Source organism: Zavarzinella formosa DSM 19928, from assembly GCF_000255705.1.
In the GTDB taxonomy this organism is placed as follows: domain Bacteria; phylum Planctomycetota; class Planctomycetia; order Gemmatales; family Gemmataceae; genus Zavarzinella; species Zavarzinella formosa.
Window position 1 is genome coordinate 637670 of sequence record NZ_JH636439.1, and the last position, 115343, is coordinate 753012.

General features: G+C 57.3%; 93 protein-coding genes (1 of these 93 cut by a window edge). 34 read left to right on the forward strand and 59 right to left on the reverse strand.

Annotation, left to right across the window (positions count from 1 at the left end; genetic code table 11):
- Positions 1-361 precede the first annotated feature (361 nt).
- Both cimA and BGIM_RS0103570 read left to right on the forward strand, forming a co-directional pair.
- Entirely contained in the window at positions 362-1930 is a 1569-nt protein-coding gene (gene cimA, locus BGIM_RS0103565) for a citramalate synthase (protein ID WP_029629710.1), read from the forward strand.
- A gap of 230 nt (positions 1931-2160) precedes the next feature.
- Positions 2161-5283, forward strand: a complete 3123-nt coding sequence (locus tag BGIM_RS0103570; protein WP_020468425.1) for a valine--tRNA ligase — start codon at positions 2161-2163, stop codon at positions 5281-5283.
- Positions 5284-5294: 11 nt separating this feature from the next.
- Here the strand turns inward: BGIM_RS0103570 and BGIM_RS0103575 are convergent, their stop codons facing one another.
- The 3 genes from BGIM_RS0103575 to BGIM_RS0103590 form a co-directional block, all read right to left on the reverse strand.
- Entirely contained in the window at positions 5295-7064 is a 1770-nt protein-coding gene (locus tag BGIM_RS0103575; RefSeq protein WP_020468426.1) for a zinc ribbon domain-containing protein, read from the reverse strand.
- A gap of 188 nt (positions 7065-7252) precedes the next feature.
- Positions 7253-7648 (reverse strand): response regulator, encoded by a 396-nt coding sequence (locus tag BGIM_RS0103580; RefSeq protein WP_029629711.1) that lies wholly within the window; start codon positions 7646-7648, stop codon positions 7253-7255.
- Between the two features lie 441 nt (positions 7649-8089).
- The gene (locus tag BGIM_RS0103590) at positions 8090-9118 is read right to left on the reverse strand and encodes a uroporphyrinogen decarboxylase family protein (protein WP_020468429.1); all 1029 of its coding nucleotides are present in this window, start codon (positions 9116-9118) and stop codon (positions 8090-8092) included.
- 192 nt (positions 9119-9310) lie between these two features.
- On the opposite strand from BGIM_RS0103590, the gene BGIM_RS0103600 reads away from it, so the two are divergent.
- On the forward strand, positions 9311-10501 hold the full coding sequence (locus BGIM_RS0103600) for a hypothetical protein (RefSeq protein WP_157368590.1): 1191 nt from the start codon (positions 9311-9313) through the stop codon (positions 10499-10501).
- Between the two features lie 5 nt (positions 10502-10506).
- On the opposite strand, the gene BGIM_RS0103605 is transcribed toward BGIM_RS0103600, so the two are convergent.
- Positions 10507-11394, reverse strand: a complete 888-nt coding sequence (locus tag BGIM_RS0103605; protein WP_020468431.1) for a metallophosphoesterase family protein — start codon at positions 11392-11394, stop codon at positions 10507-10509.
- 65 nt (positions 11395-11459) lie between these two features.
- Between BGIM_RS0103605 and BGIM_RS48525 the strand changes: the two genes are divergently transcribed.
- Genes BGIM_RS48525 through BGIM_RS0103620 form a run of 3 tightly spaced genes read left to right on the forward strand, consistent with a single transcriptional unit; the run spans position 11460 to position 15702 of the window.
- Positions 11460-13661, forward strand: coding sequence for a DEAD/DEAH box helicase (locus BGIM_RS48525; protein WP_020468432.1), 2202 nt, complete (start codon positions 11460-11462; stop codon positions 13659-13661).
- A complete protein-coding gene (locus BGIM_RS0103615) occupies positions 13654-14313 on the forward strand; it encodes a TIGR02996 domain-containing protein (RefSeq protein ID WP_020468433.1) in 660 nt (219 codons plus the stop codon). The genes BGIM_RS48525 and BGIM_RS0103615 overlap by 8 nt, the downstream gene beginning before the upstream one ends.
- A gap of 36 nt (positions 14314-14349) precedes the next feature.
- Complete coding sequence (locus tag BGIM_RS0103620; protein WP_020468434.1) at positions 14350-15702, forward strand: NAD(+)/NADH kinase; 1353 nt, start codon at positions 14350-14352, stop codon at positions 15700-15702.
- 42 nt (positions 15703-15744) lie between these two features.
- Here BGIM_RS0103620 and BGIM_RS0103625 read toward each other — a convergent pair whose 3' ends face one another.
- The 24 genes from BGIM_RS0103625 to BGIM_RS0103740 form a co-directional block, all read right to left on the reverse strand.
- The gene (locus tag BGIM_RS0103625; protein ID WP_020468435.1) at positions 15745-16896 is read right to left on the reverse strand and encodes a hypothetical protein; all 1152 of its coding nucleotides are present in this window, start codon (positions 16894-16896) and stop codon (positions 15745-15747) included.
- An 88-nt stretch (positions 16897-16984) separates the two neighbouring features.
- Positions 16985-17374, reverse strand: a complete 390-nt coding sequence (locus tag BGIM_RS0103630) for a flagellar biosynthetic protein FliO (RefSeq protein ID WP_020468436.1) — start codon at positions 17372-17374, stop codon at positions 16985-16987.
- Positions 17371-17772: a flagellar motor switch protein FliN gene (fliN, locus tag BGIM_RS0103635; RefSeq protein WP_020468437.1), complete on the reverse strand. Its 402-nt coding sequence runs from the start codon at positions 17770-17772 to the stop codon at positions 17371-17373. Before fliN ends, BGIM_RS0103630 begins: the two co-directional genes overlap by 4 nt.
- Before the next feature lie 9 nt (positions 17773-17781).
- Positions 17782-18552, reverse strand: a complete 771-nt coding sequence (locus tag BGIM_RS0103640; RefSeq protein WP_020468438.1) for a FliM/FliN family flagellar motor switch protein — start codon at positions 18550-18552, stop codon at positions 17782-17784.
- A gap of 83 nt (positions 18553-18635) precedes the next feature.
- The gene (locus tag BGIM_RS0103645; RefSeq protein WP_020468439.1) at positions 18636-19160 is read right to left on the reverse strand and encodes a flagellar basal body-associated FliL family protein; all 525 of its coding nucleotides are present in this window, start codon (positions 19158-19160) and stop codon (positions 18636-18638) included.
- Positions 19161-19208: 48 nt separating this feature from the next.
- Positions 19209-20078, reverse strand: coding sequence for a hypothetical protein (locus BGIM_RS0103650; protein ID WP_157368591.1), 870 nt, complete (start codon positions 20076-20078; stop codon positions 19209-19211).
- 24 nt (positions 20079-20102) lie between these two features.
- Complete coding sequence (locus BGIM_RS0103655; protein ID WP_020468441.1) at positions 20103-20999, reverse strand: hypothetical protein; 897 nt, start codon at positions 20997-20999, stop codon at positions 20103-20105.
- Positions 21000-21028: 29 nt separating this feature from the next.
- Positions 21029-21250: a hypothetical protein gene (locus BGIM_RS0103660; RefSeq protein WP_020468442.1), complete on the reverse strand. Its 222-nt coding sequence runs from the start codon at positions 21248-21250 to the stop codon at positions 21029-21031.
- A gap of 40 nt (positions 21251-21290) precedes the next feature.
- Positions 21291-22043, reverse strand: coding sequence for a sigma-70 family RNA polymerase sigma factor (locus tag BGIM_RS0103665; protein ID WP_238537511.1), 753 nt, complete (start codon positions 22041-22043; stop codon positions 21291-21293).
- 90 nt (positions 22044-22133) lie between these two features.
- The gene (flhA, locus tag BGIM_RS0103670) at positions 22134-24221 is read right to left on the reverse strand and encodes a flagellar biosynthesis protein FlhA (RefSeq protein ID WP_020468444.1); all 2088 of its coding nucleotides are present in this window, start codon (positions 24219-24221) and stop codon (positions 22134-22136) included.
- A 312-nt stretch (positions 24222-24533) separates the two neighbouring features.
- Positions 24534-25610 carry an EscU/YscU/HrcU family type III secretion system export apparatus switch protein gene (locus BGIM_RS0103675; RefSeq protein ID WP_020468446.1) on the reverse strand — a complete coding sequence of 359 codons (1077 nt, stop codon included), beginning with the start codon at positions 25608-25610 and terminating at the stop codon, positions 24534-24536.
- Positions 25611-25617: 7 nt separating this feature from the next.
- Positions 25618-26385 (reverse strand): flagellar biosynthetic protein FliR, encoded by a 768-nt coding sequence (locus BGIM_RS0103680; protein WP_020468447.1) that lies wholly within the window; start codon positions 26383-26385, stop codon positions 25618-25620.
- Complete coding sequence (locus BGIM_RS0103685; RefSeq protein WP_020468448.1) at positions 26382-26651, reverse strand: flagellar biosynthetic protein FliQ; 270 nt, start codon at positions 26649-26651, stop codon at positions 26382-26384. Before BGIM_RS0103685 ends, BGIM_RS0103680 begins: the two co-directional genes overlap by 4 nt.
- A 15-nt stretch (positions 26652-26666) precedes the next feature.
- Positions 26667-27344 (reverse strand): flagellar type III secretion system pore protein FliP, encoded by a 678-nt coding sequence (fliP, locus tag BGIM_RS0103690; protein ID WP_020468449.1) that lies wholly within the window; start codon positions 27342-27344, stop codon positions 26667-26669.
- Positions 27345-27383: 39 nt separating this feature from the next.
- Positions 27384-27905, reverse strand: coding sequence for a hypothetical protein (locus BGIM_RS0103695; RefSeq protein ID WP_020468450.1), 522 nt, complete (start codon positions 27903-27905; stop codon positions 27384-27386).
- Positions 27906-28044: 139 nt separating this feature from the next.
- Entirely contained in the window at positions 28045-28773 is a 729-nt protein-coding gene (locus tag BGIM_RS0103700) for a MotE family protein (protein WP_020468451.1), read from the reverse strand.
- 6 nt (positions 28774-28779) lie between these two features.
- Entirely contained in the window at positions 28780-29235 is a 456-nt protein-coding gene (gene fliJ / locus BGIM_RS0103705) for a flagellar export protein FliJ (protein WP_020468452.1), read from the reverse strand.
- Between the two features lie 100 nt (positions 29236-29335).
- Positions 29336-30655 (reverse strand): FliI/YscN family ATPase, encoded by a 1320-nt coding sequence (locus BGIM_RS0103710; RefSeq protein ID WP_020468453.1) that lies wholly within the window; start codon positions 30653-30655, stop codon positions 29336-29338.
- A complete protein-coding gene (locus BGIM_RS0103715; RefSeq protein WP_020468454.1) occupies positions 30642-31223 on the reverse strand; it encodes a FliH/SctL family protein in 582 nt (193 codons plus the stop codon). The genes BGIM_RS0103710 and BGIM_RS0103715 overlap by 14 nt, the downstream gene beginning before the upstream one ends.
- A gap of 293 nt (positions 31224-31516) precedes the next feature.
- On the reverse strand, positions 31517-32542 hold the full coding sequence (locus tag BGIM_RS0103720; RefSeq protein WP_020468455.1) for a FliG C-terminal domain-containing protein: 1026 nt from the start codon (positions 32540-32542) through the stop codon (positions 31517-31519).
- Between the two features lie 39 nt (positions 32543-32581).
- Positions 32582-34138 (reverse strand): flagellar basal-body MS-ring/collar protein FliF, encoded by a 1557-nt coding sequence (fliF, locus tag BGIM_RS0103725; RefSeq protein WP_020468456.1) that lies wholly within the window; start codon positions 34136-34138, stop codon positions 32582-32584.
- A 42-nt stretch (positions 34139-34180) separates the two neighbouring features.
- Positions 34181-34513, reverse strand: a complete 333-nt coding sequence (gene fliE, locus BGIM_RS0103730; protein ID WP_020468457.1) for a flagellar hook-basal body complex protein FliE — start codon at positions 34511-34513, stop codon at positions 34181-34183.
- 3 nt (positions 34514-34516) lie between these two features.
- Positions 34517-34957, reverse strand: coding sequence for a flagellar basal body rod protein FlgC (flgC, locus tag BGIM_RS0103735; protein ID WP_020468458.1), 441 nt, complete (start codon positions 34955-34957; stop codon positions 34517-34519).
- A gap of 18 nt (positions 34958-34975) precedes the next feature.
- Complete coding sequence (locus BGIM_RS0103740; protein WP_020468459.1) at positions 34976-35329, reverse strand: flagellar basal body rod protein FlgB; 354 nt, start codon at positions 35327-35329, stop codon at positions 34976-34978.
- A gap of 191 nt (positions 35330-35520) precedes the next feature.
- Here BGIM_RS0103740 and BGIM_RS0103745 point away from each other — a divergent pair, with 191 nt between their 5' ends.
- Both BGIM_RS0103745 and BGIM_RS0103750 read left to right on the forward strand, forming a co-directional pair.
- Positions 35521-37191, forward strand: a complete 1671-nt coding sequence (locus BGIM_RS0103745) for a hypothetical protein (RefSeq protein ID WP_020468460.1) — start codon at positions 35521-35523, stop codon at positions 37189-37191.
- Between the two features lie 2 nt (positions 37192-37193).
- Positions 37194-37460: an EscU/YscU/HrcU family type III secretion system export apparatus switch protein gene (locus BGIM_RS0103750; RefSeq protein WP_020468461.1), complete on the forward strand. Its 267-nt coding sequence runs from the start codon at positions 37194-37196 to the stop codon at positions 37458-37460.
- A 1-nt stretch (position 37461) separates the two neighbouring features.
- Here BGIM_RS0103750 and BGIM_RS48530 read toward each other — a convergent pair whose 3' ends face one another.
- Entirely contained in the window at positions 37462-38118 is a 657-nt protein-coding gene (locus BGIM_RS48530; protein WP_020468462.1) for a GDSL-type esterase/lipase family protein, read from the reverse strand.
- Positions 38119-38301: 183 nt separating this feature from the next.
- On the opposite strand from BGIM_RS48530, the gene BGIM_RS0103760 reads away from it, so the two are divergent.
- The 4 genes from BGIM_RS0103760 to BGIM_RS0103775 all read left to right on the forward strand — a co-directional run bounded on the left by BGIM_RS0103760 (position 38302) and on the right by BGIM_RS0103775 (position 42287).
- Positions 38302-39864: an ABC transporter permease subunit gene (locus tag BGIM_RS0103760; RefSeq protein ID WP_020468463.1), complete on the forward strand. Its 1563-nt coding sequence runs from the start codon at positions 38302-38304 to the stop codon at positions 39862-39864.
- Positions 39861-40598 carry an amino acid ABC transporter ATP-binding protein gene (locus BGIM_RS0103765; protein ID WP_020468464.1) on the forward strand — a complete coding sequence of 246 codons (738 nt, stop codon included), beginning with the start codon at positions 39861-39863 and terminating at the stop codon, positions 40596-40598. Before BGIM_RS0103760 ends, BGIM_RS0103765 begins: the two co-directional genes overlap by 4 nt.
- 1 nt (position 40599) lies before the next feature.
- Positions 40600-41451 (forward strand): menaquinone biosynthesis family protein, encoded by an 852-nt coding sequence (locus BGIM_RS0103770; protein WP_020468465.1) that lies wholly within the window; start codon positions 40600-40602, stop codon positions 41449-41451.
- Between the two features lie 128 nt (positions 41452-41579).
- Positions 41580-42287 (forward strand): arginyltransferase, encoded by a 708-nt coding sequence (locus BGIM_RS0103775; RefSeq protein WP_020468466.1) that lies wholly within the window; start codon positions 41580-41582, stop codon positions 42285-42287.
- Positions 42288-42298: 11 nt separating this feature from the next.
- On the opposite strand, the gene BGIM_RS0103780 is transcribed toward BGIM_RS0103775, so the two are convergent.
- From BGIM_RS0103780 to BGIM_RS48535, 4 genes are all read right to left on the reverse strand, one after another.
- Positions 42299-42757, reverse strand: a complete 459-nt coding sequence (locus BGIM_RS0103780; RefSeq protein ID WP_020468467.1) for a hypothetical protein — start codon at positions 42755-42757, stop codon at positions 42299-42301.
- A gap of 94 nt (positions 42758-42851) precedes the next feature.
- The gene (locus BGIM_RS0103785; RefSeq protein ID WP_020468468.1) at positions 42852-44279 is read right to left on the reverse strand and encodes a DUF1501 domain-containing protein; all 1428 of its coding nucleotides are present in this window, start codon (positions 44277-44279) and stop codon (positions 42852-42854) included.
- Positions 44280-44417: 138 nt separating this feature from the next.
- A complete protein-coding gene (locus tag BGIM_RS0103790; RefSeq protein ID WP_020468469.1) occupies positions 44418-47078 on the reverse strand; it encodes a PSD1 and planctomycete cytochrome C domain-containing protein in 2661 nt (886 codons plus the stop codon).
- Between the two features lie 99 nt (positions 47079-47177).
- Positions 47178-48188 carry an HD-GYP domain-containing protein gene (locus tag BGIM_RS48535; RefSeq protein ID WP_020468470.1) on the reverse strand — a complete coding sequence of 337 codons (1011 nt, stop codon included), beginning with the start codon at positions 48186-48188 and terminating at the stop codon, positions 47178-47180.
- Between the two features lie 352 nt (positions 48189-48540).
- Between BGIM_RS48535 and BGIM_RS0103805 the strand changes: the two genes are divergently transcribed.
- From BGIM_RS0103805 to BGIM_RS56885, 4 genes are all read left to right on the forward strand, one after another.
- Positions 48541-50823 (forward strand): DUF1592 domain-containing protein, encoded by a 2283-nt coding sequence (locus tag BGIM_RS0103805; RefSeq protein ID WP_020468471.1) that lies wholly within the window; start codon positions 48541-48543, stop codon positions 50821-50823.
- A 106-nt stretch (positions 50824-50929) separates the two neighbouring features.
- Positions 50930-52246 carry a DUF1552 domain-containing protein gene (locus tag BGIM_RS0103810; RefSeq protein WP_020468472.1) on the forward strand — a complete coding sequence of 439 codons (1317 nt, stop codon included), beginning with the start codon at positions 50930-50932 and terminating at the stop codon, positions 52244-52246.
- Between the two features lie 31 nt (positions 52247-52277).
- Entirely contained in the window at positions 52278-53483 is a 1206-nt protein-coding gene (locus BGIM_RS0103815) for a GDSL-type esterase/lipase family protein (RefSeq protein ID WP_020468473.1), read from the forward strand.
- A 156-nt stretch (positions 53484-53639) separates the two neighbouring features.
- Positions 53640-55724 (forward strand): sigma-70 family RNA polymerase sigma factor, encoded by a 2085-nt coding sequence (locus tag BGIM_RS56885; protein WP_020468474.1) that lies wholly within the window; start codon positions 53640-53642, stop codon positions 55722-55724.
- A 34-nt stretch (positions 55725-55758) separates the two neighbouring features.
- Here BGIM_RS56885 and BGIM_RS0103825 read toward each other — a convergent pair whose 3' ends face one another.
- The 13 genes from BGIM_RS0103825 to BGIM_RS48555 all read right to left on the reverse strand — a co-directional run bounded on the left by BGIM_RS0103825 (position 55759) and on the right by BGIM_RS48555 (position 72694).
- Positions 55759-57288, reverse strand: a complete 1530-nt coding sequence (locus tag BGIM_RS0103825; RefSeq protein ID WP_157368593.1) for a methyltransferase regulatory domain-containing protein — start codon at positions 57286-57288, stop codon at positions 55759-55761.
- 75 nt (positions 57289-57363) lie between these two features.
- Complete coding sequence (locus tag BGIM_RS48545; protein ID WP_020468476.1) at positions 57364-57897, reverse strand: GNAT family N-acetyltransferase; 534 nt, start codon at positions 57895-57897, stop codon at positions 57364-57366.
- Positions 57890-59383 carry a CehA/McbA family metallohydrolase domain-containing protein gene (locus BGIM_RS0103835; protein WP_157368594.1) on the reverse strand — a complete coding sequence of 498 codons (1494 nt, stop codon included), beginning with the start codon at positions 59381-59383 and terminating at the stop codon, positions 57890-57892. The genes BGIM_RS48545 and BGIM_RS0103835 overlap by 8 nt, the downstream gene beginning before the upstream one ends.
- Positions 59384-59404: 21 nt before the next feature.
- Complete coding sequence (locus tag BGIM_RS0103840; RefSeq protein WP_020468478.1) at positions 59405-60235, reverse strand: sugar phosphate isomerase/epimerase family protein; 831 nt, start codon at positions 60233-60235, stop codon at positions 59405-59407.
- 236 nt (positions 60236-60471) lie between these two features.
- Positions 60472-61827, reverse strand: a complete 1356-nt coding sequence (locus tag BGIM_RS0103850) for a DUF1501 domain-containing protein (RefSeq protein WP_020468480.1) — start codon at positions 61825-61827, stop codon at positions 60472-60474.
- Between the two features lie 246 nt (positions 61828-62073).
- Positions 62074-64386 (reverse strand): tetratricopeptide repeat-containing S1 family peptidase, encoded by a 2313-nt coding sequence (locus tag BGIM_RS0103855; RefSeq protein ID WP_020468481.1) that lies wholly within the window; start codon positions 64384-64386, stop codon positions 62074-62076.
- A 47-nt stretch (positions 64387-64433) separates the two neighbouring features.
- The gene (locus BGIM_RS0103860) at positions 64434-65183 is read right to left on the reverse strand and encodes a MerR family transcriptional regulator (RefSeq protein WP_020468482.1); all 750 of its coding nucleotides are present in this window, start codon (positions 65181-65183) and stop codon (positions 64434-64436) included.
- Between the two features lie 105 nt (positions 65184-65288).
- Positions 65289-66221 (reverse strand): ThuA domain-containing protein, encoded by a 933-nt coding sequence (locus BGIM_RS0103865; protein WP_020468483.1) that lies wholly within the window; start codon positions 66219-66221, stop codon positions 65289-65291.
- A gap of 45 nt (positions 66222-66266) precedes the next feature.
- Positions 66267-67742: a DUF1501 domain-containing protein gene (locus tag BGIM_RS0103870; RefSeq protein ID WP_020468484.1), complete on the reverse strand. Its 1476-nt coding sequence runs from the start codon at positions 67740-67742 to the stop codon at positions 66267-66269.
- 131 nt (positions 67743-67873) lie between these two features.
- Positions 67874-68857, reverse strand: coding sequence for a DUF1559 domain-containing protein (locus BGIM_RS0103875; RefSeq protein ID WP_029629718.1), 984 nt, complete (start codon positions 68855-68857; stop codon positions 67874-67876).
- A gap of 180 nt (positions 68858-69037) precedes the next feature.
- A complete protein-coding gene (locus tag BGIM_RS0103880; protein WP_020468486.1) occupies positions 69038-69700 on the reverse strand; it encodes a hypothetical protein in 663 nt (220 codons plus the stop codon).
- Entirely contained in the window at positions 69693-71777 is a 2085-nt protein-coding gene (locus BGIM_RS56890; RefSeq protein WP_020468487.1) for a serine/threonine protein kinase, read from the reverse strand. Before BGIM_RS56890 ends, BGIM_RS0103880 begins: the two co-directional genes overlap by 8 nt.
- Positions 71778-72052: 275 nt before the next feature.
- Positions 72053-72694 (reverse strand): sigma-70 family RNA polymerase sigma factor, encoded by a 642-nt coding sequence (locus tag BGIM_RS48555; RefSeq protein WP_020468488.1) that lies wholly within the window; start codon positions 72692-72694, stop codon positions 72053-72055.
- Between the two features lie 419 nt (positions 72695-73113).
- Here BGIM_RS48555 and BGIM_RS48560 point away from each other — a divergent pair, with 419 nt between their 5' ends.
- From BGIM_RS48560 to BGIM_RS0103920, 4 genes are all read left to right on the forward strand, one after another.
- Entirely contained in the window at positions 73114-75711 is a 2598-nt protein-coding gene (locus BGIM_RS48560; RefSeq protein WP_020468489.1) for an alkaline phosphatase family protein, read from the forward strand.
- Positions 75712-76028: 317 nt separating this feature from the next.
- Complete coding sequence (locus tag BGIM_RS0103905) at positions 76029-76382, forward strand: hypothetical protein (RefSeq protein WP_157368595.1); 354 nt, start codon at positions 76029-76031, stop codon at positions 76380-76382.
- A gap of 61 nt (positions 76383-76443) precedes the next feature.
- The gene (locus BGIM_RS65730) at positions 76444-77508 is read left to right on the forward strand and encodes a DUF1559 domain-containing protein (RefSeq protein WP_020468491.1); all 1065 of its coding nucleotides are present in this window, start codon (positions 76444-76446) and stop codon (positions 77506-77508) included.
- A gap of 216 nt (positions 77509-77724) precedes the next feature.
- Entirely contained in the window at positions 77725-79515 is a 1791-nt protein-coding gene (locus BGIM_RS0103920) for a TolB family protein (protein WP_157368596.1), read from the forward strand.
- 27 nt (positions 79516-79542) lie between these two features.
- Here the strand turns inward: BGIM_RS0103920 and BGIM_RS0103925 are convergent, their stop codons facing one another.
- On the reverse strand, positions 79543-80802 hold the full coding sequence (locus BGIM_RS0103925; RefSeq protein ID WP_020468494.1) for a Gfo/Idh/MocA family protein: 1260 nt from the start codon (positions 80800-80802) through the stop codon (positions 79543-79545).
- A 279-nt stretch (positions 80803-81081) separates the two neighbouring features.
- On the opposite strand from BGIM_RS0103925, the gene BGIM_RS0103935 reads away from it, so the two are divergent.
- Positions 81082-82500 (forward strand): peptidyl-prolyl cis-trans isomerase, encoded by a 1419-nt coding sequence (locus BGIM_RS0103935; protein ID WP_020468496.1) that lies wholly within the window; start codon positions 81082-81084, stop codon positions 82498-82500.
- Between the two features lie 86 nt (positions 82501-82586).
- Here the strand turns inward: BGIM_RS0103935 and BGIM_RS48565 are convergent, their stop codons facing one another.
- The 4 genes from BGIM_RS48565 to BGIM_RS0103955 all read right to left on the reverse strand — a co-directional run bounded on the left by BGIM_RS48565 (position 82587) and on the right by BGIM_RS0103955 (position 87403).
- A complete protein-coding gene (locus tag BGIM_RS48565; RefSeq protein ID WP_020468497.1) occupies positions 82587-83612 on the reverse strand; it encodes a DUF1559 domain-containing protein in 1026 nt (341 codons plus the stop codon).
- A gap of 216 nt (positions 83613-83828) precedes the next feature.
- Positions 83829-84935, reverse strand: coding sequence for a DUF1559 family PulG-like putative transporter (locus BGIM_RS0103945; RefSeq protein ID WP_020468498.1), 1107 nt, complete (start codon positions 84933-84935; stop codon positions 83829-83831).
- 216 nt (positions 84936-85151) lie between these two features.
- Positions 85152-85664, reverse strand: coding sequence for a methyltransferase domain-containing protein (locus BGIM_RS0103950; RefSeq protein ID WP_020468499.1), 513 nt, complete (start codon positions 85662-85664; stop codon positions 85152-85154).
- Between the two features lie 95 nt (positions 85665-85759).
- Complete coding sequence (locus tag BGIM_RS0103955) at positions 85760-87403, reverse strand: formylmethanofuran dehydrogenase subunit A (protein WP_020468500.1); 1644 nt, start codon at positions 87401-87403, stop codon at positions 85760-85762.
- A 137-nt stretch (positions 87404-87540) separates the two neighbouring features.
- Here BGIM_RS0103955 and BGIM_RS0103960 point away from each other — a divergent pair, with 137 nt between their 5' ends.
- The 6 genes from BGIM_RS0103960 to BGIM_RS56895 all read left to right on the forward strand — a co-directional run bounded on the left by BGIM_RS0103960 (position 87541) and on the right by BGIM_RS56895 (position 95329).
- Positions 87541-88704 (forward strand): YcjF family protein, encoded by a 1164-nt coding sequence (locus BGIM_RS0103960; RefSeq protein WP_020468501.1) that lies wholly within the window; start codon positions 87541-87543, stop codon positions 88702-88704.
- Positions 88705-88756: 52 nt separating this feature from the next.
- Entirely contained in the window at positions 88757-90283 is a 1527-nt protein-coding gene (locus tag BGIM_RS0103965) for a GTPase family protein (RefSeq protein ID WP_020468502.1), read from the forward strand.
- Positions 90284-90319: 36 nt separating this feature from the next.
- The gene (gene queG / locus BGIM_RS0103970) at positions 90320-91306 is read left to right on the forward strand and encodes a tRNA epoxyqueuosine(34) reductase QueG (RefSeq protein WP_084759675.1); all 987 of its coding nucleotides are present in this window, start codon (positions 90320-90322) and stop codon (positions 91304-91306) included.
- 297 nt (positions 91307-91603) lie between these two features.
- A complete protein-coding gene (locus BGIM_RS0103975) occupies positions 91604-91939 on the forward strand; it encodes a hypothetical protein (protein WP_020468504.1) in 336 nt (111 codons plus the stop codon).
- 40 nt (positions 91940-91979) lie between these two features.
- Complete coding sequence (locus tag BGIM_RS0103980; protein WP_029629722.1) at positions 91980-93953, forward strand: sensor domain-containing diguanylate cyclase; 1974 nt, start codon at positions 91980-91982, stop codon at positions 93951-93953.
- A 311-nt stretch (positions 93954-94264) separates the two neighbouring features.
- A complete protein-coding gene (locus BGIM_RS56895; protein WP_020468506.1) occupies positions 94265-95329 on the forward strand; it encodes a DUF1559 family PulG-like putative transporter in 1065 nt (354 codons plus the stop codon).
- Here the strand turns inward: BGIM_RS56895 and BGIM_RS0103990 are convergent.
- The gene (locus BGIM_RS0103990) at positions 95322-95591 is read right to left on the reverse strand and encodes a hypothetical protein (protein ID WP_020468507.1); all 270 of its coding nucleotides are present in this window, start codon (positions 95589-95591) and stop codon (positions 95322-95324) included. The genes BGIM_RS56895 and BGIM_RS0103990 overlap by 8 nt on opposite strands.
- A gap of 674 nt (positions 95592-96265) precedes the next feature.
- Between BGIM_RS0103990 and BGIM_RS0104000 the strand changes: the two genes are divergently transcribed.
- Both BGIM_RS0104000 and BGIM_RS0104005 read left to right on the forward strand, forming a co-directional pair.
- Positions 96266-97243, forward strand: a complete 978-nt coding sequence (locus BGIM_RS0104000; protein ID WP_020468509.1) for a DUF1559 domain-containing protein — start codon at positions 96266-96268, stop codon at positions 97241-97243.
- 87 nt (positions 97244-97330) lie between these two features.
- Positions 97331-97531, forward strand: coding sequence for a hypothetical protein (locus BGIM_RS0104005; RefSeq protein WP_157368598.1), 201 nt, complete (start codon positions 97331-97333; stop codon positions 97529-97531).
- Here BGIM_RS0104005 and carB read toward each other — a convergent pair whose 3' ends face one another.
- Entirely contained in the window at positions 97532-100813 is a 3282-nt protein-coding gene (carB, locus tag BGIM_RS0104010; protein ID WP_020468511.1) for a carbamoyl-phosphate synthase large subunit, read from the reverse strand. It abuts the gene before it with no gap.
- Positions 100814-101092: 279 nt separating this feature from the next.
- Between carB and BGIM_RS0104015 the strand changes: the two genes are divergently transcribed.
- Both BGIM_RS0104015 and BGIM_RS0104020 read left to right on the forward strand, forming a co-directional pair.
- Positions 101093-103639, forward strand: a complete 2547-nt coding sequence (locus BGIM_RS0104015) for a DUF1549 and DUF1553 domain-containing protein (RefSeq protein ID WP_020468512.1) — start codon at positions 101093-101095, stop codon at positions 103637-103639.
- 84 nt (positions 103640-103723) lie between these two features.
- Complete coding sequence (locus tag BGIM_RS0104020; protein ID WP_029629724.1) at positions 103724-106978, forward strand: PD-(D/E)XK nuclease family protein; 3255 nt, start codon at positions 103724-103726, stop codon at positions 106976-106978.
- A gap of 28 nt (positions 106979-107006) precedes the next feature.
- On the opposite strand, the gene BGIM_RS48580 is transcribed toward BGIM_RS0104020, so the two are convergent.
- The 5 genes from BGIM_RS48580 to BGIM_RS48590 form a co-directional block, all read right to left on the reverse strand.
- On the reverse strand, positions 107007-107303 hold the full coding sequence (locus BGIM_RS48580) for a type II toxin-antitoxin system VapC family toxin (RefSeq protein ID WP_020468514.1): 297 nt from the start codon (positions 107301-107303) through the stop codon (positions 107007-107009).
- Between the two features lie 127 nt (positions 107304-107430).
- Positions 107431-107643, reverse strand: coding sequence for a hypothetical protein (locus BGIM_RS0104030; protein WP_020468515.1), 213 nt, complete (start codon positions 107641-107643; stop codon positions 107431-107433).
- Positions 107644-107762: 119 nt separating this feature from the next.
- Positions 107763-108464 carry an energy-coupling factor ABC transporter ATP-binding protein gene (locus BGIM_RS0104035; RefSeq protein ID WP_020468516.1) on the reverse strand — a complete coding sequence of 234 codons (702 nt, stop codon included), beginning with the start codon at positions 108462-108464 and terminating at the stop codon, positions 107763-107765.
- Complete coding sequence (locus BGIM_RS48585) at positions 108461-109198, reverse strand: energy-coupling factor transporter transmembrane component T family protein (RefSeq protein WP_020468517.1); 738 nt, start codon at positions 109196-109198, stop codon at positions 108461-108463. Before BGIM_RS48585 ends, BGIM_RS0104035 begins: the two co-directional genes overlap by 4 nt.
- A 3-nt stretch (positions 109199-109201) precedes the next feature.
- Positions 109202-109633, reverse strand: coding sequence for a DUF5684 domain-containing protein (locus tag BGIM_RS48590; RefSeq protein WP_020468518.1), 432 nt, complete (start codon positions 109631-109633; stop codon positions 109202-109204).
- An 83-nt stretch (positions 109634-109716) separates the two neighbouring features.
- Between BGIM_RS48590 and proB the strand changes: the two genes are divergently transcribed.
- On the forward strand, positions 109717-110853 hold the full coding sequence (proB, locus tag BGIM_RS0104050; RefSeq protein ID WP_020468519.1) for a glutamate 5-kinase: 1137 nt from the start codon (positions 109717-109719) through the stop codon (positions 110851-110853).
- On the opposite strand, the gene BGIM_RS0104055 is transcribed toward proB, so the two are convergent.
- Complete coding sequence (locus BGIM_RS0104055; protein WP_020468520.1) at positions 110854-112482, reverse strand: OprO/OprP family phosphate-selective porin; 1629 nt, start codon at positions 112480-112482, stop codon at positions 110854-110856.
- Positions 112483-112731: 249 nt separating this feature from the next.
- Between BGIM_RS0104055 and argH the strand changes: the two genes are divergently transcribed.
- Together argH and lysA are read left to right on the forward strand one after the other, a co-directional pair.
- Positions 112732-114123, forward strand: coding sequence for an argininosuccinate lyase (gene argH / locus BGIM_RS0104065; RefSeq protein WP_020468522.1), 1392 nt, complete (start codon positions 112732-112734; stop codon positions 114121-114123).
- Between the two features lie 39 nt (positions 114124-114162).
- Positions 114163-115343, forward strand: the 5' portion of a protein-coding gene (gene lysA / locus BGIM_RS0104070; protein ID WP_020468523.1) for a diaminopimelate decarboxylase. It continues 109 nt past the right edge of the window; the window shows 1181 of its 1290 coding nt (coding positions 1-1181); it begins with the start codon at positions 114163-114165; its stop codon lies off the right edge, out of view.

Here is a 115343-nt window from a genome sequence, read left to right on the forward strand (position 1 = left end):
ACCCCCCGTTGCACGCTTGGTGATAAAATGCAATCGTCATGGGGCAGGGGGGTGGCGTCGGCCGCCTCGGGTGGGCCGATCAGAACCAGACGCAAGGGTCTTCTGCCGTCAACCACGCAAGTCTTGGAGGATTTTCTCCCCGGCGAGTTGACGCTTTCCGTTCCGACGTTTAGTATTGTTCAAATGACATCCGTGCGAGCAATTTCCGTTGTGATTCCAACCACGATTGTGGTTCGGGTCATTATTTCGGAAATCTAAAGCTCCGGGTGGATCAAGCAAGATCAATCGTCACCCCGGAGCAACCGCTTCGGGGTTTTTTCGTTTGCCGGCTTCTCCCGCCGGCGAGAAAGGTTGGGGCGTCATGCGAATCGCGATCTACGACACGACACTTCGTGACGGCAGCCAGGGCGAGGGGATTAACTTTTCCCTGCATGACAAGATTCAACTGACGATCAAACTCGACGAACTTGGGGTGGATTACATTGAGGGGGGCTATCCGCTCTCGAATCCGAAAGATTTCGAGTACTTTCAGGCGATGAAGTCCCACCCGTTGAAGCATGCCAAAGTGGTGGCCTTCGGGATGACCCGCCGCAAAAACTCACCCGCCGAGACGGACACCTGTATCACCGCCTTGCTGGATTCGCAAACGCCCGTGGTGTGCATTGTCGGCAAGACGTGGGACATGCAAGTCCACGAGATCATGAACACGGATTTGGAAGAGAATCTGCGGATGATCGCCGATTCCGTGGCGTATTGCAAAGCCGCCGGCCGGGAAGTCTTTTACGACGCGGAACACTTCTTCGATGGCTATAAGGCCAACCCGGAATACGCCATCCGCACGCTTCAAGCCGCCGAAAAGGCCGGGGCGAGTTGCGTGATCCTGTGCGACACCAACGGCGGGAACATGCCCGAGGTGATTGCCGAGCGCGTCCGGGCCGTGCGGCAAGTCGTGACGTGCGACGTGGGCATTCACACGCACAACGATTGTGAAGTGGCTGTGGCAAACTCTCTGGCCGCCGTGCGGGAAGGGGCCACCCAAGTGCAGGGAACCATGAACGGCATCGGCGAACGCTGCGGCAACGCCGATCTCGTGAGTGTGATTGCCAACCTGGCCATCAAGTACGGCCATGATGTGCTTCGGCCCGGCTCCCTGCAACGGCTCACGGAAGCCTCCCGATATGTGTACGAAGTGGCGAACATGAACTTCCGCAACGGTCAGGCGTTCGTGGGGGGAAGCGCTTTTGCCCACAAGGGGGGAATGCACACCCACGCCGTGGCCAAGAACCCGATCAGCTACGAACACATCAACCCGGAAGTGGTGGGCAACGAACGCCGAATTCTGGTGAGCGAGCTTTCCGGGCAATCGACGATCCTCACGAAGACGATCAAGTACGACATCCAGCACGACAAAGCGGTCATGCAAAAGATCCTCAACGAAGTGCAAGATTTGGAGAACGCCGGTTACGAATTCGAGGCGGCCGAAGCCTCTTTTGACCTGTTGGTGAAAAAGGCAATCGGCCAGTATCGCCCGTGGTTTGAACGACTGCATTATCGAGTGAATATTGAGCAGTATCAGGGGGGACTAACGGCGACAGAGGCAACGGTGAAGGTCCGCGTCGGCCCCGAAGTGTACCACACGGCCAGCGACGGCGACGGTCCCGTGAACGCGCTCGACGGAGCGTTGCGAAAAGCCCTTGTACCGGTGTTCCCGCAACTCGCCGACATGCAATTAATGGACTACAAGGTCCGTGTGGTCAACGCAAGGGAAGGCACGGCCGCCCGCGTCCGCGTGGTGATCGAAAGCCGCGACGGCGCCGATATTTGGGGCACCGTCGGCGTGAGTGAAAATATCATTGAGGCCAGCTTTTTGGCCCTCGCGGACAGCATCGAGTACAAACTGTTCAAAGATTTCGATGTGAACGGGAAATAGACATCATTCTTCCGGTTTGAACTGAGCCTGACCACGAAAGCAACCTCACCCCCCGCCTCCCCTCTCCGAAGCGGAGAAGGGAGCAAGTTTACGGGAAGTCTTCAGTCGGGTTCACCCTCTCCGTTTCGGAGAGGGTGCTAGGGGGTGAGGTTGTCTTTGCGGCTAGCCCGCCCCTTGCTTTGCGATCTTTGCGTGAAACTCTTTTTTCTTCTTTGAACGAGTCAGTATCCATGCCGACAGAAATGGCGAAAGCCTACGACCCCAAGGAAGCCCAGACCAAGTGGCTCGCGTATTGGGATGAACTGGCCGTCGGCCATGCGGAGGCCGATCCGTCGAAGAAGCCGTTCTCGATTGTCATCCCGCCGCCAAACGTGACGGGGGCGTTGCACCTTGGTCATGCGCTCAACAACACGCTTCAAGATGTCCTGATTCGCTGGCGACGGATGCAGGGTTACAACGCCGAGTGGATTCCGGGGACGGACCATGCTGGCATTGCCACGCAATCCGTGGTGGAAAAACGCATTTTTCAGGAAGAGAAGAAAACCCGGCACGACCTTGGCCGAGAAGAATTGGTTGGCAGGATTTGGAAGTGGAAGGAACAGTACGAGAAACGAATCCTCGGGCAGCTTCGTGAACTTGGAGCCTCGGCCGACTGGCAGCGGACCCGCTTCACGCTCGACCCGATGTGCGCCAAGGCGGTGCGGGAAACCTTCTTCCGCATGTTCCGCGATGGCTACATCTATCGCGGCAAACGACTGGTGAATTGGGATACACAACTTCAAACTTCCGTATCCGATGACGAGACCACAACTGAGGACACCAACGGAGGATTCTGGACTTTTAAGTATCCGGTGAAGGGAATGCCGGACACATTCATCCGGTTCTCGACCACCCGCCCGGAAACCATGCTCGGCGACACGGCCGTGTGTGTGCATCCCTCCGATGAGCGGTACAAGGCTCTTGTCGGCAAGATGGTGACCATTCCGCTCGTGGGCCGTGAAATTCCCATCATCGCCGATGCGTTGCTGGCTGATCCGACGCTCGGAACCGGTTGTGTGAAGGTGACTCCGGCCCATGATCCAAATGACTACGCCTGTTGGACACGAAATCCGCAGATCGGGATGATTAACATCTTGAACCCGGATGGCACGATCAACAGCGAAGGGGGCAAATACGCCGGGCTGGATCGGTTCAAGGCCCGCGAAGCCGTAGTGGCCGCGATGGAGGAACTCGGCTTCTTCGAGGGCAAGGAAGATCGCAAAATCCCGCTGAAGTATAGTGATCGCAGCAAGACCATCATCGAGCCGTTGCTCTCCGATCAGTGGTTCGTGAAGATGACTGATCGCGACGACGGCAAACCCGGCCTCGCTCAAATGGCGATGGATGCCGTGACCGATGGCCGTGTGAAATTCTTCCCCGAACGATATGCGAGTAGTTATCTCGACTGGCTCGGCGAAAAGCGTGACTGGTGTGTGAGCCGTCAGTTGTGGTGGGGCCACCGGATTCCGGTGTGGACTGCAATGATTCAGGTCGGAGGGATCGTAGATGACGACTATGAAGCAAAGCTCAAAAAAATTCAACAGTCAGCGATTGCTGAACTGAGCGATTTCCTCACGGCCACCGGGATTTCCAGTTCAGATTATGTGATTGAATTGGATGGAGAAGCGACACTCCGATGCTGCACTGCAACGGAGAAAGCCGAAAAGGCTTTGCAAGCTCTCCAGAGCTATAAGGAAAGTTGTCTTTTTGAAAAGGTAGTCCCGGGCAAACCAATCGGACAAGCTTTGCGCGAAGTGCCTGGCTTTGAGATGGCAACGTCTGCAGCTGCCAAAATATGGTCGTTTAGCGATTTGAAGCAAGACTCCGACGTACTTGATACTTGGTTCTCCTCGGCTCTCTGGCCGCACTCAACGTTCGGCTGGCCGGAACCCACGCCGGAACTGAAACACTTCTACCCGACGAGCGTGCTGGTGACGAGCCGGGACATCATCACGTTGTGGGTGGCCCGGATGGTGATGACGGGTCTTTACAACATGGGCGACGTTCCCTTCCGGAATGTGTACGTCCACACAAAAATTCTGGACGGGTTCGGCGAAGGGATGAGCAAGTCCAAGGGCAACGGGGTGGACCCGTTGGACATCATTGAACTTTATGGGACTGATGCACTGCGGTTTGGCATGGTGGCCTTGGCGACCGAAACCCAAGACAGTCGGATGCCGGTGGTGAACATTTGCCCGCATTGCTCGGCAGGGGTGCCGGTGAAGCAAGAGCATATGTACATGCGGACCAAGAAACTCACTTGCCCGAGTTGCAAAAAGCCATTCCGGCCCGGCGGACCGTGGCTGGCCGAAGATCCCGAGTTGCCGACGGCCAAGCAAGGGTCTGATCGCTTCGAGATGGGCCGGAATTTTGCCAACAAACTCTGGAACGCCACCCGGTTCATCCTGATGAATCTTGAAGGCTACACCCCGGCGGCGATCTCGCCGGAATCGTTGCCGATCGAAGATCGCTGGATTCTTTCGCGGTTGGTGACGACGGCGAATGCCATCACGGAAAGCTTGGACGGTTTCCGCTTCAGCGAAGTGACAAAGCATCTCTATGACTTCTCGTGGTCCGAGTTTTGCGATTGGTACATCGAGATGGCGAAGGGCCGCATGAAAGATCCGGCCGGGCGGGCCGGGGTGCAGCAAGTGCTGGCCGGGGTGCTTGATGCCATTGTGCGGCTGGCCCAACCGGTGATGCCCTTCCTCGCGGAATCACTCTGGCAATCGCTCAACGAAGCGGCCCCCGTGCGAGGATTTCCGGAACCAACCAAGGCCGGAAACACCGTCACGCAAACGGCGTGGCCGACATTCCCGGCGATGTGGCAGGACACGGGAATGGAAACCCGCATCGCCCGGATGCAGGAACTCGTGCGAATCGTTCGGGATGTGCGAAACCGTTACATGGTGGACGGCAAAACCGCCCTGAACGTGTCTGTGAAGTGCGGCGCCGAGGTGGCCAAAGATTTCGAGGCGCTGAAGCCATTCATCACGCTCCTCGCCGGGGTGGGTGAATTCAAAACCAGCCCGGATCAGGTGAAGCCGAAACAAGCTGCTTCGCAGGTGACGGCCGATTTTGAATGTTACGTGTCGCTGGAGGGGCTGATCGATCCCGCCGCCGAAGTGAAGCGTCTCGAAAAGCAATTGGCCGACAAGGTGAAGTCGCTGGAAGGGACAGAAAAGAAACTCAACAACGCCGATTTCGTCAAACGCGCCCCGGAAAGCGTGATTACGGAACAACGCGAGTTACTGGCCGACCTGACAAAACAAATCGCGTCATTGAAGGAGACGATTGCCGAGTTGAAGAGTTAATTGTGCGGGCTTTATTTTGCCTTGCACAAGATGATCGAATTCTGATTCTTCAGCGGATGGACAGCCAGCGTCTTCGCTGAAGGAATCAGGAAGAAGTGTTGTTCCATCGGAAACCCCATCCGTTGCGATGATTCAGCCAAGTCCTCAATACCATCCACTTGTGGGATTGAGGAAGTGTTTTTGTCGGCGGTCGAGCGAATCTCGAATTCCAGAGTTCTTTTGTCGAAGCCCTGACGCTTTTCTTCGATCATCAGATATTCCGGCCCGGTGACTGCCGGGAGATACCAAATTTTGTGATTGAAGCCGCCGACTTGTTCCGTGACCGGCTTGACGTCCGGTCCGTAAATTCTTCCTTCGGAAAACAAAAATTTGCCATTGCCGGAAGGGAACACGGTTCGGGGGCCAATGTGCTCGAAGTAGCGGTTCGCTTGGCCGTTTTCGCCGAACACATAGCTATAGACACCGGCCGGGAATTCTTTCGTCCATGCGGTGAACACGCCGCCGTTTCCGCTGACATTCAAGGCGATGGGTTTTTCAGCCAACCCGAGCGGAAAGGTGATTCGCTGGCCTCCGATGCCATAGTTCCCCGGTTGCATCGTGTTCGGGTCAAGGAATTGGATCGCTCTTTTTTCATCACGCCCGGCTGATTTTTCCTTCAGGCAAATCACCACGGGGCCGTTTGATGCGGCTCCCATTCCGATGGCCCCGATCTCGCCGCCGACCCGGTTTGCCATCTTTTGGTTCGGTTCCATTGTCTGGAGGCTGAACCGTTGAAACTCCTTTGTGTCCGGCAGGTAGGCCACGAAGAAATCATGCCCTCCGGCGATTATTGTTTTCGGTTGCCCAAGAGGGATCGTTTTGGCGATCTTGGCGGCGGGGACATCCAGCACGGAAACCTTTTGATGCAATTCGTGATGCAGGAGCAAATATCGGCCGCTTCCGGCGGGGATCACCTTGGTGATCGGGTGCGGCGAGGGAATCTCCGTGGTGTTCCCCAAGAAGTCTGCGGGGGTGAGTTTTGCATCAACCGGGGCGGGAAACAGCGGCTTGATGACGAGGTTTTCTCCTTTGGGCAGCGCCACTGGCGGCTTGACGGTCTTCGGAAGACCGAACGGATCTCGCGGGAATGGTTGGTTCGGAGGCAGTTGAATATTTGGAGGTTGAAACGGATCGGCCGGGAAGTTCTGTTTGCCTTGATTAAGAATGTCATCAAGGTTCCGGGGTTCGTCATTTCGAGGCGGCCTCACCGGCGTGAAGGCTTCGTTCTTCCCGGTGTTGGACGCCATCTGAGATGAGGTGGAACTCATCTTGGTTTTGTCCGGCCAGGCCAGCCAGGCGACTCCCCCCGCGAGAACAGCCACGAACAACACGCCCACACAAGCGATCACTCCGATCATCAAGCCGCCAGATTTTCGCTTTGGGCTACTCCCACCCCGGCCGCCGCCGGCCAAGTCATCCTGTTCCCGATATTGGGCGGCCTTGTTGCGAGGTTCGTCCTCGTCGTCATTGCGGTCTCGTCGGTTTCCCGTGCGGTCATAGGAGTTCCTTTTGGCGCGGGGGCGGTCGTCGTCTTCGGCGTCCCGTCGGGATTTCTTGGGTGGCAACGGCGGCGGGGCGGTGGCGGCCGATTTGGGTTTGTTTGATTGAGAAGATGCGTCCTCGTCCGGTCCCTTCACCATGAACACATGCGAACACGTTTGGCAACGAATCGTCTGGCCGACCAAACCGGGCCGAAAATCGAATGCCGCCTCGCACTCGGGACAGGTGTTGTGTCTCTTCATGGAATTGCCGACGTTGGAGGGTTGTCAGGTATTTGCGGGGAGCCAAGGCGATTGTATCGCAAGAAGACCGACAAGGGTGAGGGGATTTTGGCCTTGTTGTCTGTGGAATAATCGCGTCAGTGATTGGCAGTTTGAGGAGAACAGATGACGGGAATCTTGGGCAATTCCCGGCGCATTGCAGTCACAAATCATCCGACCTGTTTGCCCATGCACCATTCCAATTGTTCCATCACTTCTTGCGGATCGGCAGGTTTGGTGAAGTGCAGATCAAAGCCTGCTTCGACCGCTTGCCCGAGATGGCCATAGTCCCCTTTGGCGGTGACGGTGGCGAAGACGGGAGGATGATCGGGATTCTGGTCGCGCAACTGGCGAGCAAGCTGATACCCGTCCATTTCCGGCATGTTGATGTCCAGCACACAAGCTTCCGGCCGGAATGACTCGGCAACCAACAAGGCTTCCCGCCCGTTGAACGCCGTTTTCACCTGATAGCCCGCCATGTTTAGTAGTTCGCCGAAGGAAGTGGCCGCGTCCTCATTGTCATCCACCACAAGCACACGAGTCAGTTTCATCATTTCACCAGTCATTGGGAACTTCGAAGAGAGCTTGAGGATTTTCATGCAAGTCATGTGCCGTCAGCAAAAGCGCCGCCCCGATTGCTTTCCGCTGGCATTGTCCGGCAAAATCTCCGAAAATTGGCATCAGATTCCGATTCTCACCTCGTTCTGCCCTTCAAGCATCGAAGGAATCCTCGCGGTTTCACATGATTCGTCTATTGTTCGCTTTGATTGGAGTGGCGGTTTCTGGCTTGTTTGCCTGTGCCACGAGTATTCCCAATCTGCGGACGCCACAGACAAAGGCGCCAGGTGATTTCTCCATACGAGCAAGTGGAGCGCAAGATTGTTCTGTTATGAGCGACCGTGAGCGAGCGATACGGCAAGTGAAATGAGAATAAAATGCGGTAAGCATGAGAGAGGTTTCGATCTCCTCGGAAACATCGGGTGCCTCTCTCAAAACTTTGAAACCCCTCATTCCCCCTTTGCCGCCCGAATGTATGCTTCAAAATTGGCCACCGGCGTGGCCTTGTCCACCCCGTGGTTCAGATTGACGATGTGGCGTTGTCCGCCGCCTTGGGCAAGGCAACGTCGCACATCGGCCGCCACTTGTTCGGGGGTGCCGTCCCGCAAGATGTCGTGATCCACGTTTCCTTGAAACACCAGATGAGGATAATCCCGCCGAGCGGCGGCCAAGTCGTGTTGGATGCCTAGGCTAATCACTTCGGCCCCAGTCCGGCACATTCGCTCAAGGTAGGGGCCTTCTTTCACGAACAACACGCGAGGGACGCCGGCCGCTCCGGCTAAAATTTCCTGATGGTACGGCTGCGCCCATTCATCGTATTCGGTGGGCGTGAGGTCACCGGCCCATGAATCGAAGAGTTGGTAGACGGCCGCCCCTTCATCGATCAGCGTGTTGAGGAAGCCGATGGTGGCCGTCGAGATTCGCTGGAGGAGCAGTTTCCACGTCTCCGGTTGCTGGGCGGCAAACTTTCGCGTCTCGTTCATGTGTTTGCCGGTGCCGATGCAGTAGGCCGCCACAGTGAACGGGGCGCCGGCGAACGCCAAGACGGGAAGTTCCCCGTTCAATTCTTTCTTCACCGTGCGAAGCAGTTCGATGATGTGCGAATATGTCGAAGGGTCCGGCTTTTCGGTCAGTTTCAACACATCCGCACGGGAGCGGATCGGATGGTCCGGCATCGGGCCGATGTTTGGCTTCAACTGGAACGGCAAACCCATCGAAAACGGCAGCGTGGTAATGTCGTAGAAGAGAATGATCCCGTCCACGCCGAACCGCCGGGGACAGAGGGAGGCGAGAGCGGCTTTCTCCACGTTTTCTGAGAACTCGTAAAAGCCCAGCCCGGATCGAACTTTGTGAAACTCCGGGTCCCAGCGACCCGCCTGCCGCATGGCCCAAACGGGAGGCCGTTCGACTTGTTCGCCACGGGCCGCCCGGACAAGCAGGGGAACTTTGGGGCCGGAATGGTCGTCGTCACCGGTCATGCCGAGATCCTGGGTGGGGTGAGTTCGTCGCTTGCATTCAGATTAGCAAGGGAGCCAAGAGTTTCACGTCAAGAACCCCGGAGAAAAGCGATTGTCCCCGTTTCGATGATCCGCGTTTTTTGCTGGATTTTTCCGCGCGAGACAGCCGATTGAGTTCTCCCTGACCGGGTTTCATTGCGGGAGGTTGAGGCCGTGAAAGCAGTGAGAATGGCCGCGTTTTGGGGGGTTGGCTTGACGGGGGGCCTGATGGCCCAAGTTCCCGAAACGCCGCAAGTGCTGCCCCCGACGATCATCGGCACTCCCCGCCAGGAAAGCCCCGGTTCGCTTCCTCTCCCGGTCATCCGCAACGGGACGCCGCCCAAGTCGCTTGATGAAACACAACATTTCGAGCCTTCCTCGCTGATCGTCAACAAAGTCGAGGGCCGATTCCGGCTGATGGATGGCAAAACCACATTGCGCGATTTCGGGTACGACAAATCCTCCGCAGACGAGACGCTTCGCCTGATGCAAGAACTCGGCGTCAACCAAATGGTGACGATCCCCGGCGCCCGGCCGCCGTTCCAAGTGTGGTTTAAGGATGGCAAGCCCGTCCCCGCCAATGCCGCCCGGCAGGTGTTTTTGCCGATGCTGGCGCGAAACTTGCGGGCCGAATCAGTCGGCGGCGTGTGGGTGGTCACGGACGGCGCCAGGGGATTTTTCGATTTCGGAACGGAGGCCGAGGCGGCGAAGCAAGCCGCTAGTTTGCTGGTGAAACATGGATTCAATCAGATCGGGGTGATCGGCAGTCCCCGGCCGACGGTCTTTTACCCGATGTTCGACAAATGGACGGCTGAACGGGAAAGGCTTCGACCCACTGCCAGCACCTCATCGCTTGGCGTGCTGGACGATGTGGCCCAAAAGAATTTGATCCTTCCGGGCAATGTGCTGGCCGGGCCGAAGACAACCATCGACGCCGCCCAACTCCAAGTGGTCCGTGGCAAAACCGGCGAATGGACGTTGATGCACAACGAAGAAACGCTTGGCCGGTTTGGCAGCGCTGAGTATGCGGCTCGCGGAGCTTTGAAAGCCATTCAAGATGCCAAAGTGACGCATATTGTGCGAATCGGGACCAACAATTTCCCGATTTTCCTGGCCGACAGCCAACCAATGCGTGGGCGTCCCCTCGGCGGCACCAGCGTGAGCTTCCGGCCGGATCGCCTGAAACTTCAGCAAGTGCGGGACCATTGGTGGATCGCGGAAGACAGTCGCCCGTTGTTCGATGCGGGGTCAAAGCCAGATGCCGAACTGTTGCTGAAAACAGTCAGGCATTTGCAACTGTCGATGAGTTGCCAGTACGGTTTCGCGGAGGCGGGGGGATTGAGGATTCTGACCACTGGCTATTAACGCGGTCATTCGCCGACGAAATCCAACTCCGTCACCTCGCCCGATGGCCAGTCGAACAGGTGGAGGCGTTTGAAGTGGTAATCACCGCCGATGTTGAAGCCCCGCATCGTGCCTGACTGAGATTGTCTGGCCCAATGCGTGTGACCGCACCAGACGGCCGGAATATGATCCGCGTGCCGAAGGAGCAGTTCTTCCACGCGGGTGTTGCCTGAAAAAGCCCGCCAGAGCAGGGCGTCGAGCGGCGGCGGTTCCGGGGCCGGGTAAAGCAGTCCCTTCAATGGTGGATGATGGGTGACCACCAATGTCTTGGAATATTTGGCGAGAGCCGATTCAAGGTGGCGGGTCAGCGTCTCGAACACATGAGTGGTAAAGGTTAGATCGTCCCAATCCCACTTCACGAAATTCAAATCATTGTGAACGCCCCGCGAGAAGTGTTTGTTCTTCAAACGGTCTTCCCAATCCGGGGCGGTCTGTTTCAACAATTCATGGTCCCATGTGTAGTCGTACCAGTTGATGGAACCGACCACCGCGACATCCGAGTCCGGCAATTCCAGAGGGCCGTGGTCGAGAAAGTGGAAACCGTGTTCCCGGCTCACGCGGGGGAGATATTCCTCGTATACCCGACGAGAATCGCCGCGAGGATCAGAGGATCGCACCCAAATGTCGTGGTTGCCCGGCACGACGGCTTTCAGGCAGTCAATCCCGTCGAATAGGGCCAGACAGCGTTCAAAATCTTCTCCCGCCCCCACGTCCCCGGCCAATAAAATGACATCCGGCGGGTTCGCCCGAAGGTATTCGGCGATGTGTTCGGTCGCCCGGTTGCCGGTGGTGTGCCGTGTGCCGTAATGCAGGTCGGCGGCGACGGCGAAGCGGAGCGGACGGACGGACCTCATGCGCAGCCATTCTCCACGGAAGGCCCCGGCCGGGTTGGTCGCCGGGGGAAGGATTATCTTACGGCATGCTTCGCGAAGAACAGATCGACATCCGCCGGCAACGGGCCAGGACCGCCAAATTGGTGATCGAGAACATCGGTTCCAAGCAGGTGTTCTCCGATTACAAGGTGACCAACCCGCAGACGAACGGCCAATACACGGTCACGATTCGCGGCTTTGATACCGGGGACAACACTTGCACTTGCCCCGATTTTAAATCCAACACGCTCGGCACCTGCAAGCATATCGAGGGCGTGCTGGAACAACTTTCCCAAGATTCTCCCCAGACGGTGAAGAAGCGGAAAGCGGCGATCACGCGGCCGGAAATCACTCTTGATTACACCGCCCATCAACTTCGGCTGCGGTTGCAATTGCCGCCGCGACACTCGGACAAACTGGCCCAACTGGCCGCCCGGTTCTTTGACAAAGCGGGTTTCGCCCAGCCATCGCTGAACTATGTCGCCCTAGTGGATGCCGTGGAGTCTGTGCCGGAACAGGTCACGGTGATGTCGGATGCACTGGACTTCATCGGCCGGGAGAACGAGCGAATGTTGTTGGCCACGCGGGAAAAAGCCCTGCTGGCCGAACTTGAGTCGGGGGATGAACAATCCCCATTGCGAAGCCTGTTGAAGATCCCGCTGTACGACTATCAATTACGCGGGGCGATTTTCATGGCCTGCCGGGGCCGTAGCATCCTTGGGGACGACATGGGGTTGGGCAAGACCATCCAAACGATGGCGGCCATCGAAATTCTCGCCCGTGAACGGGGCGTGAGCCGGGTGCTGGTGATCGCGCCGGCGAGCGTGAAATATCAGTGGGAAACCGAGATTCGCAAGTTCACCGGCCGGGCCGTCCAAGTTGTCGAGGGTTTGAAGGATGTCCGCGAAGAACAGTATTCCGAGGAGTGCTTCTACAAACTGGTGAATTACGAACAGGTTGTCCGCGATCTTGATTTATTGAACAAGTGGGAGCCTCATGTCGTGGTTCTCGACGAGGCTCAGCGGATCAAAAATTGGGAGGCAAAAACCTCCCGGGCGGTGAAGAAACTTGTCTCCCCGTATGCAATGGTGCTGACCGGAACACCGCTCGAAAACAAGTTGGAAGAGCTTTATAGCATCGTGCAGTTCGTGGACGACCGCCGGCTTGGCCCCGCCTTTGAATTTTTGCACGAACATCGTGTGTTGGATGAAAAAGGGAACTTGGTCGGTTATCAGAATCTTGATCGCATCCGGGAACGACTCGCCCCGATATTGCTTCGCCGCACGCGCGGAGAGGTGTTGACACAACTTCCCGCTCGCACGGACAGCACGCTCTTTGTGGAATTGAAACCCGAACAAAAGGCACCCTACGACGAACAAGTGGTGGCCCTCGCCCGGTTGTTACAAAAAGGCCTTTTGACCGATGTGGATCGCAAGCGGATTCTTGCGTGTATCTCAAACATGCGGCTCATTTGCGACAGCACATTCTTGTTTGACAAAGAAACAAATGTTTCCCCGAAGCTGGAGGAATTCCGGGCCGTTGTCGAGGAATTGATGTCCTCCGGAGAACACAAAGCGGTGATTTTCAGCCAGTGGGAAACCATGCTAAACAAGGCGGCCGAGGTTCTCAACGATCTCGGCGTCGGTTTCACGTTGCTGCACGGCGGGATGTCCGGCAAAGAACGCCGGGCGGTGATGGCTCGCTTCAAGGAGAAGGATTGCCGGATGTTCCTCAGCACAGATGCCGGGGGCGTGGGGCTAAATCTTCAGGAAGCCGACACGGTGATGAGTCTGGAATTGCCGTGGAACCCGGCGGTATTGGAACAACGCATCGCCCGTGTTCACCGAATGGGCCAGCAACGCCCGGTGCGGGTGATTAATTTCGTGACCCGGAACAGCATCGAAGAACGGGTGATGGCCTCCTTGGAGGCAAAACGTTCTCTGTTTGGCAGTGTTTTCGATGGCGACAGTGATGCTGTGGATTTTGCCGCCATCGGCAGCACAACATTCCTCGACGGAGTCCGGGAGGTAGTCGGCCTGGAGAAACCGGCTCCCGCCGAGCCGAAGACTGCCGCCAAACCGCCGGTGGCCAAAATCACCGAACGAGAAACAACACCCGATCTCGTTGAAGCGGGGCTTTGCTTCCTAGAGGCGTTGGTGGCCGAATCGCCGCGTTGGAATCTGACGTCCGAGCAAAAAGCACGATTCCGATCAGCCTTGGGTTTGCTGACGGGAGGCGACGATGAATGAACGCGACGCCCTTCTGGAGACCATCTTTGACAATCCCCAAGACGACGCCCCTCGATTGATCTACTCCGATTGGGTCGAGGAACACGACGAACCGGGCTATGCAAATTTCATCCGGTTGCAAATCAAGGAATCACGCGGCGAACCAGTCGATGAGGAAGAACTTCAGCAAGCATGGCTGGATTATGAACGGGAGATTTCGCCGGATAAAGCATGGGATCACCTTGTTTCAAAGCAAAGTTTTGACCGTGGTTTTCCCGTGCCATCTATGAATGTGTCGGTTGGCAGTCTGCGCGATTATTCCCGGTATTGGTGGCCGCGTCTGCCGGTGATCGGTCTGATCAGCCCACTATCATCGCTGAACATTGCCGAATTTGTGCGTGTCCCGTACTTGGCAAGAATCCGTTCATTGGTCGTGGATGGGCATGATCCTCATGGCTTGGTGATTCCTCGACTTGTCCAGTGCCATTACCTCAAGAACCTGCGGGTGTTGGATCTTTCCATGTACAACATGGGGATCGAGGCGGCCGAGGCGTTGGCGAGAGCCGAGATATTCGAGCGTCTGGAGGAACTTCGCCTCCCTTATACGATGCGGCCAAACCGCGAGGCGGGGCGGCTACTGCGGAAACGATTTGGAGATATCTGTCTCCTTTAAGCATAATCAATCGGTCATTCACCAACGGAGTCCCACATGCCGAAGGTCGCCGTCTTGGGCGGGAGTTTTGATCCGCCGAGCTTGCATCACCGGACGCTGGCCGCGCTTCTGCGTCAGACCTTCGATGAGGTGATTGTCATCCCTTATGGGGCAAGATCCGACCACCGGACGGTTTCGGACACGCCGCCGGAATATCGGGCGGCGATGGCAGACTTGGCCTTTCGCGGCATCAGTGGCGTGGATGTGGAACTCTTCAGTCTCGAAGAGCAATCTGAACCGCTCACCAGCGAGATTGAGCGCCGGTTTGCCAGCCGTGGCGAGTTAAGTTACGTGGTTCCGATGGAGTTTGTGCGAGGCGGTCATGCCTGCTCGATCCGGTCTTCGTGGGAACGGGGGGAATGGTTGTGGGCGAACGGCTCGTTCGTGATCCTGCGGCAAGGGCACGAACCGCTTGCCGAGGAATTGCCCGCCCATCACACCATCCTTCAAGTGGGGCCATATCTTCCGGCCTCGGCGATCCGGGGTCGGATTTACAACCAAGAAACGGTTGAGGAATGGCTTACTCCAGAAGTATGCCGCTATGTGATCCGGCACGGTCTCTACCGCAGCCTGCCCCCGCGGACAGAGACGATGTTTCGCGTCGACCATCCTCGCGTGAAACTCTATTACGACGAAGCCAACGCCGATTCCCGGCAACTGGCCAAAGATTTCAACATCAACGAATGCGATCCGGATCTGATCGTCGTCTTGGGCGGTGATGGCACAATGCTCCGGGCGATCCGCAAGCATTGGCGGGACCGTTGCCCGTTTTACGGGTTGAACACCGGGCACTTGGGGTTTCTTCTCAATGACCGGGAGACGCGGTTCTGGGAACAAGAATTGAAGCTCTATCAATTGCCATTACTGTGGGCCGAGGCTGTCACCGTGGATGGCAAAACCGTGACCGGGCATGCCTTTAACGAAGTGTGGGTAGAGCGGGCCACCGGTCAAACAGCATGGGTGAAATTGTCCATCAATGGAGTGTGCCGCATCGAACGATTGGTGTGTGATGGGGCGCTCGTTTCGACCTCGGCCGGGTCCACGTCTTATGCGAAAGCGATGGGGGCGACACCGTTGCCGTTCAACACTCCGGTGCTGACCATCGTAGGCTCGAACGTGCTGACGCCGATGGGCTGGCGGCCGGCCGTGCTGCCGATCCATACGGAAGTGGAAATGACCACGCTGGACACGGATAAACGCCCGTTGATGGGTTATATGGACGGCGTTCCGCTGGGGCGAGTGTCCTCGGTGAAGGTGCGGGTAAGCCGGACGGCCGCGGTGGAACTGGCCTTCCAAACCGAACATGACCCGGTGGCCAAGTTGGCCCGCTTGCAATTCCCGCTGGGTTGAAAAAAATCAACCGGAAGCCAGCGGGTTGGGAGTGGTCAAAAATTACTTCTTGTTCTCGTCTGTCCACTTTTTGAAGGCCGCCTTGCGGTCGTCTTCCGAAGAGAAACCGAGTTGGTGGTATTGAATCAGTTGGTTCGGGTAGACGTTCCACATTTTGAACCCGTAATCCTTCGGGTTCTTGCCGCTCAGGTGGATGATGTTAGCCAGTGCCACATCCTGAAGTTTCACTTCCCCGCGATTGCCGCCGATCACGAAGCCTTGAATCTGGTTGGTTTCCTTCAAGAACGGTTCCAGATTCGGGATGTTGGTTTTGTTCCCGAGAGTGCCGACGCAACAAATGGCGCTGGCCTTGGTGTAAATCTGCGTGGCCTTGCCATCCTTGAGAGCCTTGGCGACCACATCGGCGGCCGACTTGATGTTGTGTTGGGCGAGCATCCAGACGCATTGGTTAATCGTGTTGTCGTCCATCCGGCCGTCCAGATAGTTGAAGAACACCTTGCGATAGCCAACACCCGTCTTTTCATCCTTGAGGAGGTTCGTGAACTGTGGCTGGTTGTAGAGGTTGGAGAGCATCCAGTCCGGTTGTGTCGGCTTGTAGGCCGGAGTGGAGCAGGCGAACAGCACGCAGGCGAGTTCGGCCGGGTTCAGGGCGTTTGGCCGATAGCCGCCCCGGAACCCCCCGAAGGGGTTGCCGAACATTTCCTGATACATTTCGTTGGATCGATGCTGAATCCGTTCGGTTGCCTTGTTCGGTTGTTCCTCGATGACTTCCAACAACGCGGCGTTGGTTTTGAGCATCTCCGCGAAGAGTTTGCGAGAGTCGTTGTCTCCGCCGATCTTCTCTTGGAAAAGTTTCCACAGGGGGAGATCGTGTTTTTCCTTGCCTTCGGTGTCCTTGAGGAACAAATCGATTCGGTACAGCAAATCGAGGGTGAGGGCTTGGGGCAGCAGTTGCTGGCAACGGGAACTCACCTCGGGATCGTTGCTTTTGACCCCTTCCAGCAAGGCGATCTTGGCTCCGCGACCCATCCGCACCAACTCGGCGGCGGCTTTCTCACGCTCTTTGTATCTCGGGCTGCCCAATTGCTCGATCAGGACGGGGAGACGGACGGGGTCCGCCTTCGTGACTGCCGGGGCTTCGGCCCAAAGAAAACCGGCGAGGAGACCGCCGGCCAGGGTGAGTGCGTATTTCATGGATGCAACGCCAAGGTGGTGTTTTGCGGGGAGGCCAACGTTCGCAATTTAGTTCAAATTATACTCAAACGCGAGCGTGAAGTGACAATCAATTTTCTTCGGCATGTTGCAAAACCGTTGCAAACGAATCGGTCAGTGGGAGCATCTCTCGGATGCCACCCAAGTCCGTCGCCACCACGATTTTTTGTCCGTTGGCTTCGATCACATGAAGAGCGCATTTGCGATTGAGCGGAACGGAGGCGATGTATTCCATCCCGCCGGACTTCATTCCCGGTTTCGCCGATCGTTGAAGGCGACGGGAGAACCAAAACAGCCCCAAGCACAAAACCAGCAAAACCCCGGTCCAGACGAACAACCGAAAAAGCATGGCGTCCACGCTCGGCGGTTCGGGCATCGGCGGCGGGGTATAAGCCAGTTCCCCTGCGGCCCGCACAGGAGACGAGATGGCGAACAGCCCGAGAATGAGCCACCTTCTCATCGCGATCCCCGGCCCCGAGGGCTGACCAGTTCCTTGATGCGGATGGCGAAATGATCGTCCACCACCACCACTTCCCCGCGGGCGAAGACCATCCCCCTCACGGTGAGTTCCACGGGCTGGCTCACGTCGCGGTCCAGCTCCAAGATCGCACCCGGCCCGAGTTTTAGTACTTCGCCGATGGGGATCGTCACCTGTCCGAGACGAGCGGTGATCGTGACCGGCACATCAGTCAGAAATTGCAATGATGGTTTTGTTGTTCCCCCTTCGGGCGTGAGTTGTGAAAACTCAGCCATTCGGGCGACAATCTCGTCCGGCGCGGGCTCGCCAAAATCCTCGCGAGGATCGGGGGGCGATTCGACATCGGGGATGGGTCCGGGGTCGGCTGACGGTGTGCTCATGCGTTCCCCTTATTGTTCAAGCATCGTGTCAACCTGGACGGCCTGCCGACGCCCGACTGCTCCGGGCCATACAGCAAATTTATCCTTCCCGGCGACCTTGGCACGCAGGGGTTCGTTGACTTTTTGGCCGAGGACCACGACATCCCCCGCGCGGAGTGTCGCCACCTGTAACATCGTCAAATCCGTGCTGCCGAGCAAAACCGCCAGATCCACCGGCATTTCACAGACAAGAGCCTCCAAGAGCTCTTTGGCGACGGGGCGCACCGGCACCGGATCAACGGATGGCCTCACCAGTTCCGTGAGCGGCGCGGATCTCGGCATCACCAGTGTGATCGGTTGGGAGCCAAAAGGTCCGTTTAATTGCAACACGCTAACCACGACCAGATCATTCGGCGGGAGCCTGCTGACACCCTTGGGTTCCCCCCGGACGCTGATCGTGAACTTCGGGTGGATGGATGCAGGCCAAGAGTCCCCAAGAATTTTGAGGATCAACTGGTTGATGAGAAAATCGCAGATGGAGTTTTCGACGGTCGAGAGTTCGCGGTCTTCCGGCAAAGTTTCTGAGACAACCCCCAGCGAACCATTGATGAGGGCCAGCAACAGCGGCCGGGGCAGCATGAGAAGTGGCTCGATTTCCGGGAATTGATCGAGCTTTAACCGGAATGCCACCAAACCTTCGGAGAGGTTGTCGAGGGCTTTCACCGCCGACATGGCGTTGACCCGTTCGACATACAGATCGATCTTGAAAGGCAGGATCTTGGACCAGATTCGGGGGGCCATCCCACAGGCCTCCCGGAGCCAGCCCATTGTCTTGGTCTCTAGGTTGCTCGCGGGGGGCTGTCGGAAATCAAACGGCTGGCTTGTCATTGCACGACGTATTCCTCGAACAGGATCTCTTTCAAGTGCATGTGCACCTTGGAGTGGCCATGAGCCTCCTGTTCGGCGGTCATGATCTCCTCGAACTTTTCCAGAATTTCCCGCTGAATCTTCTTCACGCCCATCGTGCCGGAGATTTCCTTGAGGGATTTTCCGGCCAGATGGCTGATCAGCCAGTTCTTCATCACGGGCTTGAAGGTGGCGAGATGTTCCACGCCAATCTTCTCGTCCGTCACTCCCTCGACTTTGAGGATGATCTTGAGCCGAAGATATCGGCTCATGCGCTCGTCGGCGAGGTTCACACAAACATCGCCGAACGGCACATTGATCGCCGCGTGTTCGGAACCCGACTTCTTTTTCTTCTCATCACCATGACCGGCTTCGGTTGTCGAGCCTTTGGCCATCACCATCGGAATGGACGCCCCGCCGCCAATGCTGGCAAGGGCGACGACGATGAGCATCAGTTTGCTTTTGCCACCGGCTTTCTTCGGGGCGGGAGCTTTGTCGGACATGTGGAATCTCCTGGGTGCAACTTCTAGTGGTTTGGCCTGGGAGGATCCCTACGGCCGGGGGTTATAACGAGTTTCGGTTTTCGGGGCAATATCAGGTTCACGGCCGGCGACGGGCTTCACTCCCGCCGGCATTGGCTGCTGACCGACGGGCATCGGCGGGCCAATGGGAGTCATGTTCAGCGGTTCCGGCGGTCTCGCGGGAGTTTGGGCCTTTGTTCCCCGTGGGGCAAACACTTGGCCGACGGTGCCAGGGTCTTGAACCAAGATGGCGGCCAGTTCGCTGCTCACCCATCTCTGGTAGAGTTGCGGTGAGAGCAGAGCCAGTTCGTCCGCATGGCCATCGTCTTGGTAAATCCAGTTGGCCTCGTGGTAGGGCGTGCGTTCGTCACGCCGTTGCAAGTAATAGTTCTGCGCCCGTTTGGCGATGGGCAGGTGGTTCGAGTCCCACAAACCGTCCACAGATGCCACCACTTTTCCTTCCCACGGGGACACTGCTTGGATGGTGATCCCGACTCGCGGCCGGGGATAGGGGGAATATTGCGTCACCGTGCCATGAACCACGACATCAGCTTTAAAACACTTCCCCAATTGAATCATCGCATCTTCGCTGAAGTGGCCGTTGCGGTGAATCTGCTCCGATAGTCGGGCGATGTCATCCGGCGGGGCGGCCACCACCTCAAACCGCCCCATCTGTTGCAGTTCGGCCCGGAAAGCACGGGCAATTTCCTCATCGGCCCGCGTGTACGAACTTTCATTTGCAAACGGTAGCACCAAAACACGGGAAACGCCGGCCCATTGGAACTGTTCGAGATGATATTGCGAGTACACGGGGTCGCATCCCGGCGGCGAAACAACCCGTTGCGGGCCATGACAGCCCGCCAGAATCGTCAGCAGGAGGAAACCGATGGTCATTCGCACGCCGGTTTTCTCCTTGGTGTTGGGTCACCCCGGCGGAGGGGCGTCCAACAGTTTCTCCAGGGCCTGAATAATAAGCCGAAGCGTGTCGAGATCTTCTTTCTCGACCATCTTGAGCTTGGCCCGGACCTTGACAAATTCATCCCGTAGACGTTGCAGTTCAGCGCGGGATTGCACCAAGTCCTGCGAAGCTTTCGTGATTTCCCCTTCATCCTCACGGAGCATTTTTTCGCGATTTTCCAGCGCGAGTTCGAGGGTTTTCACCCGGTTGTTCAAGCTCCGATTCTCGGCATCGGCTCCGTCAAGCAATTTCGCCAGTTCGACCGCCCGTTCCACGGCCGAGTCGTTCGGCCCGAGGTTGAGCATGGCTCCGCTGGCTGTCGGCGTTGAACGCAAGTTCAAATCAGCCGGTCGTCCGGCCGTATAGGGGCCGTTGACAATCTTCGGGCCTTCGACCGGCTTTTTCGCATCAACCACCGGTATCGGTGTCGGGATCAACGGTCGCGGCGTGTTGCCGTCCGGATCTTGGGTCTTCGGCGGCAGAATTTTCTGGCCGGGGCTTTCATCATTCGCCCGGCGCACTTGTTGCGGCAGCGGGAACATTTTGGTTCGTTCGCCCGCCAGTGAGATCCCGCCGCTTTTCCCGGCGGCGTTAGAATCCCTAACTTCATCATCGGTTACAGAACCCGGAGACTTGCCCAATTCCGGGTCGGGGGCGGGAGACTTGTCCAATTCCGGCCCGGAGGCAGGCGTCTCTTCCTGATCGGCCAGTCCCGAACCATCTTTCGACTGGCCGGGTGACACGCGGTTGGGGGTATCGGAATAATTCGGGACGACGAGCGGCCTGAAGGGGGAGCAGCCCGTCAAACCGCCGCTGAGAGCGCCGAACACAAGTCCCGCGATGGTGGTTTTTCGCCAACGCATCCCTGGCTCCTTCCGTGGACCGGGTGGATTCACTCGAAATCGAATCGCAGGCGAATCCGTTCGCCGCATCCGCAAATTACTTCAACGCCCCGAATCTGCCCGCCTTCGCGGATTAATTCGACCTTGGACTCTGGTTTGATGGCTCCCTGCGGTCGGGGACGGCCAACAACGGCGGATTCATCGGCCACACGGATGTTCCCGCCCTGCACGACGGCCCTGGCCTGCGCAGCTTTCAAATCGGGATCGGTCATCGGCGTTCATCCCCCATGCAGTCACCGCCGTGGGGATACCTCAAGCGGGATTGGTTGTCGAGGTCAATGCCGAGCCGTCAGATTTGGCTTCACGCCCCCGGACACGCTCGCCCAGTTCAAACATCGCCGCCGTGAGAATGCGGGAGATGCGAGATTCGGACAATTTCATGATGACCGAAATTTCCTTCAGCCGCAGGTCTTCCTTGTGGTAAAGCGTGATGACCATGCGGGACCGCTCGTCAAGTGATTCGATTGCGTCCGTCAACATCTGAATCCGTTCCCATCGCTCCAATTCGGCTTCCGGCGGTTCGGCATTTTCCATCAGGCCAAGGCCGTTGGGCTGGGCGGTCTGTTCCCACGACACCATTTTGGTCATTCGCATCGCGGCGAGAGTGTCCGTCACCTCATCCACGGTCAGTTCGGTTGCCCGAGAAAGTTCTTCAACACTCACCGGGGCGGGCAGATCACGATAGGCCCGGCGAATCTTGGTCACCCGTTCGAGAACATGTTGCGGCAGCGGGCAGTTGCGGCGAAGTTCGTCGAGAATGGCGCCGCGAACCCGAAGGAATGCAAAGGTTTTGAATTGGGCATTGCGATCAGGATCGAATTTGTTGGCTGCTTCCACCAGACCGAGGACACCGGCCGATTCAAGATTCTCGATATCCACTCCGCTCGGGAGTTCACCGACCAGCCGACCCAGCACATGTTTGACCAGCGGCAGGTGGGACACGATCAATTCATCCCGAGTCTTTGCCTGCGGGGCTCGCCGGTAATCCTTAAGTTGGTCGGTCACGGTCGGGTTCCTCATGTTGCGCGTCGGCCAAAGGTCCGGGGAGCGGTTTCCAAGGGAGGGGGCCGCTCAATGGTTTTGGTCGTTTATCCGTCAGCGAGCCGCCAAATCTTGCAATCCGACGATTGAGTCCACCTTGAGGGGGACATCGTTGGGTATTTCCTGGTGGGACAACACACTCAGGTCGGTGATTGGTTTGGTCAGCAAGGTGCGGAAGATCCGCCGCATCCCCAAGTCAACCACCAGACAGATTTCGCGGCCTTGGGCGTTGGCTTTTACTTTCTCCAACTCGACTTTGTTAATCAGTCCATTCAGGCGGTTTGGGTCCGGCGGTTGCGTCCGCTCGCGGTAAGCCGCCCGGAATTCCATCTCCACCATTGGGTCGAGACAGATCGCCCGCAGAACGCCGTTTTCATCGCGGAATCGGTCACAGATGGCCCGGCCGATGTCCAGCCTCACTCGTTCGGCCAGTTCCGCAGCATCTTTAACCAATGCACCATTGCTCGCCAGACTTTCCAAGATTCGTGTCATGTTGGTGACGGGCACCCGTTCTTCCAACAATATTGTGATCACACGATGCACGGTGGCCATTGGCAGCAGGCCAGGAATCAACTCTTCCACCACGGCCGGGGATGATTCCTTTACCTTGTCGATCAGCGTCTTCATGTCCTCCCGGCTCAGGAGTTCGCTGGCGTGTCTTCGGATCACTTCGGCCAGATGGTTAATCAACACATCTCGTGGATCAACAACATTATAGCCGCCTAACTCGGCCCGTTGTCGATCCGTCGGGGCGATCCATACGGCGGGAAGGTTATAAGCCGGTTCTCGCGTCGGTTCGCCCTCGATTGTAAAGGTCGCCATTCCGGGATCGACCGCCAGCAACAATCCTACCCGGAGTTCGCCTCGGGCCACTTCCCGGCCGCCGATCAAAATGCGATACGATTCCGGGTCGATGCCGATGTTGTCCTTCATGCGAACCATCGGAACCCACAGGCCGCTTTGCCGGGCGATTTCCCGCCGCATGAAGCCGATCTTGTCAATCAGCCCGGATCCGCCTCGCGAATCAACCAGTGAGATCAATCTCGCCCCGAGGTCCACCGCAATGCGGTCCACTTGCAGAAAGTCATCCAAATACGCTTCCGTCGGGGATTTGACCGGCGGCAGGACTTCCTTGTCGGACTGCTCCTGTAATTTCGTTTCTTTTTCCTTGTCCTGCTTCGTCCGGAAAATTCGCCGGGCCAAGAAGAACATCCCGGCCCCGAGCAAGAGGAAGGGGATTGTCGGCATGCCGGGGACCACCCCGAGGCCCATGATGATGAACGAGGCGTTCCTCATCGATGTGCTGCTCATCCCCAACTGCTGGCTGATTTCCTGTCCGAGATTCGAGTCCGAACTGGATTTGGTCACCAAGATGCCGGAAGCCGTCGCAATGACCAGCGCCGGGATCTGGGTGATGAGACCGTCGCCGATGGTCAGAATCGAATATGTCCGGATGGCCACCGCGATTGACTGGCCGTTGATGACCCCGATGATGATGCCGCCGACGAGATTGATCGCCGTGATAATCAAACTGGCGACCGCATCCCCCCGGACGAACTTGCTGGCCCCGTCCATCGTCCCATAAAACTCGCTCTCCCGCATCAGATCGCTTCGGCGAGTCCGGGCTTGTTTTTCGTCGATGACCCCCGCGTTCAAATCCGCGTCGATGGCCATTTGCTTGCCGGGCATGGCGTCCAATGTGAAACGCGCGGCGACTTCCGACACGCGGCTGGCCCCGCGCGTAATCACAATGAACTGAATCACAACCAAGATGAGAAAGATCACCAAGCCGACCACGAGGTTGCCGCCGACAACAAACTGTCCGAAGGCGGCCACCACATCACCGGCATTGCCTTGCAACAAAATCAACCGCGTCGTCGCCACGTTCAATCCCAACCGCATCAAGGTCAGGAGCAACAGCAATGATGGAAAGACGGAAAACTCAAGAGCCTGTCTCACTCCCAGCGTCACCAGCAGCAGCAGAATGGTTGCCGAGAGATTAAACGCCAGGAGAACGTCCAGGACCCGCGGCGGCAGCGGGATCAGAAACAGAACCAATAATCCAAGCAGCGCGCCCGACAGCACCAACTCGCTTCGGGCGAGATTGACCGGGTTCGGGATTCCCGTCATTTCGTTGGCCATGATCTGGCTTCCCGACAAACCGATTATTCACGGCCTGCGGGAAATTCCTATTGGTCAAACCGTACTTCATTGGCGACTTGGATAAGGCCGCCAATTCCTGTCTGGGTGCAAAAAGCCACCCAAGATTTCACGTCCAATACCAATATTCATCGCGGAAGAAAATGTCTTTCCGGTCTGGGTAAAGTATTCTTGCCCAGATTAACAATCAAACAAAACCCAACCAAAATCGTGCGATTTTCCGGGCAAGTCGAAAAGCATTGGCTCGAAAAGGGTTAGATTGCCTTCGAGAGACATCATTGCTTTGATGACGCCTCACCCTCTCCGCACATTTCCGCGAAGCTTGTAAACGAATGCGATCACTTCGGCCACCGCCAGAAACAGTCCGCTCGGAATCGGTTGTTCTTCCTTGACCGCCCGGAACAGTGTTCGGGCCAATTCCGGCCGTTCCAGCACGGGGATATTGTTCTCGGCGGCCAGTCTCATGATGCGGCGGGCGAACACGCCGCTCCCTTTGGCCACCACGGTCGGCGCGGCATCAACCCCTTGGATGTATTTCAGGGCAACGGCGTAGTGAGTCGGGTTGGTGATGATGACGGTCGATTTCGGCACATTGGAAAGCATCCGCTGTCGCAAGCGGTCGCGGGCAATTTGCCGACGGCGGGCCTTGATGCGTGGGTCGCCGTCGTCCTCTTTGTTCTCCCGCTCGAATTCCTCGCGGGTCATTCGCAACGAACCCTCGAACTTGCGAAACTGATACACGTAATCCGCGATGCCCAAGGCTGCGATTACCACGGACATGATGAGGGCGATTCGCATGATGAGCCGCCATGCCGTGTCGGTCGCCGCAGCCACGGTGCCATGCCCGAGGGACAACACCAACCCCGCCCGGCCCCGCAGAACGGAATAGGCTACCCAAAAGAGCAACACCACCTTGAGTGTGGCCAAGATTCCCTTGACCACCGCCCCGATGGAGAACAGCCGTTGGAAACCACTGGTGGGATTGAGTTTGTCGAAGTTTGGTTCCAGTCGCTCGGGGCTGATGTGGAATCCCGCCTGAAGGAAGCCAACGGCGCAGGCCGCCAAGAACAAAAGGCCCAATAACCCCCCGACGATGGTTACCCCGCGGGTATAGGTGACGGCGAGAATGTCGCGGGCGTGTTCGGGAGTGAGTTCTTCCCGGAAAAGGCTGGAAAGATCGCTACGGAAGGCGCTCAGCATGTGGCTGCCCATCCACGGGCCGAGCATCATCAACCCGGTGATTCCCGCGATCAGCATCACCGAACTGGCGAGATCCTGTGAGAAGACATACCGGCCTTGTGAACGGGCTTCCTCCCGGCGGCGCGGGGAGGCGTCGAATGTCTTGTCCTCATTGTCCGCTTCCTCGGCCATTCCCCGGTCACTCCATGAATGCGTTGAGGGAGGCCCCGATCCGGCCGAGATGACCGGCCATCATTCCGAGCATGTCCGACATTAGCAAGAACGATCCGGCCAGCGCAACGAAGACTTGAAGGGTAAACCCGACCGAGTAAATGTTGAGTTGCGGCGCGGCGCGGGCCATGATGGCCAGCACAACCGCCAGCAAAAACAGGCACATCCCCAACGGGGCGGCCAGCATCATTCCCTGCTCATAAGAGGCAGACAATCCTTGCAGGGCCGGCCCCGCGATTTGCGGAAGCATGTCTCCACCGAGCGGGAGTTTCGCAAACGAGGCGTGCAAGGCCATCAGCACAAAGTGATGCCCGTCCAGTTCAAAGAACATGAGCGAACCGGCGGCCTCGAAGGCGAGAGTCAACGGTCCCGCCGGTTGATCCCCGGAGATTCCCGATTGAGGGGACAACGCCAGCCCGATTTGAGTGGTCAGGAATTCCCCGGCAATGCGGGGCGGCAGCAGAAACAATCCGAATGCAAATCCCATCCCCGCGCCCAGAATCGTCTCGCGGATCATGGCGATTGAATACATGAGCCAGGGAATATCCGGGTTCTGCCCGGCGATTCGGCCGTCCCAGGCCGGTGTCACTTGAGCGAGAAAGAAAGCCGTGAGGGCAATCGCCAATGCCGCCCGAACGGTTTGAGGCGTTCGCCCGGAAAAGAGGGGCATCACCGCCACAAAGGCCCCGACACGGGCGAGAACGAGACCGATGTAAGCGGCCAGGGCGGGCGTCATCGCGTCACCCCGGCGGCATGGGTGTACATTCGATAGGTAAAGTCCACCGCTTGTTGAAGCGAGAAAGCCATCGTCAACACGATCACAAGGCCGACCAGAAGTATTTTCGGCACATAGCCGATGGTTTGATCCTGCAGACTGGTGACTGTTTGAAACAAACTCACGAGCAAGCCCACCAACAAGCTAATAGCGAGCGCGGGCATGGCGACGATCAACGCCGTGTAGAACAAGTCGCGGTTGATTTCCAAAATCTGGTTGACGTTCATGGGACGATCCCTTCCTCAAAGGAAACTGGCGGTGATCGCCCTGGCGACCAGATGCCAGCCATCAGCCAGCACAAACAACAAAATCTTAAACGGCGCCGAGATCAACGCCGGGGGCATCATCACCATCCCCATCGAGGTGAGGACACTGGACACCACGAGATCGACCATCAGGAAGGGGAGATAAATACAGAAGCCCATGATGAAGGCGGTTTTCAATTCACTGATGATGAATGCGGGAACAAGCACCACAAAAGGCGTTTGTTCCGGTTCTTGAATGCTGGTTTCGCCGGACATGCTGAGGAACAGCGCGAGATCCTGTTTGCGGGTCTGCCGAAGCATGAATTTTTGCTGGGCCATCAGGCCTCGGCGAATCGCTTCGTTGCCGTTGATTTGTTTTTGAAGGTAAGGGTTGATCGCCTGTTCGTTGACCTCGTCGAAGGTCGGCTTCATGATGAACAACGAGATGAAGAGCGCCAGACCGGTCAGCACCAGATTGGGCGGCACTTGCTGCGTGGCCAATCCCTGCCGGACGAACGACAGCACAATGATAACGCGCGTGTAGCAAGTCGTGGTCATCAGGGCGGCGGGCAGCAGCGTGAAGACGCTTAGCAACAGAGCGATCTGCACGGGTTGCGACAGCCCTTGAATCCCCTCGTTTCCGGCGGCCCGGTTGAATAGTTCGACGAGATCCATGACGACTCACCTCCCTGCGAGTTTGGCCATTTTGCGTGTTCAAACCGGCAAGGCGGCCCTCACCCGTTCACTGATGATGATCGGCAGTTCATCCTTTTCCTCATCCGGAGGCGTCGTCGCCGAAATCGCTGGTAATTGCAAGAGGCTTTTAAAGCCAAAGGCATCCGTTCCCGCCAGCAGGTGATGGTGGCCGATTTTTACGTGATAGACCAATCCCCGTCCCACCGGCAGAAACCCCAAAACTTCAATGGGATTTTTCGCCTCAGCGGCGGCCGGGCGAAGTTGCCGCTGTTTCAAGAATCGGACAGTGGCGACGATCAATCCGGAGACTATCAGCAAGCCGAAGACCAATCGGGCCAGCATGGCCGGAAGCGACGGCCCCTCGTCGATCACCGGAGGTTGAAGACCAGCCAGAGGCGGTGACCCGCCGGAGAATTCAGGTTGGTTCACGAAGAGTTTCGGCAACACCAACCCGGCGAACATCACAAACAACCCGCCGATGGCGAGTGTCGCAAATCGCTTCTTGGGAGCCAGCCGTCGCCAGTCGAATCCATTCGACATGATTGGGGTCTTCCTGCTGGGTGACGACTCGGAACTTGGAATGACCAATGACCAATCAGGATTTGCTCACTTACCCGGATGAGACCATAACAACACGATCAGTTTGGTCATTGGTCATTTCTTCATTGGTCATTACCTCTCATCCTTCGGGCAAAGTCACCGGAGCGGGTTTCAGGCCCTTCATCTTTTCCAGCAGTTGGGCGGCCAGGGCGGCGTCCGGCATTTCGGAAAGGACTCGGGAAGCCTTGGACGCTTTCATCTGAGCCAGCACTTTTACGGCGGTCTCCATCTTGCCGGTGTCGGCCAATTGCTGGAGGATTTTCGCGGCGTTTTCGGGGGCCATCGCGTCGTACAGAGTGGCCATCTTGCCGAGGTTGACTCGTTCGTCCTTGTCGTATTCAGTGCGGGTCCGCGACAGGTCGGCGGTTCCTTGGGCCAATTTTTTGCGTTCGGTTTCGAGTTCGGCGAACTTTTTGTCCAAGTCGCCGGACTTTTCGCCGACCAGTTTGAGTTCGGCGCCCACTTGAATGCGAAGCCGGTCCAGCACATCGCGTTCCGCGCGAATGTCTTGAAGAATCAGTTCCACTTGCTTTTGGCGGGTTTCCAGTTTTGCCTCGCGATCCCTCACGGTGCCGAGTTGTTCCCGCAATTGGGCGGCCAGTTTGGAAGTGTCATCCGCGCCCATGTTGGTGGCTGAGCGCACGATGGGACGGTCGGATTCCGGTTCGGCGGGAGCCTTGGCCTTTTTCGGCGTCTCCGTGGTCTTGGCTTCCTCTGTTGGTTTCGGGGTGTTCAAATACAGGGACAACCCGGCCGACACCGAGAACAGCACCACCGCCACCACGCCGAGCAAAATGACATTTTTCATGGGGATTTACTCTCGTTCCGGGGCCGATGCCAGCCAGCGTCGCAGACCCGCTTCGTCCACGCGCTCCTGATCGAATTTTTGCAGTTCCTGCTTAAATTGGGAATACTGCTGGTCGCGGAGAGATTGCATGGCCTCCGCTTCGCTGGCGACTTCGGTGCGCTTCGCGGAAGCCTCGGCAACACGCTGCTCGGCCAACCCGACTTCTTTGAGGGCTTGAGTGATCGACTGGCCGAGATGATTGGAAAAGTCGCATCCGGCCACCCACTCGTGCGGGGACAGCGTGCGTCCGACGAATTGGGTCATCTGTTCGGAATGGCGACGGAGCTTTTCCCGCAGTTCCTCGACGCGGGCCTTGGCCGCATCGACGGCGGCGATGGCGCGCATCACCTCAAGTTCCGCAAGGCGTTCCTGTTGCCTGCGAATCTTGAGTAGCCGTTCGAGGGGGAATTCAAATTTTTGCACGGGGTTACCGCCTCCCTGTCAGGAGCGGTCATATGCCATTTCTACGGAAGCAAGTCAATGCGGATCAATCAGAGAAACGGGCCGCCCCGATATCGGGGTTTCAGAATGGCCATTGGGCGGTGATGGTCATCATCTCCCGGCGGGTTTGTTCGGCCGTCGAGCGTTCGCCGGTCTTTTGTTTCAGGAAGGCTTCAACGCGGGGCTTCAGTTCCAAGGCCCGGTCCAGCGCGGCGTCGGCGCCTTTTTTGTACATTCCGATCCGAACCAGTTCTTGGGTTTCCTCAAGCATGGACAAGATCGTCCGCAATTTCGCGGCCGCCACCTTATGAGCGTCGTCAACGATGTCGTGTTGAACCCGGCTGACGCTCTTGAGGATGTTTACCGCCGGATAGATGTTCTTCTCGGCCATCTTGCGGTCGAGGATAATGTGGCCGTCCACCAGCGACCGCACCGAATCAGAAATCGGCTCATCCAAGTCGCCGCCGTCAACCAGCACGGTCAGCAGGGCCGTGATGCCCCCCTTGGAGGCATTGCCCAGTCGTTCGATGGTGGTGGCCAGCATTTGGAAGCAGGAAGAGGTATAGCCCTTCGGTCCGGGAACTTCGCCCCGCATCTGGCCGATTTCCCGTTGGGCCATCGCCAGCCGGGTGAGGCTGTCGATCATGAACAGGACGTTCTTGCCTTCGTCCCGGAAGTAATCGGCGATGGCAATGGCGGCTTGCGAGGCCCGCACCCGCATCAATGGTGATTCGTCGCACTTGGCCACGATCACGACCGTGCGGGCCATGCCCTCTTCACCGAGGACATCTTGAATGAACGGAGCCACTTCCCGACCGCGTTCGCCGATCAGGGCGATCACGTTCACATCCGCAGAAGAACCCTTGGTGATTTCGCCGAGCAACGTGCTTTTGCCAACACCCGAACCGGCGAAGATGCCGATCCGCTGGCCGACGCCGCAGGTCAGCAGGCTGTCAATAGCCCGCTGGCCCGTGTGAAACTTTTCCAGAATGCGGCGGCGTTCCAAAGCTTGCGGGGCAGGGCGGTTCACCGGGCGGGGAGGGCAGCCGACAATCGGCCCCTTGCCATCCACCGGACGCCCGAGGCCGTCGATCACCCGGCCGCAAAGACCTTCGCCGGTGGGAATCGTCATCCCGCGACCCTTGCGAATGACAGTCATGCCAGGGTGAACATTTTCGGCGGGATCATAAGGAGTGAGGAACGCATGCGGCCCCTCAAACCCGATCACTTCGGCCAGAATGGGTTTGCCACCCGGAACGATGATCTCGCATTGGTCGCCCACGGCCGCTTGCATGGAGCATTTCATCACCACGTCCTTGCAGCTCAGGAGTTTCCCGGCCGGCCGGAACATGGGGCCTGATTTGATTCCGGCGCTCAGGGTGGGAATATCAAGACCGAGCATGCGTCATCCTCTCCAGCGTTTCGTCTCGAAGTTTCATCAGTTCAGAAGCCGGATCATGCACAAGACTTTGCAACTTTCCCTCAACCACACATCCGCCCCGTGTGACCGCCGGATCGGGGATGATTTTGGGCGACCACTCACGTTCCGGGAACAACGGTCTGTTCGCCAGTCGATTTTGGAGCAATTGCTGGTCGTTTGGATTCAGCCGAATCGCAACCGGTTGATCGTCCACCAGTTGCGTCACCATGTCGCGAATCATGGTTTCGATGTCGTACCGTTCGTCGTCGATGTCCCGAAGCAACAGGCGTCCCCCGATCAGCACGGCCAGTTCCACGGCCGCCTGACGAAGTTCCCCCAATTGTTTTTGCTGCAAGTCGTAAAGTTGCCGAAGACCGTCCCCAAGTTCCTTGAGAGACTTCTCGATGAATTCCCGGTCGGCGGCCATCTGTTTGGCCAACTGCTGCTGGGCGGCTGTGTCGGGCCGGATTTCCACCGAGGCAGGTTTGGGATTCGGCCGGGGTTCCACTCGCGGGGCTGGCAGCGGGGGCAATTGTTCGCCCGGTCGCATTCGCGCCACGTTGCGTAACCTTCCCGGTATTTTGATGCGTACTTCCTTCACGCTTCATGCCCTTCCTAGGCGATTCGGTCTGTTCAACAAGTCGGGAGGGCATCGTTGGCTGCAAGTCTGTCAGGGGGAAAAACCTTGTCAGGGTTTTCCTAGCATTGCCTTGAAACTCCCGGATTGAACTCAGACCGAAATTCCGGCTTCATTCTCAGGCCGCAGAGGATTTTCATTCCATGCCTAAAACATTCATCCGTTGACTCTCGCACGAGAAGGATTCTTCGTTCATGCAATAATTCTCATACTTCAATGGTTAACTTGCCCTCTTCTTCAAACCGGCGCAAAATTCCAATGATCTTGGTCTGAGCCTGCTGAACTTTCGCGGGCGGCACATTTCCCAACAATCCCGACTCTTCATTCAGCATCGATTGGGCGCGGCTGGACATGTTCTTCACCACCTTCGTCTTGAGTTCCTCTGCCACCCCGGAAAGAGCCATCGCCAGGGTTGGCGTGTCCAGTTCCACCAGCACCAACTGAAGAGCGCGGTCTTCGATCCGCAGAATGTCTTCAAAGAGGTAAAGAAGTTCCTTCACCTTGTTGCAGGCGATGGCATCCGCCACGTTCAGAGCCTCAATGATCGACAGTCGTTCGTCTCGCTTTAATCCCCGCAACATGGTGGCGAGGTTGCGAATCCGGTCGTCTCCCGTCGGTTCGGTCGGGGCCGAGGCCAGTTTGATCGCTTTTTGCACAACCGCCTGGGCCAGCAATTCCACCAGTTCCGGGTTGCTGGCGACCGGTTGGGTCAGCCTCACGGCCAGATCCGGTCGTTTTTCGGCCGGGAGACGCTTCATCACCTCCATCGCCACTTTGGGATCGACCACCGACATCACCATCGCCAGCGTGGGAACTTGTTCGTCAAGCAAGACCCGCACCAAGAGATCCGGCGGTATGTCCCGCAGGTGATGGATGGAGACTGGAACCTCAATTTCGTCCGCCAGTTGAAGTTTCTCAACCGGCTTGACGCGAGGCTTGTCACTGTCCCCCTCTTTAGATTCGCCCACTTTGCCTAATCGGTAACCACCGTTTATTTTGCCGAGAGCCTCGCTCGTTTTGGGATCGATGCCAGCCGCCCGGGCGGCCGCCAGTTTCTTGAGGATCTCCAAGGCCCCGTCGAGGCGTTCTGTCCCGGTTGGTTTTTGCCTGACCGACTCCAGGCGGGCACGCAATTTCTCAACCTTATCTGGTGACAGGCGCTTCATGAGCGTATCAAGCACATCCACCGGCAAGGCTTTCAACAGAACGGCAACAGTTTCTTCCCCGGTCATCTCGACGTCTCCCTGGCATTTGAAAGAACATTCCAAATATTAGGTTGGATTTTCTTCCTCTTCGGCCAGCAAGTTCAAAATCAACTCGACCACAAAGTCCGGGTCGTTCCGGGCCAATTCCACAAACTCGTCAAGTTCTGCCCGCCGTCGTTCCTCGGCTTGTCGTTCTAGATCGGCGGGCGTGGCCGGTGCGGCGGCGGCTTCTGTGGCCGGTGTGACCGGGGGAACGCGGTTCCTCCGCAGCAGCAACATTGACAGCAAGCCGAGAATCACCAACGCCGCGAGGGCCAGAGCGGCGTTGCGAACAATCGCCACGATGGCCGAGGTTCGATCAATGAGGCCGGGCGTGGCGGGCGGGTTTTCCGGAGCGTTATCCGGCAAGCCCAGACGAACGTCGGTCACCTTGATTTCGTCCCGACCTTGTTTGAAGCCGATGGCTTGTTTGATGACTTCTTGGGCGTCCGTCACGCTAATGATCGTTCGTCCGGCGTCCCCTTCGCCGGGGGACAGATCCACGATGGCCGCGATGGTGATGCGGTTGACTCCCCCCAGCCGGTCTTCCGTCTCCCGTTCTGTGAACGGGACGAGATAATCCGTTTGGTTGGTCTGGCCGCTTGAAGTTCCCGTGCCGCCCGCCTGCTGAACCCCGCTTGGACGGGCAGTGTTCGATCCCGATCCGGCGATGCCGCCGGGTCGTGCCCCGCCGGTGGACTTTTCTTCCATTGATCGCTCGGCCGAGACCACGCCTGGTTGCAGATATTGTTTGGAACGTTCCCGCAACCGTTTGAAATCAATGTCCGCGCTGACCTTCACGATCGCCCGGCCCGGCCCGAGATGAGCGGCCAGCAGCGACTCGGCTTTTGAAGCCAGATAATTTTCGAGTTCCCGGCGGTACTCCATCTGCGCCGTCGGGATGCCTTCGGACTCGGGGGTTTTGGTTTCGGAAAGTTGTCGGCCGGTCGTGTCCACAATGGTGACATTCTCGGGCTTCAACCCTTCCACGGCTCGGGCAACCAAGGAACTGATGGCGGCCGCCTGGAGGCGTGTGAGCGTCTTGCCTGGCTTCAATTTGATGACCACGCTCGCCGTGACCGCTTTTTGATCCCGGACAAACGGCGACGGCTCGGGCCGGGCCAGATGTACCCGCGCGGACTGAACGGAATCGACCGACTGAATGCTGCGGGCCAGTTCGCCCTGAAGAGCGCGGAGGTAGTTGATCTTCTGCACATCCGGGGGAACGGCGAGTTGTCCCTCGTCGAAGATCTCAAAGCCCTTGCCCCGAGTGGGGACGCCTTCTCCGGCCATGTTCACCCGAGTCTGAACAAGCACATCGGCGGGCACCAAGATTTGCGTCCCGGTGGCGTCGAGCCGATGCGGCACATTCGCGGTTTTCAACTTGGCGCTGATGCTGGCCGCTTCCTCGGGCGCGAGGTCGGAATACAGCACCCCGTATTTTTCGGTGGTGGCAACCCCGGAACTGGCGACGGCGATAATCACAATCAGCAGGGCCAACAAACCGAACAGGGCACGCCGGGACACGGATTGTCCGGCCCAGAAGGTCCTCAAGCGGTTCAGGAGTTGGTTAAGTGCGTTCATCTCTGCTTATTGTTTGGTGGGCTTCGCTTTTCGTCAGATCCGTCAAACCTGCATTCGCGTGACTTCTTGGTAGGCATCCGACAGCCGGTTTCGCATTTCAAGCATCATGCGGAACGCCAGATCCGCTTGCGCGACGGCGAGACTCACTTGATGCAGATCCTCAGCCTGCCCGGTCGCCAGGGCCGTGATCGCCTGATCGGCCTTCACGTTGGCGTCGTTGACCGGCCCGAGAACTTGTCCGAGGACCGATTCAAATGTTCCCGGCGCTCCGGTGGCGGGTACGCTCGTGGTCGTCGGCGCTGCGTGCAACGGAGCCAGTGGCGCCAGCGGGTCCAGGGGGGTGAGCCGGGAATAATTGTTGCCAATCGGGTTCATCGGTTAGCTCCGTAGGATGGCCAGGGCTTGATCGCCAAGTTGTCGGAAAGTTTGGGCTGCCTTCACGTTGGCCTCGTAGGCCCGTGAAGCCGTCATCAGGTTGACCATTTCGACGGGCAACGACACGTTCGGCATGGTCACGTAGCCGTTGGTGTCCGCGTCGGGATGGGCGGGCATGTAAAGTTTCGGAAGCTCCGATTGGTCTTCGACGATTTCCACCACCTCCACCCCTTGCAATCCGGAGGAGGTCGGGTGTTCCTTGCCCGCGAATCGATCCATCACCGCCGCGAAAACCACTTCCTGACGGCGAAAAGTTCCGCCATTCGCGCTCTTGGTGGAATTGGCGTTGGCGATGTTGTTCGCAATCACTTCCATTCGCAATCGCTCGGCTGACATCCCCGTGGAACTGATGGCTCCGGCGGTAAATAATTTGTTCACGGCCATTTGAACACCTCCAAAAAGTTACCGGCCCGCGATGGCGCTACGCAATTGGGCAAGCTGGTTAGCCAAGATTTGCGAGGCAGCCGTGTAAAGAAGGCTGTTCATGCTCAGTTGTTGCATTTCCCGGTCGATGTCCACGGTGTTTCCATCCACCCGTTCAGCGGTTGTGTCGTCGGTCACGATCGTCGGGCTAACCGATGTCACCGGTGTTCCGGCTTCGATGGCCTTGGACAGTGTCTGTTCAAATTCCACACCCAACCGTTTGAAGCCGGGCGTGTTCACGTTGGCAACGTTGTTGGCGATCACCTTGTGCCGAAGCGCCGCGGTGTCCATCACTCGGGTGAGCAGGTCGATTCGGTTGTTGGTTACGTCCATGCCACATCTATCGGGATTCAAGCTGCGAAAGATTGACGGGATGTGCCAGTTATGAGAAAAGTTTTTGCCAATTTCTTCCAAAGACTTCGATTTAATCTCAAGACGGGGCAAAATACGTGTTGAATGCGAACAGTGGTAAACGGCGGTGAATCAGGCAACGATCAGGCCATTGGTTGCCAAGGGAAACTGCGATGCAAATTTCATCGACTGTCACGGGCGCACTGACGACCGCCACCAGCGGCGGCCAAGCCAATGGTCGTTTGCAAGCCGCTGATCTGGCGGCGCAGTTGCTTCCCAGCGTGCCAATCACAGCCGTCGTGAAAAGCGTGCAAAGCGGGCAGGCGTTGCTTGATCTCGGGACCACAACACTCCTTTTGCGAACAACCGACAACTCGCTGACGCCCGGATCAACGGTGACCGTGCGGTTTCAAGAGAACGGCAAGGGAATCGTTGATCTTGGCGACGGCAAGACCACCACCGTGACGCTCGAAACGGGTGACGCCACCGCCCCGGCAAACGCCAAGAGCGCTCCCGCGCCGACACGACTGTTCACCAATCCGGCAGTGTACACGCCAGCTTTGCTGGCCCGGAACATTCCCACTTTCAGCCAGCCGATCATTCGGGTGGAAGTGTTGCCCGCACCTGATGCCACTCCGAAGGCTCCGGTGAAAACGGTGGTTCCGACCGAGGCGGCGACCCCGGCGGAGGTTGCGGTTCCGGTGCCCGAGGGCGAGACACCAACGACGAATCAACCCGCCGCCCAACAAGCCGCGACTGTTGTTCCGCAACCCGTCGGGAAGCAAGTCACCGGGCCGACGGTTCAACAATCGCAACTTTATCCGGCTCTTCAAGCAGGAGAAGTTTTGGTGAGCAGCGATGGCCGGGAGTTCGCAGCTCGCTTCGCGGATGAAGTTCCGGACACTTCCAATGGCCCGGTTTTTGTGAAGGTGACGACGACCCCGCGTGGATTGGTTCTCACGCCCTTGGCTGACACGCCGCAGTTGCCGGTCCAATTGGCGACTGCTTTGATCCGATCATCGCCGAACCGTCCGGAGATTGGCACGGTGGTGCAGAATCTTTTTCAACCGGCGACGAAGGCCGAACCGGCGAGCGCAGTCGATGCTCAGACGACGAAGACCGGTGCCGCCGAGTCGCTCAAAAATCTGACTGATTTTCTGACCGCCCTTCTTCCGCAGAAAGGCCAGCCACCTGACGCAGGACAGATTGCGCAATTCGTAAAACATGGCGGCTTGATGTATGAATCCAAACTTGCCGAGGCGGTGGCGAACAAGGTGACCCCCAAGGAGGCCGAACAGATTCCGGTCGGGGATGTGAAGGGCCAAGTGATGCAGGCCTTGAAAGAAGCGGGGCCGGTCGAACGGGCCACCCCTTTGCACGATGCGTTGAATTCCATCGAATCCCAACAAGCTTTGAACGTGTTGGCCTCCCAGTCAGGCGAGGGAATCCGGTTGCAATTGCCGGTTTGGGATCAGAACCAATGGCGAACGATGGATCTGACGATCACCCCTGAAATGGCCGACAACACTCCGGACGGGCGATCCTCGCAGGGTTACGACATCTTTATGCACACGGAAATGACGGAATTTGGGGACACTTATATTGACGTACAAGTGCATTCCGGTTCGTTTCGCAGCATCTTGTACATCGAACAAGACAACGCCCGAAACGCGGCGAAGGCCGCTCTTGGGGATTTGAATCAGGAAGTGAGATCGATTGGTTTTCAGCAAGTGTTTGTGGATGTGCGAAGCACTTCCGAATTGCCCGCAAAAACGCGGCAACAGGCGAATGCCTTCAAGGCGGGTGTTCCCGTCGGGGTTTCCATGCTTGATGTGAGGGTCTGACGATGGCAACCCAGAAAAGAGCCGTTGCCCTGCGATTCACACAGGGGGAAGACAATGCGCCCGTGGTGGTGGCCAAGGGAAAAGGGCGAATCGCGGAACAGATTATGAAGCTGGCCCGCGATAACAACATCCCCATCCGGGAAGACAAGAATCTGGTGCAGGTGTTGAGTCTGCTCAACATCGACCAAGAAATCCCCCCGCAGGCTTACCAGGCGGTGGCCGCCATTCTTGCCTTCATTTACCGGCTGAACCAGCAGAAAAAAGGTTGAATTACTTCTTCGTCGTAATGGCCTTTTGGACTGTCACCGCGATCAACTTTGCGCCGGCCGCGTTCGGATGGATCTGGTCGGGGAACAGATCCGGCTTGTCGCTCAGGGCTGTGTAGAGATCGATCACCGGCAGATCGAGCGATTTGGCCACTTCTTCGATCTTCGGTTTCACTTTGTCTTTCACGACTGGTTCGGTGATGCCAAAGTTCCCCTTATAGGCCGGGACCGGCAGACACACATACACTTGCGGCTTCGCTTCCAGCGATTGGAATTCCTTGACGAACGCCTTGTAATCAGCCACGAAATTGGCTTCCAGCTTCCAATTTTGCGGCTTCGAGTCGTTGGTTCCGAGCTTGATGATGACGATGTTCGGGTTGAATTTCTTCGCATCGGTGAAGGCTTTTTCCTTCACATAAGGCTTGTCTCCCTTGCTCAACAACGTCGCCCCGCTGACGCCGAAATTCTTCACTTCGTAACTGTCGCCCAACAGGTTTCCAAGCACCTTGGGGTAGTTGTTCACATCCCGATTTTCGACACCCGCCCCGAACGTGATGCTATCTCCGACGCAGGCGACCCGGATCGGGGCGTTGCCTTTTTTGTCGTCGGCAAAGGCAAGGGAACCGGCCACAAACAGAATTGCCAGACTCAACAAACGCATGGGAAAATCCCCGGAGAGAAACGGTGTGCGGGCGACAGGGAAGGTTCTACCGGAAAGAGGCCGGTGGTCGGCAAAAAAATGTGGTGAACCTGTCGGGCGGCCGGTACTCTACTTTCACCATGTGTTGAATGTTTTTGTTTCTTTCACCAGACCTCATGACGTCGTCGCGTGACATTTGGGAGAATGCCGAAATTGGAAGCATCCGCACTTCGCTTTTTGCTTCTGTGTCTCGTCGGGATTGTCGGGCTATCCGGCCAAAGCCTGGGCCAGACTCCGAAATTACGCTGGGGAACCGATCCGACCGGCGGCGCCCCTTACATCTTCAAAGACAAGAAAACCGGGGAATACACCGGCTTCGAGAAAGATGTGGCCGATTATTTGGCCGAAAAACTCGGACGTGAAGCCGAAATGGTTTCCGGGGATTGGGCCAACCTTCCGCAACAATTGAACAAACCCGCCGATGTCGCCGGTGGCGTGGACATCGTTCTCAATGGTTACGAACTCCGCAAGGATCTCTCGACCCAATACGGCGTGACGAGGGCTTATTACGTTTACCGCCTGTCGCTTGTGGTCGGCGCGGAAACAGGGATTCAAGGATGGGATGATCTCTCCGGCAAGTCCGTCGGCGTGTTGGGGGGAACGGTTGCCCACCGCTATCTGAAAAAGAGGTACGGCAAAGCCGGTCGCTTCCTCCCGTTGCTCTCAATTGATTTGAAGACCAACCCGGATGTGGCGAACGTCATGAAGCTCGTTAATGACGGGCGGATGGACGCCACCGTGCAAGACGGGCCGGCCGCATCGTATTTCCTTCAGGAATATCCGGATTTGAAACTGGCGGGCGGTCCAGTCCAACCAGGCGAATTGCCGGGCTATTACGTTATTTACTACCGAAAGACTGACGAGGAATTTGGCCGTCAATTGGATGCCGCGATTGCCGAAGGATTGCGATCCGGAGCGTTTCAAAAGATTTACGAGAAGTACGGCCTTTGGAATGCGGACCAAGAAAGCCTGACCGCCGAACTGGACAAACCGTGGCCACCGGCAAACTTGCCTGAAGAAGAAAGCCAGTGGCCCGAATTGATCGGCGAATTGGTCGTCGCCGCCGGGATGACGATCCTGTTGGCTCTCCTTTCCTTCCCGCTTGCCATGTTGATCGGTTTCTTCGTCGGCATGGCCCGCGTGTATGGGCCTCGATGGCTATCCGTTCCGTGCGCTCTCTATGTGGAGGTTCTTCGTGGAACGCCGTTATTGTTGCAACTGTTTTTTATCTATTACATGATCCCGGAGTTGTTCTCGCGGGCCGGTCATGCCAACCTGATCGGGTGGCTCAGCCCGTTCGTCGCCGGGGTATTGGGGCTGGCGATCAACTACTCGGCCTACGAAGCGGAGATTTATCGTTCCGGATTTCTGGCGGTTCCCAAAGGGCAGATGGAGGCAGCTCTTTCCCTTGGGATGACACGTTGGACAGCCATTCGGCGGGTGACGGCCCCACAGGCGTTCCGCGTGGTGATTCCACCGGTGACCAACGACTTCATCGCCTTGTTTAAAGACACATCCGCGTGTTCCATCATCTTCGTGACGGAGCTGACGCGAAAGTATAATGAGCTGTTTAACTTCAACCGAACCCTGATTGTGGAACTGGCGTTTTTGACGGCGGCCCTCTATTTGATGATGAGCTACCCGCTGGCGTTGTTGGCCCGGAGACTGGAACGGCGTTTGAGCTCGACGAAGGAGGTGGGAGCGTGATCCAAGTCACTCAATTGGTGAAAAGCCACGGCGTTCGTCGCATTCTCAGCGATGTCTGCATGAACGTGTCACCGGGGACGGTGGCCGCGATGATCGGCCCGTCCGGCGGGGGCAAAAGCACGTTGCTGCGCTGCATCAACGGTTTGGAACAATTCGATTCCGGTGACATCCGGGTCGGGACCACCAAACTGGCCGCCAAGGGGGCGTCGGCCCCCGGCAAATTGCTGGACCTTCGCCGCACCATTGGCATGGTCTTTCAACAATTTCACTTGTTCCCGCACATGACGGCCTTGGAAAACGTGATGGCCGGCCCCCGGTTTGTTTTGCACCAAGCCCGCGACGAGGCGAGGAAGACGGCCGAGGCCCTGCTGGATCGTGTGGGATTGTCGCAACGAAAGAACGCCAAGCCGGAACAACTTTCCGGCGGGCAACAGCAGCGTGTTGCCATTGCCCGCGCTCTTGCGGTTAAGCCCCAGGCGATCCTGTTCGACGAACCGACCAGCGCCCTGGACCCCAAGATGGCGGACGAGGTGATGGGCGTCATCACCGATCTAGCCCGGCAGGGGCAGACGATGATTGTCGTCACTCATGCGATGAGCTTTGCCCGGCAGGTGGCCAATCACGTCGTCGTGATGGCCGAGGGCCGGGTGGCCGAGTCGGGGGTTCCGGGGCAGGTGTTTGACGATCCGCAGGCGGATGTGACCAAGGACTTTTTGAAACGGGCGGGCCATTAAGATGAGCAATAACAACGGCAAGCAAGTGATTCGCGTCGGGCACAGCCCCGATCCGGATGATGCCTTCATGTTCCATGCGTTGGCGAACGACAAGATCGACACCGGCGACTTGCACTTCGTCCACGAATTGCAGGACATCGAAACGCTGAATCGCCGGGCGATGAAGGGAGAACTGGAAGTCTCCGCGATCAGCATTCATGCTTATTCGTATGTGATGGACAAATATGCCTTGCTGCCAAGCGGGTGTAGCATGGGGGACAAATACGGCCCGATGGTCGTGTCCCGCAAACCGCTGAGCATCGGCGACCTGAGCAAAGTCAAAATTGCCATTCCGGGCACGATGACAACCGCTTTCCTCACGCTTCGATTGCTGTTGCCGGGCGGGTTTGAATATGAAGTGATGCCGTTTGACGAGATCATCAATGCCGTGGCCAGCGGAAAGGTCGAGGCCGGTTTGATTATTCACGAAGGACAACTCACGTTCCAAAATCAGGGCCTGAAACTCGTCGTTGATCTCGGCGTCTGGTGGCAGGAAAAAACCGGGCTGCCATTGCCGTTGGGCGGCAACGTGGTCCGGCGGGACTTGGGCGATGAACTGATGTCCCGTGTTAGCAAACTCATCAAGGCGAGCATCCAATACTCGCTCGATCACCGGGCCGACGCTCTGCAACACGCTTTGAAGTATGCCCGCGACATGGACATCACCCTCGCGGACAAGTTTGTGGGGATGTATGTCAACGAATGGACGCTGGACTATGGCCCGCGCGGTCGGGAAGCCGTCCGGCGGTTGCTCACCGAGGCATATCAGGCGGGTGTGATCGCCAACCCAGTGGATGTGGCGTTTGTGGAGTAAGCCTTCGATTCTTGGGGTATTTGTGTTACGATGAAGCAGGTCAAAACGCGGACAGATTTATTTCGGCAAAAAGCCGTTATGTATCGTCCGCGTTTGTTGAAACGACCTGACGACTCACGGATGATGCCATGATCTCGCTGGCCTCCTTTACCACCCCGACCCATCGTTGTGTTTATCTGCCAAGCGAACAGGCCACCATGCGGTATGAGATGGTGGTCCAATGTACTCGTGAGGAATTGCAGAGCCGTTTGGACGCCGGGTGGCGGCGGTTTGGCCATGCGTTCTTTCGTCCGGTTTGCGAGACCTGCCGGGGTTGTCAGTCGCTTCGGGTGCCGATTTCCACATTCCGGTCAAACCGAAGCCAGCGAAGGGCGGTGCGGGACAATCAGGACTTGGAGCTTCGCATCGGCCCCGCCCAAGCCACGCGGGAAAAACTCCGGCTATATGATCGGTTTCATGAACATCAAGTCGAGGCGAAGGGCTGGCCGGAGCATGATCCGAAAGACGTAAAATCCTATCGGGAAACGTTCGTCGAAGGGCCGCTGCCGACCGAGGAGTGGTGTTATTATCTGGATGGCATCCTCATCGCCGTGGGCTATGTGGATGTTGTTCCGCGAGGGCTTTCGGCGATATATTTTTATTATGATCCCGATCACCGGGATCGCTCGCTCGGTACGTTCAACGTGATGCGGATTCTGGAAGAAGTCGCCCGGCGAAACATGCCTTTTGGGTATCTTGGGTATTTCGTTGAAGGTTGCCCGTCCGTGAGTTACAAAAAAAACTTTGGGCCAAATGAAGTGATTGGCCCGGATGGAAAATGGGTTCCTTTTCGGTGATCCTTTCCGCGTCACGGCACTCGTCGTTTGAACATCCAAGTGCCCGAGCTTGAAACCCCGGTAGTGCGTACTCCGAAACCTCCGTCTCCTGGTCCTCGCGCCGTCGACGTGGGTTGCCCAACTTGCTGATCGATCAGTTCCCATCCTTCGCTGCCGAGTTGATTCAAAATCTGAAGCTTTTGAAAAGCGACGGACCCGTCCTTTTTGAAGGCGGTCATTTTCAACTTGTCTGCCATCTCGCCCCAGCCTTTCAATTCCGCCTCTCCGGTCACGGTGATCCACCGGATCGTCACAGAGGCCGGGGTGGCTGGTGTTTCCGAACCATCGGCATTGGCGATGGCTGGCCGACTGGGAACATTGCGATAGGTGACTTCGGCATACTCCCATTTGGCCGGCTTGTCGGCGAGGGTGGGAGCGGCTTGGACGCTGACAGACAGCAGGATCAGGGCTGACAGTGAGAGGATTCGCATGATGGTCGGTCTCCTAAAGTGATGGGAATCGATTCTACCATCTCTCGGGGAGGCTTCATGAAAGAAAGGTGAGAGTTTCACCCCTCAAGTCCCGTCATCGCAAGATCTCTTTCACGATCCGGCCCTCATGCCCGTCGAGGAGACTCAATTCTTGATTGTTCCGCGAGTAGACGAGTTTCTTCGCGTCCAGCCCAAACAAGTGGAGCAGGGTGGCGTGGAAATCGTGTTGGGATACCTTGTTCTCGATGGCGTGATGACCGAATTCGTCGGTCGCTCCGTGAACGTGACCCCCTTTCATGCCACCGCCGGCGAACCACATCGTGAAACCGTAGGTGTTGTGGTCCCGGCCGACTTTCGCCGGGCCGGCATTGTTCTGAATCACCGGCAAACGGCCCATTTCGCCGCCCCACATTACCAGCGTCGAATCGAGGAGGCCACGTTGTTTCAGGTCCCGCACCAAGGCAGCCGCCGGTTTGTCGGTCTTTTTGCAGGCCGCCGGGAGAGTGGTGCGGATCGAGCCGTGATTGTCCCAGAACTGATTGCTCGTGAACACTTGAACGAAACGCACGCCGCGTTCGATGAGACGGCGGGCGATGAGGCAGCGGGCGCCGTAATCGGCTGTCGCCGGTTCGTTCATGCCGTACATGTTTTTGATCGCCTCGGTCTCTTGCGAAAGATCGAGGGCTTCCTTCGCGGCCGTTTGCATTTGAGCGGCCAGGCCATAGCTTGCGATCCGGGCTTCCAAGTCCAGTTCGCCGGGTCGTTTGGAAAGATGATCGCGGTTTAACTCTTCCAGGTATTTCAGCAACTTTTGTTGCGGTTCACCCTTCAGATACGGCGGCGGGTCGAGATTGGGAATCCGTGGTTCACGGGGCCGGACAACCGTTCCCTGATAAACCGCCGGCAGCCAGCCGTTGGACCAGTGTTCCGTCGTGCTGACGGGCAGGCTGACCGGGTCTGGCAGGGCGACAAATGCGGGCAGAGTTTGCGTTTCCGAACCCAAGCCGTAACAAACCCAACTTCCAAGCGTCGGATGCCCGCTGACGATCCGGCCGGTGTTCAACGCATGAATCGATTGAACATGGTTGTTCACATCCGTGTGCATCGACCGGACAACGCAGATGTCGTCGATCACTCCGGCGGTATGAGGCAACAATTCGGAAACATCAATTCCCGATTGCCCGTGTTTGGCGAACTTCCACGGCGAGCCGAGAACTGTCGAACTGGCCTCGGCCGCATTGTCGTATTTGATCTGGCCGGGAAAGGGTTTGCCGTCGAGTTTCGTCAATTCGGATTTCGGGTCGAGCAAATCCATGTGGCTCGGTCCTCCCTGCATGAACAGAGAGATCATTGCCTTGGCCTTCGGGGCATGATGCGGCTTTTTCAAGGCGAGGTCGAATCGTTTTCGCTCAAGATCCGGCTTCGCCGGTTCGGCCAGCAGTTGATCCCGGTTCAATATCCAGGCGAGGGCGAGGGTGCCGACCCCGAAAGTGCCGGAGTGGAGGGCTTGGCGCCGAGTCATGGGGAAAGAGGTATTTGAAGGCATCGGGGATGCTCCGGCGTTCAGGAATCGACAGAGTGCGGGATGGCGCTGGGTCAATCGTCATGTCACAGACAAGAGATTTGCCACTTGCATGACGAGGCTCTTGTCTTCGCTCATTTAATCGACGTACAGGAACCGATTGCTAATCAACAACGCCTGACAGTAAACCGTCAAGGCCCGTTCGGCGGCGGTCGGAGGCGGGGGCGGCGGTTCAATCGGGCCTTTGCCTTTGACTTTCGTTGGGGCGGCCGCGTTTTTCATCGGCGGTGGGGGCGGGGCGGCTGATTCAAAGATATTTGTCTGGCTGGCCACAAACGCGATTGCTTTGTCAGCCTCGATGGATTGGGGTTCGGTTCCATAAGCGAGCCGCCACGCGAGTGTCACCTGTTTGCGCGGGTCTGTACCCGCTTCTTTCCTCACGCGGTCGGCGAAGTGGGCGGCTTGGGCCAGCGTGAATTCGTTGTTCAACAACAACAGCGATTGCGGAGTGGCGGTCGACGACTTGCGGGCTTCGCAATTCGGTTCGATGGTGGCCCAGTCGAACACATCCAGCACAACAAGCGGCTTTGACCGGCGAACCTGCACATAAATGCTGCGGCGAGATTCCTGACCGGTGGGGAGAGATTCGTCGCCCAGCTTGTAACCCGCTCCGTCGCGATTTGCCTTGCCGATGACAGCCATTCCGGCGTCGTCTTCCATCACGGGGACGGGCGGGCCGAACTGTTCGAGATTCAACTTCCCGCTGACGGCCAGCGAGGCATCGCGGACAGCCTCGGCATCAAGCCGGCGCAGGGGATATCGGCCCAGCAATCGGTCATCCGGATCGGTGTCGGTCTTTGCATTACGAGCCGAGGATTGTCGATACGCAACGGAAGTCAGAATCAGGCGGTGAAGTTGCTTCAGACTCCAGCCGGTTGATACGAACTCGGAGGCCAGCCAGTCCAACAATTCCGGGTGTGTCGGCCGTTCGCCGAGCCGGCCAAAATCGCCGGGGGTGCCGACCAGACCCCGGCCAAAGTGTTCCATCCAGATACGGTTGACAATCACTCGAGCCGTCAGCGGATGTTTCGGATCGGTCAGCCATTTGGCGAGGGCCAGCCGTCGGCCGGACGATCCGCCGGGAACGGCTTGCGGATTGGGCAGGGGCAACACATCATCGAGAACGGTCAACCCGCCGGGGGCGACGACTTGCTTCGGTTGATCGGGGTCTCCGCGATGGTGCAAGTGGGTTGGCGGCAATTTGCCCGGTGTGTCGGTCAACACCCGGACGAATTCTTCCACCGGTTTTTTCTTTCGCACTTCCGTCGCCTGTTCCACGAGTTTCTTCAACTCGGCGGCCGCTTTGGAGTCGTAGAGATAGAGCGACCCGGCCGAGACGTTCAGGCTCGGGTGTTCTTGCATCAGTTTCTTTTGTTCCGCGTTTCGTTTTGCTTCCGGCGTTTTGCGGGCCAGTTTCGCCGGTTCGCGGAGGGCTTCCGGCAGCTTGGCCACTTCTTTGTCGAATGTCTGGTCGATGAACGTCTGTTGCTTTGCCAACCGATCTTTGTCGATTTTGGCCGCTTCCGTTTCAATCTCGGCGGCTTTCTTGCGGTCAGCCTCCGTGTAGAGGGATAGTTGGCGGGCCGCCGGTGGCTTCCAGGCCGCCGGGTCGTAACCGGGTTCGAGGAATGCCCGGAGCCGGTAAAAATCTGTTTGCGGAACCGGGTCGTAGCGATGATTATGGCATTGGGCACAGCCCACCGTGATTCCCAAGAACGCGCTGGAGACGATTTTCACCGTGTCGGTGACAACGGCATTCCTCGCCAGCTTTTGATCGGCTCCGGGCGCCCCGCTGCCATCAGGGGCCATCCGCAAGAAGCCGGTGGCAGTGAGTTTTTCAACCGTCTCCGGGTCGGTGAGGTTCCAAGGCGTTGCGGCGAGTTCATCCCCGGCCAGTTGCTCACGAATGAACTGATCGAAAGGTTTGTCTTTGTTCATCGCCCGGATGACGTAGTCCCGGTATTTCCAAGCGTTTGCCCGCAGAGGATCTTCGGGAGATCCCCCCTCAGAGTCCGCGTATCCAGCCACGTCAAGCCAGTGGCGCGCCCACCGTTCGCCGTATCGCGGCGAGGCAAGCAGGCGATCAACGAGTTTCTCATAAGCCTGCGAATCTTGATCGGCGACAAAGGCATCAATCTCGGCCGTGGTCGGCGGCAAACCGATGAGGTCGAAGGTCAGTCGGCGAATGATCGTCACGCGATCGGCCTCGGCCGAAAATCGCATTTGTTTGTCGTGGAGTTTCACCGCCAAAAAGGCGTCAATCGGTGTGCGAACGTGGTCTTCGACTTTGGGAACGGCGAGCCGCCGGATCGGTTGGAATGCCCAAAATTGCCGGTCCTCGGGGGCAATCTGGAAGCCCGTTGCCAGAGTGGCGGGTTCGTCTGTTTCCACCTTTGCCCCGGTGGCGATCCACTTGCTGAGAAGATCAACTTCGGCCGGGGTGAGCTTCTTTTTGCCCGGCGGCATCTCCCCGGAGCGGATCTTTTCAATCAACAAGCTTTCGTCCGGTTTGCCGACAACCAACGATGGCCCGCCCTTGCCGCCTTTCAACACAAACCGTCGCAGGCGAAGGTCGAGACCCCCTTTCGGCTTCTCCGATTCGCCGTGGCATTCGGTGCAATAAGCTTTGAACAGTGGCCGAATGTGTGTGTTGAATTGGGGGGAATCATCGGCAATGGCGGTCGATACGACGGCCAGAGGGATCATCACCGACAAGGCAAGGCGCGTGAGAAAGTGCATGATCAAACAATTCCAGAGGCGGGAGAGGAAGGACCGCACTGCGGAGGTAGGAATGGTATGATAAGCCAGCGCGGGACGAGGTGCAAGACAGCGTTTTTGTTAATTGCCCGCCGGAAGCAAGATGCCCTTGTCCGCGATCGCGGACAGTTCGGGCAGCATGGCGATGAAACAATCCACTAATTCCGGATCGAGGCCACCTCCGGCGGCTTCTTTGCGAAGGATCGCCAGGCATTGGTCCGTGGGAAGTTTGGGCCGGTACGGACGGCTGCTGGACAGGGCATCGTAGACGTCGGCCACGGAGAGAATCCGAACGAGATATGGGATCGACCCGCCGAAGATCCCGTCGGGATAACCGCCGCCGTCCATCCGTTCGTGATGCCAGCGAACCATGGGCAAGGATTGCCGGACCGACTTCAGTGGTTCGACGATCCTCACTCCCGCGACCGGATGCAATTTGACGATGGCGTATTCTTCCGGGGTTAGTTTTCCCGGTTTGTTGAGGATTTCATCCGGAATGCCAATCTTGCCGAGGTCGTGCAGGGCCGCGCCGACTCGCAGAACATCAAGATCGGCCGGGGAGACGCCTAATTTTCTCGCCAGTGCCAGGGCGTATTCGGTCACTCGCTCGGTGTGGCCATGAGTATGCGGGCTTTTCGCTTCCACCGCCCGAGCCATCGCAAATAATACCGCCTGCGCATCGTCGAGTTGATCGACCAGTTTCTTGACGCGAAGCAAGGCGTTGCAACGGGTGACCACTTCGTTGTTTTGGAACGGTTTCGTCAGGAAGTCGTCGGCCCCCAGTTCCCACGCATGGAGACGGGCCTCTTCGACACTGCGGCCTGTGATGATGACCACCGGAACCAAACGGGTGCGAGACTGGCTTTTGATGAGTTGACAAAACTCCAACCCGCCCATTTTGGGCATGTCGAGGTCAAGCAAGACCAAATCGGGGTCGCGCTCACTTAGAAGGGTGAGACCTTCGGCGCCATCGCGGGCTTCAATGACCCGATGCCCCTCGCGTTCCATGATGTGGCGTAGGAGTCGGCGGACGGCATGGTTGTCGTCGATGACCAAGACCAACGGAGAATCCGTGTTACTTGGGGGGCTCATCGGAGTTCGGGCGCCTCGCATATCCAAAACAATTACCATTAATTAACATAGTGTTGCTTAGCTACCTGATCGAACATCTTGGCTCATTTTTGTCTTGAATCTGGCCAAATCTTTATCAAATACCTCAAGTCATCATCGTCGGTGACCAGGGATTCAGGCCGGATCTGATAACGGATGGGTGGATTCCTCATTTGAATCAGAGATTTGTGGGAGCCAAAGGCCGGGCTGCCTTTGGGCATGTTTGAATCCAATCACCAACTTGACCGCCGACTCATTTCAGCCGATACTGACTTTATCCCGCCTCTCCTGTTCGCTATGAGCGAACGTCATTTGTTCCCTGGATGATTTTTTCATGCGTCGTTTGAACTTTGTTTTTGTGCTGTTAATCGGTGGCGTGGCCAATCACTGCCACGGGGCGACCGGTGAACAAATCTACACGACACAATGCGCCTTTTGCCACGGAAAAGCGGGCGAAGGGTCCAAGAAATATCCCAAGCCCCTGATTGGTGACAAATCCTCGCCGCAGCTTGCCCTTCAGATTCAAAAGACGATGCCGAAGGAAGACCCCGGCTCCTTGTCAAAAGAAGATTCGCTGGCAGTCGCTTCCTACGCGTTTGACAAGTTTTATTCAGTGGCCGCCCGCGAGCGGAACAACCCGGTGCGGGTGGAACTTGCGCGATTGACCGTTTCCCAATATCGCAATGCGGTCGCTGACATGATAGGCCACTTCCGGGGCAACGCCACTTGGTGGGACAAGAATCGCGGACTCAAAGGGGAGTATTTCAAAGAACGTAATCCCGGCAAACGACTGATCGAACGAACTGATCCCGAGGTGAAATTCGACTTCGGCGTGAACGCCCCGGCCGAGAAGGATTTTGACGCAAAAGAGTTTTCGATCCGCTGGACCGGGAGCGTGCTGATTCCCGAAACCGGCGAATACACCTTCATTGTGAAGAGCAATCAGTCCGTGCGATTGTTCGTGAACGATAACAAAAATCCGATTGCCGACGGCTATGTTCGTTCCGGGAACGACAACGAATACAAAGGGACCGTCTATTTGCTTGGCGGCCGGGTTTATCCGATCCGGCTTGATTTCTCCAAGGCATTGCAAGGTGTCAAGGACAAGAACCCGAAGCCCTTGCCTGCGTTTGTGACGTTGCTTTGGCAGCAGCCGAACGGAACCGCTGAAACGATTCCCTCCCGCCAACTTTCCCCGCAGTGGTCCCCGGAAACTTATGTGGTGACCACGAAGTTCCCGCCGGACGACCGAAGTTATGGATGGGAGCGCGGGACGACCGTTTCCAAGGCGTGGGACCAGGCGACGACAGATTCCGCGTTGGATGCCGCTGATTATGTGTCCCTCCGCATCAATGAATTGGCGAAGACCAACGAAAAGGACGACAAACGGGCCGAGAAGATCAAGACATTCATCCGGCAGATGGCCAAGCTGGCGTTCCGAAAGCCGGTCACCGATGATCTGGAAAAGGTGTACGTCACTCGCCCCATGGAGTCCAACCCCGACCTTCAAGCGGCTGTCAAACGGGCGATGCTAATGATCCTCAAATCGCCCCGATTTCTCTACCGCGAGCCGTCCGGCGGCGAACCGGACCAATACGATGTCGCCGCCCGCATGGCGTTTGCCATGTGGGACTCGATTCCCAATCAGGAACTCTTGGATCTCGCCGCCGCCGGGAAACTGAAGACTCCCGAGGAAGTGAAAAAGCACCTCAACGACAAGATGATTTGGGACACCCGCGCCAAGACCCGCCTGTTGGGGTTCCTCCATCATTGGCTGAAGACTGACCACGGCCGCGATGCGGTGAAGGACGCCAAACGCTTCCCCGGATTCGACGCGGCCATTGTCGGCGATCTCCGCACATCGCTGGATCTCACCTTGGATGATGTGGTGTGGTCCGACAAATCCGATTTTCGACAACTTCTGATCAGTGAGGAAACCTTCCTGAATGGCCGGTTGGCGAAGTATTACGGTGTCGATCTCCCGGCTGATGCCTCGTTTGCCAAGACGGCCTTTGAACCGGGCAAACGCACGGGAGTGTTGACTCACCCATACCTGATGACGACGCTTGCCTATTCGGCCGAGACATCGCCGATTCACCGGGGCGTTTTTCTGGCCAAGGGGATTCTGGGCACGGGGCTGAAGCCGCCGCAAGAGGCGTTCACGCCGATCCCGGCCGAACTGCACCCCAACCTGACAACCCGTCAACGGGTGGAGTTGCAAACCAAGGGGGCGAACTGCCAGTCATGCCACTTGGTAATCAACCCCCTTGGGTTCGCGTTGGAGAACTTCGATGCCGTCGGTCGATATCGGTTGAAGGATAACAACAAGGAAATTGACCCGACGGGAACTTATCTGACACGATCCGGCGAGACAAAAACGTTCAAGGGTGCCGGGGAACTGGCAAAGTTTCTGGCCGGCAGCCCCGATGTTCACACCGCTTTTGCCGAGCAGATGTTCCACCATCTGGTGCAACAATCCGTGCGAGCTTATGGCTCGACCCGCACGACCGAATTGCGAGATACCTTCACCAAAAGCGGGTTTCACGTGCGGCAGTTGGCCGTCGAGATTGTCGCCGGTTCGGCGCTGGCGGCGAGCTCCAAAACCGTGAGAAAGTAAGCCGAGTTGAATCTACGTTTTTGTCGAAGAAACTACCGAATCAGATATTGGGGTGCTATCATCTCAATACCCGCCTGAACACCTTCCGATTTTTGAGGCCACCCACATGACACAACGAAACCGCCGGGACTTCCTTCGTGATCTGGGACTTGGGGCGGCCACGCTTCCTTTCGTCCTGAATTTGCCGAGCCTTGGGTTCGCCAATCAATCGAAACGGAAGCAACGGCTCGTTGTGATGTTCAGCCCGAACGGCGTGGTCACCAAAAACTTCTGGCCCGATGAAACCGGGGCTGACTTCAAGCTCAAGGAAAGCGTTTCCCCGCTGGAGGCGTTCAAAAAGCAAAGCCTCTTCCTGCATGGCGTGTGTGACAAGGTTCGCGGCGATGGCGACGCCCACATGCGGGGCATCGGCTGTCTGTTGACCGGGACCGAATTGTTCCCCGGCAACATCCAAGGCGGGTCGGACACCCCGGCCGGGTGGTCGAAGGGGAATTCGATTGACCAAGAAATCAAGTCGCATCTGCAAGCCGATCCTGCCACCAAGACCCGCTTCGGGAGCTTGGAATTCGGCGTGATGGTTCCCGAACGGGCCGACACATGGACGCGGATGGTGTATTCCGGGCCGAATAAGCCGATCGCCCCGATTGACGACCCGTATCAGATGTTCAAGAAGTTGTACGGCCGGGCCAAGGACAATCAGGTGCTGGCCAGCGTGATGGACGACCTGAACGCGGACCTCAAAAAAGTGGCCGACAAAGTCAGCGGTGAAGATCGCAAGTTGCTTGACGAACACGCTACGTTTGTCCGCGAGATGGAGCAAGAACTGAAGGCCGACAAGGGGATGGCGGCGGGGCACAAGGTTCCCGAAATCGAACCGGGGGTTCGGCACGACAATGACAACATCCCCAAGATCAGCAAGATGCAAATCGACCTGATGGTGAACAGTTTTGTGTCCGACGCCTCCCGGATCGCCACCCTGCAATACACGAACTCCGTGGGGATGGCCCGGATGAAGTGGCTGGGCATCACCGAAGGGCATCATGAACTTTCCCACGAGCCGGACAAAGAAGAAAAAGCCCAGGAAAAGCTCACCAAGATCAACAAGTGGTTTTGCGAACAACTTGCCTATTTGGCGAAGCGTCTCTCCGAAACTCCGGAACCGGGCGGCACGGGCAGCCTGCTTGACAACACATTGATTGTCTGGACCAACGAACTCGGGAAGGGCAATTCCCACACCCTGAACGACATTCCGTTCTTGCTCGTCGGCGGCGGTCTCGACTTCAAGATGGGCCGATCCCTCAAGTACAAGCAAGTGGCCCACAACCGGCTGCTGATGTCCTTGGCACACGGTTTCGGCCATCGGATCACGAAGTTCGGCAGCCCCAACTACTGCGGTGACGGCCCTCTGGCCGACCTGACTTGATTCTTGGATGCCGTCTTCCGAGAGTGTTCCCATGAAGTTGGCGCTGTTGATCTTGGCTGCCGGGATGTTCGTGGGATCTCCTCACTGTCTTGCGGAAAATACTCTCATCACCTCAATGGATGAGTTGCGATTTCAGTCTCCCAAAGAGAAGGCAACCGCCCAACTCGTTGACGGCAAAGTCGGCAAGGCGATCCAGTTCAAATTCGAGAAGGAAGCACGCAGTGCCTTCTTCACCAGCAACGTCCACGGCACACCTGAATGGGACAAAGCCGCCGGGTTTTCGTTCTGGGTGAAGGGGGATGGTTCCTCTTCGCTCGGCGGGCTTCAATTCATTTACAATGATGATTACGCCGCTCGCTATGATGTGGCGTTTCCAATCAAGCAAACCGAATGGACCAAAATCAGCGTGGCTTGGTCCGATTTGATTCCGGTTCTGCCCGACAAGAACAATAAGCCGCTTGGGGGCAAAGATGGAAATCAACCATCAAAACTCTCCGGGCTATGGATTGGCAAATGGTGGTATTGGGGTGAGTATCCCGCTTGCTCGTTCGCCATTGATGACATTCGGTTGGAACCCACCATCGAACGGCCGGCGAAAGAATTCAAAACGGATCGCCCGGCACTGCGGCATGTCCGGGATTTGTTGAAGGCCGGCAAGCCCGTTTCTGTCGTGACGATGGGTGATTCGCTGACTGACACTCATCATTGGGCCAATCGCAAGGTTGACTGGCCGAGCTTGTTGAAAGAGGAACTTCAGAAGTCCTCCAAATCGGAAATCACCATCATCAATCCGGCCATCGGGGGAACACAACTTCGGCAGAATCTGGTGCTGATGCCCCGTTGGCTGGAGAAAACCCCCAAGCCCGATCTGGTGACGATTTGTTTTGGCGGGAACGACTGGGACGCCGGGATGAGGGGAGAGGAGTTTTTCCAGTCAATGGTTGATGCTGTGAATCGCATCCAACGCGCGACAGACGGACACACCGATGTGCTGATCCTCACCACCGTTCCGGGGGCAACCCGATGGGAGACAACGGCCGAACTGGCCGAGGCCTGCCGAAAAGCGGCCAAAGACCGGAATGTCGGTCTCGCGGATTTGGAGAAGGCCTTTCATGTGGCCGGCAAGGACGACCCCAATGCCCTGTTTGTCAACGACCGGGTCCATCTCAGCACGGCGGGGCATCGGTTGGTGGCTGATTCCATCTTCAAACTGATTTCGCCGATGAACCAAAAATAAGACTGTTGCCCGAGCATTTTGGTGATGATGACAACCAGAGAAACAATTGTTCCTCTCCCATTTCCCGTTTGATAACTTTTCCAAAATAGCCGCGCCACCAATTCGCAAGGCGGCTCTCACCTAAAGTAACGGTATCACCCGGCGGGAAGGACGAGCATGTCCCTTCAAGCGTCACAACATCTTCGGGATTATGTTCGCCGGATTTGTGCCGACGCGGCTTCTCCGTCGGATCTGCTGTTGTGGAATCGATTTGTTCAGTCGAACGAGCAGGATGCCTTTGAAGTCCTCGTGCATCGCCACGGGTCGATGGTGCTGGCTTGCGCCCATCGCATCCTCTCGGACCGTTCGGAAGCCGAGGATGTTTTTCAAGCGACGTTTCTGACGTTGGCTCGTTCCAAGAATCGGATTCGCGATCCGCAATCGCTAACATCGTGGCTTTACCGGACAGCGTTTCGCATCGCCAACAAATTACGGGGCAAACGTCGTGGTGTCAGAGCGATGCCCGCAGAGGCCGAAGCCGTTTCGGCCGCTGCGACGGAATCAGACATTGCGTGGCGGGAAGTGCGGGGAATTCTTGACGAGGAACTTCAGCGACTTCCTGAAAAGATTCGTTCGCCATTGTTGCTGTGTTATTTGACCGGCCTTACGCGAGACGAGGCCGCCAAACAACTTGGTTGTTCGTTCGATCAGTTGAAACGACGATTGGAACAGGGGCGAAACACCCTGCGACGACGACTGGAACACCGGGGAATCGCCGGGGCCGGATTGGCGCTGGCCGTTCTCTCGCCGGAATTATTGCAGGCGACCGTCAGCCCTCCGTTGGTTGAAGTGTGTGTCGCCCTCGTGTTTGTCCGCGACACGGTCGTTCCCCAGACCGTGGCCGCGTTGACTCTGACCACCACCTTGACGAAAGGTTTCATCATGAAAACAATCATTGCCTCGGCGCTATGTATCAGCCTTGGAGTTTGGGGTTACACCACGACCGGCAACAGCCGTGAGCCGCAGGAAAAAACACCCCCACCGGGCGAGCCGACACCGGAACCAAAGACGGGTGCAACCCCGGCCGTCGATCCGGCGGACAACCGCCAAGCTGACTTTTTACAACGGAGACGAAGCTTCAAGAATTTACAGGGAATCGTCAGGGCAATTCATGCGTATTCGGACACACACAACTTTCTTCCGGCCGACATCCGTGACAAAACTGGCAAGCCGCTTTTAAGCTGGCGGGTGGTCATCCTTCCGTACATGGGGGACAAGGCATCTGAGGAACTATACCGGCAGTTCAAACTGAACGAACCTTGGGATAGCGAACATAACTTCAAACTGCTCGCAAAAATGCCGGACATCTACCGTGTCGGCATCGAGCCGAAAGATTCCAGCCACACGTACTATCAGGCTTTTGCCGGTCCGGGAACGCCGTTGCACCCGATGCCGGTTTCACTCGGTTTGAACGAGGATAAACCTGCGGAAGGCGGGTCGGGCGGGGGCCCCGGTGGATTTGGCTCTGCTCCGGGTGCGGGAAGCCCTCCGCCAATCAGAGGCAGCGGTTTACAAGGGATTCCCGCCCCTGGTATTCCCAGCGGACCTGGAGGAGGAGCGCCACCGGCGGGTTTGCCGGCTGGTCCGGGCCTGTCGCCCGTTCCTGGGACGCCCCCTTCTGGCGCCGGGCCCAAACCGGGTGAGTATCCTCGCATCGGTTTGTTTAGCATCACGGACGGCACATCAAACACACTGGCTGTCGTCGAGGCGGGGCCTTCCGTAGCTTGGACGAAACCGGCCGATTTGCCGTTCGACCCGGCCAAACCGATGCCGAAAATGGCGGGGCCATTTTCAAACGCCATCCATGTTGCCATGATGGACGGATCAGCTTGTGCCCTGAAACGGGGGCTGGACGACAAATTGCTGCGGATCTTGGTGAAGATGGACGACGGCGAAGTTATTCCGGCCGCCACCAAGTTGCATGCGTCCTTGCCGGTTGAAACGGCCGTGGATCGATTGGAACTTAAGAAGATGACTGATGAAAACCAAAAACTGATCGAGCAGTTTGCCGGGTTGCAGAAAGAACACATGCGTCTGCTTGAGTTAATGAACCGGCGGGCGGCTGATTTCGACGCGGCCGAGGAGGTGAAAGACAACCTCAAAATCAGTCTTGAAGCGTTGCAAAATGCAAACAGAGCTTTGAAGCACGATTTGGATGCGAACTTAAAAAATGCCATCCCGCAAAAAGCGGCCAAGAAGTAATCGCATCTGAAGCGGCATTTGCGTGAGCAGCCTCTCAATCCACCAAGAGGCCCGATTTGGCAAGTCGTTCCAAGTTCCGATCCAACCCGGTCAGCAGGGCGGCCGGGGTTGGTCGTTGGTCGGGTGGAAAGGAATTCATCAACTCGGCGGCGATCTGCGTCCGGTCTCGGGTTCCGTCGAGCAAATCAAGCAGTTTTCGGCTGGGCACATCTTCAAAACGCATTGTTTCGTGAAGCCGGTTGGTGACCATTGGCCCGAGGCGGGCTTGCAAACGGGCCAGCGGGCACACTTTCGGCCGTTCGGCAACAATCTCTCGATACGTCGGTTGATGTCCGTGGAGTTCGATCATCCCAGCCATCCAAACTGCAGAGAGCAATTCGGCCAGTCTGGTCATGTCTTGCGGATCAGGATTCAATTGCCCGATTTTCACCGAGGCTTGTTGAAACAAGTCGCTGAATAAAATCCGGCCCGGCCATGTCGCGGCGATGATCTCCAAAGCTGCTTTGCCGATCGGCAAATCAGTGCGGATGACGGCATTCCGGGTCGCGCGGAAGGTGACCGCCACTCCCGGCGCCAGATCAATCGTGTCTCCCTCGGCCTTGGGTTTTCCGCTGAGAAACAGTTCGGTGATCGCCGCCGGCGTCGGATCTTCCCGCGGTGGTCGCCCGTCGATGGCCAGCAGAGTCTGGCGGAACCGTCGTACCAGTAGAAAGTCGAGGTATTGTTCTTTCAACAACACGTCTTGGGAAGCCAGCCCATTCAAGACATTGGCCACGTCTTTTGGAAAGCCCCGAGTTTCCATCAAATGAGGTTCGGCCTCGGCCACGAAACGCATCCCGAATTGTCGGGCGTGGGCGGCAAATTCGTGGAAGTATGCCGGATCGTTGGTCGCAGAGAGATCGTCGTGGTAAAGCACTTGTTGGTTGCGTTTCTCCAACACGGCCTCCAACTCTGTTTTCAACAGCGCCATCCCGGTCTCTTTCGGAGCCGGCCACCCGGCCATCAGGAATTGAGCCATCTCGACAGCCTGTCGAATTTTCGCGGCCGGATCTTCCTCGGCGGCCGAGTGGAATTTCAGCATATCCCAAAGCATTCGGCGAATGTGGCAACCCGGAAACGTGTTGTAGCTGACATACCCGATCCCCGTCGGGGCCAAGGTAGTGGCGAACAACTTCAGCACGGCATCCCGAACAAACGACGGAACCCATGAATACAACCCGTGGGCAATCGCATAGTCAAACGGCTTGGCAGGCGGCATCCAAGCGGTGACATCGCTGGCGTGAAGTGTCACGTTTTCAAGGCCAAGCTCCGCGATCATCCGGTTGCCGCGTTGCACGGCCATCGTTGACAGATCGATGCCGACAAATGTGGACTCGGGCAGGCCGACTGCGCACGCGATGAGATGGAGGCCGTCGCCGCATCCTGCCTCCAGAACCCGGCACCGTTCGACCGGTGCGGCCGGACAGCCGAACATCCGGGCGATGGCGTGCAAATGACTCGGATGGGCTTGGGCCAAAGCGGTTGAGGGATAATCCACAACGTCGTAGGCAAATGGCGCGGACATGAGGGCATGCTCGTTGGAGAAGACCGATTGGTCATGCCCGGTCAGTTTATTCAAGCCAATTCAATGCCGGGCAATCTAAATTTCGGCCAAGGGAATTGGCCCGGGTTCTTGCGTCTGCTTGAACTCCCGAAAACCCCTCGCCTTGTAGTTGGCGAGCGCGGCCGGATGGTCGAGATCGCAGGTATGCACCCAAACCCGATTTGTGCCGCCGGTCCAGGCTTGCCGGATCATTTCACCAAGGAACCAACCCCCGAGTTTCATTTGCGTGTATTGAGGCAACAAGCCGAAATAAGAGATCTCCACGTTGCCACCCGGCTGGCGTTCCAATTCGCAATACCCGGCGGGAACGCCGGACCAAGAGACGATCCACGTTTCCAATTCGGGACGGTTCAAATGGCGGGACCAATCATTTGGCGACCAGATTCGGCGTTCAAACCAGCCCCATTCTTCACCGATGGCGTAATAGAAAAAGCGGTTGAGCGACGGCATCGGTTGCGGCACACGATAGATCGTCGCCTGCTTCGCCGGGGCGTTTTTCGGTTTCAACTCTCCGGGAGAGAGCATTTCCAAATGAGTGACAGTCGTCACGCTTGGCCACGGCTCAGGCATCCGCGAGCCTCGTTTCAACAACGGTAATATCCGCGAGCAGTTCTTTCTTGAACTTCGGATCGCCAAACTGGCCCGTGGTCTCCACCCATTCGCGCACCGCCGCGATCTGTTTCAAAAGCATTTGCGAAGCCACGGGATCGCGACGATTTGGCTCGCCGTTGACAGTGACCACCGCAGGCGAGGTGTGGGCGAACACCGGCATTTGCGGGTAAATGGGTGACACATGCCCGCCGCGACAACGCACCGCCAGCCAGACTCCGGTTTCTACCTCGGCTTCCAAGATGGCCGAATGATCTTCCCGGCTTCCAATGGAGGCAACGATGGACCCGTTGGCAATTAGTTCCAAACGATCAAACGGAACCGGACTTCGGACTTCGGCATGGACGGTCATCCGGCCGGGTTTGTCCACATTCAATTTCAATGAGGCGGGCTTGCCGTTGATCATCCAGCGGATCACCGGGCCGTTGGTTACTTGGGATTCCCCGCGTCGAACCTGTTCGATCCATTCCGTGTAAGTGGGAAGTTCATCTCCGATTAAAGGCGTCAGCGTGCGGACACATCCCAACGGCAATTGGTTGGAATCTTTTCCACTACCGCCAAGGAGGGGCAATATCACCCCTGCATTCAACAAACGATACCATGCGGGAAGGATCGGCGTTTGCCGGGGCAGGCCGTCGATTTCAAACGCATCCACCCGGCCGTATACCGCTTGGACGAGAGCTTCGCCGCCCGGCAAACCCGCTTCCGGCCGGTAGGCGTTGGACCATACGACCAAGCCATTTTTGCGGTGGCATTGGCCCGCCCAATCGCCGAGGGACCAGTCGTCGTTTTCGCCCAGCATGCCGAACGTCAGCGGATAAACCACCCGATGACAGTTTAACAGTGACAAATGGCCCAAAACCGGGTGCAAGTTCAGCGTGTTGACATACACGCCGCCCCGCGGGGAGCCGAATGCCTCGGCCTGACCGCTGAAGGCCGTGATGTTCGTTAAGGAGGCGTATAGTTTGCCGTCGATGGAGGGCATATCCCGTGACACGGCGAGCAGATTGGTGATATCCAACCCTTCGGCGGTGGCCTCCAACCGGGCGGCGTGCGGAGTTAGAAAATGACACCGACTGTCGGCTTGGGCGAAACCGCTGCCATGTTTCCAGCGGTCGAGGTTAAAGCGCAAAGTGAGTTGGCCTGCGCCAAGGGTAATGACTTGAGAAATGGGCTTGTGAAAGATCCCCTTGGAAATCTCAAAATGCAGCGGCACCCCGCCTGGCAGCGGCACCTCGCAAGCCCCGTCGATCACCGCAAATGATTTTTGAAGTTGCCGAAGCCCGGCCCCGACATCCTCGTTTTGATGACCGGGGAACTCGGCGGCCCGCCCCAATGGCGGGTAATACCGCCCGGCCTCGTCGCGGATGTGCAATCGGCACGGCGTCGGCTTTCCGGTGGCCGAATCTGTCATGCGAAGGGAAATGTTGTGCATGGAGAGGGACAAATGACCTTTCAGAAAACCTGCTTACGAACACATGCCCCCGGCCGTTTCCACAATCTTCTTAAACGCGGCCACTGCCTTGGGGAAGAGCTCCGGACCGGTCATGCCGCCGGTGGGGCCGCCACCAAGCAGGTGCGGTTCCATCGTGGCGAAGCCGGAATATTTCATCTTTACCATGTCGGCGATAATCATCGGGAACTGGCCGCCCCCCTCGCCGGCTAGCACGCCGTGCGGCTGGCCGGTGATCCAATCTTTCACATGGAAGTGAGCGGTGTATGGTTTGCAAACTTCCCAGCCAACCAGTGTGTCATACCCGCAATAAGCGAAGTTTGCCGGGTCGAACGCGGCCTTGAAGTGTGGCCCCTTCACGGTGTGATAGAGGTCGTGCAGGCGCACCGGGGAGTCGCCGTAAATCTTGTGTTCGTTTTCGTGGAACAGCATCACGCCCTCGGCCTCGGCGATGGCCATCTTGGCCTTCATCCGATTCATCACCTCGTCCCGATAGGGCGCCCAGTCGCCGTCAAAGTTTTCCGGCGGGTAGTAGCTGAAGATGCGGATGTTCGGCGTGCCGAACAATTTGGCCAGGTGAATCGCCCGCCGGAATTTTTCCAGATGCGGCTCGAACGGCTCATCGACGCGGATCTTGCCAATCGGCGAACCAATGGCGCTGAGTTTGAATCCTTCTCGATCCAGCAACGCTTTGAAGTCCGCAATCTGGGCGTCGGACAGCATCAAGACGTTGGTTTTGTGAATTGACCGAAACTCGATGTGCCGGATGCCGCAGGCTTTCAGAACGTCGATCTGTTCCTGTGGTTCGGGGGAAATTTCATCAGCGAAAGCGCTCAGAACAAACATGACGGGTTCCTCGGGGAGTGCTGATGTTCAACCTATCCCGGAGGTCATTGATCGAACACTCAGAGAGTGAAGACATTTTTTAGTCACGGATGAAACACAGATTCGAACAAAACCAAGACATGCTGAAAACAAGAATTGGAAAGACGGATGAAAACAGGGCCGATGTGTTCGGCCCTGTTTTCATCCGTCTTCTGAGTTCAATTCGTGGCTAAAAAACTGCCTTTGTTCTCAAAAAATCAAACCAGATCGCGGATGGCTTTGCCTTCGGACAAATGTTGTGGGCGGCCTGCCGGGTCGGCGAATGTCACGTTGTAAGGGTCAATGCCCATTGATTGGTACAGGGTGGCAAAAACGTCCGGGAAACTCACAGCCCCGCTGACGGCGTATTCGCCGAGGCGGTTCGTGCTGCCGATCGCTTGACCGGTTTTAAGATTGCCGCCGGCAAGGATGGCACAACTCACTTGAGGCCAGTGATCCCGCCCGGCTTCTTTGTTGATGCGAGGCGTCCGGCCGAATTCGCCCCAGGCGATCACTGTCGTGTCGGCCAGCATTCCGCGAACTTCCAAGTCTTCGACCAACGCCGTCAGACCCTGATCGAGTTTCGTGCCGTGGTCGCGGACGAGGTCAAAGTTCTTGCCGTGGCTGTCCCAACGCCCATAACTGAGGGTCACACACCGGACACCGGCTTCCACCAAACGGCGGGCCATCAGGAGTTGGTCGTTGACTGTCGGGGCGCCGTCGTATTGGAACTTGTAAGGCTTTCCGTCGCCGTAGCGGGATCGAACTTTGTCCGGTTCCGTGGAAAGGTCAAGGGCTTCAAGCAAACGGCTGGAAGTCAGCACGCCGAGCGCCCGTTCGGTGGCGGCGTCGGCTCCGCGAATGCCGCCGTTGGAATCAATGTTCCGTCTCATCTGGTCGAAGCTGGCGAGCAGTTGCTTGCGGTCACCAAGTTGGTTCTGGTTGATTCCGCTCAGTTTCATGTCCGAAAGGCCATCCCCCTCGGGACGGAAAGCGGCATAAGCCGAACCCAAGAAACCGGGTTTACCGCAATCGCTCCAAGGCATGTGGGCGGTCTTCGCGGCCAATCCCACGAACGGCGGCACGGACGGATCAACCGGTCCGTACACCTTCGAGAGAATCGAACCCATGCTTGGCCAGCCACCCATGTTCTTGAAGGCCGACTCATCCATCCCTGTGGTGCATTGCACGCCATCATGACCGCCACGGGCGCCGACGACTGCGCGGAGGAAAGCGAACTTGTCAGCCGAGGCGGCGATCTTCGGGAAACACTCGCCGATCTGAATGCCGGGAACCTTGGTCGAGATCGGTTTGAACTCACCTTTGATATCGACCGGAGCGTCCGTTTTGATTTCCCACATGTCTTGATGGGGAGGGCCGCCGCCGAGAAAAATATTGATGACGGACTTGTGGGAGGACGACCCGAGCGATTTGCCGGGCGCGGCCGATTCGGCTCGTAGCACATCGGCAAGATTGAACTGGGCGGCTCCGAAGGCAAACGCCCCGATTTTCATGAACGAACGGCGTGAAACGCCATCGCAATATTTCGAGGGATTACCAGTGATGGTGAGCATGGCAGGAGCCTCGGCGGGTCAGCGGGCGATCAGGTCAACGGCGTGGAATGAATCGTTCAGGCAGGAAGGCACAGTTGGCGGGCACTTATTGGAATAAGTGGTATCTAGTAAATACTTCGTCCGCCGATCTGATGCAATCGAAAAGTTTTGAGATATGTTAAAATCATATCACGGTTTGAGCGAGAATTCAATTCGAGAACCGAGTCCCAAAAGCCTCAAATTGGTATAAGGAGAGACCTCCGACGTTTATTGATTGAAACTGGCGAGGCGCTCCAGCACGCGGGCCACCCGGTCGGCGTTGGTAAGTTTCGGGTCTTCCAGCCAGCCGATGATTTCCCGAAGTTGGTGCGGTGACATCGCCGTTGCCAACCCGCCAAGCGATTGTTTTAACCACTCAACCACCCGGTCGGTGTCCTTGGGATCGTCCTTTATCAGATGCTCCGCGCGGGCGAGAATCAGGGTCGCCGCGCGGGAAAGCGATTTCTGATCCACCCGCACGGCCGTTCGCATGGCCTCCACACTGGCCGGTTGTTTTCCCTGCTTCAACCGGGCGTCGGCCAGTCGCACCCAAGCTTCGGTCATGCCGGGGGACAATTCTGTCAGGCGAAGATAATCGCCCTCGGCTTTTTTAAATTCCCTCAACGCATACAGAAGTCCCGCCCGTTCCACCCGAACGTGGAGATCATACGGTTCGAGTTCCAACAAACGGGCCAGTTCGTCGATCACGATTTTTCGCTCGTCGTCCGTCGTTCGTGGCAAGATCGCCGCCCTCACGCGGTAAATCTCAGGGAACGTCGGATCAATCAGCGAGGCCGCACGCAGATCTTTCTCGGCCTCTTCCCCTTTGGCGAGAGACGCCCGGCCAACAAGAGCCGACACGCACTTTTCGTCGATTTTCAGGGCTTCCTCAAAGAGTTTTCTCGCCTCTGATAAATCGCCGAGTCGCTGGCGGACACGCCCCATCGCGGAGAATTCGGTGGCTGTTTTTGGCTTCCCTCGCAGGGAAGCCAGCCCGGTCCGAATCTTCTGATCAGAGTCGAGAGCCATTAATCGTTCAACGTTTAGCCGGATGTCATCCGGATGTTTTTTCAGGCCATCCGCGATCGGGCGTTGGGCGAAGACCGCATCCGCGAGGCGATATTTACGGAACATCGTGAGATAGTCTTCGACATCCACGGGGCGCACCATCGGATGCGCCCCGCTCATGAATTTTCGGTGTTCTTCGATGTTCACGGCATAGGCCAACTCCTGTCGCGGGCCTTCCCGGCTGGCGAGGATGCTGATGAGTTCGCTTTCCATGTTCACGACCGGACCGCCGGAACAATTCCCCTGATGCGGCATTTGAAGTGCGAGGCTTCCGACGGCCGAAGCCTTCTCCGGCCGGTCCGGATGCAGGACTACTTTCCCCGCCCCGCGAACAGTGCCGGAGGAAAGCAGCCAGCGCATTTCGACCCCCGTGGGATGAGAAACGGCCAGCACCTTCTCGCCCGTTTTTGGGTCCCGTCCGGCCAGATGGATCGGCTTCGATGTTTCCGGGACGAACATCGCTTTCAACAGGGCCAGGTCCCGTTCCTTGTCCACATGCAAAACGACCGCCGGTTGCAAATGCCCGGAGAGATGTAATCCCACGCGATCTGAATACTCGGCCTCCTCGGAAACCAATCGTCCGTCGCGGAATTTTGGGAAGATAATGGTTGCCCGTTCTTCCCCCCCGATGGCCGATGCGGTTGTGAGGATGATGCCTTTATCCCAAGAAAACAACACCCCGGCAAACCGCCCGTCCGTCGCCTCCGGGCGCACCCATACGGTGGCCCGCACAACTTGGGGGACTTCTCCGGATGATTTCGCCTCGGGTGGACTCGTCTTTTGAATCTGCCCGAGAAACTGGCGAATCTCGTCGGCCGAGATCACGATGGTGGCCGCCGGAGTCCGGCCCGCGAATGCGGACACCAGACCGATGAGTTTCCCTTGCGCATTGACAACGGCCGCTCCGCTGTCGCCGACATCAATGGGAAGTTGGGCATAATGCACGCGGACACCTACGCCGAGTTTCACCCCGGCCCACGCATAACCTTCGCGTAGTTCGCCGCTTTGCCGGATCACGCCATCCGTGCGGAGCCACAACGTGCCGACACCCTGCCGATGGCCGGTACATCGGCAGGAATCACCTGCCGAAGGGGCAAATTCTGCGAAGCGAATTACGGGGGCATCTTTTGGCAGGGAATCCAGTTTGATTAACGCAAGATCGGCGACATCCTGTTTGGCGATCACTGTGCCGCTGACACATCGCCCGGCTTTTCGCTGTTCGGTTCGGCTTTTGAGGTATTCGTCGCGGTGATGATCCGAAAAGGCGGGATCACGAAAAAAGACTTCGACCTTCTCCTGATCCCCGACAACATGCCGGGCGGTCAAGACCCAACGTCGTTCGGCATCGACCACAAAGCCCGTGCCGGTGGAGCGATCACCGGCACGAATCCACACGGTTGATTCGATCAACGAATCAGTTTGTCCCGCTGTCGGGATGAATGAAATCAGGCCAAGAACAAGGGTTTGCCACATGGTCTCATGCTATTCCATTGATGGCCATGAGTTGTAACAAACGAGTGTCAGCAATCCTTCCCGATGGATGGCCAAGCCGATTTCACTCGTTCGATGAACGCCATGTCGGCGGCTTGGGGCGCGCCCGTGAATTCCTCGAACTTGCCTTGTTTGTAATTGTCCGCGATGGCCTGTTTTAACTCGGGCGTCGATTGGAAGCCGCGCATCGTTTGTTGTGTCAGGTCGTGCCAGCGTTGGGCCAGGTCGCGGGCGGCCGGGCTGGCGGGGTCGAGGCCGAGGTTTGCCCGCACCTCGGGCAGGAGGGCTGCCCAGCCATCTTGAACCGCCTGAATCTCCTCCGGGCCAACTTGTTTGCCCGCCACTTCAAACTGTTTCATTTGTTCGGGTGTGTACAGTTTTTCGATCATGGTCATCACCTCAATGGTTTTCAAAAATTCGTCAGCGGAAACTTCCCCCGCCGCCCGGAGACGGCTGTCCAGCCATTCCAACCGGTCGCACAACCGCCGTTGTAACTCCATCTGTTCCCGCAGACGCGACATGTGCAGGCTGATCACTTCAATCGCGGAGAAGCCGGGGCCGTCCAGACACTTGCGGATTTCATCCAGCGAAAAGCCGAGTTGTCGAAGGGAAATCACCTGCTGCAACCGGGTGATTTCGCCGGACGCATAGAGCCGGTGCCCCGATTCGGTGTGCAGCGAGGGCGTCACCAAACCAATCTCGTCGTAATGGTGCAGCGTGCGAATGGTCAGTCCGGTTCGTCGGGCCAATTCGCCCACTTTCACGGCTTCAAAACGCATGTCGGCGTCCTCGGAAACAGGGGTCACGGAGGAACGATACAACCTCACGTCGCGTGAGGTTCAAGGGGAAATGTTTGAAAAATTGAAAAGTGAATTGACCGAAGATTACCTGTCCCCGGAGGCCAGCCAGCGCACCGCGTTCTCGATCACTCGCAGGGCGGGGGCCTCCTTGTAGACCGCATAGGTTTCGTGTCCCGGCCGGAAGTAGAACACACGGCCCTTGCCAAGTTTCCAGACCATGCCGCTGCGGAACCAATCGCCGCTGGCCCAGCGTTCTTCAAAAACCACCTCGTCCGGTTCCGGGATGTGGAAGACCTCGCCGTACATCTCAGTTTGCGGAAGCTCAAATTCCTTTGGCAATTCCTTGGCGATTGGGTGATTGGGTTTCAACACGCGAATCTGGCTTGGCTTGCCATCCGCGCGATAAGCAGGAAAACAGCAATAAGGCAGATAAACGGTGGCTTTCTCGCTTCCGTCCGGGAATTTCCGCAATTCGATGTACGGCGTCAATCGGTCGGTCGTTTTGGGAAGCGTGTATCGCCGGGGTGGAGCAGCATAGGTGATCTCTACCTTGCGGCCGTCGGCCTTCAGCGTCCTCTCGGCATCCGCTTTCGTTCGTTCGTTCATCGCCTCGACGAACGGCGTCGCCCAGTGGGCCGAGTGGAGGGCGATCAGCGAAAGAGTTCCCTCCCGGATGCGGTCGATGATCGGCTTCGCCATTTCCGGCGTGATCTCGGCCTGTCGTTTGTGTCCCCACCAGATCAGCACTTCCGCGTCCCGGAGGACGAGCGGGGACAAGCCCTTCAACGGGTCGTCGATACCCACCGATTTCACGGTCAGGCCGGGCTTCGTCTTTAAGTGATCGGCGATCTGATTGCCGAGAAAGTTTGAATAAACTTGCTTCTGTTCGGGCTGCCGTTCATCCCAGACGACGACGGTGATGGCCTTTGGTTTGGTTTCTTCAGCCTGGAGGGCCAGCGGCAAAGCACTGGCAGCGGCGACGTTCAGAAACTGGCGACGAGTGCGGATGCCGGACAAGGGAGAATCCTCGGGTTGGGAGAGAGTGGGACGATTCGGGAGAGTTTAGCCCAGCACATCGCCGATCACATCGCCGTAGGGCAACAGCGGATTGGGCCGGTTTTGGCGGTCGTTTAACATGGTGTGCGGGTCGAAACCGCACAAGTGGTACACAGTGGCGAGAACATCTTTGGCGGTCAATGGTCGATCCACGACTTCTCCGCCGATGCTGTCGGTCTTGCCGACAATGCGGCCTCTCGCCACGCCGGCCCCGGCCATCAGATTGGTGTGCGCCCGGCCCCAATGACCCCGGCCGTTCCCCTCCAGGCGGGGTGTCCGGCCCATTTCGGACAGTGCCAGCACCAAGGTTTCGTCGAGTAGTCCCCGGTCGTCCAAGTCTTGGATCAGCCCGGAGAATGCGAGGTCGAAACCGGGCAGGAGTTCGTTCTTCATGCGGTTGCGATGATCGACATGGGTGTCCCAACCGCTGTTCAACTGGCCGAACTCATCCCAAATCACCGTCACGAACTTGCAGCCGGCTTCCGTCAATCGCCGGGCTTGCAACGCTCCCTGGCCGAACAGCGTCATGCCATAGCGTTCCCTCAGTCGGATGTCTTCTTGATCCAGATCAAGGGCTTTGCGAATTCGCGGAGATTGCAGCAGGCCGAACGCCTCCCCCCGAACTTGATCAAACTGGCGCACCGCCGGATTCGTGTCCATTTGGCGGCGGGTTCGGTCGAATTGCTCCAACAACGAACGTCGGCCATCGAGTTTGTCGAGTGTCATCTCGGCCGACATTTCGGTGTCGGGGGCAATTTCAAAACGGCTGTCTGGCGTGATGCCCAGAAAGGGATCGCGAAACTCTTCGGCCGGGCCGTTAGTGGCGCGAACCACGCTTTTGACGGCCGTTCCCTTGAAGTTCCCCCAGACAGGATCGTATGCGTTACCCAAGTACGAGGCGTGCGGCCGGGCGTACATGGCGGCTTTTCGCCGCGTGCTGAGAACCCACGGCAGAATGATGTTGTCCGGCACCGCTCCGGGGGATTTGAGGCCGTCACGTTTTTGTGTCAGATGAGTGAAGATTGAGCCGACAAACGGACAGTGGTTTGGGTGGCGAAGGGTTTCCTCCAGCGGGATTGATCCTTGGGGAAGCCCGGTCGTGGCCCATTGCATTCCGTGGAAGTTCCAGACATGGGTGAGAGACCGGAGAACCGTGACCTTGTCCATCACCTTGGCGGTTTCAGGCAGATACTCGCAAACATCACCTCCCGGCAAACGCGAGCGGATCGGCTTGAATTCCCCGCGAACCTCCGGCGGGGCTCCGGGTTTCATGTCGAATGTTTCGATGTGGCTCGGGCCGCCGAACGGATAGAGCAAGATGACATTTTTCGCCGATCCGAAACCGCGGTTTTCTCCGGCGGGTTTTGCCCCGGCAGTGCTTGCCGGGAACAGATGACTGATCCCGGCGGCGCTGGCCATCAGCCAATCCCGGCGGGTGAGGCCATCGCACAGCCGTTTGCGTGAGCCGAGAATACGGAGCATGCCGTGGCGTCCTTGGTCATCACGCGATGGAAATTCAATTCCAATCGAGGATAACACCCGACGCCAGAGCGATCAATTTGATTTTAGATTGAGTTGATGAGCGGGGGGCTGGTTCCCCGAAAACAACTTGCTCAGAATCCCGAACTGTCAACCACCTCGCCACCGGCGCGAGTTCCGAGGGCGCTCCACACAGTCATCGTGATTGAATCCCGCACAAAGCGAACAGATCCGTCCGACAAGGCGACGTTGACCCCGCCGGTGTGATAACTCCGGGCGGCCAGGTGAAACTGATCGAACCCGGAAATGTTGGCACAGTCTCGGCCTGTGTAATTGGGCGGGACTGTGTGTGTGTACAAGGCGGTGGTGGTGGTGCCATAGAAATACCTTAGTCCCGCGATGTTTGACCCGGCGGCAGTACTCGTGCAAGCGGGGGGTGGCGCTAAATTGTTGGGATTTGGTCCGGGGTCGGCACCCGGAGTTCCCCACCCCGTCGGCGGCACATTGGTGATGTCTTGGCTGCCGTTGCCTGGCGCGGCTCCGCGTTTGATTTCAGCGAACATCACAGTGTTGGTGGTTCCGTCCGTAATTTCGGAAATTTGGACTTGTGAATCCAATCCGAAGATCCCTCTTTTATCAAGAGGCTTGAGCCATGTCGGCTTGGAGGCCAGCGTGTCCCTGGCCCATCCGTGTGTTCCCGAGTTGCCGTAATAGTTGTTTCGACCGGAAACTTGCGGCGGAATGCCATCAGCCCCGGACGACGGATCGGCCGGGCATAGGTAAATTGGTATATCCTGTGCTCTGGCGGCGGCATTCTCCGCCACGAGCATCCTTTTGGTGAAATCAAATTGCTGGAATTTGGCCGACTGTTCGACATAGGGGAGCAAATAGACCAAAACGGAAGCATCGTTGGTTGTGGTGGCTCCCCACGGGAATACGCTATTCGTGTTTTCGTAGCCGTGAGCTGCCAGCCCGATTTGTTTGAGGTTATTCTGGCATTGCATCCGTCTTGCTGTCGCCCGGATTTTTTGCACCGCCGGGAGCAACAAACCGATGAGGATGGCGATGATCGCAATCACCACCAACAATTCGATCAGCGTGAAACCCCTTCGGCGCATCTTGCCATTCTCCAGTTCAGTTGTTCGGAACTCCATTGTCAAACACGATCAAGAGTTCACATGATATTCATCCGCACTAATCAATGATATCAGATGACTCTGGTTTTTGACGGTGCCTCAATTCAAAATACAAAATAAGTGTAGCGGTGCCGTGTTAAATTTCAGGCTGGAGCACTGGCATTAACAACCTGATCCGGGGTCCACAACCAATCCGCTGATCTGGCTGGTACCGGCCGCAGTGTCTGTCGAGGTCAGGACATAGGTTCCCGCCGCGAGAGCTGGAAACTGGGCGCACCAGAAAACGCCGTCGCTATAGATATAGTCGGCCGGAATTGCGGGTCCGTCCGCCACCATCACGGCATCGACGACATCGCATAAGCCAGATAAATCGCCATAGGCGACAAAATAATCTTTGTCAGGGGTAATGTTGGTGTCGTTTGGGGGAGAGGTGGTATCATGAACTTCAACGCCGGACGTTTTGTCAATGATAATCGGAACCGTCAGTGAATCGACGCAGGGAACCATCGTCGGATCCACCTTGTCGCACCGGTAAGCGCAAATTTGCAACGTATAATTTCCCGGCTCCAGACCCTTGAGGTTAAAGAGAACCAGCCAGTCAAATTTGGGATTCTTATTCTCCGGACTTTTCTGTTGAGAGGGTTGCAGATAGCCGACCGTTTTGCCGGCGGAAACGACTGAACTTCCCTGAAGGAGATATCCCCCCACTCCGATGATGTGCCCCTTGTCGGCCGTCGCGGGCAGACATTTGCCCCAGGCAACGAACTGCTGGTCTTGCATGAACTGAGTCATGGGAACAGGAGACTGAATTTTCAGATCAGACATTTGAGTTTCCTTCAACATCCAATGGAGTGATAGTGCACGAACGAAAGGAAGCCGCCCCCCGCATCACAAGCAAACCCAATCCGCCACGCGGGGAGTATTTGGGCTCCATGTCAAGAATGCCCGGGTTTTGCGTGTAGTTTACCGGCCGCCTGCCGCGTCGATTCCTCTCCACATGTGCCTGGATCTCTTGGGCCGGAAACGCAAACTTCTGCCCGTCCCATTCCGCTTCGATCCCGGTCGGCCGGACGATCAATGCCAGGGAGCGGAATTGATCTCCTGCCGGACCGGCGGGAGTGAACGGCGAACCCCTCACTCCAGAAATCCATAAGTCGACCTCTGGGGTTGTTCCAAGTTGGGGGGCGTATATGTGAGGGATCAATCGCGGCTTATTTTCCGGTCGGGTCTGCGCCTTCCCGTTGATTATGATTACTCCATGATCTTCATTCCGCCAAATGTCGTTGAATGACAATTCCATGAAAAAATGTGTTGGTGTTGCTCCCTCTTTCTGGTCGTGACGGCCCACAAAAATTCCCACGCCGCTCAAACTTTGTCCCGAATCGGCCCCTTCGTGACGAATTTGAACATCAAGCCGATACGAATCCGTTTGCGGGTCCGGCAATAGTTCGAGCAAGCTCGTCTCGTTGGGCATCCGGATGTTGAACATCCCATCATCGGAAATCGTCTGTTGTGTTTTGGGATGATTGGTCACCCAGCGAGACCACTGGGGCTTTCCTGTTTCGCCGATTAAGCTGACCGGTCGGCCAGCACGCAGGCTGGCCTCGATCTCTCGTAAAACCCGATCCGGATCACGCCGATAGGCCACCGCCCCGATGGACACAGCCGCCAGTCCGATGCCTGCCGCCAAGGCCCGCCGCCGAGTGATCCGGAGAGCCTGCCTGACCCGACCCGGCAAACTGCGGGGGTGACGCCCCTCCAGCCAGTCCGTCAGATCATCGGCCAGTTCTTGGGCCGTCGCATAACGATCCGAGCGTGTTCTCGCCAGGCATTTCGAGCAGATTTGTTCCAGGTCTTTGGGAATTTCCGGACGGATGAGCGATGGCGGGTAGAGGTCCGCTTTGGCGACCAGTTGCAGAGTGTCGAACATCGTCGCCCCCTCGTAAGGAGGGCGGCCGGTCAGCAACGCATAGAACACGGCGCCAAGAGCATAAACATCGGTGCGACAGTCGATTTCGTCGGGCCGACCGGCGGCCTGTTCGGGGGAGATATAGAACAAGGAACCGAGCAGCAGACCTGATTTGGTGCGATCCTGACCATCGCTCGCGTCCATGATTTTCGCGAGTCCGAAATCGGCAATTTTGATGGTGCCATCGGCCGCGAACAGAATGTTGGCCGGTTTCAGATCCCGGTGGATCACCTGCTCTTGGTGCACGGCATGGATGGCGACCGCCAGTGTTTGGATTATTTCGGCGGCCTGTCGAACCGGCATTGATCCCCGGCGAAGCAAACCCTCCAAGGTTCCCCCCGGCACATGTTCCATCGTGTAGTAAGGGCGGCCTTCATGTTCGTCAAAATGATAAAACTGCACCACATTTGGATGTCGCAAACGGGCCAGGGCCTGTCCCTCGGTGCGGAAGCGATCAATCCGCTCTTGCTGCCGGCCGCCGACGACAGTCAGCATTTTCAGGGCGACCAAACGGCCCACCTGCGGATCGCTGGCGAGATAGACCACCCCCATCCCTCCCTCGCCGAGCCGCTTCATGAGCACGTAACGGCCGATCTGCTTCCCGGCCACATCTTCGGGAGGTTGTGCTGGTTTCGGAGTTGGCTTGCCGGATTTGACGGTGACGTCTGTGTCGCCATTCATCGGCGAATCAAGGGCATCGAACTGTTTCCGTCGAACCCCCGGATCGCCAAGACAATCCCGAACCTTTTCCTCCAGACAATCCTTCGAGGGACGGGCATGCAAATCTGCAATCACCGCCAGACAAGTGCCGCATCGGGAAAGATGCATGGCGACCGTCTCAAACACGGGATCAGGCAATTCGCCGGAACTGAAGCCGACCAGCGTTTCGATGGCCGGACAATTATTGGGCGAATTGAACGGGTGGGCACCCATGATCGCTTGCCTTCCTGAATGATGGCGGGTGATTGAATTTAGGGCGGGGATGTCAGAGAATCACAATAAATGGGCCGACTGCTGCTCATCTCGGTTCCACCATTCCCCCTTCGTCGGAGGAGAAAAATAATCCCTTGATTCCATTCGGATTATTTTACTCAGCATCCGACGAAGGAGGCGGGAGCAGGGGAGGGCGACGCTCCCCTGCGCACGAGGGAGAGCGAGTAACTCCCCGGTGATTGACCATCGCGGGCACGACATGCCCCGGATTTTTTTCACAATCGTTTCAAATCGACCAGATCGCCATATTCATCCTTCAGCCGTTTCAACACGCGAGATTTGGCAAGATACACCACATGAACCTCCACCCCGAGTTCAGTGGCCACCTCGGCCGGATTCCGCTGATCAATCACAACTCGCCAAAAGGCCTCGCGAGTTTGCTCCTTGAATCCGGCAAGGATTTGCCGCAGGGCTTCTCGCAATAACAGTCGCTCTTCGTCCCGGTCTCGTTGCTCATCCGGTTCTTCAGGCGTCGGGTCGGGAACGGCCAACAACCACACTTGGGCGTCATCACCCGCCTGCCCCGATACGAGGTCGATCTTTTTCTTACGCCGACCCCATTCACTGATGGCGTTGCTGGTGATGATGCGAAGCCAGCCACGGAGGGTGCCGCCGCCTCTCTCCCATCGAAACCGGCCAATCGCTTGGTGAACCCGTCGGAACACCTCTTGGCAAACATCATCGGCATCGGCGTTTTGCAACCCGCCTTTGACGCACCAACCGCACACAAGAGGGCGATAGAGGTTGTCAAATCGCGCCCATGCCAATGCGTCGGGTTGCATTGATTGGATGCGAACCAAGAGCGAGAGGGAGGTGAGCGGTCCTCCCTCATCATCAAGAACGTTGCCGTCTATCACGAAATCGTCTCAAATCGGAAAATAATCCCTTAAATCATTCGAGGGAATGATCTTTCGACAAACGAAACCTTTTAAAATTTTAGCGTGAAAAGAAGGGGATGCTATCGCAAAATCCATCAGATGAGAGATATGAAGAAGAACGGCCCGGCAAATTTTCCATGCGGGCCTTATCTTTTGAACAACCGAATGTTCTCGCTCGTTCTGTCGTGATGCGATCCTCATTCTAAAATCGCGTCTGGTTCCTCTCCTTTCCAATTGACTCAGATTCTCTGGCGAATGCCGCGTGATCGAGGGGCGGTTCTCGTCCGGCCATTCGTCAACTTCATTTCTTCTCGCTTTCTACGACGAGAATTCAAACGCCATCGATATTCAAAAGATAATAACGACCATCTCATTTTAACTTGAAGGACTCGGCACATATGGTGCGGTTCATTCTTTGTTTGTTCATTTGGTCGGTCGTTGGAGAGTTCGTCACTGCGGACGAACTCGACCAACTTAAAGTGGGGCCACAGGCCGATGGTCGAATCGTGGTGCCGACGAACCAAGTGATCAAACCGACGGGCAAACAAATCACCTTTCCGGGCCGGCCGGTCGATTTGGCTTTTGCCGAGGATGGCAAGGTAGTGGTTGTCAAGAACATGCGAGATCTGGTGTTCTTGAATGCCGACACGGGCAAGATTCGCCAGACGCTGGCCGTTCCCGGAGGCGGCCGAAAGGCGGGTTTCGGCGTCGTCGGTCTTTATGCGGACGGCAATCGGGTCTATGTCACCGATGCCCAACAAAATCTGCGGGTGGCTGAGCGGAAGGCCGATGGAACCTATGCCTTTCAAGAACCGATCCCCTTGGAAAAACCGAAGGTCGGCGGTCTCGTCGATCCCGCCGGTATTGCAAAACTGATGACAGACAAATTCTTCGTCACGACCACCCGTGCCAACACCGTCCAACTTGTAAACACCAACACTCGCAAAGTGGAACAGGTGATCCCTGTCGGTGTCGCCCCATACACGGTAGTTGTTGCCAACCAAAACAAAGCCTATGTGAGCAACTGGGGTGGCGACCATCCGCAAGAAGGAGCGCCACAGAAAGCCAGTTCGGGCACGCCTGTTCGGGTCGACAAACGTACTGGCGTTGCCGACCACGGTTCGGTCTCCGTGCTGGGTTTGGAGGATGGAAAGTGGAAACAAGTCCGAACCGTCGAAGTCGGCCTGCACCCATGCGGCATGGTTCTAAGCCCCAACGGCAAATGGCTCTATGTGGCCAACGCGAACAGCGACACCGTGTCGGTGATCGAGACGGCGACGGACAGGGTTTTCGAGACGATCTCTTGCCGGCCCGAGGCCCGGTTGCCGTTCGGTAGCGCGTCAAACTCATTGGCCCTCAGTCCGGATGGCGGCACACTGTTCGTGGCCAACGGGACCAACAACTGTGTTGCCGTCATCCGTCTGGCTGCCGTTTCCTCGGAAGGCCCGGCTGACAGGCGACCTGCGAAAAGCGAGGTGGTCGGTCTTATTCCGACCGGATGGTTCCCCGGTGCGGTTCTCCTTTCTGACGATGGCAAACGATTGTTCGTTGCCAATGTGAAAGGGCAGGGGAGCCTCAGCCAGCCCAGGGTGGCGGAGAAGGGAAAAAATTCCCATGACCATCTCGGATCCGCCTCGTTTATTGATGTGCCGGATGCGACCACCTTGGAGGCGCTGACCAAAGAGGTCAACGTAAACAACCGGTTGAATCAAAGCCTTGCCGGGTTGGAAAAGCCACGACCCGATGCGAAGCCGATTCCCGTTCCCGAACGGCACGGCGAGCCATCGGTTTTCAAGCACGTCATCTACATCATCAAAGAGAACCGCACTTACGACCAAGTCTTCGGCGACATGAAGGAAGGCAACGGCGAGCCGAAACTCTGTGTCTTCGGTGAAGAAATCACGCCCAACCATCACAAACTTGCCCGCGAGTTCGCGCTGTTGGACAATTTCTATTGCAGCGGCATCCTCAGCGCCGACGGCCACTCATGGACCGATTCGGCGTATGTCACCGATTACCTCGAAAAAGCCTTCGGCAGCTTTTCACGCAGCTATCCTGACGATGGCCGCGACCCGCTCGCCTTCGCCCCGACCGGGTTCGTCTGGGACAACGCTCTTCTTCACGGAAAAACCATCCGCAATTATGGCGAGTTTGTCTCGGAGCAGGACTATTCCCCCAAAGGCACGCAGTGGAAGGATTATTTCAACGATTACAAAAACGGAACCCGTGACATAAAGATCACGATCAAGATCAACAAAAAGGCAATCGAGCCATTCACCCATCCGACCTATCCCTACTTCCCCCTGACCGCCCCGGATGTGTACCGGGCCGAGCTATTCTTGGAGGATCTCCGGAAGTTTGAAAAGGCGGGGTCGATGCCAAGCCTGATGACGATGTCATTGCCCTGCGATCACACCGAGGGCACAACACCCGACTTCCCCACGCCGAGGGCAATGGTTGCCGACAATGATCTGGCCTTGGGGAAGATCATTGAGGCCGTCAGCAAAAGCCAGTTTTGGAAGAACACATGCATACTCGTCGTCGAGGACGACCCCCAAAACGGCTTCGACCATGTGGACGGTCACCGCACGGTTGCCTTGGCGATCAGTCCTTACACGAAGCGGAAGCATGTCGATCATACCAACTACAACCAAACCGGGATGGTCAAGACACTTGAACTGATGCTCGGTCTGCCGCCGATGAACCAAATGGATCTCTCGGCGACACCGATGCGGAATTGTTTCCAGTCAGAACCGGACCTAACGCCATACAAGTCCGTGGTCAATCGCATCCCGCTTGACGAGATGAACCCTGCGGTCAAGAAACTCACCGGGAAGCAGCTTTTCTGGGCCGAGAAATCATTGGCCTTGAATCTGCGCGAGGGAGACAAGGCCGACGAAGACACTTTAAACCGCATCATCTGGCATGCGACCCGCGGGTATGATGTGCCTTATCCGGCGGAGTACGTCAACGAGTATGACGACGATGACGATTGAAATTCGTTTTGAATCTTGTTTGTCAACCAAGTAATACTGTGTAAAAATGGATTAGTTGAATTGAAAGCTAGTTTTCAATTTGCGATCTTCATTAAATTTTCATCATAATAGACATGAATGTTTTTTGTCGCCACGGTAGCGTAACAGTGCGACACAGACCTGTTTTGATTCGCCTTGTCAATTCTGAACTGTCATTTGGGAATGAGCCAATGTGTTTTCGGATTCACGCTTGGCTGCTGTTGATGGTAATCGCAATCAGTCTCGTTTCCGGCTGTTCGTCTGAATTAACCAGATATCCTGTGACGGGAACAGTGACGATGGATGGCGACAAACTCGCGCTGGCCATCATTCATTTTTACCCGGTCGATCCGAAGGCCGATCAATCCGGTGGAGGGACGGCCCGGACAGACGAAACGGGTAAGTTCTCCTACGGCGATGAAGGCTCCAAATCCGGGCTGGCGGCTGGCGAATACAAGGTTTTGGTTTCCCAAACACTCGTTAATGGCAGGCCGTCGATTGCCGGGAGCGGCGGCAAAAAGAGCGAAAAGATGGCGGGTGAGATTGAAAATATCCCCGATGTCTACCGCGATATCAACACGACGACTTTGACGGCGAAAGTTGGCAAGGATTCCCGCACGATCACTTTGGAGTTGTTCAAGAAGAAGCAGTAATCGCGGGCTGATTGGCCGCGTTATTTTTTATGTTCGATTTCAACTTTCGGGAGGATTGACGATGACGACGGTGCGCATCAGAAAGGGTTTTACCCTGATCGAGCTGTTGGTGGTGATCGCGATCATCGCGATTCTCATCGGCTTATTGCTTCCGGCGGTCCAAAAGATCCGCGAAGCGGCCAACCGAATGAAGTGTACGAATAACCTGAAGCAGATTGGCCTCGCCTTTCAAAACATCCATACGACCGAAAACCGTTTCCCGCCCGGATCGCTGGACAATGGGACGATGTGGTCTGCCTGGCTGGCGCCTTATTTGGAACAGGACGCGCTTTACAAGGCATTGGTGCTTACGCCCGAGAACGGGCACACGGACGATGATGTGACCGGCACATCCGGGGCGAACGCCGACTGGGCCTCTCCACCTCCGGGGTTTGCAAACGCCCGAATCGACGCGCCGGGAAGCGGCGGCGGAGCGTCAGGGCCGGACACCGAGCGTTGCGTCGCGGCTTGCGAAACCTTGGTGCCGATGTTCCGTTGTCCCTCTGCGGCACTGCCGGAGCATGTCAACTCCCCCAGTTATGAAGCCTGGATCGTTATCAAGCGAGTCCCGGCGAGCTATGCGGTGTGTGGTTCTGGAGTGAAGACTCAGTTTTACAACGCGTCTGACGTCACCTCGCTCGACGGCTCTTTCCAGCACACCGGATCGGCTTCTTACAACGGCAATCGGCTCAAGATTCCCCAGATTACCGATGGTCTCTCGAACACCATCTTCGTGGGCGAGGAAAATTACACTTTGAAGAGCAGTTACGCCTCGACCGAACTCGACGTGCAAGGAAACGCCCGACGCAAAGCGGTGTGGCAGTTCGGTTCCGATAGCATCGATTGTCAGATGGGCTTCAACGAAGCGTTTGGTTCGACCGGCGTCGCCATGAACCTGCCCCCGGTGGCCGGATTTACCGGGGCGGCCTTGGAAGCTTACATCGTCAGCTACGGCAGCCGCCACACCGGCGGGGCCAACTTCCTCATGGGCGATGGTTCGGCCCGGTTTATCCGCCAGACAATCACCCCGTCCGTGTACAGCGCTCTTGGCACGCGGGCTGGCGGCGAAACCATCGGTGATTATTGATTCTTCGACGTTGGAAGCGGTGAAGCGAGACAAGCCGGCCGATTTTGGTCGGCTTGTGTTCTTTCTGGCCTCCGAATGAAATCTCTTTTTCGAGTGACCGGGATGAGCCGAACCCGATTTTCATTCGTCATTCTTTTCGTTGTTGCGACCGCCGTAATCTGGTGGTCATGGTCGTTTTTTACCGGCGGGGCAATGACCGTTCCGGAGACTTCCGGGTTGCGTTCGTTTGTCTCCAAACGGCCGGCCGTGCCGATTGTGTTCACTTCCCGCACAGAACCCGCAAGTTTCCAAACGATGGCGATGAATGCCGAGGGGTTCGCCTATCCGGGAGCCATTTCTTGGACAGCCCGCGAAGGGCGACTTCGGTTACTCGACACCAATGGCCGGCTGTTTGAACTCACTTGGGGCCGGACGTTGCACGACGGGGGAACGCTGATCGATGTCATGAGCCCGTCTGTTTCCATCGACGGGAATCGCGTGCTGTTCGCCGGCCGGAGGGCGGCCCCGGACGCGGGGCATTGGCGGATTTATCAGGTGAACGTGGATGGCTCGAATCTCATTCAATTGACCGGAGGGCCGGACGACCCCGGCTGTATTGCCCTTCCACCGTTGAGATACGCCGCCGATGGCTCCCGGTTGTCGGACGATGAGCGGCGACGGATCGATTACGATGATGTTGATCCGACGGACCTCGGCCCGAATGGCTTCGCCTTTGCGTCAAGCCGGATTCCCGACCTTGGCCGGGACCATTCCCGCCGGGCCACACAAATCTGGTCTTGGCCGCCGGGGGCGTCGGCGCCTTCGGCCCAAACAGGCAACCGGAACAACGACCGTTGGCCAATCCTGTTGACGAGCGACCAGATCATGTTTGGCATGTGGAGCCGGAACCGTGAAGCGGTGACCGAGGATCGGTCCGATGTCCGGCCGGTGTCGGCTGGCGGCGTATTCGCCACCACTCCGACGGACCGTTGGATGGGGGTGCGGCTGATGTATGGCGGTGCGGATTTTAGCTACGCCATCAAGAGCATTGAACCCGTCTGGCGGCCTCGCCCGCTTTTCAATGGCCGGGTGGTTTTCATGACTCCTGTTCCGGGAGAAGAAGGGCGACTTCGGCTGGCCCAAGCCGATTGGGGATATATCCGGTCGTCGCCGAGTTCGCTTCAGCCGGGGGCCGACCTCCCCGACACTGGCGGCGCGAAGCTCCTGTTTGGTCCCGGCCAAAACGAAGCCGGGCGGGAGTTGTCGGCCAGCACGCCCAATCCCTGCCCGAATGGTTCGATTTTGTTCTCGGCAAGCGAGATTGGGGCCTCTGTTGGCGGATACGGGTTGTATTTGGTCGATGAAAATTGGACCGGTCCGGTGATTCCGCAACTCGTGTTTGATGACCCCGAGTTTGTCGATGCCGAGCCGGTCGCCATTTACAAACGGGGTTTTCCCGTGGAGCCAACGCTTCGGCCTGTCTCGGCTTCGGCGTCATACACCCCGCCGTCAAAGCTGTTGCTCGCCGGGAATCGCGAGTATTTTGGCCCGGCCGGTTATTTGGAAAATCTGGCCGTGCCCGACGCGATCCGGAATCCAATCCCTTGGCACGCCCCGTCCGCCGAGCAGATCGATCCCCGCAAAGATCCTTTGGTCCCGCCGCCGCCGAACTTGAAGGCGGTGGCGTTCTACGCGGCTCACCGTGACCGGTTCGATGATCCGAAGCTGGAACGTGTCTCCGGCGGTTGGGAGAAATTGATGGCGGTTCCCCTCGAATCGGAACGCGCCCTTCAAACATGGATTCCGGCCGATCCCCTGATGCCCACAGTAATCGTTGGCCTGGATGTGGAGGGAAAAATCGCCAAGTGGACGGGACGGGCCAACGATTCTGTCGGCCGTCCCGGTGTTTATTATGCCTATGCCGGCGACCACTACAGCGGCACGCGAGTCAACGGCTATCACTACTGCAATGGCTGCCACACCGGCCACACCTTCACCCCGGCGGACATCCGCGAACGGGTGAAGTGATGGCCCGGCCCATGCAGTTTCATATATTCAAGAAAGTTTCCACGGTTCCCGGTACGGCCGTTCGATCATCGCGTTGGCTTTGGCGTCTCCAACGATTTGTTCCTTGACCGGGTCCCAAGTGATCTTCTTTTGCAACCGGGCGGCGATGTTTCCCAAGTGGCAAACGGTCGCGGATCGATGGCCGATTTCCGCGTCGCAAATTGGCAGTTTGCGAGATCGCATGCACTCCACCCAATTCTGATGATGGTTGTTGCTTGCGTACAGATGCACGTCGGCTTCCTTCAAGGGTTCCTTGATGATGTCCCCCGGCGTTGATTCGATCTTCCCGCGAGTGACATAGATGCTGCCCTTCTCGCCGATGAAGGTGCAACCCCCTTTTTCGGCCATTCCGCAGGTGACTTTCACGCCGTTCGCGTAGGTGTAAAGAATCTCGCACCATTCGGGGACTTCATACCATCCGTCCTTGTGATACCGGGCTTTGGCATCAACAGTTGACGGGCCGGATTCGTCCATGCCGAGCGCCCATTGCATGATATCGAGATGATGGGCGCCGAAGTTGGTGAGCTGACCGCCGGAATAATCCCAGAAGAAACGGAACAAATAGTGAACCCGCTTTTCGTTGTACGGCCGTTGGGGGGCCGGCCCGAGCCAGCGGTCATAGTCCAGTTCCGCCGGGGGCATGGCATCGGCAACGGCCGGGCCTTTGAAGTTCACGCCGGGAATTCCAACCTTCACTTCGCTGATCTTGCCAAGTCGGCCGGAGCGAACCAGTTCGCACGCCAGCCGGAACTTGGCGTCGGAGCGTTGCTGGCTGCCGGTTTGCACAATGCGTTTGTTCTTGCGGGCCGCCTCGACGATCTTGCGCCCCTCGACGATGGTGAGCGTCAGCGGTTTTTCGCAGTAAACGTCCTTCCCGGCGTTGCAGGCATCAATCGTGATTTTCGCATGCCAGTGATCCGGAGTGGAGACGATGACCGCATCCACATCCTTGCGTTCGAGAATCTTCCGATAATCGGCGACTCCCTCCGGGGCCTTGCCGGACGCCTTTTCGACTTGCGCGACGGCCGCCGCCAGATGGGTGGAATCCACATCGCACACAGCGACGCAGTTTTTGGCATGGGCCGCCAAGTTACCCTTGCCCTGCCCGCCGACGCCGATGGCCGCGAAACGAATCTGCGAGGAAGGACTGGGAGTCTCGGCCGCACGAAGCGTCGGGAACTCGGGAAGGAAATAGGTGACGCCACCGGCGGCTGCGGTTTGGAGGAATGTTCGTCGGTTCAGGCCCATGGGTTGGCTCCGTTGGGAATGCGCAAAATCATGCGCGTCATGTTACCACGCCGACGATCATTGACCAATAATCAATGCCAATCCCGGCGGTGTTTCCGATTTCCGGCGGCCAGCGAACGAATCCAGATTGGGCATCCCCCACATTTCCAAGCTTTCCCCGTTTTTCATGGTTGTTTGTTTTTCGCTCGTTATTGGGTTTGGTTTTCGCATTGTGTTCTCGCAAACGGCCGATATAAGCGGTGGACTGGATCACTCCGCACCGACGGGAGGGGCGCACGGATGGCCCTCAAACGACGACGCGCCATGATGGCGCTGGCCGGCATCATGGCAATCAACGGCTTCACCGGTTGCACCGGGGACGCCTCGCTCGTTCGCAAGGATGCGCCTGTTCGTGCGGAGACACTTGTTCGCGCGGATGATCCGGCCGATTCGTCCGTGAAGCCGAATATCGTCCGGTCGCAAGCCCCGGAGGTTTTGCCCCCGGTGCGAATCGGCCGGCCCCAAACAGATTCGACCGGCCGCTCCTTCGTCTCGGATGCCACCGGCAAGACTGATGCCTCGGGCCGGGCTTTTGTTTCGGACCCGTTGAACATGGGCGCGCCGTCGGCCGTTCCCCCGCTCAGCGCTCCCGTTCAACAGGTTGGATCGGATGTTCCGGTGCCGCCGGTCAATGTCGGCGCTCTGGTTCAGCCGGTGCCCGACGTGAAACCGGCTTCCGGAAAGATGTCCGCGACGAGCAAGATGACGGATGAGGGAGACACCCAAGTCCGCATCGTCGCCAGCATTGGTAACAACCCGATTTACGAGAGCGAAGTCCGCGAGGCCGTGTATCAGCGTCTTGGCGAGTTGCTCAAACTGGCGGAACGAGAACAGGCCGTCAAGCAGAAGGAAATGTTCCGCGAAGAGCTTCGCCGGATCATCGAGCGGGAACTGGTGCTGGAAGACATGACCAGCACACTCACCTCCCGCAAGCAAACAAATGCCTTGGGCAAATTGAAGGAAGCGGCCGGCAAGGAAGCGGATGCTTTGCTCAAGCAGTTCAAGAAGGAACGGGGAGTGTCCGCGGACGAAGACTTCAAGACCATTCTTCGCTCCCAAGGGCTGACAATGTTCGGGATTCGCCGCCAGATCGAACGCGGCACGATGATGCGAATCTACATGCAGGAAAAGGTTTCGCCGAAAATTGAGGGCGGCATCGGCCTCGGCGACATCCGCGATTACTACGAGGCCCACGGCGGAGATTTCAAAAGCGAAGACTCGGTCAAATGGCTCGATCTTTTCGTGATGACGGAGAAGTTTGCCAGTCCGGCCGACGCGAAGCAATACGCAATGCAGTTGCTGGCTCAGATCCAGAAGGGCGCGGACTTCGGCCCGTTGGCGACGAAGTCCGGCCATGGGGACAGCGCCCTTCGCAATGGCTTGGGCATCGGCGAGAAACCGGGGGAAATCTTCCCGCCGGAACTGGAGCCGACTGTGTTGCGAACGAAGCCGGGACAGGCGACAATTCAGGAAACCGAGAATGGCTTCCACATCATCAAAGTGACCGACCGCACCGTCGCCGGCCGTCGGCCGCTCGATGAGAAACTTCAAGCCGAGATTCGCCGCAAGGTTCAGGCGGTGATTTTTGAACGGGAAGCCAAGCGGTATGTGGACACGCTCTGGAAACGCTCCCAACCGCAGGTGTGGATTGACCTCTGACACAAGGCTGACAGCGAGACAGAAAACGCAAAAGGCCGGGGCATCAATGATGCCCCGGCCTTTTTTCGTCGGGCGAAGGTGCCGGATCAGTAGTTGCCGATCACTTCACCGCCGTGGGCGGTGACAATGGCAGACAGTGTTTGTGGGGAGATCGATGTGCGAAGGAAGGCCACGTGCCCGTCGGCGAAGCAGCAGTTTGAACCGCCCGTGTGGAAGCTAAACACTTCGTTGTCGTTCGTGGCGTTCATGAACGCGCTGAATTTTGTGAGATTGGCCGGGTTAATGTCGTTCTTCTTCCAGAACACGTTCGGGCCGTCGGCGATCGGTGTCGTCAAAGAGGTAAAGTCGGCGGCCGTGGCGTTGGGATTGGTCATGTCAACGCTGAACGGTCCGTCGCTGTCGGCCCAGCAGAACCCTTGATCGTTCACCCCGGAGGCAATCTTCTTGCCGTTCAGCCAGAGGTCCGGGCGGGAGGTACATTCCCAGATCATCCCGGTGTTGGACAAGCCATCAGTGATTTGGGCAATCGTCGTCACTTGATCTTTGACCATCACACTGTTGATCTGGTCCGTGGTGGCCAGTGTGGGGAGACTGAAGATCCCCGAATATTGACCGGCTTTCACCGTGTTCATCGTGTCATAGTCGGTCGGGCCGGCGGCGCTGGCCAGCGTGATGCCAACCTTCGTCACGTTCAACAACGGAGTCCGTCCCGGACTGGAAGGACAAATGTACGTGTTGATTTGGGTGAGAATGGCGGTCCGATTCGCCGGATCATACCAATTCAGATTCGTGTTGTACAACTTGCCGACATTGCCCTGCTCGATGTAATCGAGCGTAAATGCCCGCCAGCTGTGGTAAGTGCCGCTTGGGTTGCCTGGGGCCGCCGCGCCCGTCGTGTAGGACGAGGCCGGGAAAAAGGTGTTCGTGTCGTGATAGTTCTGCATCGCCAACCCGAGCTGCTTCAGGTTGTTGGTGCATTTCATGCGGTTGGCGGCCTCCCGGATCTTTTGCACGGCCGGCAACAGCAGACCGATCAGGATGGCGATAATGGCGATCACCACCAGCAGTTCGATCAAGGTAAAACCACGGCGACACCGTTGCACGGTCGACATTCACATACTCCGTAAAACAGATTGAGAGAGACGAGCCTTGGAGACACCGGTTTTGCCGGGTCTTGGCAAAGTATTAAAATAGAGTGAGAGCAGGGGTTGAAAGTGAAGATTGAATGAAACCTGTCAAAAGTCTCGAATTAGATCACTCAAGGCTTTTGACAGATTGAGCACGTTACTTTGATCAATTTTTGTGAGAGAGTGAAGAATTCAATTCAATCAGTTCAGATTGTAAACTTCTCCGCCAGCTTTTGTCACCATCGCGGCCATCGTGACAATGTCAACCGTTTGTTTGACGAAGCGAACGGAACCATCGGCAAATGCGATGTTGGCTCCGCCAGTGTGGAAACTGTAAATGTCTCCTTGGAGATTATTACAGTTCATGGCACAAGTTCCGGTGCCAAAACCGGTGGTGCCGTCCGCGCTTGAGCCGGTCAGTGTGATGCGATTGTCGGCATCAGCCCAAATCGGACCAGTGATTTTGGTGATGTCATAGGCGACTCCCACGCGGCTGGTGAAATACTGCTTGTCGCGGCCGCATGCTTCCGAATAGAGGCAGGTATTGCTCATCCCGTCGGTGATTTCAGCAACAGTTGTCGGACCATTTTGCCGCAAGGCGCCTTTGCTCGGAATGCCGGGATAGGCGGCGGCCACCACGGGATTGGCAAATGCGATTTCCGCTCCCGAGGCATCCTTGGTCGTCTTGACTTGAGTGAATCCGGCGTAGTCAGCCGTCCATCCGGTGGTGGTGGTGTTCGTCGTGGGATACACGGCTCCCCCATAGATGTTGGTCGTGGCACCGGAAGTGGTGGGAGGGGCAAAGCTATTGTTGCCTCCCGAAATGTATTTATTGGCGTATGCAGGGACGAGGTCGCCTACCGGACTGGAAGGGCAGCGGAACAGTCCAAATTTGGTTGTCAACGCATTCGTGTTCGCCGGGTCGGACCAATCGAGATTTGATGTGTAGATCGGGAGAATGTTATTCTGTTCGACGTATGGCAACAACGGAATCAAACCGCTGCAGCGACCTTGTGTTCCAGTTGCATTGCCGGGAGCCGGAACTGTCCCCGCCACGAACGGGATGAAAGGATACTGACTGTTGTTTTTCGTGATCGCATTGTGGGGAAGCCCCCCCATCGCTGATTCGTAGTTCAATGAGGCGAGGGCAAGTTGCTTCAAGTTGCTGGTGCATTTCATCCGGTTGGCGGCCTCGCGGATCTTCTGGACAGCGGGCAACAGCAGGCCAATGAGAATGGCGATGATGGCGATCACCACCAGCAGTTCGATCAGGGTAAAACCACGGCGAGGCCGTTGCACGGTCGACATTCACATACTCCGTAAGCGTATTGGGAGAGCAGAGATGGGCTTTGGGCCTCGGTCAAAGCCGATGGCTTCTCGTGTTCTCAAGATAGAGTGAGAACAGAATGTGATGATGAAGATAGAGTGAAGGAAAAAGAAGGGGTCTTAATATTTCTTAAACTATTATCTGATAATCATTTACGAAGATAAATTCCTGCTTATCTTCGTGGATTCCCAAAAGTTTCAGGCTTTGTCGGCCAAGATAAACGCCGTCGCCCAAAGGGAGTTCACATCCTCGCACTTCAAAATTTCAGCCAGTTTTTCGGATCGCGGCGTGTCCAGTCCGCAACATGCTTGCGTGGAGGCGATCCATTCTTCCTCAGTGACGGGCTTGCATGGAACCGGCTCTTCCCACAGGGCGAGGTCATAACGCACGATCAATTCGTCGATTCCCGGTTGTTCCATGAGCTTGATGCCGGAAAATCCCGCTTCTGTCAGCAGACGAGGGTAATCCTTTGACAAGATCGCCTGGACAAATCCGCATGACCGGAGGGGCAATTGATTTTCAAGGTCTCGCGGGAGTGTTCGTTTGCGGACGACATCACCGATCATCAACCGGCCTCCCGGTTTCAGAATTCGACATGCCTGTCGCAATGATTCCGGTTGATTGGGAGAGAAACACAACGAGTTGTCGAACACGACCGCGTCCCAATAAGCGGACTGATCTTTTGACAGATCCTCCAGCGGTCGAACCATCCTTGTCATTCCGTCAACGGGGAGGCGGTTTGGTTCCAAAATGGAAGGCAGCGATGGGATCCTTTTGCGGATCGCCTCGCCGAGTTGCGATGGATTCATGAAACCACCCGCGCGCCGCGGGACAGATACAAGTCGCTGACGGGATAGTTGGCAAACGACATGGAATAGTTTTTCTCGAACCACGGGCGAAGGTTATTTTCCAGCAAGTCGTCGTAACCGGGTTGGACGTGGATCGTCGGGCCGAACGGGGTCGTCTTCAACTCTCCCCGTTCCACGACAATCTCGCCTGCCTTTAACACCATTCTCGGCATCTCGAACATCGCTTTGATGTCCCGGCCCGGTGTGTAGATGGTGATGTCGGCGTCGGCTCCGATGCCGAGATGGCCCTTATGTTTGAGGCCGAGGATCTTCGCGGGGCCGGCGCGGGTGACGATCACGATTTCGTTCAGCGTGTATTCGCGTTCCAAGTCCCACAGCACGCACCGGGGGCGAATCTTCTCGGGGAGTTTCTTCAACACTTCCCGGCGATAATCACGGTCCATCAGCACGGCAATCATCTCCGGATAAGCCAGAAACGTGCCGCCGTTGGGGTGGTCGGTGCTCATGGCCACTCGCCAGGGGTCGTTCACCAGCAGATACCATTCGACGCCGATGCACCATTGCAGGGCGTGGACAAAACTCTTTTCTCGGTAGACGATGGGGACGATGCCGCAACCGGCCTCGCACTCCGTCTCGCTGTTGAACCACTTTTTGCCGGTGACTTTGCGCAGGTAATGCCCGAGCGGGCCGTCGCCGGTCATGGAGGTTGTTTCACCGAAAACGACGTGGCCCACATCCACCGTCAGGTTCGGATGGGCGTTCACGTAATCCGCAAGTCGGGTTACCTTGGAACAGAATGTCCCCTGATCGTCCGGACCGCCGCCGTAACTGTGAAACTGCACATGCGTGAGATGCCCGCGATGACCTTCGAGGGCCGCCATCGAATCAAGTGTGGTGGGCCAATTCCCCGGCATCCCGAGCCGGTTGCAATGCAGATGCAGCGAGTGCGGCAAGCCTAAGGCGTCGATCTCTTTCGCCAGTCCGCTGATGATTTGCCGGGGAGTGAGGTTGAAGTCGGCAACCGGGTCGTCGATGCCGGTGTTGTGTTCGCCGCCGCGTTTCCAGTTCTCCACGCCGCCGGGATTCACGGCCTTGATGGCGTATCCCCGCGTGGCATTGAGAATCCACGCAATGTAATCGCGCAGGCGGTCCGTTTCGCCATTCGCCAGTTGTTCGAGGGCATAGAGGTTGTTGCCAAGCAGGACGAAAAAGCCCTTGTCAATTATCGGTGTGTCGTGGAATTCCTCGTGAGTGTGTCTGGCCCCGAGCGGCGGAATGGCGGCGTCGAACACGGTGGTGTAGCCGAGGCCCGCGTAGAGGTATCCGGTGGCGAAGGTGCTGGGGGTGCTTCCCAAGGTGCCGGAGCGTTGCAACCGTGTGCGCGGCATGGCGGGCTGGCGTCGGCGGTCCTCCGGCCGCATCTTGCGGGCAAAATTGACCTTCGGCCCGGCGATGTGGGCGTGCATGTCCACCCCGCCGGGCATGACCACTAACCCGGCGGCGTCAATCACCCAGTCGGGTGATTCATGGGCCGGTTCGGCGATAATCACGCCGTCACGAATCCAAATGTCTTTGACAACGCCGTCAATCCCGTTGAGCGGATCGTGAATGAGGCCGCCGGTGATTTTGAGGAGAGCCATGCTCCTAGTCTCCGGTTTCCCGTTCAGAGTTTCCAGAGGGGCGGGACGTTTGGAAACTCCGAATTCCGAATTCCGAATCGGGTTCACCCGGCTAAAATGGTCTGAAACGGTTCTCCCTTCATTGGACGGGTCGCCCGATGTATCCTTCATGGGCCAATCTGGCCAACCTGTTCGCCGGTCGGGATCAAAAGTTCCAAGCCGGCATTGCCGATGCCAGGCACCGGGCGAACATGCCGGTGTTTTGGATGCTTGGCCGCACCCAGACGGGCAAAACGTCCGTCATTCATTACCTCACCGGGGCACCGGAAGCCGAGATCGGCAATGGATTCCGGCCCTGCACTCGTTATTCGCGGGAGTATCCTTTTCCCAATCCCGAAGCTCCGCTGTTGAACTTTCTCGACACGCGGGGAATCGACGAGCCGGGCTACGACCCGGCCGAGGATTTGGCGCAGTTTAACGACAAAGCCCATGTGATTGTCGTCACCGTCAAGGCGTTGGACCACGCCCAAGAGAATCTGGTGCGAAACTTGGACACCATTCGGCGGGCGAAACCCGGCCGGCCGGTGTTGTTGTTGCTGACGTGCTTGCACGAAGCCTATCCGCAGAAGCAACATCCGACACCTTATCCCTTCGGTTCCTCCTTGTACCCGCCGAATATTTCCGTGGATCTCACGCGATCAATTGCCCTCCAACAGGACCGGTTCAAAACACTGGTCGATGACATCATTCCCATCGACTTGACGAAGCCGGAGGAAGGTTTCGCCGAACCGAACTACGGGGGAGATGCCCTCAAACAGTCGATCCTCGACCATTTGCCGAAGGCCATCCGGCAAACGATGCTCACGCTGGATGCCGTGACCAGTGAGTTCCGCGACGAGTCATTACGGCGGGCCATGCCGGTGATTGTCAGTTACAGCACTCTTGCGGCCGGAGCCGGGGCGATTCCGGTTCCGTTTATCGATATGTTCCTGCTGCCGGGCATTCAGGCCAAGATGATTGCGGACCTCGCCACGGTCTACGGCCAACCGCTCAGCGCCGAGCGATTTTGGGAAATAGCCTCATCGCTTGGAGCCGGAGTGTTGGCCCGTCAGGCGGCGCGGGAAGCCATCAAGATCATTCCGGGGGTGGGTTCAGCCGCCGGGGCCGCGCTGGCGTTTGGAATGACATTCGCCCTCGGCCGGGCGTTTTGCATCTATTACCGGGCCGTATGCCAGGGGCATGTGCCCGACACTGGGACATTGAAGCGTATTTTTGAGGAAGAACTCGGCAAAGCCAGCCGTTTTTGGAAACCGGGCGGGTGAGACAACGAATTACCATTCGTCATCGTTCCCGTCATCGCTGGACATTCTTTTCATGACTCGTCTTCGGCTGTTAGCCATCATCTTGCTGATTATCATCCCGCTCCTGTTTTACATGGGGGTCGGGGCTTACCACCTGTTTGAAACGGGCTGGACGTTTTACGTCTGGTGGCCCACGGCCCTCTGTTTTGGAACGGCGTATTTTCTCGGCTGGCAAGTGGCCCGACGGATGAAAACCAAGACGGACAGCCATCCCGGCGATCCGCATTGGACTGATCGTGACCAGTTTGCCTGGGGGATGGTGCAAGCCCGCGTCGAAAAGTCGGCTGATCTCGATCAGGAGGCGTTAACCCAGCCAAAATTCTATTACGATACGGCCGAGGCCATCGCCAAGGAGCTTTCCGTCGTCTACCAACCCGGCGCCTCCGATCCGGTCGGGCCGGTGACCATCCCGGAATTGCTCACCGTCATTGAACTGGCGACCCGCGAGCTTCATGACCGGGTGCGGAAATATGTGCCGGGCAGCCACCTGATGACCATCGATCATTGGCGAAAGACCCAGAAGGCCATCGGGTGGATGAAGCACGCCAACAACGGGTACTGGGTGGTCTCGGCCGTGCTGAATCCGGTGAAGACCGCCGCCCGCTATCTCGCGGCCAAGACCACGCTGACTCCGTTGCAAGACCGGTTGCAACGCGGGGTTATCAACTGGTTTTACGCCGAGTTCATCAGTGATGTCGGCCGGTATCTCATCGAACTCTACAGCGGCCGGCTCAAGGTCGGGGCCGAAAAATATCGGGAGCTTCAGGAACAAACCATCCGGGCTGACGAGGGGGGAGGCGGGGCTTCTCCCGAGGCCCGGCCGGTGACGATCACCGTCATCGGCCAGGTGAAGGCCGGCAAGTCTTCCCTCATCAACGCCTTGCTGGGCGAACGCAAGGCCCAGACGGACGTTTTGCCCTGCACGGACACAATCACCGAATACGTTCTGAAATCGAGTGGCCTCCCGGCCACGTTGCACATCATGGATTCTATCGGCTACTCCCATGAGGGGGCCGATGCCGATCAGGTGGACAAAACGGCCGAGGTGGTGCGTCAGTCGGATCTGGTCTTGCTGGTTGGCCATGCCCGAAACGCCGCCAAACAGGCGGATGTGAACTTTGTCGGTGCCCTTCAAAATTGGTTCCGCACCCGGCCGCAATACAAAATCCCGCCGATCATGGCGGTGCTGACTCATGCAGATCTGCTGACCCCGGCAATGGAATGGCAACCGCCTTATGATTGGTCTGCGGGAATCCGGCCGAAGGAAAAGAGCATCCGCGATGCCGTGGGAACCGCCCGCGAGTCATTTCCGGACGCGGCCAACATTGTTCCGGCTTGTACGGCTGAGAACCGCCAGTGGAATGTGACCGAGGGCGTGCTGGCTGGGGTTGTCAACCTGCTCGGCGAGGCAAGAGGCGTGGCGTTTTTGCGGTGTCTTGACGAAAGCGCCAACGAAGATCGTGTTGGCAAAGTGTTTGAGCAGCTTTGGTCGCTGGGCAAAACGGCTTACACCATCTTCCGCGAACGGGCGGGGAAATGAATCCTGAAAACTCCGGCTCCCACTCTCGAAGCCCGAATCAAAGCCAAATGCCTTGAGCAAGGCTTTGCGCTGGCCGGGATTGCCCGCGCGTCCGAGGCCGATCATTTTGAACGGTTTCAAGAATGGCTCTCGCGGGGATTTGCCGGAGAAATGGCCTATCTGACAGAACGGGCCGAACTGCGACGGCATCCCGAATCGATGTTGCCCGGCGTGCGATCCGTCATCATGGTGGCCCTCACTTATCCCACGGAGATTCCTCCCGGCGGGGCGAAGGTCGGCAAATATGCCCACGGGCCGGACTATCACGAGTTCTGTCGGGACAAACTCAACCTGCTGAGGGATTGGCTTCAATCCGAGATTCTAGGTTGCACGGCGAGAGGGGTGACCGATTCGGCCCCGTTGTTGGAACGGGACTTCGCCCGCCGGGCCGGACTTGGATGGTTCGGCAAGAACACCATGCTGATTAACAAACAGCTTGGCAGTTTTTTCTTCCTCGCCGGATTACTCACCACGCTGGAACTGGAACCGGACGCTCCGCACACCGGAAGTCATTGCGGCACCTGCACCGCCTGTCTCGATGCGTGTCCCACGGATGCTTTCGCCGGGCCGGGAATGCTGGATGCGCGAAAATGTATCAGTTATCTGACCATTGAATCGAAGAAGCCCATGCCGTTGGAATTGCGGCCAAATGTCGGCGAGTGGTTTTTCGGATGTGATGTTTGTCAGGACGTATGTCCGTGGAACCGGCACGGAAACGCCAATCCCGGTTTGCCGATGGACCCCGCGATCTCGTCAATCAATTTGATTGAACTCTTCACCCTTTCCGGAAACCAAATCCGCAAACGGTTTGAAGGAAGCGCCCTGTTGCGGGCAAACTGGCGAAGCCTTCTGCGAAACGCCGCCATCGTTCTGGGCAACCAACGTGCGACCGGCGCGCTGCCCGCGTTGCGTCAGGGGGCCAGCCACGCTGATCCGATGGTCCGCGAGGCGTGCGAATGGGCCATCGGGCAAATCATCGGCTGATGAGGTTCTTGTTTTCAGCAAACAAGTTGAGTCCTTGGCCGGTTCTATTTATCGGAACTTCAAACGATTCTCCCTGAAACTCAAATCTCATTCTGCCATGCCTCAAATTGTCCATTCTTCTTGACCGGAAGAGTTTGCGCGCACCGCGCGAAATCACATGGCGAGCTGAAATATCTTGGGCAAATTTTTCAACGATTCCTCAAGACTGATGCAAGTTTTGTCCAAGGCAATCGATCAGTCAGTTGACCCGTGATTCCGTCGTTCGTTTGATCCCCGCACATATTTTCCCGATATTGAATGAAATTTCTCACACAAGATCCGGTTGTCCCCACCGGTCAGCAGGCGGAACTCCGGAGCATGATGCTAGAGTTGGCGTATCGTATCGCGGCACGAATTCGGGCTTCCGGTCGCCAGCGCAAGCTCAAAGACATGACCATCAATCTGCCCATTGATTGCGTCGCCATTTCCGTGATCGATCTGGCTTGTCAGGCAATCAGCCAGGGAGAGTTTTCGACGGAGATGTCCGAATTTGACGGGCTTTTGGATCAAGTGGCCGCCGACCCCGCCATGGCTCCACGAATGGGACCGGCCATGAAAAAATTGGCCGAGCGATTGCTTCCCGCCGGTTTCTGAAAAAGTAGGCCGATCGATCCCCCGTACCGTGCGAACCGACATGGCTGACATCGATTTTCTTGATGAATTGCTTCGCAATCCAAAGATCCCAACGCTTCCTTCCGTGGCATTGCGGGTTCTGGAAAAGGTCGGCAGCGCTGATTGCACGCTGGACGCCGTCGGGGAAATCATCCGCCAAGATCCTGCCCTGTGCGGTTTGATCCTCAAGACGCTGAATTCCGCTCTCTATTCGTTTTCCCGTCCGGTCACGTCCGTGGACAAAGCCTTGGTGATGCTCGGGCTCACCCGCGTGCGATCTCTCATTCTCACCTTGTATCTCCCGGCCATCCGCTCTAGTTGTCCGACACCCGCTCTGCTTGCGGATTTCTGGAAATCGTCGGTGATCGGGGCGATCATCACTCGTGAACTCTCAGCCCGATTCAGTCGCCGCGATCCGGAGAGCGATCTGCTGGCCTCGCTGATGCGGGATCTGGGTCAGCTCATCTTGATTCAGGGGCGTTCCAAAGATTACGCGACGATCCTTGAACAAGCCCGAGGTCAATCACAATGCCGCGTCAGTGAACTTGAGGCGGCCACGTTCGGGTTGACTCATGCGGACGTGAGCGCTGAATTGCTCCGTCGCTGGCGTCTTCCCGAATCGATGACCAACGCCATCGCCTGGCATCATCAGCCGGAACTGGCTGACGAATCGGACGCGGAGACAAGCACACGCACCCAATTGCTGTACTTCTCCAGTCTCGCCAGTGATTTTCTGACTCATCCGCATGTCCCCGGACTTCGGAAACAGGTGTTGGACGATGCCGAGGCCATCCTCGGCATGAACGAAGAGATGTTAACGGAAGTGCTGGCCCCGCTTGCCGAAAAGGTGAAGCAGATGGCCGCCTACCTAAACGTGGACATGGGGCCGGATATCAATTTTGCGGATGTGCTGGTCCATGCCAGCCAGGAACTCGTCCGCCTGACGATGGAATCCAGCCTCGAAAGCATCCGCGAGCAAGAGACAAAGAAGCAAGCCGAACAAGAGGCGGCCGAATGGCGGGAAAAGGCCGTCAAACTTCAAGAACAGACCACACGGGACGGACTGACTGGCTTGCACAATCGGACATACCTTGTGGATTCCCTCGCCCGGAATCTCCGGCGGGCCAAGCGCACGCATCAGGGAGTGGGCCTGCTTTTCATCGATCTCGATGGATTCAAGCCGGTCAACGACAAGTTCGGACATGCGGCCGGCGACGTGGTGTTGAAAGAAGTGGCCGCCCAATTGCGGACCCATATTCGGGACGAAGATGTGGTGGCCCGTTTCGGCGGCGACGAGTTTTGCATTCTCCTCAAAGAAAGCACGGAGGAGGGGGTGAGAATGGTCGGCGAACGGATTGTTCGCGTGCTGAACGATCTTCCGTTGGAATTCGCCGGGCAACAATGCCGGATCGGCTGTTCCGTCGGGGGGGCTTTTGCGGTGCCTTGGGTGTCGTTTGTCCGGGTTGATGACTTGATGGTGGCCGCCGACCAAGCGATGTACCAAGCCAAACGGAGTGGTAAAAACCGCGTCATGACGGTCAATTTGGTGAAGGCAACCGAACGCGCGAGTTTGGAAACGGTGCGTCAGAGGAGTTTTCGCGAGTTCCTGATTCGCCGACATGTGACATCTGTGGAGAAGATGGCCGCCGTCATCGACCGACGAGTCCCCCGAAGATGTTTGCAACGGGTCGCCCGTCAAGTGGGCTGGCTTTCCCGTGAAAACGCAATCAAACTCACTCGCGCCCAACGCGAGGACGGGCGGTTGTTTGACGAGGCCGTGCTGACGATGGGATTGTTTCAGCAGGGGCACTTATGCACTCTCATCGCCATTCAGCAAGACCCGCCGGAGTTCATCGTCCGGCGATTGGTGAAGGCCGGCGTGATGAGCGAGGGCGAGTCCCGAATTGAATTGCAAACGTACTATCAGTGGCTGGGTTTGCGCCGTCAGGAAAACGCTCCTCAAAAGGTCAGTCACGCTGAGTCTCGACAAAAATGACTGACTGTTGAGAAAACAAAAAGACATTATTCGCTCTCGTGCAGTGTCCTTTTTGCAATAAAATGAAAAATCCGTGAAGTATTTGATTGCTTCAAATCGATCATCTTGTTACAAATAAAAAGTCAAGGTTTAATGGGTTTCTAACTCGATGGGGTGTTACTCAAAACATCCACGTTAAATTTTGACACTCTCAATCCGATCATCTCCCCCGGATTGTTTTTCAGTTCTTTTGATTTTGTCTTCTCCCACCCCATTTTTGGGGTTCGCTGATCTTTTTTACTTTTTCTTTTTCTCCTAATGGAGACCGCCACATGTTGGGGTCACTCTGTTTTGGGAGCGGTGCGTCCCGACGAAGGGGATTTACCCTCATTGAATTGTTGGTGGTGATCGCGATCATCGCCATCTTGATCGGGCTGTTGTTGCCCGCCGTCCAAAAGATTCGCGAAGCGGCGAATCGGATGAAGTGTTCGAATAATCTCAAGCAGATTGGGCTTTCAGTTCACAACTACGAAAGCGCCATGCAGAAACTGCCCCCCAGCATGAATTTTCGGGGCGACACAACACTTGTTCTACTGTTGCCGTACATGGAGCAGGACAACCGCTATAATCTCTGGCTGCCAACATTTACGACGGCCGGTGCGTCGTGGTGGGGCTCTGCCGTTCTCCCGGTGTTACCGGGATATGGTGCGACTCCTCCGACCGGTAGTGATTACGCCAACAATGGTGCCGTGAGCACGTTTGTCTGTCCGTCAGCACCGGTCGCGGTGAACATGGCCCAAATCACGGTGTATGGGATTGCTGGCAAGCATTTCCCTTCGGGCGGCATTTGGGGGGCCGCCGGCACATCGAGCAGCGCCATCCAAGTCAACACCTCTTACTTCACCAGTGGCAGCGGGTTTGGCCCGACAATCACAGCGGCCGGCAAATCGAATTATCTGGTGAACATAGGCTATGTCGCCAACGACGCCGCTGGAAACGACGCCTATCTGGGGCCGTTCCGGTTGGACACTTTCGCTCTCCCGATTGCGGGGGTTTCCGACGGCACAAGCAATACTATTGGGTTCGCGGAATCGGCTGGCGGCTATCTGAATTTCGGCACAGGATCGGCGAGCAATGGTTGGGGATCAAATTCATACGGTCATGCCTACACCGCCAGTAATTTCTGGACCTGCCCCAATTCGGGTAATGGCAACTGTGTGACCAGCGCCCAAGGTCTCGGACTCGGGGCCGGTATTCCCGGGAGTCTCCACGGTGGCAACCGCATCAACACGATGTTCATGGACGGATCAATCCGCACGTTCTCAGGCAGTGTCGATTTCGCCACTTATGTGTCGTTATGCGGTGCTCAAGATGGCGCAGTGGTTACATTCAACTAAATTCTTCGTCTGTGAGAAATCCTTCCCTAAAAATCGGAATTTTGAGATAAAAATCGATGAATAAATACTTTTGGCTATTGTTGTTCGGGACATTCATTTTGAACGGTTGTGGTGGGGACGTGAAGAACGGAGACCCCAAGCCGGTTGACCCGGCCACTTTGCCTCCAGGCATGAAGCCTGCCGGGATGAGCGGCGCCGGGAACGCCAATACCGAGGCAAAAGCGGCAAAGGTGCCTTGACATCGTTTTTTCTTAAAAGACATTTTCGAGATTTGCCGGATGTCTTTTCATTGTGCAGACGTTTTGTCGGCTCATCTCGATAGTTGCCGAAATGAGGATGTTGCGACAATGCCAGTTTTTGGCTTAGTCAGGCAACGGCAGGAAAGGGGTCGGATGGAGATGGCTAGTCCTCTTGGCCGATGGGGGCTCGATAACACCATCGTGACGGGGGGCCTGGCTCTCTACCATCCCAAATCAAAAACTCCGCTTTTCAACAAAGTCATGGAAAATGCAGATGCAGATGAAGACCGAGGGGGGTGGTGGAATCAAAGCCAATCCTCCACAGAGACTATCGTGATCAACAGACCATCAAGGCAAGAGTTTGCCCTGATGGTTTGAATTCGTGCCGCCCTTGTCTTAAACCTTCATTTTTCATGTATGGAAATAATCCTTCGGACAGACTCACCGAAAAGATTTTTTGACAATGTCGTTGTTTGTTTTTGCGTCATCCCCAACTCGGAATCATTTTTTTCAACCAGTCACTGATGATTTGAGGGTGAATCAGAATTGGTTGCGCCTTACCTCATTTTTTCATGTTGAGCAAGAAGATAGTATCTTTCCGGCCGTTTTTTAATGTGACAACTTTGGCTCTCTTGCGTAATGCGAAGTAGGGTTTTCCTGTCCCTCTGGCACAACCCCCCCGACAGGAATTTCCCCGATGGCTCATTTAAATTCACGACCGGCGAGAAGCAGGGACGGCTTCACGCTGATCGAACTGCTGGTGGTGATCGCGATCATTGCGATCTTGATCGGTCTGCTTCTGCCGGCCGTCCAAAAAATCCGCGAAGCCGCCAACCGGATGAAGTGTTCCAACAACCTCAAGCAGATTTCGCTCGGAGCCCACACTTACGAGGGAGCCAACGGCGTCTTCCCTCCCGGCATGGTCAACATGCCTGTCGGCATCCCCGATGGCTATGCTGTCATCGACAATTATCCGCAAATTGGATTGTTGGCGGTGTTGCTGCCATATATCGAACAGGATAACGTGTTTCGACAGATCACCAGCACGACGAACATCAACCAACCCGCGATTGCTTATTGGTATCTCGGCCCCGACTGGACGGCCGGTCAGTATCGGATTTCGACCTATTTGTGTCCATCCGACACGGCTCTGTCGCGGACCAACTGCCTGTTGGGAAGCTTTACCGATGCCGGGGGGCAGTATGGCGTTGATGTGTTCGCCACCACCGGCCCCGGTCGGACGAATTACATGGGCGTGGGCGGGTATTTCGGCAAGATCAATTATGGTCCCTACGATCAGTATGCGGGGATCTTTTATAACCAGTCCAAAACCACCATCGCCTCCGTCACCGATGGGACATCCAACACGCTGATGTTTGGCGAGACATTGGGAGATGACACGGATCCAACCACCAAGAAATGGCTTGATCAGTATTCCTACGGTTGGATGGGAAGCGGATTTCTGATTTCTTATTGGGGAATGCGACCGGAGGATGATCCGTCCGGCTCCGGATTCGACAAATTCACCAGCAGACACACGGGTGTTGTCAATTTTGCTCTGGCTGACGGATCGGTTCGGGGGATACGCCGGTCGATTGACTACACCACCTATGTGTATGCGACCGCCTGTGCCGATGGAAATGTCTATGATGCGTCCAAACTCTCCGGAAACTGATCCCCGTTCAATAGTTTGTCCGTGTGGGCCGGGGCCATCCCCGGCCTTTTTTCTTACCCCCTCATTTTTCGACGGCGAGAATTTGCGATGCGAATCTATTTGATGATCGGATTGACTCTTCTCATCATCGGATGTGGCGGCGGGAACAAACCGGCTTCTTTACCAGACAAGATCGAACCGCTTCCAGGAAAAGGAAAACCGAAAGCTGGCAACGAGGGAGGAGACACATCCCCGGCTCCAACGAAGGCGCCGGTTCGGAAAGCCGACGCCTCCAAACTGCCCGGTTAATCACATTTTAAACCGTTCCTGAAGCGGGGTCACATTCATCACCTGTTTCCGCATGGCATCACACGCTTGGGCGGCGGCTTGGGCGGCTGAGAGAGTGGTGATGCACGTCACCCGATGGGCCACGGCAGAGGCCCGAATCTTCGTCTCGTCCGTCCGGCGACCCCGCCGGGATGGCGTGTTGAGAATCAGCGAAATCTCGTTGTTCTTCATCCGGTCAATCAGGTTCGGCCGACCTTCCTGAATCTTGGCCACCTCGACGACCGGCACTCCCGCCCCCCGCAACACTTTGGCGGTTCCCCGTGTGGCGATCAGGTGGTAACCCATCTCCGCGAATTGCCGGGCAATGGGAATAATCTCCTGCTTGTCCCGGTCGGCCACTGACACGAACACCGTCCCGGAGAGGGGCAGGGGGGCGTTGGCGGCCATCTGGGCTTTGGCGAAGGCCATTGGAAACGTATCGTCGATCCCCATCACTTCGCCGGTGGAGCGCATTTCCGGCCCGAGAATAATGTCCACTCCCGGAAACTTGTTGAACGGGAAAACGCTTTCCTTCACGCTGTAATGCGTCGGAACCACTTCGTTGGCCACGCCGAGTTCATCAAGCGTTTTGCCAGCCATCACGAGAGCCGCCAACCGGGCGATCTGCACTCCAGACGCCTTGGAGACAAAGGGCACGGTCCGGCTGGCTCGCGGGTTCGCCTCCAGAATGTAAATTTCCGCATTCGGTCCGTGGGCGTTGGCGATGGCGAACTGAATGTTCATCAACCCCTTCACCTTGAGGGCCATCGTCAGCATCACTGACTGCCGTTTGATCTCGGCGATCACCTCGGGCGCCAGACTGTGCGGGGGAATCACGCACGCCGAATCCCCGGAGTGGATGCCTGCCTCTTCGATGTGCTGCATCACCCCGCCGATGACCACCCGGCGACCATCGCTGAGGCAATCCACGTCCACTTCGACGGCCGACTCAAGGAACTTGTCGATCAGGATCGGCTTGCCGTTGGAGGCTTCCAAAGCGAAGCGGGCGAAGCGATTGAATTCCCCCTCGTCGTATACGATTTCCATCGCCCGGCCCCCCAGCACAAAGCTGGGTCGCACCAACACCGGGAACGTCAGTTTCCGGGCGATGTGCAGGGCGGCATGAAGGTCTTGGGTTGTGCCGCTGGCGGGTTGTTTGAGGCCGAGATCGTTGATGAGTTTGCTGAATTTTTCACGGTCTTCGGCGGTGTCGATGCTTTCGACGCTCGTGCCAATAATCGGAACACCTTGCGCTGCCAAGGCTTTGGCGAGATTCAACGGCGTCTGCCCGCCGAACTGCACGATCACGCCGAAAGGCTTCACCCGGTCCACGATGTTCAGCACATCTTCGACGGTCAACGGCTCGAAGAACAAATGGTCCGATGTGTCGTAATCTGTGCTGACCGTCTCCGGGTTGGAGTTGACCATGATGGTCTCAAACCCGTTCAACCGCAGTGCCTTCACGGCCTGCACGCAGCAATAATCAAATTCAATTCCCTGGCCGATGCGGTTTGGGCCGCCACCGAGGATGATGATTCGCTTTTTGCCGGTGAACGGCCGAATTTCGTCTTCTGAAACAGTCTCTGTGCCGTGGGTGACCGGCTTGCGTTCGTAGGTGCTGTAGTAATACGGCGTGAACGCCTCGAATTCGGCGGCACAGGTGTCAACCGACTTGAAGACTGCGTCGATGCCGAGTTGTTTTCGCCGTTCGCGGATAGTCAATTCGTTGCTGTTCCAAAGGTTGGCCAGTTGCCGGTCGATGAAGCCGTTTTGCTTGGCTTCCAGCATCAAATCCGGGGTGACGGCCGCTAGCGAGCCAACGGCTTTCAGGCGGTCTTCCATCTTGACCAAATCCATGATCTGAGTGAGGAACCACGGATCGATCCGACTGCGTCGATGCACATCCTCAATGGTCAGGCCGGCTTTAAAAGCGTATCGCACATACCAGATTCGTTCCCAGTTCGGCGTCGCCAGCTTGTTGCCGATCTCGTCCATTGAGGGTTGTTGATCGGTTCCCCAAAGGTCGTTCCGGTCGCAACCGAGGCCGAACCGCATCACTTCCAAGCCGCGAAGGGCTTTCTGAAGTGATTCCTTGAACGTCCGGCCGATGGCCATCGTCTCGCCGACGGACTTCATTTGTGTCGTCAGCGTGGAGTCGGCTTCCGGGAATTTCTCGAAGTTGAAGCGGGGAACCTTGGTCACCACATAGTCGATGGTCGGCTCGAAGCAGGCCGGTGTCTCGCGGGTAATGTCGTTCTTGAGTTCGTCCAGCGTATAGCCGACGGCCAGTTTCGCCGCGATTTTGGCAATGGGGAAGCCGGTCGCCTTGGAGGCCAGGGCGCTGGACCGAGACACGCGGGGATTCATTTCGATCACGATCATCCGGCCATTCGCCGGGTTGGTCGCAAATTGAATGTTCGATCCGCCGGTCTCGACCCCGATCTCGCGGATGATCGCCTTGGCGGCGTCGCGCATCCGCTGATATTCTTTGTCCGAAAGAGTCTGAGCCGGGGCCACTGTGATGCTGTCCCCGGTGTGAACGCCCATCGGGTCGAGGTTTTCGATGGAACAAATGATGACGACGTTGTCAGCCTTGTCCCGGATCACCTCCAGCTCGTATTCCTTCCAGCCGATCACCGATTCCTCAATCAACACCTGCGAAGTCGGGGACATTTCCAGCCCGTGACTCACGATGTTGATGAACTCATCTTTATTGTAAGCGATACCCCCGCCGGTCCCGCCCATCGTGAAACTCGGCCGCAGAACGCAGGGCAGGCCGACTTCGTCGAGGATGGTCAGGGCTTGCGCGAGGGTGGTGGCCACTTGGGATCGAGGAACATCCAGCCCGAGTTTCAACACAGCTTGCTTGAAGCGTTGGCGATCCTCGGCCTTGTCGATCACGTCCGGGTTGGCGGCGATCATCTCGACGCCGTATTTCTTCAACACGCCGTGTTTGTGCAGGTCCATCGCCGTGTTCAGGGCTGTCTGACCGCCAAGCGTCGGCAACAGGGCGTCCGGGCGTTCCTTTTCGATGATCTTTTCGACAATTTGCCAGGTGATTGGCTCGATATAAGTCCGGTCGGCCGTTTCCGGGTCGGTCATGATGGTGGCGGGGTTGGAATTAACCAACACCACCTCATAGCCTTCCTCGCGAAGCGCCTTGCAGGCTTGGGTTCCGGAATAGTCAAACTCGCAGGCTTGCCCGATGATGATGGGGCCGGACCCGATGAGCAGAATTTTGTGGATGTCGTCGCGCTTCGGCATGGTGTCTGGTTGGTTCTCGCCAAGGTCGGAGTGCGTGAATCGGTACGTTCCTAAACAGGTTACGGAAGCGGCGAATTCAACCAAGGGGCGGATTGGAGTCATCTGGATTGCAAAAACCCATTCAAATCAAAATTCCGTGCTTGCGTTTCGACTTCGCGCTTGCTATCTTCCGGTTTGGACGCCAAAATACACTTTGGAACGTGACCTGCCTGCCCGCCGACCATCGTACACACCCGCCTTGAACCTCTGCCAAAATTTCTGACTCGGAGGACCTACCGCATGCCAACCCGCTTCTCCTGTTGGCTCTTCCTCTTCGCTTTGGGAACCATTATCCCCGGCGTGGCTCGAGCTGATCAATCGAAGACACCAACGATCCCGGTGACGACGGATGTTGTCGCCATGCCGAAACCGGCCGACATCCAGTCGATTACCGTCTACCCTGAAAAGCTCGCACTCAAGGGGATGGATGACGCCGCCCAACTCATTGTGACCGCCACCTTGAAAGATGGCCGGTTGCAGGACCTCAGTAGCGACGCCATCTATTCGGTGGCTGATGGTAAATCGGCCAAAGTCCTGTCGACTGGCCGTGTGATGCCGCTGGCGAATGGCACAACCGAAATCGTCGCCACCTTCGGGGACAAGACGGTCAAGGTTCCGGTGAGCATTGCCCACACGGATGAAAACCTGCCGATCAACTTCCCGAATCAGATTGTCCCGATCTTCACCAAGCTCGGATGTAATTCTGGCGGCTGTCACGGCAAGGCCAGCGGTCAGAACGGCTTCAAGATTTCGCTGCTCGGCTTTGAACCTGATTACGACTACATCGCCCTTGTGAAGGAAGGACGCGGCCGCCGGATGATGCCCGCCGCCCCGGATAGCAGCCTGTTCCTCCTCAAGGGGACCGGGGCTGTCCCGCACGGTGGCGGCAAGAAGATGGAAAAGGACTCGGACGAATATAAACTCGTTCGTCGGTGGATCGCCGCCGGGATGCCTTACGGGAAGGAAACCGACCCGACGGTGATGAAGATCACCGTGTATCCCGAACACCGGATCATGACCCGGCACAACAAGCAACAATTCGCCGTCTACGCCCACTACACGGACGGAACGGTGGAAGACATCACCCGCCGCGCCCAATACGACTCGAACGACCAGGAAATCGCCACGGTGGACATCGCCGCCCAAGTTCGCACGCTCGGTCTCAGCGGTGAAGCTGGCATCATGGCCCGTTATCAGGGGCATGTGGCCGTTTACCGCGGGACGGTTCCTCTCGGCATGAAAATTCCGGAATGGCAGTTCCCGGTTCAGACGGTGGTTGACACGCACACCTCCAAGAAGTGGCGAGACCTCGGCTTGGTCCCGTCGGACCCGGCTGCGGACGAGGCATTCATCCGTCGGGCTTACCTCGACATCACCGGCACGCTGCCGACGCCGAAACAAGTGAAGGACTTCGTCGCCAACAAGGACGCGAAGAAGAAGGACACGCTGATTGACCAACTGGTGGAAACACCGGAATACTCCTACTTCTTCGCCAACAAGTGGGCCGATATCCTCCGCGTGAAGCGGGGCAAGGACGGCAACGCCGCCCAACGGGCGCAGGGGACGTTCGCGTTCCACGGCTGGATCCGTGAAGCCATCGCCGCCAACATGCCCTACGACGAGTTCGTGCGGTCCATCCTCGGTGCCACCGGGGAAGAATCCAAGAACCCGCCGACCGTGTGGTACAAAGATCTGGCCCAACCCGAACAATTCGTGGACGACACCGCCCAAGTGTTCCTTGGTCTGCGGATCGCCTGTGCGAACTGCCATCATCATCCCTACGAAAAATGGAGCCAGGACGATTATTGGGGCTTGGCCGCGTTCTTCGGCCGCGTGGGCAAGAAGCAGGTTCCGGTGATCGGGGCCACGCAACAGCAGAACACGCAGGTGATTTACAGCAAGGCCGAGGGGGCCGTTACCAACAAGCGGACCAGCAAGACGGCCGTCATCAAGCCGCTTGACGGCGAACCGATGGAAATCGAACGGGGTGAAGACCCCCGCCTGAAGCTGGCCGACTGGATGACCGACGTGAAGAATCCGTTCTTCTCGAAGGCCGTCGCCAATCGCTATTGGGCTCACTTCTTCGGTCGCGGCATCGTGGACCCGCTCGACGACATGCGGGTGACCAACCCGCCGTCGAACCCGGAACTCCTCGACGCGCTGGCCAAGAGCCTGACGGACAGCAAGTACAGCCTGAAAGACTTGGTGAAGACGATCTGCAAGAGCCGGACCTACCAGCTCTCCGCAATCCCGAACGACTTCAACAAGCACGACAAGCAAGCCTATGCCCGCTACTACCCGAAGCGGATGGGGGCTGAAGTTCTGTTGGACGCCGTCTGTCAGGTGACCGATTCGCCCACGAGCTTCAACGGCTTGCCGAAAGATCGCTTCGCTCCGACGCGGGCGATCATGCTGCCGGACGAGTCTTTCGGAAGTTACTTCCTCGACGTGTTTGGCCGTCCGCAACGCATCAGTGCTTGTGAATGCGAACGGGTGAGCGAAGCCAATCTGGCCCAGGCGCTGCATCTGTTGAATTCGGATGAAGTGCAAACGAAACTTGGCCGTCCAAACGGCCGGGCCGATGCCCTTGCCAATCCGAAGGACACCCGCCCGGATGCCGAGAAGGTGGAGGAATTGTTCATGTGGGCCTTCGGCCGCAAGCCGACAGATTCCGACATGAAGACCGCCCTCGACCACATCGAAAAGCACAAGATGGCCAAGAAGACGGCCTATGAAAACATCGTGTGGGCTTTGTTGAACACGAAGGAATTTGTGTTCAATCAGTAAGGTCGGTGTCGAAGAATAAGAACAGTCACGACGGGCCGCATCCCACCGATGCGGCCCGTTTTCGTTATCCACTCCCGAGCCATCATGCCGGTCCGGCCCGTTCAAGACACGCTCACCCGCGACACTCTGCCGAAACTCTGCACCGAATACGCCGCCATTCTGCAAACACCCGGTCGGGGCCTGTGGCTGGTCTCAAATCACTGGGGCCGGGAAACGATCCTTGCGGAATTGCTGAAACTCACGTCCGGTACATTCGCCCCAAACATTCTCACGTTTGAAGAGTTGGCCCGTCGCGTGGCCGGGGATGCCATCCATTCAGCGACGGCCTCCCATTGGGCGCTTCACGACACCATCGGCGAATTGCACCGGAAAAAGTCCCTTCCCTATCACGCGGCCATTGTCGAACGCCGGGGCTTTTTCACTTCGAGTGTCGGTTATTTCAATGAATTGGCCGAGAACGGTATTTCCCCGGAGGTGGCCGAGACCGCTTTGCGGATGAATCGAAGCCCCAAACGGGAGGACATTGCCCGGTTGACAAAAGCATTTGCCGAGCGAGGCAAAGCAACCGGAAAAGGCTGGTCGCACGAAGTCTTTGACAGGGCCGCCGAACGGATGGCGGCGGGTTTGCCGAAAACGTTTGAGCGGTTGGAGACCGTGTTCGTCACGGGATTTCGGTTCTTCCACCCGTGCGAACGCCGATTGCTGGATGCCTTGGCCGGGCATGTCGGCGAGGTCCGCGTGACCGTGTTCACCGATCCGGCAAAAAGTCGGCCGGGGACTTATGCCGAGTGCAAGGAAACATGGGAGAGTTTTCTTGACCCCAAGCCAAAAGTATCTGGGAAGACGGGCAAAGAACCGAAATATGATCGCCCGGCCGGGATCGCCCATCTGGCGGGGAATCTGTTCCGTGAAAACGCCAAGCCGGGCAAAATGACCGCCGGGGTGAGTCTCGTCAAGGCTCCGGGGGTTCTCGGGGAGATGCGTCTGATCGCCCGGCGAATCCGTCAATTGCTGAACTCCGGGGGCGATCCGGAGCGGGTCGTCGTCATGGCCCGCGACCCGTCAACGATGATTCACGTGCTGCCGGATGTCTTCGCTGAATATCGCATTCCAGTATTCCATGAGGTCGAGGAGCCGTTGCAGGCCAACCCGGCCGTGCGGACGCTATTGCGAGCCGCGCAACTATCGGCGGATGGCTGGCCCTTTGAAGACGTGACCGCTCTGCTGCGGAGCAACTACTTTCGACCGGTTTGGCCCGAGGCGGCAGACGATTTGCCCCGCCATGCCGAGGGCTTGCTTCGGCAACTCGGAGAGCCTCGCGGCCGGGATTCTTACCTGCGGGCCGCGATTACATGGGCGCAAAAGCCCCCCGAAGCCTTGGAAGATGAACAGGCCGAAGAACATCGTCGCCGTCGCAAGGGGGAACTGGCCAAGCGATGTCTGCCGTTTTTGCGGAAGTTCTTCGATTTATGGGAGGAAATCCCCGCCGCCACGCCAGCTTCGGGATTTTCCGCGTGGCTCCGGTCGTTTGCGGCTGAGATCGGTTTGGCGGAAGTGGCGAATGAACGTGAGGCGGATCGCCAGGCTCTCGCCGCCTTCTGGAAGATGCTCGCGGACTGGCAAACGCCCTCGATCCGGCCCGCCGCCTTCTGGCGGGGTGTTTCAACGATTGCCCGGCACACGATGCGTCCTCGATCAGCCAATTGGACTGGCCGTGTGCGGGTTCTTTCACCCGAGTCCGCGGTTGAGGTCGATTGCGATCACCTGTTCGTCACCGGCCTTGGCGAGAAAAGTTTCCCCGCCTTCGGGTTGCCGGAATCGCTTCTCGACGAGAGTGATCGGGCTGTGTTGCGGGATCATGGTTTGAAATTCCCCCACGGCGATTGTCGGCTTCCTCGCGAGCAATTGTTGTTTCTGCAATTGGTCGCCCGGCCATGCAAGGAACTCATCTTCAGTTACCCGGCAGTTGATGATGCGGGACAGGACATGTTGCCGGCGGCCTTCCTGCGGGCCGTCACAGAGGCGTTTGAGGAGAACGCCATCCCAACAACGAATCAGCGAATGTTGATCGAAGGATATCTCACGCAGGAAGCCCTGAGCGATGCCGAATACCGGGTGCAACTGGCCGACCGGATGCGGGAAGCCCCGGATGATGGCCGCTTCCCGACCGTCGGCTTAAAGCCTGAGTTGATACGACATTTGCGGGCGGCAAAACACCTCACGGAAGCGAGATTCCACGAGAAAGCCCACAACGAATTCAGCGGGTTATTCCTCTCGGATTCGGCCCGGCAACGCATCCGCGAACGTTTCGGCCCCGAACGGGTCTTCAGCCCGACGGCCCTCGAAACCTATGTCGCCTGTCCGTTCCGCTTCTGGCTCGAACACCTGTTGGGTCTGGAGGAATTGGAGGAACCCGGCGAAGAAATCGAACACACTCGTCGCGGATCGGCTTATCACCGTGCCCTCTCGCGTCTGCACCGGCGGTTGCGGGAGACCGATCCTGAGATGACGCGAAAATCGGTTCCCGAACATGTGACGGACGATCTCGCCGCCGATCTGACGACGGCCATTGAGGAATATGTGGCCCGTGCCCCGAGCGAAGTTTCCAAGATGCTTTGGAAGCTGGAGGGGGAACGACTGCAGCGATCCGTCTTGAATTACCGCAATGACTGGAACGATTATCTCGGCGACTGGCACAAGGAAAAGCTGGCCCTCGCTCCTGCGTTGTTCGAGGTCGATTTTGGCTTCGACATGGAAAAGAACCCCGAGGCCCGGCCGCCGCTGGTCATCAAAGTGGGCGAGACAGAAGTGCGGATCGGCGGCCGCATTGATCGCGTGGATGTGGCCGAATTGACCAACAACGAAGTGGGATTTTGGGTCATCGACTACAAGACCGGCCGACGCACAAACTACGTGGCATCCCAACTGCTCACGCTTGAAAAACTCCAATTGCCGTTGTACGCGCTGGCGGTGCAAAAAGTCTTCTATCCAGATCAACCCGCCCGCCCGCTTGGCCTTGCGTATTGGCTGGTGACGGACGAGGGAACCAAGCGAATGCTCCCGGCGGGCAAGAAATCATCCCTCGGGTGGTTCCGCGATCCGGCCGAATGGGAGACGTATCGCGGCCAGCTGGAGGCTTGGGTGGTTGAACTGATCACCCGCATCCGTGACGCCCAATTTCCGTTGGCTCCCCGTTCCGAAACTTGCACAGAAACCTGTTCGTTCAGTCAAGCGTGCCGAATCGCTCAGAGCCGACACGTCGAAAAGGATTGGCGGTTGGAATTGCCGATGATGGAGAAGTCGGAGGAGACCAGCGTAGATGTGTCATCGACCAGTTGATGGCCGCGTGGCATTCGGCCAAATCGACTTATATTGTCCCGGCATCCATCCAGTTTTCAAAGCGAAGACCGGGGATTTGCTCGAAGTCTTGGCGGTTCCTGGTGAGCAGCAAGGCGTTATGGACCATCGCGATGGCGGCGATCTTTCGATCCATGGTTCCGATGCGAATACGGGTGAAGCCGTCAAACAGATTGGCGGCGGATTCATTGAACAGAGCGATGTGATACCCGCTGAAAAAGGCAAAGAGTTCAGCGAGTTCCCGATAGGCCATGATCTGGCGATGAGCCTGGCGTTCCTTGGCAATCGAGGCGAGCCACCCCCGCATCGATTCCTCAACATTGACTACCGTCGTGCCGACAGCTCCGTGGCCAAGGCAAGCCGACCAATAAGCCGAACAGCCCGTTCGCCAGTGCGATAGCGGAGAACGCTGAGATGATCGGAGTCCAAGAGAATCATTCTCCGGTTCCCTCGCGGGCAGCCTTGCGTTCGGCCTCTCGAATGGATTCCATTTCTGCCTGCATTTGCCGGGAAAAATCTGTCTCCACGGAGATGCCAACCACGCTTTTCCAGTCGCGGGTTGGAGGAATCACTCCGCTAAGGGCGGCAACCTTTTGTTCAAGCGATGCCAGACGAGCGGCTAATGTTTCCAGGGTGAGTTCCGGCATGATTCATCTCCCGTCAGCGAACCTTGTGGATATTCTACCGAATGCTCTGGTTAATCTGCAATCCGGGCCAATAGGAGTTTCGTTGCGAAATCACCAAGGCACGCCTGATTCAGAAATCTTTAAATTTCCAAACCATGCCTTTCCAAAAGTTCCTTGTCTCGCAGCATCTCGATTGAACCAACTGCCGCTACCTGTCCGGCGTCCATCAAGATCACGCGGGAGCAGGTTTCGCGGATCATCGCCAGATCGTGCGAGGCGATGATCTGCGTGCCAGGGAGGGTTTTCAACAGGTTGATGAGACCGCGACGCCCGCGCGGGTCGAGCGAACTGGATGGTTCGTCCAAGAGAAGGATGTCCGGGCGCATGGCCAGAATCCCGGCGATGGCCACCCGGCGTTTTTCCCCTTCGGAGAGGTGGAATGCCACGCGATCCTCAAAACCGGTGAGGTTGACCGTCGCCAATGCCTCGGCCACCCGTTGGCGAACTTCCGTGTCGTTCAAACCGAGATTCAGCGGGCCGAAGGCGACATCTTCACCGACGGTGGCCGAGAAGATTTGATCGTCACAATTTTGGAAAACCAACCCGACATGGGCAGGAATCACCCGGCGGTGGGTCGGGTTGGCCGGGTCTAGCCCGGCGACAAAGATGGTGTTTGCCGGCGGCTCCAAAACGCCGGTGAGGCAGAGCAACAAGGTGGTTTTTCCCGCCCCGTTTGGCCCGATCAGGCCAATCCGATCACCGGCTTCCGCGTGAAACGAGACGCCGTTCAATGCCAGGCGGCCATCGGGATATTTGAAATTCAATTCGCGCACATCGATCATCGAATGACATCCCAACCGATCAGGCCGCCCGCGATCATGACGGCTGCCAGAACCATTGCCCAATCGGGAGTCTTCACGGCAGACGCGGCCAATTCGCGATATTGGCCGTCGAATCCCCGGCAACGCATTGCCTGCCCGACCCGTTCGGCCCGCGCATGTCCCCTCACCAAAATCGACCCCAAGACATGCCCGATTGTTTGCCGGCCGTGCCGGTTCATGCGGTTGCGAAAGCCGCGAACCCGCAAGGCCAGCCGCAGTCTTGCCCATTCCTCTCGCAACACAAACACGTATCGCCAAGTCAGCGTCAGCAAATGGGCGAAGAGATTCGGCAACCCCAACCGCCGGGCGGCCACCACATGGGCGGGCAACGGCGCAGATGCCAATAACGCGGACACAAGCAGCAGAATGGCCAATGTTTTCAACATGAACACTATCACAAACATCACTCCCCCTTCGGTCAGGGTGAGCGGACTTGTTTCGAACAGGATTTCCCCGTGGCGAACCGTCCAAGGAAGGAGCAGGGCCACGGGAAGCATGGAAAAAATCAGTCCCCGCCATCGAATGTGAACTTTTCCGAGGATCGCCACCAGCAGGGCCAATCCCAAGGCGGTGAGCGCGGGAAGCCAATCTCGAATCAATGACAGGGCCATGAGCAATGGCAGGGCCGCGAGCAAACGACACCGGCCCTCGCGTCGGGCCAGCCACGACGGCCGGGAAGTTGATTCGACCGCCATTTTTTAGCCTTGGTCCCAAGCCCGTCCGCCGAGGCCGTCGCGGTCGCGCAGGAAGGGATTGGTTCCCCGCGTGGCGCAGGCACCCTTGCCATCCGGGCCGGAGTATCGGGATTCGCCGAATGCCAGCACCGGGTAAAAGAGAAATGGAAACAACATCAGACCCAAGCCAAACCAGACACTTCGGCCAAACGCCCTGGCCAGATCGAGGTTTTGCAGAATCCAAACGACAATAAACATCGGGTAAAAGAAACAGACGGCCAGTTCCCACCACGGGGAACGGCCGGTGATTTTGAAGGCCACATGGGTGCTGTAAAACGGAATCAACGAGGCCCAGCCGGGATGTCCCGCTTTCGCGTACATCACCCACCGGGCGGCGACAAACACCGCGAACGTCAGGGCGATGGCCATCGCCAGCAGCATTCCCATCGGTTTCATGCGACCAATCTCCGCTTGTCGGGGGTCGGGCCGTCCCCTTTCATATCCTCTTTGATGCGAGGCTCCCGGTGCAGAGGCAAGAGATGGGCGATGCGATTCGGCACGACCTGCTGGCAAAAGCGGAAACGGTCGTGGTCAAGGTTGGAACAAATGTGCTGGCGGATTCCAAGGGTTCGCTGGACCGTGCCCGCATGCAATCCCTCGCGGATCAACTGGCCCGGTTGCGATCCACCGGCAAGCGGGTCGTGCTGGTCAGTTCCGGGGCCATCGGGGCCGGGGTGGGCCGATTGAACCTTGGAAAACGCCCAACGGATTTGCCCCATTTGCAAGCGTGCGCGGCCGTCGGACAGTGCGCCTTGATGCAGGTTTATCAGGAATGTCTGACACCGCACGGCATCGCGGCCGCCCAGATTTTGCTCACCGCCGGGGATTTTGACAATCGCGCCCGGTATCTTAATGCTCGTCATACCATTATGATGTTGTTTGAGTATGGCTGCCTGCCGATCATCAACGAGAACGACACTGTGTCCGTCGCCGAGATCAAATTCGGGGACAACGACCAACTCGCGGCGATGGTCGCCAATTTGCTGCAAGCCCCGTTGTTGATTCTGCTGACAAATGTGGACGGCCTTTACACTGGCGATCCGCGAAGCGATCCCTCGGCCAAACTGGTGGCCACTGTGCCGCACATCGACCGGGCGATCACGGAAATGGCAGGGACCACTAAAAGCGTTCTCGGCACCGGGGGGATGAAAAGCAAACTACGGGCGGCCCGGTTGGCGACGGCAGCAGGCGGGGCCGTCATCATGGCCAACGGTTCTACGGATGGGATTCTGGATGCGATCACCGAAGGAAAACCAGTCGGCACATTGTTCTTAGCGCATGGGGAAGGACTGTCGGCCCGGCGGCGCTGGCTGGGGTTCACCGCCCGGCCGCAAGGCGTTTTCCGGCTTGATGCCGGGGCGAGAAAAGCGGTGGAACAAAGCGGCAAAAGCTTGTTGCCCGTCGGCGTGGTGACTGTAGAGGGAACCTTCCGCAAAGGAGAAGTGGTGTCTCTTTGTGATGCGGATGGTGTGGAGTTTGCCCGCGGACTGACGAATTATTCCAGCGCCGACGCCGAGCGAATTCGGGGGTTGGCGACCGACCAAATCGAAAGGGCCGTCGGCAAGCTCCCCTATGTCGAGATGATCCACCGCGACAATCTGGCGGTGGTTGGCTGATTAAAAGTCCATCGCGAGCCGTAGCCCCAGCCCTTGGACATATCCATCATTGGCCGGGTTCGGGGCATTGCGATAGAGGCAGGTATAGTTCAACTGCCACTTCATATACGGGTTCAGATACCAGTTCAATCCAAGAGTCACATCTTGCGTCATGCCGCCCTTGATCCCGTTGTTGTCGAGGTCGAGAAACGAAACGCGCAAGCCGAGTTCCCAAGCTCCCATGCCGTGACCCATGCCCCCTTTGCATGATTCGCATTCATCCCCGGCTTGATTCCAGTTGAATCCGCTAAAATTGCTTCTCGGCGTGACACGAGTGAAGGCAAATCGGCCGCGGTCGTAGGTCTTGTGTTCTCCGGTGATGAAATACAACACTTCGGCATAGCCCCCTTGGAAGAATGCCGTGCCGAGATTCAAACGGGGACCGGGACCGGTGGCCGGAATCGTCGCATTGCCCACTTGGGTTGCGTAGTATTCCGTCTGCAATGTCCAAGGCCCGTTGACCGCGACAAATTCCGGCACGATCATGTCCCGGCCGGACCCCATCATGATGGCATCCGCGACGACGTTGTGCAGCACGGCGGGGCCATCCCGGATCATCAACCGGGCGCGAAGACGTTCCACGTGATCGTCCAAGTCCCGGTGGCTGACGCCGACGCCGAGGTGAACGAGTTGTTCGCCGTCGTTCTCCCACACCGGCAAATAGGCGATACGGCCCGTGAGATCGTATTCCCCGTCCCCGGTGTTCCAGCCGAACACGTTGCGCGTGTTCTTAAAGACCCCCAAGGCTCCGTAAAGTCGCTTGTCAAGAAACTGGTTGAACAACATCACGCCCGGTTCAAAACCGTTGTCTTGGTTTTCCACGAAGGCGTCGAAGGCCAGCGAGCGTTCCATGAAGTTCAAAAACCGGCTGCTTGTTTGGTGTTCAAAGCTCACCGGCGGCTTCTGGTTTCCGACCCGCAGATTGCCGACGTAAGGGATGTCCTTGAAAGTCACCCACAAATCGGTCGGAGCCGGAGTGTTTGCGGGAACGACGTTCCCCGTTGTTCCACCCGGATCCGTGTTGAACGTGTTAACGAAGTCGAATTCCATCAGGAAGTCGATGTTCTTGTAAAGCGTTCCTCCGAAATCGAACCGTGCCCGTCGAAAATTGACGGCATCCTGAACATCCCCGATGCCCCCCTTCGACCGTGGCGCTTGCACGGCATCATTGGTTGACAGCCAAGTGCCGTCAATTTGCAGTCGGCCGCCGACAAAGAACTTGAACGCCGCGTCGGGCGTTTCAACGTGCAAAAAGTGTTCGTCGCCCGGTTTGAACTTCAGGAAGGGATCGTTTCCGCCCATCGCCCGTTGTTCAAAAGGAAGAAAATTCGACGGAGCCATATTCGATGAGGCCGGCATCGAGAGTGGCTTGCCTTTGTCGCCACTTCCTCCCGAGGGCATCGAGTTCATTATTTCATCGGGGCTTGGCAATTCGGAATAAGTGGTGCCTTTGGGCAACACAGGCGCCTCATCGGCGTCTCGGAGGCGCACATAGCCCTTGCTGAACTCTTGGGCGAGAACCGTGGATGACATCAGGGCGCTCACCATAAGCAGCGCAACCAAGTCAAATGAGCGAATCCGACGGATCATCGACAACAACCCCGTGCGAGAGAGTGAAAATACAACGAGTTTACCGATAATACGGGTTACATCGGCTTTGCCGATTGTGCGGCATGACGAGAAAGCAAGGATTCTGGCCCGCACGATTTTTCCCCAAACCCCGGCCTTTCCACCGGGAGACAAATTCGACACGCCGCATAGAATGTTGCCAATCAGCGGGCCGGGCCACCCGAAGACGTTTCAGTGGCCCGGCCTGCCGCATTTTTCGCCGGTCGTGCAATGAGCCAAAAGACTTGGGGCGGTCGTTTTTCCGCACCCACCGACAAACTGGTTGAACAGTTCACCGAATCAATCAGCGTTGATTCCCGCCTGTTCCCGCATGACATCCGAGCGAGTCAGGCCCACGCGGTCATGCTGTCCGAAGTCGGTCTGCTCACCACGGCCGAGGCGGGGAAGATCGTCGCCGCTCTCGACGATATCCGCGAGGATCTGGAAAACAACCGCATCCCGTTCCGCACGGCTCTCGAAGACATCCACACGCACATCGAGAGCGAACTCATTTTCCGTTTGGACAAACAGGGGTTGGGCGATCTGGGGCGAAAACTCCATACCGCCCGGAGCCGGAACGATCAGGTTGTCACCGATCTGAAACTCTGGACCCGCGACTCGATCGACATGCTCGATCATCTGCTGGCCGAGTTACAACGATCCTTCCTCGATTTCGGTCTGCGACACCGGGACGTGATTATCCCGGCTTACACACATATGCAACGGGCCCAACCGGTGTTGGTCCCCCACTACGCCCTTGCCTATGTGGAAAAATTCCAGCGGGACCGCGACCGGCTTGCCGATGCCCGCAAACGGGTCAATGTGCTGCCGCTCGGAGCCGCCGCTCTTGCGGGTTCCTCGTTGCCCATTAACCGATATTCCGTTGCAAAGCAACTCGGGTTTGACGAGGTCGCCCGAAACAGCTTGGATGTGTCCAGCGACCGGGATTTTGCGGCCGAGTTCGTTTTTGGCCTGTCCCTGATTGCCGTTCACCTGAGCAACTGGTCCGAGGAGTGGATTCTCTGGACCACCACGGAGTTCGACACCATCGAACTGCCGGACGAGTTTTGCACCGGTTCCAGCATTATGCCGCACAAAAAGAACCCGGATGTGCTGGAACTGACTCGCGGGAAAACCGGCCGAGTGTTGGGACACTTGCACCATCTTTTGGTCATGATGAAGGGCCTGCCGATGGCCTACAACCGAGATATGCAGGAAGACAAACCGGCGATGTTTGATGCCGCCGACACCGTGACCGCCTCCGTGCAGATTGCCGCCGCGTTGGTTCGCAAGGCGAAAATCAAGACCGCCAGCGTCGCCGCCCGGCTGGATCAGGGATTCTTGGACGCCACCACGTTAATGGAGTCATTCATCTCGCGGGGGGTGCCGATGCGAACCGCGCACGAGGCCGTGGGGCTGTTGGTGAGAGAGTGCGAGCAGAAGAAATTGAAACTCTCCGATCTTCCGACATCCAAATTTGATGAAGTCTGCCCCGGCGAAGGAGCGGCCGTTCGCGCTGTGCTGGGAGTGGCGAACTCGATCAAAGCCTTCCAGAGTTATGGTTCCACCGCTCCCCACTCTGTGGAAACACAACTGAAAGAGTGGCAGGCGAAGCTCGCGTAGGCGTTCCGGTTGAAATTGTGATTCGGCTCCGAGGAAATCATGGATCATTTTGAGTATCGCGGTCGTGAGTTGTTCTGCGAGGACATCCCCGTCCGCGAGCTGGCCGAGAAATACGGCACGCCATTGTTTGTCTACAGTTCGGCGACGTTGCTCCATCACTTGAAACAGATTCAAACGGCGTTCGCCTCGGCGAATCCGGTGATTTGTTACAGCGTGAAAACGAACGGCAACATCCACATCGCCAAATTGATGGCCGATCATGGATCGGGCTTCGATGTCACCTCCGGTGGCGAACTTTATCGGGCGCTCAAAGCCGGGGCGACCGGGGACAAGATTGTCTTCGCCGGCGTCGGCAAAACCGACCCGGAAATCAAATACGCCCTCGAACAGGACATTTTGTTTTTCAATGTCGAGAGTGAAGAAGAACTGCACAATCTCGGCGCCGTCGCCAAGTCGGTTGGCAAAGTGGCTCGGGCGACCCTCCGTGTGAACCCGGACCTTCCCCCGAAAACCCATGCGAAGACGGATACCTCCGTCAAAGGTGTGAAGTTCGGGTTGGACATCGACACGGTGGTGGAAGTGGCCCGTGGCGTCGTCGGCCATCCGAATCTTCAGGTGGTCGGGTTGCACATGCACCTCGGTTCGCCGATTTTATCGGCCGATCCGTATCGGCAGGGGATCGAGAAGGGATTGAAGCTTATCGAGGCGTTTCGACAGATGGGCCACCCGATCAAGTATCTCAACATGGGTGGCGGTTTCGGCATTCACTACCGCAAGCAAGAAGCCCTTCCGGCTGGTGCTTTCGCGGAAGTGATTCTTCCGGGCGTGAAGGCGGCCAATTGTCAGTTGGTGCTGGAACCGGGCCGGTTTGTCGTCGGGAATGCGGGCATCCTCGTCAGCCGTGTGGTGTTCACCAAGGAATCCGGCGGCAAGCATTACATCATTCAAGACGCCGCGATGAACGACCTCATCCGGCCGACGTTATACGACTCGTTCCACCGCATCTGGCCGGTGCAACCCGCCGGTAATTTGCCCGCCCCGCCGACGGATTACGAGGTCGAAATTCCCGACACTTTCAAACAAAACGTCGTTGGCCCCGTTTGTGAATCGGGGGACTACCTCGCCAAAGACCGGGCCTTGCCCGTCATGAAACGAGGCGATCTTCTCGCCACGTTCAGCGCCGGGGCTTACGGCATGGCCATGAGTTCCAATTACAACGC

Bases quoted from the DNA above. Each gene is read 5' to 3' on its own strand.
- cimA (WP_029629710.1), top strand. From the start codon at position 362: ATGCGAATCGCGATCTACGACACGACACTTCGTGACGGCAGCCAGGGC.
- BGIM_RS0103570 (WP_020468425.1), top strand. From the start codon at position 2,161: ATGCCGACAGAAATGGCGAAAGCCTACGACCCCAAGGAAGCCCAGACC.
- BGIM_RS0103575 (WP_020468426.1), bottom strand. From the start codon at position 7,064: ATGAAGAGACACAACACCTGTCCCGAGTGCGAGGCGGCATTCGATTTT.
- BGIM_RS0103580 (WP_029629711.1), bottom strand. From the start codon at position 7,648: ATGACTGGTGAAATGATGAAACTGACTCGTGTGCTTGTGGTGGATGAC.
- BGIM_RS0103590 (WP_020468429.1), bottom strand. From the start codon at position 9,118: ATGACCGGTGACGACGACCATTCCGGCCCCAAAGTTCCCCTGCTTGTC.
- BGIM_RS0103605 (WP_020468431.1), bottom strand. From the start codon at position 11,394: ATGAGGTCCGTCCGTCCGCTCCGCTTCGCCGTCGCCGCCGACCTGCAT.
- BGIM_RS48525 (WP_020468432.1), top strand. From the start codon at position 11,460: ATGCTTCGCGAAGAACAGATCGACATCCGCCGGCAACGGGCCAGGACC.
- BGIM_RS0103615 (WP_020468433.1), top strand. From the start codon at position 13,654: ATGAATGAACGCGACGCCCTTCTGGAGACCATCTTTGACAATCCCCAA.
- BGIM_RS0103620 (WP_020468434.1), top strand. From the start codon at position 14,350: ATGCCGAAGGTCGCCGTCTTGGGCGGGAGTTTTGATCCGCCGAGCTTG.
- BGIM_RS0103625 (WP_020468435.1), bottom strand. From the start codon at position 16,896: ATGAAATACGCACTCACCCTGGCCGGCGGTCTCCTCGCCGGTTTTCTT.
- BGIM_RS0103630 (WP_020468436.1), bottom strand. From the start codon at position 17,374: ATGAGAAGGTGGCTCATTCTCGGGCTGTTCGCCATCTCGTCTCCTGTG.
- fliN (WP_020468437.1), bottom strand. From the start codon at position 17,772: ATGAGCACACCGTCAGCCGACCCCGGACCCATCCCCGATGTCGAATCG.
- BGIM_RS0103640 (WP_020468438.1), bottom strand. From the start codon at position 18,552: ATGGCCCCCCGAATCTGGTCCAAGATCCTGCCTTTCAAGATCGATCTG.
- BGIM_RS0103645 (WP_020468439.1), bottom strand. From the start codon at position 19,160: ATGTCCGACAAAGCTCCCGCCCCGAAGAAAGCCGGTGGCAAAAGCAAA.
- BGIM_RS0103655 (WP_020468441.1), bottom strand. From the start codon at position 20,999: ATGCGTTGGCGAAAAACCACCATCGCGGGACTTGTGTTCGGCGCTCTC.
- BGIM_RS0103660 (WP_020468442.1), bottom strand. From the start codon at position 21,250: ATGACCGATCCCGATTTGAAAGCTGCGCAGGCCAGGGCCGTCGTGCAG.
- flhA (WP_020468444.1), bottom strand. From the start codon at position 24,221: ATGGCCAACGAAATGACGGGAATCCCGAACCCGGTCAATCTCGCCCGA.
- BGIM_RS0103675 (WP_020468446.1), bottom strand. From the start codon at position 25,610: ATGGCCGAGGAAGCGGACAATGAGGACAAGACATTCGACGCCTCCCCG.
- BGIM_RS0103680 (WP_020468447.1), bottom strand. From the start codon at position 26,385: ATGACGCCCGCCCTGGCCGCTTACATCGGTCTCGTTCTCGCCCGTGTC.
- BGIM_RS0103685 (WP_020468448.1), bottom strand. From the start codon at position 26,651: ATGAACGTCAACCAGATTTTGGAAATCAACCGCGACTTGTTCTACACG.
- fliP (WP_020468449.1), bottom strand. From the start codon at position 27,344: ATGGATCTCGTCGAACTATTCAACCGGGCCGCCGGAAACGAGGGGATT.
- BGIM_RS0103695 (WP_020468450.1), bottom strand. From the start codon at position 27,905: ATGTCGAATGGATTCGACTGGCGACGGCTGGCTCCCAAGAAGCGATTT.
- BGIM_RS0103700 (WP_020468451.1), bottom strand. From the start codon at position 28,773: ATGAAAAATGTCATTTTGCTCGGCGTGGTGGCGGTGGTGCTGTTCTCG.
- BGIM_RS0103710 (WP_020468453.1), bottom strand. From the start codon at position 30,655: ATGCTCGGTCTTGATATTCCCACCCTGAGCGCCGGAATCAAATCAGGC.
- BGIM_RS0103715 (WP_020468454.1), bottom strand. From the start codon at position 31,223: ATGCGACCGGGCGAACAATTGCCCCCGCTGCCAGCCCCGCGAGTGGAA.
- BGIM_RS0103720 (WP_020468455.1), bottom strand. From the start codon at position 32,542: ATGACCGGGGAAGAAACTGTTGCCGTTCTGTTGAAAGCCTTGCCGGTG.
- fliF (WP_020468456.1), bottom strand. From the start codon at position 34,138: ATGAACGCACTTAACCAACTCCTGAACCGCTTGAGGACCTTCTGGGCC.
- fliE (WP_020468457.1), bottom strand. From the start codon at position 34,513: ATGAACCCGATTGGCAACAATTATTCCCGGCTCACCCCCCTGGACCCG.
- flgC (WP_020468458.1), bottom strand. From the start codon at position 34,957: ATGGCCGTGAACAAATTATTTACCGCCGGAGCCATCAGTTCCACGGGG.
- BGIM_RS0103740 (WP_020468459.1), bottom strand. From the start codon at position 35,329: ATGGACGTAACCAACAACCGAATCGACCTGCTCACCCGAGTGATGGAC.
- BGIM_RS0103745 (WP_020468460.1), top strand. From the start codon at position 35,521: ATGCAAATTTCATCGACTGTCACGGGCGCACTGACGACCGCCACCAGC.
- BGIM_RS0103750 (WP_020468461.1), top strand. From the start codon at position 37,194: ATGGCAACCCAGAAAAGAGCCGTTGCCCTGCGATTCACACAGGGGGAA.
- BGIM_RS48530 (WP_020468462.1), bottom strand. From the start codon at position 38,118: ATGCGTTTGTTGAGTCTGGCAATTCTGTTTGTGGCCGGTTCCCTTGCC.
- BGIM_RS0103760 (WP_020468463.1), top strand. From the start codon at position 38,302: ATGCCGAAATTGGAAGCATCCGCACTTCGCTTTTTGCTTCTGTGTCTC.
- BGIM_RS0103770 (WP_020468465.1), top strand. From the start codon at position 40,600: ATGAGCAATAACAACGGCAAGCAAGTGATTCGCGTCGGGCACAGCCCC.
- BGIM_RS0103775 (WP_020468466.1), top strand. From the start codon at position 41,580: ATGATCTCGCTGGCCTCCTTTACCACCCCGACCCATCGTTGTGTTTAT.
- BGIM_RS0103780 (WP_020468467.1), bottom strand. From the start codon at position 42,757: ATGCGAATCCTCTCACTGTCAGCCCTGATCCTGCTGTCTGTCAGCGTC.
- BGIM_RS0103785 (WP_020468468.1), bottom strand. From the start codon at position 44,279: ATGACTCGGCGCCAAGCCCTCCACTCCGGCACTTTCGGGGTCGGCACC.
- BGIM_RS0103790 (WP_020468469.1), bottom strand. From the start codon at position 47,078: ATGCACTTTCTCACGCGCCTTGCCTTGTCGGTGATGATCCCTCTGGCC.
- BGIM_RS48535 (WP_020468470.1), bottom strand. From the start codon at position 48,188: ATGAGCCCCCCAAGTAACACGGATTCTCCGTTGGTCTTGGTCATCGAC.
- BGIM_RS0103805 (WP_020468471.1), top strand. From the start codon at position 48,541: ATGCGTCGTTTGAACTTTGTTTTTGTGCTGTTAATCGGTGGCGTGGCC.
- BGIM_RS0103810 (WP_020468472.1), top strand. From the start codon at position 50,930: ATGACACAACGAAACCGCCGGGACTTCCTTCGTGATCTGGGACTTGGG.
- BGIM_RS0103815 (WP_020468473.1), top strand. From the start codon at position 52,278: ATGAAGTTGGCGCTGTTGATCTTGGCTGCCGGGATGTTCGTGGGATCT.
- BGIM_RS56885 (WP_020468474.1), top strand. From the start codon at position 53,640: ATGTCCCTTCAAGCGTCACAACATCTTCGGGATTATGTTCGCCGGATT.
- BGIM_RS0103825 (WP_157368593.1), bottom strand. From the start codon at position 57,288: ATGTCCGCGCCATTTGCCTACGACGTTGTGGATTATCCCTCAACCGCT.
- BGIM_RS48545 (WP_020468476.1), bottom strand. From the start codon at position 57,897: ATGCCTGAGCCGTGGCCAAGCGTGACGACTGTCACTCATTTGGAAATG.
- BGIM_RS0103840 (WP_020468478.1), bottom strand. From the start codon at position 60,235: ATGTTTGTTCTGAGCGCTTTCGCTGATGAAATTTCCCCCGAACCACAG.
- BGIM_RS0103850 (WP_020468480.1), bottom strand. From the start codon at position 61,827: ATGCTCACCATCACTGGTAATCCCTCGAAATATTGCGATGGCGTTTCA.
- BGIM_RS0103855 (WP_020468481.1), bottom strand. From the start codon at position 64,386: ATGTGGCAAACCCTTGTTCTTGGCCTGATTTCATTCATCCCGACAGCG.
- BGIM_RS0103860 (WP_020468482.1), bottom strand. From the start codon at position 65,183: ATGCGTTTTGAAGCCGTGAAAGTGGGCGAATTGGCCCGACGAACCGGA.
- BGIM_RS0103870 (WP_020468484.1), bottom strand. From the start codon at position 67,742: ATGCTCCGTATTCTCGGCTCACGCAAACGGCTGTGCGATGGCCTCACC.
- BGIM_RS0103875 (WP_029629718.1), bottom strand. From the start codon at position 68,857: ATGCGCCGAAGGGGTTTCACGCTGATCGAATTGTTGGTGGTGATTGCG.
- BGIM_RS0103880 (WP_020468486.1), bottom strand. From the start codon at position 69,700: ATGTCTGATCTGAAAATTCAGTCTCCTGTTCCCATGACTCAGTTCATG.
- BGIM_RS56890 (WP_020468487.1), bottom strand. From the start codon at position 71,777: ATGGGTGCCCACCCGTTCAATTCGCCCAATAATTGTCCGGCCATCGAA.
- BGIM_RS48560 (WP_020468489.1), top strand. From the start codon at position 73,114: ATGGTGCGGTTCATTCTTTGTTTGTTCATTTGGTCGGTCGTTGGAGAG.
- BGIM_RS0103905 (WP_157368595.1), top strand. From the start codon at position 76,029: ATGGATGGCGACAAACTCGCGCTGGCCATCATTCATTTTTACCCGGTC.
- BGIM_RS65730 (WP_020468491.1), top strand. From the start codon at position 76,444: ATGACGACGGTGCGCATCAGAAAGGGTTTTACCCTGATCGAGCTGTTG.
- BGIM_RS0103925 (WP_020468494.1), bottom strand. From the start codon at position 80,802: ATGGGCCTGAACCGACGAACATTCCTCCAAACCGCAGCCGCCGGTGGC.
- BGIM_RS0103935 (WP_020468496.1), top strand. From the start codon at position 81,082: ATGGCCCTCAAACGACGACGCGCCATGATGGCGCTGGCCGGCATCATG.
- BGIM_RS48565 (WP_020468497.1), bottom strand. From the start codon at position 83,612: ATGTCGACCGTGCAACGGTGTCGCCGTGGTTTTACCTTGATCGAACTG.
- BGIM_RS0103945 (WP_020468498.1), bottom strand. From the start codon at position 84,935: ATGTCGACCGTGCAACGGCCTCGCCGTGGTTTTACCCTGATCGAACTG.
- BGIM_RS0103950 (WP_020468499.1), bottom strand. From the start codon at position 85,664: ATGGTTCGACCGCTGGAGGATCTGTCAAAAGATCAGTCCGCTTATTGG.
- BGIM_RS0103955 (WP_020468500.1), bottom strand. From the start codon at position 87,403: ATGGCTCTCCTCAAAATCACCGGCGGCCTCATTCACGATCCGCTCAAC.
- BGIM_RS0103960 (WP_020468501.1), top strand. From the start codon at position 87,541: ATGTATCCTTCATGGGCCAATCTGGCCAACCTGTTCGCCGGTCGGGAT.
- BGIM_RS0103965 (WP_020468502.1), top strand. From the start codon at position 88,757: ATGACTCGTCTTCGGCTGTTAGCCATCATCTTGCTGATTATCATCCCG.
- BGIM_RS0103975 (WP_020468504.1), top strand. From the start codon at position 91,604: ATGAAATTTCTCACACAAGATCCGGTTGTCCCCACCGGTCAGCAGGCG.
- BGIM_RS0103980 (WP_029629722.1), top strand. From the start codon at position 91,980: ATGGCTGACATCGATTTTCTTGATGAATTGCTTCGCAATCCAAAGATC.
- BGIM_RS56895 (WP_020468506.1), top strand. From the start codon at position 94,265: ATGTTGGGGTCACTCTGTTTTGGGAGCGGTGCGTCCCGACGAAGGGGA.
- BGIM_RS0103990 (WP_020468507.1), bottom strand. From the start codon at position 95,591: ATGTCTTTTAAGAAAAAACGATGTCAAGGCACCTTTGCCGCTTTTGCC.
- BGIM_RS0104000 (WP_020468509.1), top strand. From the start codon at position 96,266: ATGGCTCATTTAAATTCACGACCGGCGAGAAGCAGGGACGGCTTCACG.
- BGIM_RS0104005 (WP_157368598.1), top strand. From the start codon at position 97,331: ATGCGAATCTATTTGATGATCGGATTGACTCTTCTCATCATCGGATGT.
- carB (WP_020468511.1), bottom strand. From the start codon at position 100,813: ATGCCGAAGCGCGACGACATCCACAAAATTCTGCTCATCGGGTCCGGC.
- BGIM_RS0104015 (WP_020468512.1), top strand. From the start codon at position 101,093: ATGCCAACCCGCTTCTCCTGTTGGCTCTTCCTCTTCGCTTTGGGAACC.
- BGIM_RS0104020 (WP_029629724.1), top strand. From the start codon at position 103,724: ATGCCGGTCCGGCCCGTTCAAGACACGCTCACCCGCGACACTCTGCCG.
- BGIM_RS48580 (WP_020468514.1), bottom strand. From the start codon at position 107,303: ATGCGGGGGTGGCTCGCCTCGATTGCCAAGGAACGCCAGGCTCATCGC.
- BGIM_RS0104030 (WP_020468515.1), bottom strand. From the start codon at position 107,643: ATGCCGGAACTCACCCTGGAAACATTAGCCGCTCGTCTGGCATCGCTT.
- BGIM_RS0104035 (WP_020468516.1), bottom strand. From the start codon at position 108,464: ATGATCGATGTGCGCGAATTGAATTTCAAATATCCCGATGGCCGCCTG.
- BGIM_RS48585 (WP_020468517.1), bottom strand. From the start codon at position 109,198: ATGGCGGTCGAATCAACTTCCCGGCCGTCGTGGCTGGCCCGACGCGAG.
- BGIM_RS48590 (WP_020468518.1), bottom strand. From the start codon at position 109,633: ATGAAACCGATGGGAATGCTGCTGGCGATGGCCATCGCCCTGACGTTC.
- proB (WP_020468519.1), top strand. From the start codon at position 109,717: ATGGGCGATGCGATTCGGCACGACCTGCTGGCAAAAGCGGAAACGGTC.
- BGIM_RS0104055 (WP_020468520.1), bottom strand. From the start codon at position 112,482: ATGATCCGTCGGATTCGCTCATTTGACTTGGTTGCGCTGCTTATGGTG.
- argH (WP_020468522.1), top strand. From the start codon at position 112,732: ATGAGCCAAAAGACTTGGGGCGGTCGTTTTTCCGCACCCACCGACAAA.